Source organism: Ulvibacterium marinum (assembly GCF_003626755.1).
Taxonomy (GTDB): domain Bacteria; phylum Bacteroidota; class Bacteroidia; order Flavobacteriales; family Flavobacteriaceae; genus Ulvibacterium; species Ulvibacterium marinum.
In genome coordinates, this window is the sequence record NZ_RBCJ01000002.1 from 576,592 (window position 1) to 691,934 (window position 115,343).

At 42.0% G+C, this 115,343-nt stretch carries 96 protein-coding genes (2 of these 96 only partly in view); 50 read left to right on the top strand and 46 right to left on the bottom strand.

All coding sequences use genetic code 11. From position 1 onward, the window contains the following. Nucleotides 1-628, top strand: the 3' portion of a protein-coding gene (locus D7Z94_RS09730; protein ID WP_120711368.1) for an HNH endonuclease. 137 nt of this gene lie to the left of the window's left edge; only the last 628 of its 765 coding nucleotides appear in the window; its start codon lies off the left edge, out of view; the stop codon is at nucleotides 626-628. Nucleotides 629-725: 97 nt separating this feature from the next. Here D7Z94_RS09730 and D7Z94_RS09735 read toward each other — a convergent pair whose 3' ends face one another. Continuing rightward, entirely contained in the window at nucleotides 726-1,346 is a 621-nt protein-coding gene (locus D7Z94_RS09735) for a JAB domain-containing protein (RefSeq protein WP_120711369.1), read from the bottom strand. Nucleotides 1,347-1,624: 278 nt separating this feature from the next. Between D7Z94_RS09735 and D7Z94_RS25535 the strand changes: the two genes are divergently transcribed. Beyond that, on the top strand, nucleotides 1,625-1,819 hold the full coding sequence (locus D7Z94_RS25535; RefSeq protein ID WP_147415868.1) for a hypothetical protein: 195 nt from the start codon (nucleotides 1,625-1,627) through the stop codon (nucleotides 1,817-1,819). A 927-nt stretch (nucleotides 1,820-2,746) separates the two neighbouring features. Continuing rightward, the gene (locus D7Z94_RS09745; RefSeq protein WP_120711371.1) at nucleotides 2,747-3,190 is read left to right on the top strand and encodes a hypothetical protein; all 444 of its coding nucleotides are present in this window, start codon (nucleotides 2,747-2,749) and stop codon (nucleotides 3,188-3,190) included. An 82-nt stretch (nucleotides 3,191-3,272) separates the two neighbouring features. Here the strand turns inward: D7Z94_RS09745 and D7Z94_RS09750 are convergent, their stop codons facing one another. Beyond that, complete coding sequence (locus tag D7Z94_RS09750; protein ID WP_120711372.1) at nucleotides 3,273-3,617, bottom strand: hypothetical protein; 345 nt, start codon at nucleotides 3,615-3,617, stop codon at nucleotides 3,273-3,275. Nucleotides 3,618-3,810: 193 nt separating this feature from the next. Between D7Z94_RS09750 and hpf the strand changes: the two genes are divergently transcribed. Further along, nucleotides 3,811-4,113, top strand: a complete 303-nt coding sequence (gene hpf, locus D7Z94_RS09755) for a ribosome hibernation-promoting factor, HPF/YfiA family (RefSeq protein ID WP_120711373.1) — start codon at nucleotides 3,811-3,813, stop codon at nucleotides 4,111-4,113. A 23-nt stretch (nucleotides 4,114-4,136) separates the two neighbouring features. Here hpf and D7Z94_RS09760 read toward each other — a convergent pair whose 3' ends face one another. Further along, nucleotides 4,137-4,475, bottom strand: a complete 339-nt coding sequence (locus D7Z94_RS09760; RefSeq protein ID WP_120711374.1) for a hypothetical protein — start codon at nucleotides 4,473-4,475, stop codon at nucleotides 4,137-4,139. 153 nt (nucleotides 4,476-4,628) lie between these two features. On the opposite strand from D7Z94_RS09760, the gene D7Z94_RS09765 reads away from it, so the two are divergent. Then, complete coding sequence (locus tag D7Z94_RS09765) at nucleotides 4,629-5,138, top strand: YceI family protein (protein ID WP_120711375.1); 510 nt, start codon at nucleotides 4,629-4,631, stop codon at nucleotides 5,136-5,138. A gap of 74 nt (nucleotides 5,139-5,212) precedes the next feature. Continuing rightward, nucleotides 5,213-6,169: a TerC family protein gene (locus tag D7Z94_RS09770; protein ID WP_120711376.1), complete on the top strand. Its 957-nt coding sequence runs from the start codon at nucleotides 5,213-5,215 to the stop codon at nucleotides 6,167-6,169. 7 nt (nucleotides 6,170-6,176) lie between these two features. On the opposite strand, the gene D7Z94_RS09775 is transcribed toward D7Z94_RS09770, so the two are convergent. From D7Z94_RS09775 to D7Z94_RS09845, 15 genes are all read right to left on the bottom strand, one after another. Continuing rightward, nucleotides 6,177-7,325: a Gfo/Idh/MocA family protein gene (locus D7Z94_RS09775; RefSeq protein WP_120711377.1), complete on the bottom strand. Its 1,149-nt coding sequence runs from the start codon at nucleotides 7,323-7,325 to the stop codon at nucleotides 6,177-6,179. A 23-nt stretch (nucleotides 7,326-7,348) separates the two neighbouring features. Next, on the bottom strand, nucleotides 7,349-8,116 hold the full coding sequence (gene deoC, locus D7Z94_RS09780) for a deoxyribose-phosphate aldolase (RefSeq protein ID WP_120711378.1): 768 nt from the start codon (nucleotides 8,114-8,116) through the stop codon (nucleotides 7,349-7,351). Nucleotides 8,117-8,130: 14 nt separating this feature from the next. Then, nucleotides 8,131-8,847 carry a GntR family transcriptional regulator gene (locus D7Z94_RS09785; RefSeq protein WP_120711379.1) on the bottom strand — a complete coding sequence of 239 codons (717 nt, stop codon included), beginning with the start codon at nucleotides 8,845-8,847 and terminating at the stop codon, nucleotides 8,131-8,133. Next, nucleotides 8,847-9,764, bottom strand: coding sequence for a sugar phosphate isomerase/epimerase family protein (locus D7Z94_RS09790; protein WP_120711380.1), 918 nt, complete (start codon nucleotides 9,762-9,764; stop codon nucleotides 8,847-8,849). Before D7Z94_RS09790 ends, D7Z94_RS09785 begins: the two co-directional genes overlap by 1 nt. Nucleotides 9,765-9,924: 160 nt before the next feature. Further along, nucleotides 9,925-10,353 (bottom strand): hypothetical protein, encoded by a 429-nt coding sequence (locus D7Z94_RS09795; RefSeq protein ID WP_120711381.1) that lies wholly within the window; start codon nucleotides 10,351-10,353, stop codon nucleotides 9,925-9,927. Between the two features lies 1 nt (nucleotide 10,354). Further along, nucleotides 10,355-10,606: an acyl carrier protein gene (locus tag D7Z94_RS09800; protein ID WP_120712008.1), complete on the bottom strand. Its 252-nt coding sequence runs from the start codon at nucleotides 10,604-10,606 to the stop codon at nucleotides 10,355-10,357. Nucleotides 10,607-10,656: 50 nt separating this feature from the next. Further along, the gene (locus D7Z94_RS09805; RefSeq protein ID WP_120711382.1) at nucleotides 10,657-11,931 is read right to left on the bottom strand and encodes a beta-ketoacyl-[acyl-carrier-protein] synthase family protein; all 1,275 of its coding nucleotides are present in this window, start codon (nucleotides 11,929-11,931) and stop codon (nucleotides 10,657-10,659) included. Then, nucleotides 11,924-12,379, bottom strand: a complete 456-nt coding sequence (locus tag D7Z94_RS09810) for a 3-hydroxyacyl-ACP dehydratase FabZ family protein (RefSeq protein WP_120711383.1) — start codon at nucleotides 12,377-12,379, stop codon at nucleotides 11,924-11,926. Before D7Z94_RS09810 ends, D7Z94_RS09805 begins: the two co-directional genes overlap by 8 nt. A gap of 10 nt (nucleotides 12,380-12,389) precedes the next feature. Continuing rightward, nucleotides 12,390-13,181, bottom strand: coding sequence for an enoyl-ACP reductase FabI (locus D7Z94_RS09815; RefSeq protein WP_120711384.1), 792 nt, complete (start codon nucleotides 13,179-13,181; stop codon nucleotides 12,390-12,392). Between the two features lie 77 nt (nucleotides 13,182-13,258). Further along, the gene (locus D7Z94_RS09820; protein ID WP_120711385.1) at nucleotides 13,259-14,314 is read right to left on the bottom strand and encodes a type III polyketide synthase; all 1,056 of its coding nucleotides are present in this window, start codon (nucleotides 14,312-14,314) and stop codon (nucleotides 13,259-13,261) included. Continuing rightward, nucleotides 14,307-15,032, bottom strand: a complete 726-nt coding sequence (locus D7Z94_RS09825; RefSeq protein WP_245967174.1) for a methyltransferase domain-containing protein — start codon at nucleotides 15,030-15,032, stop codon at nucleotides 14,307-14,309. Before D7Z94_RS09825 ends, D7Z94_RS09820 begins: the two co-directional genes overlap by 8 nt. Before the next feature lie 2 nt (nucleotides 15,033-15,034). Further along, nucleotides 15,035-16,159 carry an NAD(P)/FAD-dependent oxidoreductase gene (locus tag D7Z94_RS09830; protein WP_120711387.1) on the bottom strand — a complete coding sequence of 375 codons (1,125 nt, stop codon included), beginning with the start codon at nucleotides 16,157-16,159 and terminating at the stop codon, nucleotides 15,035-15,037. 73 nt (nucleotides 16,160-16,232) lie between these two features. After that, entirely contained in the window at nucleotides 16,233-16,922 is a 690-nt protein-coding gene (locus D7Z94_RS09835; protein WP_120711388.1) for an OmpA family protein, read from the bottom strand. 11 nt (nucleotides 16,923-16,933) lie between these two features. Further along, nucleotides 16,934-17,419 carry a lipocalin family protein gene (locus tag D7Z94_RS09840; protein WP_120711389.1) on the bottom strand — a complete coding sequence of 162 codons (486 nt, stop codon included), beginning with the start codon at nucleotides 17,417-17,419 and terminating at the stop codon, nucleotides 16,934-16,936. 141 nt (nucleotides 17,420-17,560) lie between these two features. Next, a complete protein-coding gene (locus D7Z94_RS09845; RefSeq protein ID WP_120711390.1) occupies nucleotides 17,561-19,537 on the bottom strand; it encodes an alpha-ketoacid dehydrogenase subunit alpha/beta in 1,977 nt (658 codons plus the stop codon). 113 nt (nucleotides 19,538-19,650) lie between these two features. Between D7Z94_RS09845 and D7Z94_RS09850 the strand changes: the two genes are divergently transcribed. The 6 genes from D7Z94_RS09850 to D7Z94_RS09875 all read left to right on the top strand — a co-directional run bounded on the left by D7Z94_RS09850 (nucleotide 19,651) and on the right by D7Z94_RS09875 (nucleotide 25,722). Next, nucleotides 19,651-20,601: an isopenicillin N synthase family dioxygenase gene (locus tag D7Z94_RS09850; RefSeq protein WP_120711391.1), complete on the top strand. Its 951-nt coding sequence runs from the start codon at nucleotides 19,651-19,653 to the stop codon at nucleotides 20,599-20,601. 26 nt (nucleotides 20,602-20,627) lie between these two features. Continuing rightward, nucleotides 20,628-22,214, top strand: a complete 1,587-nt coding sequence (locus D7Z94_RS09855; protein ID WP_245967175.1) for a sulfatase — start codon at nucleotides 20,628-20,630, stop codon at nucleotides 22,212-22,214. Between the two features lie 17 nt (nucleotides 22,215-22,231). Then, nucleotides 22,232-22,558 (top strand): translation initiation factor, encoded by a 327-nt coding sequence (locus D7Z94_RS09860; RefSeq protein ID WP_120711392.1) that lies wholly within the window; start codon nucleotides 22,232-22,234, stop codon nucleotides 22,556-22,558. A gap of 123 nt (nucleotides 22,559-22,681) precedes the next feature. Beyond that, complete coding sequence (locus D7Z94_RS09865; protein WP_120711393.1) at nucleotides 22,682-23,614, top strand: DUF1835 domain-containing protein; 933 nt, start codon at nucleotides 22,682-22,684, stop codon at nucleotides 23,612-23,614. Between the two features lie 7 nt (nucleotides 23,615-23,621). Then, on the top strand, nucleotides 23,622-24,494 hold the full coding sequence (locus D7Z94_RS09870; RefSeq protein WP_120711394.1) for a nucleoside phosphorylase: 873 nt from the start codon (nucleotides 23,622-23,624) through the stop codon (nucleotides 24,492-24,494). 376 nt (nucleotides 24,495-24,870) lie between these two features. After that, nucleotides 24,871-25,722 carry a substrate-binding domain-containing protein gene (locus tag D7Z94_RS09875; protein WP_120711395.1) on the top strand — a complete coding sequence of 284 codons (852 nt, stop codon included), beginning with the start codon at nucleotides 24,871-24,873 and terminating at the stop codon, nucleotides 25,720-25,722. Nucleotides 25,723-25,799: 77 nt separating this feature from the next. On the opposite strand, the gene D7Z94_RS09880 is transcribed toward D7Z94_RS09875, so the two are convergent. Further along, entirely contained in the window at nucleotides 25,800-26,465 is a 666-nt protein-coding gene (locus tag D7Z94_RS09880; RefSeq protein ID WP_120711396.1) for a uracil-DNA glycosylase, read from the bottom strand. Nucleotides 26,466-26,653: 188 nt separating this feature from the next. Then, a complete protein-coding gene (locus tag D7Z94_RS09885; protein ID WP_120711397.1) occupies nucleotides 26,654-27,700 on the bottom strand; it encodes a DUF6340 family protein in 1,047 nt (348 codons plus the stop codon). Nucleotides 27,701-27,848: 148 nt separating this feature from the next. On the opposite strand from D7Z94_RS09885, the gene D7Z94_RS09890 reads away from it, so the two are divergent. Beyond that, nucleotides 27,849-30,020, top strand: coding sequence for an endonuclease MutS2 (locus D7Z94_RS09890; protein ID WP_120711398.1), 2,172 nt, complete (start codon nucleotides 27,849-27,851; stop codon nucleotides 30,018-30,020). Nucleotides 30,021-30,153: 133 nt separating this feature from the next. Here D7Z94_RS09890 and D7Z94_RS09895 read toward each other — a convergent pair whose 3' ends face one another. Beyond that, nucleotides 30,154-31,764: a thiol-activated cytolysin family protein gene (locus tag D7Z94_RS09895; RefSeq protein ID WP_120711399.1), complete on the bottom strand. Its 1,611-nt coding sequence runs from the start codon at nucleotides 31,762-31,764 to the stop codon at nucleotides 30,154-30,156. 307 nt (nucleotides 31,765-32,071) lie between these two features. Between D7Z94_RS09895 and D7Z94_RS09900 the strand changes: the two genes are divergently transcribed. Both D7Z94_RS09900 and D7Z94_RS09905 read left to right on the top strand, forming a co-directional pair. Continuing rightward, nucleotides 32,072-33,958: a tetratricopeptide repeat protein gene (locus tag D7Z94_RS09900; protein WP_120711400.1), complete on the top strand. Its 1,887-nt coding sequence runs from the start codon at nucleotides 32,072-32,074 to the stop codon at nucleotides 33,956-33,958. 77 nt (nucleotides 33,959-34,035) lie between these two features. Next, entirely contained in the window at nucleotides 34,036-36,012 is a 1,977-nt protein-coding gene (locus D7Z94_RS09905; protein ID WP_158594618.1) for a tetratricopeptide repeat protein, read from the top strand. Between the two features lie 87 nt (nucleotides 36,013-36,099). Here the strand turns inward: D7Z94_RS09905 and D7Z94_RS25635 are convergent, their stop codons facing one another. Next, on the bottom strand, nucleotides 36,100-36,276 hold the full coding sequence (locus D7Z94_RS25635) for a hypothetical protein (RefSeq protein WP_158594619.1): 177 nt from the start codon (nucleotides 36,274-36,276) through the stop codon (nucleotides 36,100-36,102). Nucleotides 36,277-36,399: 123 nt separating this feature from the next. On the opposite strand from D7Z94_RS25635, the gene D7Z94_RS09910 reads away from it, so the two are divergent. Then, on the top strand, nucleotides 36,400-36,807 hold the full coding sequence (locus D7Z94_RS09910; protein ID WP_120711402.1) for a thiol-disulfide oxidoreductase DCC family protein: 408 nt from the start codon (nucleotides 36,400-36,402) through the stop codon (nucleotides 36,805-36,807). Between the two features lie 153 nt (nucleotides 36,808-36,960). Here D7Z94_RS09910 and D7Z94_RS09915 read toward each other — a convergent pair whose 3' ends face one another. From D7Z94_RS09915 to aroC, 6 genes are all read right to left on the bottom strand, one after another. After that, entirely contained in the window at nucleotides 36,961-37,248 is a 288-nt protein-coding gene (locus D7Z94_RS09915; protein WP_120711403.1) for a GIY-YIG nuclease family protein, read from the bottom strand. Nucleotides 37,249-37,396: 148 nt separating this feature from the next. Beyond that, a complete protein-coding gene (locus tag D7Z94_RS09920) occupies nucleotides 37,397-38,569 on the bottom strand; it encodes a flavohemoglobin expression-modulating QEGLA motif protein (protein WP_120711404.1) in 1,173 nt (390 codons plus the stop codon). Continuing rightward, nucleotides 38,566-39,393, bottom strand: a complete 828-nt coding sequence (locus D7Z94_RS09925) for an N-formylglutamate amidohydrolase (protein ID WP_120711405.1) — start codon at nucleotides 39,391-39,393, stop codon at nucleotides 38,566-38,568. Before D7Z94_RS09925 ends, D7Z94_RS09920 begins: the two co-directional genes overlap by 4 nt. After that, entirely contained in the window at nucleotides 39,386-40,417 is a 1,032-nt protein-coding gene (gshB, locus tag D7Z94_RS09930) for a glutathione synthase (protein ID WP_120711406.1), read from the bottom strand. The genes D7Z94_RS09925 and gshB overlap by 8 nt, the downstream gene beginning before the upstream one ends. Nucleotides 40,418-40,433: 16 nt before the next feature. Continuing rightward, nucleotides 40,434-41,768, bottom strand: a complete 1,335-nt coding sequence (locus D7Z94_RS09935) for a dicarboxylate/amino acid:cation symporter (protein WP_120711407.1) — start codon at nucleotides 41,766-41,768, stop codon at nucleotides 40,434-40,436. A gap of 58 nt (nucleotides 41,769-41,826) precedes the next feature. After that, nucleotides 41,827-42,891, bottom strand: a complete 1,065-nt coding sequence (aroC, locus tag D7Z94_RS09940) for a chorismate synthase (RefSeq protein ID WP_120711408.1) — start codon at nucleotides 42,889-42,891, stop codon at nucleotides 41,827-41,829. A 307-nt stretch (nucleotides 42,892-43,198) separates the two neighbouring features. Between aroC and D7Z94_RS09945 the strand changes: the two genes are divergently transcribed. After that, a complete protein-coding gene (locus tag D7Z94_RS09945; protein WP_120711409.1) occupies nucleotides 43,199-44,083 on the top strand; it encodes a UDP-2,3-diacylglucosamine diphosphatase in 885 nt (294 codons plus the stop codon). On the opposite strand, the gene D7Z94_RS09950 is transcribed toward D7Z94_RS09945, so the two are convergent. Next, nucleotides 44,063-46,972, bottom strand: a complete 2,910-nt coding sequence (locus D7Z94_RS09950; protein ID WP_120711410.1) for an FAD-binding and (Fe-S)-binding domain-containing protein — start codon at nucleotides 46,970-46,972, stop codon at nucleotides 44,063-44,065. The genes D7Z94_RS09945 and D7Z94_RS09950 overlap by 21 nt on opposite strands. Before the next feature lie 93 nt (nucleotides 46,973-47,065). Between D7Z94_RS09950 and D7Z94_RS09955 the strand changes: the two genes are divergently transcribed. Together D7Z94_RS09955 and D7Z94_RS09960 are read left to right on the top strand one after the other, a co-directional pair. Beyond that, entirely contained in the window at nucleotides 47,066-47,575 is a 510-nt protein-coding gene (locus D7Z94_RS09955) for a hypothetical protein (protein WP_120711411.1), read from the top strand. A gap of 102 nt (nucleotides 47,576-47,677) precedes the next feature. Beyond that, nucleotides 47,678-48,808, top strand: coding sequence for a TlpA disulfide reductase family protein (locus tag D7Z94_RS09960; RefSeq protein ID WP_120711412.1), 1,131 nt, complete (start codon nucleotides 47,678-47,680; stop codon nucleotides 48,806-48,808). A gap of 69 nt (nucleotides 48,809-48,877) precedes the next feature. Here D7Z94_RS09960 and D7Z94_RS09965 read toward each other — a convergent pair whose 3' ends face one another. Both D7Z94_RS09965 and D7Z94_RS09970 read right to left on the bottom strand, forming a co-directional pair. Next, complete coding sequence (locus D7Z94_RS09965; protein ID WP_120711413.1) at nucleotides 48,878-50,530, bottom strand: LVIVD repeat-containing protein; 1,653 nt, start codon at nucleotides 50,528-50,530, stop codon at nucleotides 48,878-48,880. Between the two features lie 151 nt (nucleotides 50,531-50,681). Then, nucleotides 50,682-51,332 (bottom strand): rhomboid family intramembrane serine protease, encoded by a 651-nt coding sequence (locus D7Z94_RS09970; protein ID WP_120711414.1) that lies wholly within the window; start codon nucleotides 51,330-51,332, stop codon nucleotides 50,682-50,684. A gap of 58 nt (nucleotides 51,333-51,390) precedes the next feature. Here D7Z94_RS09970 and D7Z94_RS09975 point away from each other — a divergent pair, with 58 nt between their 5' ends. Then, complete coding sequence (locus D7Z94_RS09975) at nucleotides 51,391-52,278, top strand: lysophospholipid acyltransferase family protein (RefSeq protein WP_120711415.1); 888 nt, start codon at nucleotides 51,391-51,393, stop codon at nucleotides 52,276-52,278. 69 nt (nucleotides 52,279-52,347) lie between these two features. Further along, nucleotides 52,348-53,337, top strand: a complete 990-nt coding sequence (locus tag D7Z94_RS09980; protein ID WP_120711416.1) for a sterol desaturase family protein — start codon at nucleotides 52,348-52,350, stop codon at nucleotides 53,335-53,337. Here D7Z94_RS09980 and glmM read toward each other — a convergent pair. Then, nucleotides 53,334-54,722, bottom strand: a complete 1,389-nt coding sequence (gene glmM / locus D7Z94_RS09985; protein ID WP_120711417.1) for a phosphoglucosamine mutase — start codon at nucleotides 54,720-54,722, stop codon at nucleotides 53,334-53,336. The genes D7Z94_RS09980 and glmM overlap by 4 nt on opposite strands. Nucleotides 54,723-54,795: 73 nt before the next feature. Between glmM and D7Z94_RS09990 the strand changes: the two genes are divergently transcribed. Together D7Z94_RS09990 and ggt are read left to right on the top strand one after the other, a co-directional pair. Beyond that, the gene (locus tag D7Z94_RS09990) at nucleotides 54,796-55,389 is read left to right on the top strand and encodes an acyl carrier protein phosphodiesterase (RefSeq protein WP_120711418.1); all 594 of its coding nucleotides are present in this window, start codon (nucleotides 54,796-54,798) and stop codon (nucleotides 55,387-55,389) included. Then, nucleotides 55,377-57,059 carry a gamma-glutamyltransferase gene (gene ggt / locus D7Z94_RS09995; protein ID WP_120711419.1) on the top strand — a complete coding sequence of 561 codons (1,683 nt, stop codon included), beginning with the start codon at nucleotides 55,377-55,379 and terminating at the stop codon, nucleotides 57,057-57,059. The genes D7Z94_RS09990 and ggt overlap by 13 nt, the downstream gene beginning before the upstream one ends. 3 nt (nucleotides 57,060-57,062) lie before the next feature. Here ggt and D7Z94_RS10000 read toward each other — a convergent pair whose 3' ends face one another. Both D7Z94_RS10000 and D7Z94_RS10005 read right to left on the bottom strand, forming a co-directional pair. Further along, on the bottom strand, nucleotides 57,063-58,157 hold the full coding sequence (locus D7Z94_RS10000) for a transporter substrate-binding domain-containing protein (protein WP_120711420.1): 1,095 nt from the start codon (nucleotides 58,155-58,157) through the stop codon (nucleotides 57,063-57,065). 608 nt (nucleotides 58,158-58,765) lie between these two features. Beyond that, on the bottom strand, nucleotides 58,766-59,527 hold the full coding sequence (locus tag D7Z94_RS10005) for an XRE family transcriptional regulator (RefSeq protein ID WP_120711421.1): 762 nt from the start codon (nucleotides 59,525-59,527) through the stop codon (nucleotides 58,766-58,768). Nucleotides 59,528-59,725: 198 nt separating this feature from the next. Here D7Z94_RS10005 and D7Z94_RS10010 point away from each other — a divergent pair, with 198 nt between their 5' ends. The 7 genes from D7Z94_RS10010 to D7Z94_RS10040 all read left to right on the top strand — a co-directional run bounded on the left by D7Z94_RS10010 (nucleotide 59,726) and on the right by D7Z94_RS10040 (nucleotide 71,853). After that, entirely contained in the window at nucleotides 59,726-60,988 is a 1,263-nt protein-coding gene (locus D7Z94_RS10010; RefSeq protein WP_120711422.1) for a putative DNA modification/repair radical SAM protein, read from the top strand. A 2-nt stretch (nucleotides 60,989-60,990) separates the two neighbouring features. Further along, entirely contained in the window at nucleotides 60,991-61,767 is a 777-nt protein-coding gene (locus D7Z94_RS10015) for a TIGR03915 family putative DNA repair protein (RefSeq protein WP_120711423.1), read from the top strand. A 60-nt stretch (nucleotides 61,768-61,827) separates the two neighbouring features. After that, nucleotides 61,828-62,604, top strand: coding sequence for a DNA alkylation repair protein (locus tag D7Z94_RS10020; protein WP_120711424.1), 777 nt, complete (start codon nucleotides 61,828-61,830; stop codon nucleotides 62,602-62,604). A gap of 201 nt (nucleotides 62,605-62,805) precedes the next feature. Further along, nucleotides 62,806-65,679, top strand: coding sequence for an excinuclease ABC subunit UvrA (uvrA, locus tag D7Z94_RS10025; RefSeq protein WP_120711425.1), 2,874 nt, complete (start codon nucleotides 62,806-62,808; stop codon nucleotides 65,677-65,679). Nucleotides 65,680-65,726: 47 nt separating this feature from the next. Continuing rightward, nucleotides 65,727-66,413, top strand: a complete 687-nt coding sequence (locus D7Z94_RS10030) for an LOG family protein (protein WP_120711426.1) — start codon at nucleotides 65,727-65,729, stop codon at nucleotides 66,411-66,413. Between the two features lie 11 nt (nucleotides 66,414-66,424). Further along, complete coding sequence (locus tag D7Z94_RS10035; RefSeq protein WP_245967176.1) at nucleotides 66,425-69,283, top strand: gluzincin family metallopeptidase; 2,859 nt, start codon at nucleotides 66,425-66,427, stop codon at nucleotides 69,281-69,283. Nucleotides 69,284-69,441: 158 nt separating this feature from the next. Next, nucleotides 69,442-71,853, top strand: coding sequence for an alpha-ketoacid dehydrogenase subunit alpha/beta (locus tag D7Z94_RS10040; RefSeq protein WP_120711427.1), 2,412 nt, complete (start codon nucleotides 69,442-69,444; stop codon nucleotides 71,851-71,853). Nucleotides 71,854-71,905: 52 nt separating this feature from the next. On the opposite strand, the gene D7Z94_RS10045 is transcribed toward D7Z94_RS10040, so the two are convergent. Further along, a complete protein-coding gene (locus D7Z94_RS10045; protein WP_120711428.1) occupies nucleotides 71,906-74,689 on the bottom strand; it encodes a M16 family metallopeptidase in 2,784 nt (927 codons plus the stop codon). A gap of 160 nt (nucleotides 74,690-74,849) precedes the next feature. Between D7Z94_RS10045 and D7Z94_RS10050 the strand changes: the two genes are divergently transcribed. Further along, nucleotides 74,850-77,099 (top strand): aminotransferase class III-fold pyridoxal phosphate-dependent enzyme, encoded by a 2,250-nt coding sequence (locus D7Z94_RS10050; protein ID WP_120711429.1) that lies wholly within the window; start codon nucleotides 74,850-74,852, stop codon nucleotides 77,097-77,099. A 21-nt stretch (nucleotides 77,100-77,120) separates the two neighbouring features. Beyond that, nucleotides 77,121-77,498 carry a DoxX family protein gene (locus tag D7Z94_RS10055; protein ID WP_120711430.1) on the top strand — a complete coding sequence of 126 codons (378 nt, stop codon included), beginning with the start codon at nucleotides 77,121-77,123 and terminating at the stop codon, nucleotides 77,496-77,498. Between the two features lie 2 nt (nucleotides 77,499-77,500). On the opposite strand, the gene holA is transcribed toward D7Z94_RS10055, so the two are convergent. Next, on the bottom strand, nucleotides 77,501-78,502 hold the full coding sequence (gene holA / locus D7Z94_RS10060) for a DNA polymerase III subunit delta (protein ID WP_120711431.1): 1,002 nt from the start codon (nucleotides 78,500-78,502) through the stop codon (nucleotides 77,501-77,503). A gap of 26 nt (nucleotides 78,503-78,528) precedes the next feature. On the opposite strand from holA, the gene D7Z94_RS10065 reads away from it, so the two are divergent. The 4 genes from D7Z94_RS10065 to D7Z94_RS10080 all read left to right on the top strand — a co-directional run bounded on the left by D7Z94_RS10065 (nucleotide 78,529) and on the right by D7Z94_RS10080 (nucleotide 83,689). Continuing rightward, on the top strand, nucleotides 78,529-78,975 hold the full coding sequence (locus D7Z94_RS10065; protein WP_120711432.1) for a type I restriction enzyme HsdR N-terminal domain-containing protein: 447 nt from the start codon (nucleotides 78,529-78,531) through the stop codon (nucleotides 78,973-78,975). A 12-nt stretch (nucleotides 78,976-78,987) separates the two neighbouring features. Then, nucleotides 78,988-79,989, top strand: a complete 1,002-nt coding sequence (locus tag D7Z94_RS10070; protein WP_120711433.1) for a glycosyltransferase family 2 protein — start codon at nucleotides 78,988-78,990, stop codon at nucleotides 79,987-79,989. Nucleotides 79,990-80,089: 100 nt separating this feature from the next. Beyond that, nucleotides 80,090-80,941, top strand: a complete 852-nt coding sequence (locus D7Z94_RS10075; RefSeq protein WP_120711434.1) for an OmpA family protein — start codon at nucleotides 80,090-80,092, stop codon at nucleotides 80,939-80,941. A 177-nt stretch (nucleotides 80,942-81,118) separates the two neighbouring features. Continuing rightward, a complete protein-coding gene (locus D7Z94_RS10080; RefSeq protein WP_120711435.1) occupies nucleotides 81,119-83,689 on the top strand; it encodes a zinc-dependent metalloprotease in 2,571 nt (856 codons plus the stop codon). A 5-nt stretch (nucleotides 83,690-83,694) separates the two neighbouring features. Here the strand turns inward: D7Z94_RS10080 and D7Z94_RS10085 are convergent, their stop codons facing one another. Next, entirely contained in the window at nucleotides 83,695-84,315 is a 621-nt protein-coding gene (locus D7Z94_RS10085) for an L-threonylcarbamoyladenylate synthase (protein ID WP_120711436.1), read from the bottom strand. Between the two features lie 148 nt (nucleotides 84,316-84,463). After that, nucleotides 84,464-86,791, bottom strand: a complete 2,328-nt coding sequence (locus D7Z94_RS10090) for an ATP-dependent helicase (protein ID WP_120712011.1) — start codon at nucleotides 86,789-86,791, stop codon at nucleotides 84,464-84,466. A 216-nt stretch (nucleotides 86,792-87,007) separates the two neighbouring features. Here D7Z94_RS10090 and D7Z94_RS10095 point away from each other — a divergent pair, with 216 nt between their 5' ends. The 8 genes from D7Z94_RS10095 to D7Z94_RS10130 all read left to right on the top strand — a co-directional run bounded on the left by D7Z94_RS10095 (nucleotide 87,008) and on the right by D7Z94_RS10130 (nucleotide 97,406). Next, entirely contained in the window at nucleotides 87,008-88,636 is a 1,629-nt protein-coding gene (locus D7Z94_RS10095) for an aminotransferase class V-fold PLP-dependent enzyme (RefSeq protein WP_120711437.1), read from the top strand. 27 nt (nucleotides 88,637-88,663) lie between these two features. Then, nucleotides 88,664-89,926, top strand: coding sequence for an amidohydrolase/deacetylase family metallohydrolase (locus tag D7Z94_RS10100; protein WP_120711438.1), 1,263 nt, complete (start codon nucleotides 88,664-88,666; stop codon nucleotides 89,924-89,926). A 13-nt stretch (nucleotides 89,927-89,939) separates the two neighbouring features. Beyond that, entirely contained in the window at nucleotides 89,940-91,178 is a 1,239-nt protein-coding gene (locus tag D7Z94_RS10105) for an amidohydrolase/deacetylase family metallohydrolase (protein WP_120711439.1), read from the top strand. A 106-nt stretch (nucleotides 91,179-91,284) separates the two neighbouring features. Further along, nucleotides 91,285-93,006 (top strand): c-type cytochrome, encoded by a 1,722-nt coding sequence (locus D7Z94_RS10110; RefSeq protein ID WP_120711440.1) that lies wholly within the window; start codon nucleotides 91,285-91,287, stop codon nucleotides 93,004-93,006. Between the two features lie 155 nt (nucleotides 93,007-93,161). Next, nucleotides 93,162-94,388 (top strand): amidohydrolase, encoded by a 1,227-nt coding sequence (locus tag D7Z94_RS10115; RefSeq protein WP_120712012.1) that lies wholly within the window; start codon nucleotides 93,162-93,164, stop codon nucleotides 94,386-94,388. Nucleotides 94,389-94,414: 26 nt separating this feature from the next. Further along, nucleotides 94,415-95,986 (top strand): FMN-binding glutamate synthase family protein, encoded by a 1,572-nt coding sequence (locus tag D7Z94_RS10120; protein ID WP_120711441.1) that lies wholly within the window; start codon nucleotides 94,415-94,417, stop codon nucleotides 95,984-95,986. A gap of 41 nt (nucleotides 95,987-96,027) precedes the next feature. Next, a complete protein-coding gene (locus D7Z94_RS10125; RefSeq protein WP_120711442.1) occupies nucleotides 96,028-96,804 on the top strand; it encodes a hypothetical protein in 777 nt (258 codons plus the stop codon). Nucleotides 96,805-96,887: 83 nt separating this feature from the next. Beyond that, complete coding sequence (locus D7Z94_RS10130; RefSeq protein ID WP_120711443.1) at nucleotides 96,888-97,406, top strand: DUF7935 family protein; 519 nt, start codon at nucleotides 96,888-96,890, stop codon at nucleotides 97,404-97,406. Nucleotides 97,407-97,461: 55 nt separating this feature from the next. Here the strand turns inward: D7Z94_RS10130 and D7Z94_RS10135 are convergent, their stop codons facing one another. Beyond that, entirely contained in the window at nucleotides 97,462-98,373 is a 912-nt protein-coding gene (locus D7Z94_RS10135; protein WP_120711444.1) for a patatin-like phospholipase family protein, read from the bottom strand. A gap of 1 nt (nucleotide 98,374) precedes the next feature. Beyond that, nucleotides 98,375-100,453 (bottom strand): M1 family metallopeptidase, encoded by a 2,079-nt coding sequence (locus tag D7Z94_RS10140; protein ID WP_120711445.1) that lies wholly within the window; start codon nucleotides 100,451-100,453, stop codon nucleotides 98,375-98,377. 81 nt (nucleotides 100,454-100,534) lie between these two features. On the opposite strand from D7Z94_RS10140, the gene recG reads away from it, so the two are divergent. Beyond that, nucleotides 100,535-102,640, top strand: a complete 2,106-nt coding sequence (gene recG, locus D7Z94_RS10145; protein ID WP_120711446.1) for an ATP-dependent DNA helicase RecG — start codon at nucleotides 100,535-100,537, stop codon at nucleotides 102,638-102,640. Between the two features lie 60 nt (nucleotides 102,641-102,700). On the opposite strand, the gene D7Z94_RS10150 is transcribed toward recG, so the two are convergent. Further along, on the bottom strand, nucleotides 102,701-103,810 hold the full coding sequence (locus D7Z94_RS10150) for a DUF2911 domain-containing protein (protein ID WP_120711447.1): 1,110 nt from the start codon (nucleotides 103,808-103,810) through the stop codon (nucleotides 102,701-102,703). A gap of 245 nt (nucleotides 103,811-104,055) precedes the next feature. Between D7Z94_RS10150 and leuC the strand changes: the two genes are divergently transcribed. The 5 genes from leuC (at nucleotide 104,056) to leuB (ending at nucleotide 109,441) form a co-directional block, all read left to right on the top strand. Beyond that, nucleotides 104,056-105,474 carry a 3-isopropylmalate dehydratase large subunit gene (leuC, locus tag D7Z94_RS10155; RefSeq protein ID WP_120711448.1) on the top strand — a complete coding sequence of 473 codons (1,419 nt, stop codon included), beginning with the start codon at nucleotides 104,056-104,058 and terminating at the stop codon, nucleotides 105,472-105,474. Between the two features lie 88 nt (nucleotides 105,475-105,562). Continuing rightward, nucleotides 105,563-106,159: a 3-isopropylmalate dehydratase small subunit gene (gene leuD, locus D7Z94_RS10160; RefSeq protein ID WP_120711449.1), complete on the top strand. Its 597-nt coding sequence runs from the start codon at nucleotides 105,563-105,565 to the stop codon at nucleotides 106,157-106,159. A gap of 115 nt (nucleotides 106,160-106,274) precedes the next feature. Next, nucleotides 106,275-107,792: an alpha-isopropylmalate synthase regulatory domain-containing protein gene (locus tag D7Z94_RS10165; RefSeq protein ID WP_120712013.1), complete on the top strand. Its 1,518-nt coding sequence runs from the start codon at nucleotides 106,275-106,277 to the stop codon at nucleotides 107,790-107,792. Nucleotides 107,793-107,829: 37 nt separating this feature from the next. Continuing rightward, nucleotides 107,830-108,348, top strand: coding sequence for a nuclear transport factor 2 family protein (locus tag D7Z94_RS10170; protein ID WP_120711450.1), 519 nt, complete (start codon nucleotides 107,830-107,832; stop codon nucleotides 108,346-108,348). 37 nt (nucleotides 108,349-108,385) lie between these two features. Further along, the gene (gene leuB / locus D7Z94_RS10175) at nucleotides 108,386-109,441 is read left to right on the top strand and encodes a 3-isopropylmalate dehydrogenase (protein WP_120711451.1); all 1,056 of its coding nucleotides are present in this window, start codon (nucleotides 108,386-108,388) and stop codon (nucleotides 109,439-109,441) included. Nucleotides 109,442-109,524: 83 nt separating this feature from the next. Here leuB and D7Z94_RS10180 read toward each other — a convergent pair whose 3' ends face one another. The 5 genes from D7Z94_RS10180 to D7Z94_RS10200 form a co-directional block, all read right to left on the bottom strand. Further along, nucleotides 109,525-110,715 (bottom strand): MFS transporter, encoded by a 1,191-nt coding sequence (locus D7Z94_RS10180; RefSeq protein WP_120711452.1) that lies wholly within the window; start codon nucleotides 110,713-110,715, stop codon nucleotides 109,525-109,527. A gap of 321 nt (nucleotides 110,716-111,036) precedes the next feature. Further along, nucleotides 111,037-112,629 carry an NADP-dependent glyceraldehyde-3-phosphate dehydrogenase gene (locus D7Z94_RS10185; RefSeq protein ID WP_120711453.1) on the bottom strand — a complete coding sequence of 531 codons (1,593 nt, stop codon included), beginning with the start codon at nucleotides 112,627-112,629 and terminating at the stop codon, nucleotides 111,037-111,039. 68 nt (nucleotides 112,630-112,697) lie between these two features. Next, nucleotides 112,698-114,173, bottom strand: a complete 1,476-nt coding sequence (ilvC, locus tag D7Z94_RS10190) for a ketol-acid reductoisomerase (RefSeq protein WP_120711454.1) — start codon at nucleotides 114,171-114,173, stop codon at nucleotides 112,698-112,700. A 36-nt stretch (nucleotides 114,174-114,209) separates the two neighbouring features. Continuing rightward, entirely contained in the window at nucleotides 114,210-114,740 is a 531-nt protein-coding gene (gene ilvN / locus D7Z94_RS10195) for an acetolactate synthase small subunit (protein ID WP_120711455.1), read from the bottom strand. A 97-nt stretch (nucleotides 114,741-114,837) separates the two neighbouring features. Continuing rightward, a protein-coding gene (locus tag D7Z94_RS10200; protein WP_120711456.1) for an O-methyltransferase crosses the window boundary here: on the bottom strand, nucleotides 114,838-115,343 show its 3' portion. 76 nt of this gene lie beyond the right edge of the window; the window shows 506 of its 582 coding nt (coding positions 77-582); its start codon lies off the right edge, out of view; it ends in the stop codon at nucleotides 114,838-114,840.

Sequence of the window (115,343 nt, forward strand, 5' to 3'; positions counted from 1 at the left end):
TGTAGCGATGAAGCTCGCTAATTTTATGAGACATGATCCTGCACTTAAGGCAAGGAACGTTTCAGGTCTAAAACGTGGGGCAAAAGGGGAGGAATTGATTTGGCACGAATTCCATGGTAATTGGGAAGAACTTGCCTGGCAAAGCGAACAAATACTTGCAAGTAAAAAGATAGATTCAATAGAGAATAGTTCGGGAATAGACTTGCTTGATTTACCAAAAGAAGGAAAAGAACGAGAGACAATCATCAAAACAAGAGTTAATCAGTCTTTTTTTAGGAAAACAATTCTCGCTTCTTATACTGAATCTTGCTGTGTCACGGGAATCGCCATTCCACAACTTCTTGTTGCTAGCCATATTATTCCATGGTCAGTTGCTTTAAAAGAAAGAATGAATCCATCAAATGGGCTATGCCTTAATACCTTGCACGATAAAGCATTTGACGATGGGTTAATTACTGTAACTCCAGATTACAAAATTAGATTATCAAAAATTGTTTTGGATAATGTGGACAATCAAACAGAAAAGTTCTTCTTACCATACAAAAATGCCAAAATAAAGCTTCCTCAGAGATTTTATCCAGATGCAAAGTTTCTTGAATGGCACAATCAAAATATTTTTAAAGGTTGAAGTTCTAATGATGTGGCAACTACTTTAGAGAGTTTTTTGACAAAACAATTCTTCTACTCCGAAAAAGGACTCCAGCGGACAGGCAGGCGAGTGGAGTCTACAACTTTTTAATCGCCGCACTAGTCAATCCAGTAAGCTCTTTGATAGTATCATTATCGTATCCCTTAGCCTTCATTTTCTTAGCAATTTCCAGTTTATTTTGCTTAATAGCCCGCTTTTTCTCGATATCGATTTTCCATTGCTCCAGCTCCTTTTTTTCAGGGCCCATAATCTCAAATAGCCCTGATTTTTTGAGTTTATCAATAAGCTCATTGTCGGCAAAACTAAAATAGTCTGTTTCCGAGATGACAAGGTGGTCAATGACCTCGATATTGATCAATTTGCCCACTTTAAGCATACGGTCGGTAAACGCGTTGTCTCCTTTTGATAAGTCTAAAGAGCCGCTAGGATGGTTATGAACGAGAATCATCTTTACAGCCAGTTTGTAAATGGCCATTCTAAACACATCAGGCGGGTCAGCATTTACACGGTTTACGGCGCCAAGACCTATGAGTTCAATAAAAAGTATTTGGTGTTTGTTATCTAGACCAACGACCCAAAAGTGTTCTTGATTTCTACGAATTTTGTTTTCCCGAAGCAATATCTGCTGCATTATCGCATAGATATCAGTTGAATTGAGCACTTTTATTTTTTGCTCCTTGGTCAGTCTTACGTTCATATTTCAAAGATACGATTTGTTAAGATTCGAGAGGTAAAAAGGCCTAAGAGAACTTTGGCAAAACAATCCTCCTACGTTTTACTTCGGCGGACAGGTAGGGGAGAGGAGCGTTAAGAATTTTAGGGGGCTGGCACTACTTTTTGTTAATCTCTAAAATGTTTCAAAAAGTTCAAAGCGGTCTTAATAGTTAGAATGGATCCTAAAATTTAGCGACCGACCCGTACACCCGCCCGTACCGAAACGGCACGTTCGGGCGGGTTGTTTCCAAAGTTATCTACGTGACAAAAGAAATTACCCAGTGGGTGATTACTTTTGGCGGCGAGATGAAGCGGCTGTCTACAAAAGGCCAACGCGCCGGCTCGCTCCTCCCTAAAAATGTACTTTGGGTACATTTTCTTTACGCTCGGCCGTGTTTCTTTTTTTATCAAGAAAAAAAGAAAAGAAAGAAAAAAGCGTTTGTGAAGTATGTCTAATCCTAAAGATATTTTTGAGAGCAATTGGATTCCAATAATAAATTCAATTTTGTTTTTGTCTTTTTGTTATTTGGCTTATGACAAAACAACTGATTTTATAATAGCTTGTTTAGGGGGTACATTTATAATCTCAATTTTTCTTTCACTACGGGGTAGATTCTACGGTTTTGGAAAGGTTTATGTTCGCTGGGCATCCTTTCCAGTTGTTATTTGCCTGATTTTGGGCTTTCTGTTAGGTACTGGATTAATTTGGTGGATTTTAGGAATGTTCGGAATATTTGGTTACGAACCCAACTAGATTCTATTTGACATAATATCAGAGGTACTCAAAAAGAAAAATTCAATCAGAGGAGAGCGTTTATTTATAAAAAACAATCGAGCCTGCCTGTCGGCAGACAGGCGTTTGGCTGTGCGGCAACCCGCCTGAATGAAATGAATCCATTCATTTCGGGCAGGTTTTACCCGCCTTCGGTAAGCTTCGGCGGACAGGCATAACGGCTAATTTATGAGTACAAATACGTGGCAAAATAGATTAGCCAGTGGCTGATTTATTCTTGACGGCGAGACTTTGTGGCAGGCATACGTGCGTAAGCTCAGCGATTGCTTCCAAAGAGCTCATAGTTAATACTCATAATTTGTTTTTACATAATATCTAACGATATGTTCCGCTTAGCCAGCGGAGTCTATATCTGATATTATGCCAAAATAGCCCTTGACGGGCTATCTACAAATTACTGATATGTTTGTTCCATAATTTATATTATGTCAAATAGAATCTTATTTGTATGTACTATTTTAATAATACCCCCTATTATTCGTACACTTTATCGAAAAAAAAGAAACAAAATAAAAACTTATATTCAAATTGCACCACATATGGTAAATGCCATGAAAAAGAACATTTAAGAATTAACTAAAACGTAACGAATGAAAAAAGCCCCTTTTCTAGTAATCGCGGTGGTATTTGCCTTGATTACCAGCTGCAAAAAAGATGATGTTTCCAGCGTAATCCTTCAAAGTACGGAGTATAGATTACAGGCCGTTGGACCTAATGGGATTACCGGAACAGTAACTTTTACCGAAGATAGTGACGGCAAAACGGAAGTCTTGGTGGAATTGGACGACGGTTCTTCCGTGGCCGTACACCCCGCCTATATCCGGTTCAATACTGCCGAAGAAGGTGGAGCCATCGCCTTAACGCTAAATCCTTGTGAGTGTAAAGTGAGTACAACTACCGTTTCAAAACTCGATGTAGGAACTTCAATTTCCTATGAGGGCCTATTGCAATTGGACGGACATGTTAGCATCCACAACACTCCAGAGGACTATACGGTAATTTCCGCAGCCAATATCGGTGTAAACGCCAATTAGGAAACTAAAAAAGCCTAAACAAGAAAACCTGATTGTTCATTTCAATCAGGTTTTTTATTGTCTTCCAATTAACTGGTTTACCTCAATAACTCCGCAATCCCTGCATATACTCTTCTACGCCACGCTGCAATTCATTAAATGCTATAAACTGTTGCCGTACACGATCTACAAAATCAACAGTATGCTTTTTTCGTTGTCTTACGGACAATATAATTTCCCTATTGGTATTGCTTAAGGTGTCCAAGCCGTTTTTTAAGGCTTCCATGCGTTCAAACAAACTATAGGTTTTGGGCTCGCAGATATAGGAGTTCAATTTGTTCCGCAACTGTCCCACATCTTGTTGACTACGTTCCAATTTTAAGACCAAGGTATTCTTTTCAAGGGGGTCTTGGCTCCGTGTTCTGTAGTCGTCTTTGAGGGATTTCATAGGATAGGGATTTAGGGGATTATAGCCAATATCGCACAGCTTATTTAAAGTTAGAAAAAAATCATATCCCTAATTGACCGAGAATCAGACTTTAACGTTTTTTTAGAATAAACTTTAAGTTTAGTTTAAATAGCCTCCATTTGATTTTCATTTTGCTTCTCTTTATCTTTCCACTGAACCTAAATTGTATTTCATGAACATCCATTTTGAGTATCATGATGTCCAGGCCAGTCCCCGACTGGAAGAACTGGCATCCAAAAAACTAAATAAATTATTGGACAAATACGATTTCATCGTTCGTGCCGATGTCTTTTTTAAGACCGAAAACACTTCGGAGCCGGATACTGGTAAAATCTGTAATATTCGTCTAAGTGCCCCTGGTCCCCGACTTTTTGCCGAAGCAAGCCATGCTTCCTTTGAAGCTTCCATCTCAGAATCCGTGGACGACCTACAGCGCCAACTACGGAAACGAAAGGAAAAAATGAAATCGCGTTAAATAGTTCTACAGAGAGATATGCCTTAATCCTCTACGCCATCCATAAACTCAATAGTAGACAAGGTCTTGGACAGTCGGTGGGAAAAAGGATTGTTACGAAGGTCCTTTTGCAATGCCCTACGTCTTCGCTCAGAAATATCCAAGGAGTCCAGAATTACCATTTTTCGGCGCATTTCGGCAATTCGCAGTTGTTTGAGTGCCAATCGTTCCTCTACCGATTTGATAAGTTGAGGTTCAAAACGTTCCATATAGGTCCGTTCGATTATGGCAGATTCTTCCTTTTCCGAATTTTGGGCTTTAGTAGTTTGCACACCGAAAAACAAGATGGCCAGCCCAAGGGTGCAATTCGCTAATTCTTTCATTCAAAATCAAATACTGTTCCACCTTTAAAATACAATCTTTTTGGGACACTATATGAATTTTGGCCCTTGTCCGGCGCTATATCGATTTTTGCCTTCTGTTTATCGACTCAAATTATTGGTTAACTTTGGCACACTTCATGAACTGTTGATCGTATGAAATCCAGATGGATTGTTTTTTTGGTATTGGCACTTTTACAGTCCACCCTTGTCCTTGCGCAAAATGGAATTTCCAGTGCGGAAATTACCTTTACTTTTGTTTCCAAGGACGTGGACGGGAGTATTTCTGGCTTTAGCTCCTCCTCTGCTATTGACCTGGATAACCTATCCACTTCAGAATTCAAGGGCACCGTAAGTGTGGAGACTCTAAAGACCGGGAACTTTCTTCGGGATTGGTCCTTAAAGGGCAAAAAATATTTCAATGCGGACGACTATCCGGAAATAAGCTTTGCAAGCACCTCCGTAACCAACACGGATACGGGTTTTAAGGTCACCGGCGACCTGACCCTAAAAGGAAAAAGTAAATCGATTAGCATAGATTTCACCCGAAAGGCCAATCAAATAATAGGCACCACTACCCTATTTTCCTCGGACTTCGGAATCGATATCAAAAAGGAAAGAAAGGATAATGAAGTAATCGTGAATTTCCTTTTGACGCTCCAATAAATAGTTCAAAATCTTTCATCGACCCCTTGTCATCAAAAAAATGGATGGTTAACTTGGCACCTTAAAAATTGGCTATGTGGATATGGGTACTATTTATTGCTTTGGTCATAGTGTTCCTGGCCCTGGACCTTGGGGTGTTCCATAGAAACGAGCATGTAATACGTAGCAAGGAAGCGGGAATGTGGACCGCACTTTGGGTATCCATAGCATTGGGCTTTAGCGGGGTCATTTATTGGTTGTTCTCCAGTGGGTTGGTGGAAAACCCTACGGGATTAACACCTAATACCGCTGTTCTTAAGTATGTTACGGGTTATCTCATAGAGCTTTCCCTAAGTATTGATAACGTATTTGTCATAGCCGTAATCTTCGCTGCATTTAACATTCCCCCGCTCTACCAGCACCGTGTCCTTTTTTGGGGTATTTTGGGTGCCATTGTTTTTAGGGGATTGATGATCGTTTTTGGGGTGGCCTTGATCAATAAATTTGATTGGATAATCTATGTATTTGGGGCATTTCTGCTCTACACGGCATTTAAGATGCTAAAATCCAATGATTCGGAATTCGATCCGCAAAAATCCTTCATGTTTCGGCAGCTTAAAAAGCTTTACCCCATAACCACGACCCTTAATGGGCATGACTTTTTTGTAAAACGCATGGGGGTCACGGCCGCCACTCCCCTATTTGTGGCCTTGGTCATCATTGAGGTGACCGATGTCCTTTTTGCCTTGGATAGCATTCCCGCTATTTTGGCCATTACCGCGGATCCTTTCATTGTCTTCAGCTCCAATATCCTGGCCATTTTAGGCCTACGTTCCATGTATTTTCTAATATCCCGGATGCTGCAAAAGTTTCGCTTTATAAATTATAGCCTAGTGGTCATCCTAGCTTTTGTAGGTCTTAAAATGCTTTTCGCCCATCAGATCGAACTGCCGGAATGGGTATCCCTCACCGTGATATCGGTCTCCCTCGTTGCAGGAATTATAGCTTCCTTGGCCATACCGGAAAAAAAGAAAGGGACCGAAAGCGTATAGCCCGATTTTAGGGAACTGTTATCCAGGCTTGTTGCTTGTTACTTGCAATAATGGCCTCCGCCAGTACCAATTCCCGTAGTCCATCGCCAAAGTCTGGAAATTTCCATTCAGATTGGGGTATGCCCGTTCGGATGGCGTTGTAGACTTCAGAAAACAATTGCTTGGAAGTATCGGCAAAGCCTTCGTTATGACCTCCGGGAAAGGAGGTAATCTTATTGGCTTCTGCATGGAACAGACTAGGGTCGCGCAACAAAAGTCCATTGGTTTCGTCCCGTTTTCCTATCCAAAGCTCATTGGGTTTTTCGGATTCCCAGGCCAAGCTCAATTTGGCGGCCGAAATCTCCAACGCCACCCTATTCTTTCTACCCGCCGCTACCTGGCTTACGGTTATGGACCCCTTATGGCCATTGTTGAACCGAAGCAGTACATGGGCCGTGTCCTCGGTAGCTATGGGAACATCGGCATAATCCTCAGGCTTCAATAGTTTTCCTGAATAGGTTTCCACGGGAACCAGAGGCTTTTTACGGGTCTTGTGTACCGTGTCAAAATCGGCCATCACTGCGGTAATCTTAAGTCCTGTGATGTATTCCAAAAGGTCCATAAGATGTGAGCCAATATCAGCAATAGCCCGTGACTCTCCCGACTTTTTAGGTTCCAACCTCCAATTATAGTCGGTTTCGTAAAACAGCCAGTCTTGAAGGTATGATCCCAAAACGGTATGAATAGCCCCCAACTCCCCCTTTTCCCGCATCGTTTTCATTTGACGGATCAGCGGATAGTAGCGCACATTAAACTGAACGGCATTCACCCGATGGGTACTTTTTGCCAAGGCCACCAGTTCCTCTGCCTCGGATATTTTCGTGGCCAAAGGCTTTTCGCAGACCACATGTAGGCCTTGTGCCAAAGCTTCCCGGGCCATTTCATAGTGGAGGAAATTTGGGGTGCAAATATGAACGCAGTCCAAACGGTCACTGCTTAAGAAGGCATCATAATCTTGATAGTACCGTTCTATGCCCAATTGTTCCGCCTTGGTTTGAACAGCGTCATTGTGATGATGTACCGAAACGACTTCGAGTCCCGGTATACGACGTAGCGCTTCAATATGTATGGGGCCAATGAATCCCAATCCGGCAACCCCGATTCTAATTTTTTTCATGATACCGTATCAATTCGTTCGTTTCAATAACCACTTGGGGAATCCTCCATGACCACATTTTTGTCCGCTCCGTCCCCAAATCTTTCCTTGGCCTCATGAATAATGGCAACAGTGGCCGTAGCCCCGATGCGGCTTACGCCTAAGGCCTTTACTTTTAAAAGGTCGTCCAAGGTACGCACCCCTCCGGCTGCCTTAACCTGTATTTCCGAATCGGAATGCGAGCGCATCAACTCCAAATCGTCGGGGGTTGCCCCTTTATAATTGTAGCTTCCGTCCGCTCCTTTTACAAAGCCATAACCCGTACTGGTCTTTACGAAGTCTACGCCCAGTTTAGAGCATATTTCGCACAGCCTTATCTTATACTTGGCTTCCGGAAGATGATCGTTCTCAAAAATAACCTTTAGAATTCCCCCGTTTTCATGGGTTGCCCTACAGACGGCCGCGATTTCACGTTCCACGTAATCCCAATCCTCCTGTAAGACCTTTCCAATATTTACCACCATATCTATTTCAACGGCACCATCCTTACAGGCTTGGATGGTCTCGGCCACCTTGATCTCTAGGGTAGAATTCCCATGGGGAAACCCGATTACCGTGCCCACCAGAACGTTGGAGTGCTTTAGAATATCGACCGCCAAGGGAACGGCATACGGTTTTATACATACGGAGGCCACATCGTATTCCAAGGCTATTTTACAGCCTTGTACCATATCGGAATCCGTCATGGTGGGATGCAAGAGGGAATGATCGATCATTTTGGCCAACTCATGAACCTTAACAGGTGATGTCATAAGAAATATGGATTTTAATTGAAAAAATTACTTATCGAATATTTTGTTGTGTTGCAATACAGCGAACTATAGATATGAAAATCGGATGTATTGGTCAGGTATTTTCTGTTGATGTGGAGCACCGGCGTATTGTCAATTAGCTCAAGACGTTTTAGAATAGCCTCGGGGGCATGTATGGCCCTTACATCCTGTAGCACTTTTAAAATTTCAATTTTGTACTCCTGTTGTAGGGTGGCGAACAAGGAACCGTTTTCCATATTTTCAAAGAAATTAGGAACACCCTTTTGTGGAATATAGGTAAACTCCAACATCACGGGGTGCCCTTCTACACTTCTCAAGCGTTCCAGAAAAAAACAGCCTGCCTCTTTTTCCGAAGCGGTGGGTTCATAAAAAAATGGGGAGGGCCAAACTGCGGTCGTTCCCATTTTTAGGTTCTGTGTGGTAGAGGACAAGGGAGTTGATTCCAAGACTTCGGAAAACCCTTTGAACGTTAAAAGTCCCAAGGTCTTCCGGTCATTGACTACCACACTGCCAATACCCATACGTTTTTCGATGAATCCCTCACGAACCAGCTCTTGTAACCCCTGCCGTACCGTGGCCCTGGTAATATTGTACCTAGCACTCAATTCATTTTCAGAGGGCAATAACGAACCTTTTGCAATGGCCCCGGAAAGGATACCTTGCCTAAGGGCAAGATGGAGTTTTTTATAGTGGGGCAGTGTTTTTTCCATTAGGACAAGAATTGACGCAGATAGTTTCTGCTGGTCAAAATTGCGGCCCTGACATCTTCTTCGGAACCTTCAAAGGCCTTGTCCTCTACCTCTATACAAACGGGACCTTTATAACCTACCGTGGTAAGGGCCGAAAAGAAGTCGCGCCAACGCACATCCCCCAGTCCAGGTATCTTGGGCGAGTGGTATTCCAAGGGATAGGCCAATATGCCCACCTTATCCAGCTTGTCCTTGTACACCTTTACATCCTTTAGATGAATATGGAACAACTTGTCCTTAAAATCATAGATGGGCTGTATTTCATCCATTTGCATCCATACCAAATGGGAAGGATCATAATTGAGTCCGAAATGGTCACTAGGAATCATATTGAACATCTTATCCCAAATTGCCGGGGAAATTGCCAAATTCTTGCCTCCGGGCCACTCGTCCTTGGTAAAAAGCATGGGACAGTTTTCAATCCCTATTTTAACACCTTCCTTTTCGGCCAAGGATATAATATCTGGCCAAACCTCCTTAAATTTGTCCAAATTATAGTCCACACTCCTTCCAGGGTCCCTTCCTAGAAATGTATTTACCACAGGTATCCCTAATTTGGGAGCGGCAGAAATCAATTTCTTGATATGTTCAATATAAACGGAAGCATTTTCCGAATTTGGATCCAAAGGGTTGGGATAATACCCCAATCCGGATACATAAATTTCATTTTCTTGCAATATATGCTGAATGGACTCTTTTTGAGTATCCAAGGTGTCCGCATCTATATGGGTTACCCCGGCATAGCGACGTGTATCCTTTCCCCCTTTGGGCCAGCACATGGCTTCAATACATTGAAACCCATTTTCCGAGGCAAAATGGACTACTTCCTTAAAAGGTTTCTCCGCCAGTATGGCACTAACAAATCCTAGGTGAAACATAATGGTGTTTTATCCAAATATAGGAATCCTTACCTGTCTATACAAGTTAAATTTGAAGCACAAATATTTCCATACCGTATTTAAAGTGGAAATTCGGTTTGAAAATGGGATTTTGCCGTGATTTTACTAACTAGATTTCCCTAGGTGAAGTCAAATCGGACTAGTTGGGTTTGAAAACAAGATGGTAGATTTTGCCCACGGCCCAATTGCCCAAAGGAAAATAGAGTCCAAAGAAAAGGGCCATCCCCAAGGAGAAATTACGGATACCAAAAAACTGGTCCAAAATATTGTTGGGATAGGCATATGAGGTCTCCAGGGCATACCCTCCAAACTCCAAAAGACACATAGCTATGAGTCCGTAGGCGTATTGCATATGGAATGGAAGGCCCCGCAATAGAAGGGAAATGGGGACCATGTAGAGGATATACGTGGTTATTACTTGCCACCAATAGGTGAATTTGGCGATTTCCACTTGGGTACCGAACCAGTTCATCCCCAGGCCCCATAAGAAATAGACGATACAATAGATTAGAATCAATCGTCTATCTACTTTAAGTCTGGGTAGGGCCCATTTTAAAAATTCCTTCATCCTACTTTTTTGCAAGTTTGGTCTCAATGATATCCAAAGCATCACCAACGGTCTGCATCTGTTCCATATCCTCGTTTTCCAACATGATATCAAAGGCATCCTCCACATCCAGAACAATATCCACCAAATGGGCGGAATTGATATTGAGCTCGTTTGTAAAATGACTTTCTTTTGATATATCCGTAACGGATACGTCTTCGGGAAGATAAATCTGTATGATATCCCTTAGCTGGTGATAGCGCTCTTCGTTCATCTTTTCATAGCATTTTAGACCCCAGGAATGGCCTGGGAAAAGTTGAGGCATCAGTCGTTAAAAGCCCTAAAAATAACACATGCATTTACATCTCCAAAACCAAAACTGGCCTTCGCGATGATTTTTGGTGAATAGGCCATGGTTTTTACCGGAATTTTGGTCGGGTCTACCCTATTGGAAATCTCGGGGTGCAAATCCTCGCAATTGCTATTGCCAAATACACATTGGTTATGGAATTGCAAAAGGGCACCTACGCATTCTATACTTCCCGCAGCGGCCAGGCAATGCCCAAATAGGCTTTTAAAAGCATTTACGTACGGGAAATCCAACCCTTCACGTTCTAGGGCAAGGCTCCAGTTTTTGATTTCTATAGGATCCTTTACCGTTGCGGTTAGGTGGCCATTGATTACGTCCACTTCATTTTTTTGGATTCCGGCTTGCTCAACAGCCTGTACGATACATCTTTGTACGGCTTCGCTATTGGGGGCGGTCATACTACCACCGGAGCGTTGCCCCCCGCTGTTAACCGATCCTCCCAAAACTTCAGCATATATTCGGGCTCCCCGTGCCTTGGCGCTTTCCAGGGACTCCAATACCAAGGCCCCTGCCCCACTCCCCGGCACAAATCCGGCCGCAGAGGCACTAAGAGGTCTACTGCCTTCGGAAGGCGTATCGTTATACTGTCTGGGTAGGATTCGCATGGCATCAAAACCGCCCCAAACGTAGGGCCCGCTATCGCTACAGCTCCCGGCCAGCATACGTTCTGCCTTTCCAGAGGCAATTCGATCATAGGCCATTATTATGGCTTCGGTTCCCGTTGTACAGGCGGATGAATTGGTGGTTACCTGATTGCCACTACCTATAATACCGGCTAAATAGGCACTTATGCCACTGGCCATGGTCTGCAATACGGCAGTACTTCCCAAACGCCTTACCTTGTTATCGTCCACTAAATGAATGGACTCCCGAAATTTGTCCACGCCCAGGATTCCTGTCCCAAAAATAATTCCGCTTTGCCAGTCGGGTTGGTCCTTGTCTAGAGGTTTCAATCCAGCATCCTTCCATGCATCTGTACCCGCGATCACACCATATACGATTCCGCTTGCGTTGAGACCTCGTAACTGCAATGGGGTAAAATACTTGTCAACAAGATTATCTTTTACTAAGGGTTCCCCGGCGATTTGACAACCAAAATTCAATTCCTTTAGTCGGGGTTGGAAGCGGATACCACTATTTCCGTTCCGTAGGGAGTCTGTAAATGTATCTAGCCCCACTCCGTTAGGCGCACAAACACCAAGACCCGTAATGACGACCCGCCTATTCAATTTCTTGCAGCTTTAACATGCCCGAAATAACTCCTTTACATACCAATTTCCCTGTGCTGTTGTGCATTTTTACCCTACACTTTAGCTTGTTGAAACGAAAATACACTTTCTCAGAGGTGACCGTCACTTTTTCACCTGGAAGTACGGGATGATAAAAATCCATGTCGGAGCTGCTTAGACCTACCGAAATATTAGAATCCTTGTTTTCCGAAATATATGCCTCCAAGAGAAAGATTCCGAGACACACCAGTCCGATCTGTGCGCAGCACTCGGTTAAAATCACCCCGGGGGTAACCGGAAAATCCGTGAAATGGCCCTGGTAAAAATCCAAATCCCGGGAAAACAAATAGTTCCCCACTACCCTATCTTCAGTCACCTCCAAAAGTTCATCCACAAAAAGGAAGGGGGGCGAATAGGGAAGCAATTTTAAAATGTCATTATTTTCCAAAGTCTTTCGTTTATCTCAGGCTTTCACCCCCATCTACTTTTATCACTGTACCCGTAATCCACTTGGCTTCTTCGGTCGTCAATAGATATACCGCATTGGCCACGTCCTCAGGAGTGGTCAAACGGCCATGCGGATTTCGTTTTACGGCGCTATCCCTTAACTGCTCATGTCCGGGAATGATTTGAAAGGCCTTGGTCTCCACTACTCCAGCCTGAATACAATTTGCCTTAATGCCCATGGGCGCAAACTCCAACGCCATATTCCGAGTGAGGGCCTCCAGGGTCACTTTTGCAGCAGACACAGCCCCATACCCTTTCCATGCCTTGGTATTTCCTTCACTGGTAAAGGAAATGATCCGTGTATCGTTTGCTAACAATTCCTGGTCCATCAAATTCTTGGTCCAATCATAGAGGCTCAAGGCCATGGCATTTAGGGTAAGCTGAAAATCTTGTTGGTTTAAGGTACTTTCCGCTTCCCCATACATGGGCTTAAGGCTTCCCTTAGCAATACTATGGACCAAGACCTTTACCTTTTGCTCTCTTCCTAAATGGGTTTTTACTTTTTGAACGACTTCCTTTCTTTTCTCAGAATTTGCAACATCCATGTTATAGCTCAGTAATTGAACACCCTGCGCAGCAATTTCCTGGAACTGCGATTCGATCAGTGCCAAATCAGCCCTTCTATCCCGATGCACTATTAAGAGGTTAAAACCATGGAATGCCAGTTTTTTTGCGGTAGCCAGCCCTAGCCCACTGCTACCTCCCAATACCAAGGCCCATTCCTTATTTTTAATCTTGTCCATATTATACTGCAAACAATCGTGTTTAATTTATTGTTTTCGCTTCTGTTTTTTCATTGGAAATCCAAAGCCAATACTTCTTACCACTCCAACAACACGCGTTGCGCCGAAAATCCAGGGCCAAAGCTTAACAACAACCCTTGTTGCCCTTGTTGTATCTCCCTTTCCAAAAACCGTTCTAAAACGTAAAGAACGGTAGCACTGCTCATATTACCATATTTTCGAAGAACTTCTCGGGTATCATCAATATTTTTGCCCAATTGCCCAAAAAGTTCCTCAACCGTCTGCACGATTTTTCGCCCTCCAGGATGAAAAATCAAATGGTCTACACTCTCAATGGATGTTCCATGCTTCTCCAAAAAAGGGTGGATTATTCTTGGGAAATGATCGGCTATGGTCTCCGGAACCGATGGATCCAAAATCATTTTCAGTCCTGTATTGGTCAAATCAAATCCCATGAGATGTGTGGCCTCCTTAAAATGATACATTCCTTCCCCAAGAATCTTGGGACCGGGAGCATTCTCCTCCGAAGACAACAGTACACAGGCAGCTCCATCTCCAAAAATGGCCGCGCTCACCATGTTGGCCATGGAAAAGTCATTTAGTTGAAAGGTGGCCGTAGGACTTTCCACAGCTATGAGCGCCAACCGTTTTCCCGGATTGGATTTCAAAAAATTATGGGCATATATTAGTCCGGAAATTCCCGCGGCACATCCCATTTCCGTAACCGGCAGCCTTACGATTTCCTGTTTGAGTCCCATATCGTTGACCAGATAAGCGTCCAAGGAGGGAATCATGATTCCCGTACAACTTACCGTTATGATATAATCCAGAGATTCCGGTTGCCAACCACTTTGTTTTAAGGCCTTCTGTAAAACCGATTTCCCCAATTTCTTGACTTCCCGAACATATATCGCGTTTTTTTCTTCAAAAGAGGTGGCCGTAAACACTTCTTCAATATCCATGATTCCATACCGTCTTTCCACCCCGGCCCCTTCAAAGATTTTGATGACCTTCCTACGAAATCGTTCCTCTTGACCACTCAACCAGAAATCGACAAAAGGAAGAATATCCTTGGTATCCCTGCAATATGGTGGCAATACCTTGGTGGTGGAAACTATTCGTACCTCATTCATATGTTCGGGTTAGTCGGTTCATTTTAATGATCCATACATATCTAAAGGCCCATTGCCATGTAATAGCGTGTTCCGCCCCTAAAATTTCCTTGGAAAATCGTATCAATTCAGCTTTGGTAAATCCGCGCGCTATAGAAACCAATCCGTCATTTTTGGCGATTTGGGTATGTATAAAAATAAGGCTAAACACCTTAAAAAGTGAATAGGCCCATGAACTTCTTTGTAAGTCGTTGATAACAATACCGATATGGGCCAATTTGCCGAACCGTTGTAGAATGGACGGAATCTGTTCGTCATAAAAATGGTGTAATGTTAAGGTAGTTATCAGTATATCACATTCCAGTCCTTGAGTGTCCGAATCCATGATATCTCTCTTCAGATAATTGATTTCAGGAAAATCCACCGAGGCTTTGTTCGCAATTTGCAAGGCCTTCTCGTTTAAGTCGATTCCTATACACTTCACTTTTTTATGGATACGCCTAAAAAAAAGAACCACCTCCCTTAGCATGGCCCCATCACCACAACCCATATCCAATACCGTATAACTATTCCTTGGATTTTGGGAGATTAATTGGGATAATGCCGTAATTGTACCCTTGTTTCCTCCTAAAATCCGGTTGGCACGGTTGATATCCCGTAAGACATTTTCCAATGTTTGTTTAGACACGTCGGGATTGTCCATTAGTTCCAACTCCCTACTCCTTTTTGAAAAATCCATGTTCATACGATGGGCTTGCCATGGGTTTGTTTGATCAAATTCCGTAGTAAAAAGGGAGATCGGGTGGCCAAGCTTAAGGCAATGGAGGATAATTCCCTATGAAGAAGCAGCGATTGAAGTTGTCTGCCCATCCATAAACGATACCCAAAATTCTTCTTCCATAATACGGTATATTTCTTCTCCATTTGGCCCCGATCAAAGTTGGGGTCAGTTAAATAATGATGTATTTGTTCCGAGGCCAATTTGGCGGAATGGATGGCCATGGCCATACCATTGCCACAAAGCGGATGTATGAGCCCCGCAGTATCCCCGCACATGATTACATGCTCCTTTACGGTCTCCTTCTTTTCGAACGAAACCTGGGCGATGGCCAACGGCTCCTTGAACAAGGGTTCTGCGCTTTCCAAGAAAGTCCCTAAAAAGGGATTCCTGGCTACGACGTTTTCGTTGAACTTATGAACATCGTTTTCTTTTCCAAAACTGTTGTAGGATACCAAATAGCAAAAATTTACAGCCCCTGTTTCCGTTTTGGAAAGTCCGCCATATCCTCCTTCAAAAGCATGGAGTGCTACCAAGTTGTCCGAGAAATCCTTGTATGTGTAGTGAGCTTTTATACCTAACCAGCGGGATTTTTTCCAAAAGAAAGGTCTATTCAGTTGTTTATCCAGATTACTGCGTTTCCCAAAGGCGCCAATGACCATTTTAGCAGAAAAAACAGTGCCGGATGTCATCCGCACCTCAAACAAATCATCGGCAAATTGTATCGCTGTTACACTTTCAAAAACAAAGGGAACATTCCTTTGCGAGGCCGATTCATAAAGCAAGTTATCCAAGGCATATCGGCTGATTCCCCTTCCTCCCAGAGGAAGCTTGGCCTTTATGGATTTTCCGGATACCGTACTTAATTGCATGATGTCTATGGAAACGGTGTTGGCGGCATCCAGAAAAATTCCAAGTTTTCTTAAATAGGGAACTACTTCGGCCGAAACATATTCCCCACAGACCTTATGGTGTGGATATTGCTGTTTTTCGCAAACCACTACCCTATGTCCATACTGTTTTAAATGCAGGGACGCCGTAAGGCCCGCTAATCCACCCCCAACGATGATCACATCAAAATGCTCCACTAAGGAAAGATAGGCATTTCAAAAAAAATCCCGACCGTCTGGTCGGGATTTACTTTGAAAAATGAAAGTCTTCTTAATTTTTCGCTTGAACCTTCGCTTCCTGCTTCAATTCGTCACTTGCCATAATGGCCAGTTCTACCCTTCTGTTCTTCGCTTTTCCCTCCGAAGTGGAATTATCAGCAACAGGTTGGTTCTCCCCATACCATTTTGTAGTAAACCTTCCACTACTTAGGCCTGTGGAAACAAGATAATTGGAAACCGATTCGGCACGTTGTTGGGACAATTTCATATTGTAATCGTCAGGACCCGCACTATCCGTATGTCCCTCGATCAAAATAATGGATTTAGGATATTCTTTGAAGATTCCCGCCAGCTTATTCAAGGTCTCGGCCGAAGTACCTTTAACATTGGATTTGTTGGTATCAAAATACACTCCTTGCCCCTCATTAAAGGTTACATTGATCCCTTCTCCAACACGGGTAACCTCAGCTCCGGGAATTTCCTCTTCAATACGTTCTGCCTGTCGATCCATACGGTCCCCGATGTAACCACCGGCTACACCACCGATAGCCGCACCGATTATGGCACCGAGTACGGTATTGCCCTTGCCTACATTGTTCCCGATAACACCACCTATTACCGCACCGCCACTGGCTCCTATAACCGCTCCTTTTTGCTTGTTATTGGCATTTTGTATCGTTTTACAACTGATGACCAAAGTAAGGGCCATCATTACATATACACTCTTTCTTATAGCTTTCATTTCTTTGTGTTTTATTGTTTTTTGGTGAAGTCATAAACTATGGTAACGGATTCTCCGTCCACGGAAACGTTAGACTTTAGGGTCATCTTTTGTTCGGACAGTGCGGCAATATTCAACCGATAGCCTACTCCCCCGTCAATATCCTTATTTTTTTCATTAATAAATTTAAACTGCAATTGGCTTGTATAATTTTCCGGACGTTCAACAACGGACCAGCGGATGTACCTATCCCCTCCATTGCAAAGGGTAGATGGACTAATGGTATAACGTCCGGTGCTATTATTGTCTCTAAAGAACCATTCGCTGTCTTCAAAACAAATATCCTCGGCATCATTAAAAATAACCGATTTGAAGTTCCCAGTATTGTTCTCATAGGAAACATTGTCCAAATTCCAAGTACCGCTCAACAAATTTCTTTGACCTCTTGCCGATTTTGAAACCGAACAGGATACGGAAACCAGAGCAATAACCATAAGCACTAAAAAAGCTTTTTTCATTGGTGTTAAATTTTTTGGTTTTCCTATATACGGGCAAAGGTAATTTTTGGCCTTTCCTTTTCTTAAAATATTTTGTTAAACGTCTTAAAATGAATTTTGGACAAAGAATCATCTGGTCCCGTATGCCCTATTTAACCAAAGTCAATAGGCCAATAGGTCCTGCAATTCCTTAGTAAAACGTTTTTTGGGAAGGTAATTGTCTTCCAACCTTTTTGCGAATGGGATAGGTGTCTCTAGACTGGCCACCCGTTTAATGGGGCCATCCAAGTACTCGAAGCAATTTTCCATGACCAACGCGGATATATCACTTGCTATTCCTCCGAATAAACTATCTTCCTGAAGAATAAGAAGCTTCCCTGTTTTTTTTACGGAATCGTAAACCGTTTCTATATCCAAAGGGGCCAATGTGCGTAAATCGATAAGGTCGGCCTCAATTTCAGGATTGCTTTCCAATACCTCCAAGGCCCAATGAACCCCTGCCCCATAGCTCACTATGGTTATTTCCTCTCCATTTTTCAGTATACTGGCCTTTCCGAAGGGCAAGGTATAATAATCGGATGGTACGTCTTGGTAGACACTTCGGTATAGCCCCTTGTGTTCAAAGAACAAAACAGGATTAGGGTCGTTGATCGCCGTTGCCAAAAGACCTTTGGCATCATAGGGAAAAGCCGGATACGCCACTTTTAACCCCGGGGTTTTGGTAAACCAAGCCTCATTGGTCTGGGAATGGAACGGCCCTGCACCTACCCCGCCGCCACAAGGCATGCGAATAACCACATCCGCCTTTTCGCCCCAACGATAATGTGATTTGGCCAAATAATTTACAATAGGGTTAAAACCACTACTGGCAAAATCCGCAAACTGCATTTCCATAATGGCTTTCATCCCATTAATGGATAAGCCCATAGCGGTCCCAACAATACCAGACTCACAAATTGGCGTGTTACGTACCCGCTCTTTGCCAAATGCCTCCAGAAAGCCTTTGGTTATCTTAAAAACGCCTCCGTATTCCGCGATATCCTGACCCATAATGACCAGGTTGTCATGTTTTTCCATGGACTGTTTCAGCCCTTCGGAAATGGCATCTACCAATCGGATGTTTTTTAGTTCTCCTTTAGGATTAACTTCTTTATAATCAAAACTTTTAAAAACATCATTTAATTCATTAGTTTCAGTTGAATCAATAGCTTCCTCTGCAAAGGCCTTTTTTAAGTTTTCCTCAATCTCATGAATAATTACCTTCTTAATGGTTACTTCCTCCTCCTCGGAAAGAATGTTTTGGTTGCGCAAATATTCGGTATAGTTTTCCAAGGGATCTTTGGCCGCCCAGTGATCCATTAAGGCCTGTGGGACATATTTGGTTCCACTGGCCTCTTCGTGGCCACGCATCCGAAAGGTTTCGAATTCCAACAAGATAGGCTGTGGATTCTTCCGAATGCGCTTACAAAGGGAATCCACCATGTTATAAACTTCCAAAATGTTGTTCCCGTCAATCGTATGGGATTCCATACCATATCCAATTCCTTTATCCCTTAGCTTTTTACAATTGTACTGTTCATTGGTAGGCGTTGATAGGCCATAACCGTTATTCTCTATGCAAAAAAGTACCGGTAAGTTCCAGACCGAAGCTATATTCAGGGCTTCATGAAAATCCCCCTCACTGGTACCTCCCTCTCCTGAGAATACCGCCGTAACCTTATTTTCCTTTTTAAGACGATGGGCCAAGGCAATCCCATCGGCAACGCCAAGCTGAGGGCCCAAATGGGAAATCATCCCCACAATTTTATAGGCCTGTGTTCCAAAATGAAAGCTACGGTCCCTACCCTTTGTAAATCCACTGGCCTTACCTTGCCATTGGGCAAAAAGCCTATGCAAGGGAATATCCCGTGTAGTAAAAACACCCAAATTACGGTGCATGGGAAGTATATATTCATCGGGTTGCATAGCACTGGCTACCCCTACGGCTATCGCTTCTTGACCTATACCGCTGAACCATTTGGAAATTTTCCCCTGTCGCAATAGAATCAGCATCTTTTCCTCTATCATCCGGGATTTCTGCATTCGCTCATAGAGGTCGATTTGGGTCTGTACGTCCAATCCCTTGTTTTGGTACTGCATCTACATAATTTAAAACGGGGTAAAAGTAGTAAAAAACCTTCCAATCCTTTAGCTCGTTTCGGGATCGATGCGCCATTATTTATTAACTTTGACCTATCTCTGAACAAAAGATTATGAATACTATTCCCAGTGTAGATTTACAGGAATTTACCTCAGCGCAACCGGATAGGAAGCTAAAATTCACACAAGATATTGGTAATGCCTTTGAACAGATAGGTTTTGTGGCATTGAGCGGCCACTTTTTGTCCGAAGAATTGGTGGAAAATCTGTATGCCGAGATCAAAAAATTCTTCGACCTACCACAACATATAAAGAGTACGTATGAAATTGAAGGACTCGGTGGGCAGCGGGGGTATACTTCTTTTGGAAAAGAACATGCCAAGGGCAGAAAGGAAGGGGATTTAAAGGAATTTTGGCATTTTGGCCAATATGTAGAGAACGACCCCATACTGGAAGCCGAATATCCGGACAATGTTATGGTGAACGAGCTTCCCAGTTTTAATAAGATAGGGAAGGAAACTTTTAAAATGCTCGAGAAAACCGCAAAATACGTTTTGCGTGCCCTGGCCCTACATCTTGATCTTGAGGAAACCTATTTTGATCCGTACATTAGAAATGGAAACTCCATTTTAAGACCCATCCATTATCCTCCAATTACCAAAGCGCCCAAAAATGCGGTACGTGCGGCGGCGCATGGCGACATCAACCTAATTACGCTATTAATGGGTGCCCACGGGAAGGGACTCCAGGTAAAAAACCATAATGGAGAATGGATCGATGCTATTGCCCGCCCTGATCAGCTTATGATAAACGTTGGGGATATGCTGTCCAGACTTACCAATAACAAATTGAGGTCAACGATACACCGGGTGGTCAATCCCCCAAGGGAGTTATGGGGTTCATCACGCTATTCCATTCCTTTTTTCATGCATCCCATTAGCCAAATGCCCTTAAATTGTTTAGAGCACTGTATTGATGACCGTCATCCGAAGCAATTTGAGGATATTACGGCCGGCGAATTTCTGCACGAGCGGTTAATCGATTTGGGATTGATCAAAAAATAGTTTTACAAACCAAAAACACATCAACCGTGCGAAAAGCTTTACGATTACTTACGCTACTTCCTGTTCTATTCTTTTATATATCCTGTAAAGAGCGTCATGAAGAGGTAAAAAAGCGGCCCAACGTACTTTTTATTCTGGCAGATGATTTAGGAGTTCATGATCTAAGTAGCACGGGCAGTACCTACTATGAAACTCCTAACATAGACCGGATAGCATTGGAAGGGATGGTTTTTGAACAAGGCTATGCGGCCAGTAGGGTATGCAGTCCTTCCAGGGCGAGTATAATGACCGGGAAATTTACGGCAAGACACGGTATTACGGATTGGATAGGGGCCAAATCCGGAACCGCTTGGCGAGACCATAAAAGATTCGATAAGCTTTTGCCTGCAGAATATGTACATGCATTGCCAAAGGCGGATGTCGTATTACCGGAAGCCATGAAAGCGGCGGGCTACACCACTTTTTTTGCTGGTAAATGGCACTTGGGAAACAAGGGTTCCTATCCCGAGGATCATGGATTTGACCTAAACAAAGGTGGATGGGAAAAAGGCAGTCCTATGGGAGGCTATTTTTCACCTTGGACAAATCCAAATTTAGAAAATAGGGTCGACGGTGAAAACCTCTCCATGCGATTGGCTAATGAAACTTCCGATTTTATCAAAAAACATAAGGATTCCACCTTTTTTGCCATGCTTTCCTTTTATGCCGTACATGGACCCATACAAACCACTGAGGGTAAATGGGCAAAATATCGTGAAAAGGCTATAAATACAGGTTTAGCGGACCGCGGCTATATCATGGAACGTAATCTACCGATACGTCAAGTACAGGATAACCCTGTTTATGCGGGACTTGTGGAAAGTATGGACGATGCGGTAGGCCATGTGCTAAATACATTGGAACAACTTGGACTTGACGATAATACAATCGTTATTTTCACTTCGGACAATGGAGGGGTGGCTTCTGGGGATGCGTTTTCCACCACCAATTTGCCCTTGCGCGGAGGAAAAGGATACCAATGGGAAGGTGGCATCCGAGAACCGTTTTTCATCAAAGTGCCCTGGCTGGACAATAGGGGCACCAGTACCGAGTATCCCGCATCCGGAACCGATTTTTACCCCACTATCCTGGATTTGGCCAATATCGACCCCTTACCAGGGCAACATCCGGATGGTGTAAGCCTTAAGCCCTTATTGGAAGGCGATTCCCTGCCCGAAAGAGCTCTTTTTTGGCACTATCCGCATTATGGCAACCAAGGTGGCGATCCCTCATCCATTATCCGAGAGGGCGAATGGAAGTTGATCCATTATTGGGAGGATGGAAGAAATGAACTTTATAATCTTACAAAAGACCCCGGAGAACAGGAAGATGTTCAAGCGGAAAATCCCGAAATAGCTAAGGGCCTAAATAATAAATTAAACAACTGGTTACGGGACATGAATGCAATTATCCCGCAAAAAGATCCCGAATACGACCCAAATGAGGATGCACTACGAAATACCCGAATAACCCAGGGGTTATGGCCAAAACTGGAAAAAGAACGTTTGGATTTTCTATCCGAAACGTTTGAGCCCAATGCGGATTGGTGGGGAAGTAGAACAACAAATGATTAACCATAAAGAGATTAGTAATGGATCTTAAAGACCAACTTAAAAACCTTTTTCCCGACCATACACCAGCAGAAGAAGAAAAGGCTTCTCCTCAGTCCGACATCTGGCTCCAGGACGATCCAATCATTTGTAAATATGAAAAGCGCAAAGGCAAACCCGTTACCATTTTGGAAGGCTATAATGGGGCAGAGAGCGACTTCAAAAAACTGGCCAAAGCACTGAAAACACAATTAAGTGTTGGTGGCTCCATAAAGAATGAAACGATTATCATCCAAGGGGACTATCGCGAAAAAATAATGGAAATCCTCATTGAAAAAGGGTTTAAAGTGAAACGAGTTGGTGGATAAAATAGCCATTTTTTTGTTGCGATGCCTTAACAATCAATACGTTGCGTAGTTTTCTGTTAATTTTTTTTGTTTTTTTCGATTAAATGTTACTTTTATCGGATTAAACCTAAACCACGACCCTTTATGAGTTCCCTGCTGCATATTACCAACGGAGACAGTTTCACAGAGCGGTTAAAGACGTTCGATTTCAAAGGGGACATCATCACATGGCGTGAAATGCTTTGTGAAGGAAGAACCGAGACCAACGTAGGCAGTGAATCCTTCTGGAAGACCCGCTTTGAGTTTCTTAACAAAAACTACAAGGTGTCTAAATCGTGGTTTATCGAGAAAACCCTCAAGGAATATCGATCACTTTGTAATCACAAACAACAGAATCAGATTATTTTATGGTTCGAATACGACTTGTTCTGCCAAATCAATCTATTGGCCGTTCTCAGTTGGCTGAAGACCAACCGAAAATATGCTGAAGTTTCCTTGGTATGTAGCGGTAAGGAAGATGAGTCCGAAAAACTATACGGTCTTAATGAACTCACCGATGAGCAGTTGCGAAAATTGTACGATAACAAGGTAATCCTAACCCAGGACGATATAGAATATGCCGATTATATTTGGCAATTGTATTGCAGCGACAATCCTATTCGTCTTGAGAACCTGACTGACTTTGGGGATTTTCAATTTAACTACCTTTCGGATGCCATCCAGGCGCATCTAAAACGCTTCCCTACCATAAAGAATGGTCTTAATAACGTGGAAAACCATGTTCTGAATCTTTCTTTGGAGCGCAGACCCAAATCAAAACGGGAATTGATAGGTGCCATTCTTCGAAACCAAGGGATTTATGGTTTTGGGGATTCTCAATTTGAACGTGTGGTTTCTACCTTAAAACCTTTATACACCTCCTTTAATCCGGTAAGACTTTCCAAAAAAGGCAAAGAAATATTGGAAGGGAAAACCAATTACTATTCCATGATGAGGGATAATGAAGCCTATTTGGGAGGTTCCCTAAAGTATAACTTCCTATACAATACGGATTCCAATAGGATACTTAAGCTCTAAAGTATTCATGAAATTCGAGAAGTCCGAACTTATCCTCAATCCGGACGGCAGTATTTACCATCTAAATCTTTTTCCTGAAGACATTTCAGATACCATTATTACCGTCGGTGACCCTAATCGGGTACCGGATGTTTCCCGATACTTTGATCATATTGAATTAAAAAAGGAAAAAAGAGAGTTCCACACACATACGGGCACCCTAAATGGAAAAAGACTTACCGTTATATCCACAGGGATAGGTACGGACAATATAGATATCGTTTTAAACGAGTTGGATGCCCTGGCCAATATTGATTTTGAGACCCGGGAAACCAAGAAAAATCGTATACGATTTGAAATTGTTCGTATTGGCACCTCCGGCGCCCTTCAACCCGAAATTCCACTCGATTCCTTCCTATTGAGCGAGTATGCTATTGGATTTGATGGATTGCTTTACTTCTATAAAAGCAAAGCAATCCAACATCCGGAAATTTCCGAAAAATTAATGCTGCATTTGGGGTGGGGACAAGAGCTCGTTAGGCCTTATGTGGTAAAATACGATTCAAATTTCGTAAATAAAATAGGTGTTAATCGTATACGATTAGGTGTAACCGTAACAAATTCAGGGTTTTATGGACCGCAAGGAAGACGATTGAGTTTGGAACCCAAGGATGACCGGTTCCTTTCAAAACTAGCGGCCTTCAATCATAAAAACTTACGCATAACCAATTTGGAGATGGAAACTTCAGGTATTTATGGGCTTGCCCAATTGTTAGGGCATAGTGCAATTTCCCTAAATTGTATCCTCGCGAACAGAGCCACCGGTGAATTTTCAAAAAATCCGAATATGGCAGTGGACAAGCTAATTAAATTTACCTTGGAAAGGTTAACTTCCTCTTGAATCGGCAGCTAAACATTTACCTTAACCAAAACGGACTTCGATTTTTAGTTTTTGTCCGTAAATAGGGAAAGAATTATACAAACGCCATGATGTAAATTGATTATTTTACTACGAATGTGCACCGATGGAGGATGCAAATAGGGCCACCTCCTCTTGAACATTAAAATTCCCCACGATTTTTTCATCCAATTTAAGGTTACCGGGTTATTCATTTTATGGGTTACTTTGAGGGAGCACAACAAAAACTTAGCAACCAAATAACCGTGCAACTTTTGAAAATGGATATATTAGCCAATGCTAAGCCCGAACAAACGAAGGCCATTTAAAATGTATAACCTCCTGCCGGAGGCAAGGTTTCAACTAATGATTTTTATAAATGAAGAAGATAAGGATAGTAGGTGTCCCCGAACATTTTAATCTTCCGTGGCATATGGCTATCGAGGAAGGTGCCTTTAAAGAGCGTGGCATTGATTTGCAATGGACGGATGTTCCCGAAGGTACGGGTAGAATGTGCCAAATGTTACAGGACGGCGAAACGGACCTAGCCATTATTTTGACCGAAGGTGTAGTGAAAAGTATTTCTGAGGGAAATCCGACCAAGATTGTTCAAGAATATATTTCCTCTCCGCTACTCTGGGGCATACATGTTGGTACAGAGAGTGATTTTAAAGCGATTTCCGAGCTTAAAAGTGCGACAGCGGCGATCAGTAGGTTTGGAAGCGGAAGTCATCTTATGGCCTTTGTAAATGCGCAGAAAGAAGATTGGGAGACCAACAATTTGACATTTAAGGTCATAAACAATCTAAATGGTGCTGTAGAAGCCTTGACCAAAGGATCCGCGGACTATTTTATGTGGGAGCATTTTACGACCAAGCCATTAGTGGATAACGGGACCTTTAGAAGATTAGGCGATTGCCCTACCCCATGGCCTTGTTTTGTTGTAGCCGCAACAGATGAATTTTTGGAAAACGATACCCAAATCTTAAGGCATATATTGGAAGTAATCAATGTATATACGTCGGAGTTCAAGCGAATACCCGGTATAGACAGGACCTTGGCCAATAGGTATGGTCAGCAATTGGAGGATATTCAAAAATGGCTTTCAATAACGAAGTGGAGTCAAAAACAAATTATTCATCAAGATGTTGAAAATGTGATAAATACATTATTTAATTTAAAGTTAATTAATAATCCGATAAAGGTGAGTGAAATTTTAGCCTCCCTGTAATTACGGGGATAAAGAAACAGATGCGTCCGTGCTCAATGCCTGAGCCGGAATCATTGGTACCACTGTTGTCCGGCACCCTACCAAACTATAGATTCCTTTCCCATTTGCTGCAGCAAGGCATTGGTTTTGCTAAAATGACGGTTCCCAAACCAATACCCCTTGTTGGCACTTAAGGGAGAAGGATGGCCCGAGGTAAGAATGTGGTGTTTGCCAGTATCGATAAGAGCGGCCTTCTTTTTGGCGAACCCGCCCCAGAGTAGAAAAATGAGTCCTTCCCTGTTGCCGGAAAGCTTTCGAATTACAGCATCGGTAAAGGTTTCCCAGCCTTTATTTTGATGACTCCCAGCTTGATGCGCCCGAACGGTAAGGGTAGCGTTGAGCAGAAGAACCCCTTGTTCCGCCCATGGCTCCAAATTGCCGCTTTTGGGATAGGGCTTGGCAACGTCTACCTTGATTTCCTTGAAAATGTTGACGAGCGAAGGTGGATGGGGAATCCCGTCCTTTACCGAAAAACAAAGCCCATTAGCCTGATTGGGGCCATGATATGGGTCCTGTCCGATTACCACCACCTTGGTCTCCCAAAAGGCGCTATGGTCAAAGGCGGCAAAAATATCCTTCCCTTTGGGATAACACGTATGATTTTGATATTCCTTCTTTACAAAATTGGCCAACACCTGAAAATAAGGCTGGTTAAACTCTGTGTTGAGTTGTTCTTTCCAACTTGGGTGAATGCTTACGTTCATTGATCTATTTTGTCGATTGAAAGCAATAGTCGCTCCTCCCCTCTACAATCGAAAAGCTGCCGAAGCAAGCTGTCAAAAAGTATTCGGGGGTACGATTCAAAAATAGTCAAAAACTTTTGTAAAATCAGGATGGATATAGCTCCGAAAAGTCTATGAAATGAATTCCAAATAACCCGTTTCAAATACTATTACCGGGAAACCTGTTGTTCCAAGGCCTCGTTCTGGGCAAACCGGTATTTCAAGGTATTAAGATAACGCAGGGCGTTTCGGTCATTATAATCCGAGTAGGACTTTGAGGCCCAATCCATGGCCTCCACCAAATTCCCGTTTATCTCATTGATAATAGCCATATTGTAATGGGCCCTGCCGGCTATTTTTCGATTGGGATTGTTAATCTCCTTTTCCCAAAGCACGGCAGCTCCGTCCCAATCGCCGGTCTGCGCCCGACGCTTGGCGATTACAAAATTGTCCGTGCCACGTACGTAGTAGTCCCTCGAAATACGCGTTCGAAAAGGCAACAAGCGCAAAGCGTAGGAACTACCCATGTTCTTACTCAATTCCACCACACCTTCATTTCTATTGGCAATCGCCTCCACCGCCTTTATGGGATTTACACCTTTCCCAACAGCCGTTAAGCCCTCATTGAAAACAAATTGATCAACAATGCGTTTTTCCGCAGGATAGTATATACGCCATCCGTTTTTCACTAAAGTCTGTAGGCGTACTTCATGCGCCGGAATGGATACATTGACCCCCAAACTATTGGGCAATTGCATGGTGCTCATGGCATAAGAAACCTTGGTATCCGTATCATAAAAGGCCAAGGAGAAAATGGCGTCTACCTGATGTGTTTCGCACAGGGATTCAATCTCTCCCCAGGAGAGTGTCGCTGGAAACACACCCAATCCCTTACCGACGTCGGCATCCAACAGAATTTTTACGTGTTCGAAGGAATCGTGACGCTCCAGCTCGTCCCTAAGGGCAGTTACCGCCGCTTCAGCTCCCTTTTTATCCAACTCAAGCCCTTCGGCAGACAGTATTTTGTCTATCTTATCCAAGGTTTGATTCCCCTCGGAAGGCACGCTTCTATTGATTATGCCAATATTGACGACTTGATTAGGCAGATGCACCGGAGCGGGCTCCAAAGCCCCCATAGTCAGTCGGTTGGTTGAGCTACAGGATGAAACCAGCAAGATTAGGCCAAAGTAGATGGCGAGTAGGTTAAGATTTTTCATTGGGACGAAATGGTTTATGCCCACCCACAATGTTGGGGAGGCATTAGGTTTGTACTAAAACTTCAAAATACCCTAAAATATTGCCCTTACCCACGGTTTTCCAAGTGACTGGCAATCCGTACCTTTGCCATCGGTCAAAAAAACCAAGATGGACAAAACCTTGAAAAAAGTAATTCAAGATCTTGAATTACCTACGGTATTACAGCAAGTATCGGCCCGTTGCACAACGGAATTGGGCAAGGAAAAGGCATTGTCCATTGGGCCCATGTACGAACATAAAACCATTGTGGATGCTTTGGGGCAGACTTCGGAATACGTATCTTCCTTAATAAGCGATAACCGTATTCCCAATCATGGTTTTGATTCCATTAACGGAGATTTAAAACTACTTTATATAGAGAACACAACGCTTGAAATCGGTGGCTTTCGGAGAATGGGTTCCATATGCAGTACGGTGGGTGACCAAAAAAAATTCTTGGCCAAATTCAAGGAATATTACCCATTATTATTTGCGAAATCGCAGAAAATTGAGCCCAATACGGAGATTCCCGCTGCTATTGATGCCGTCATTGATCGCTTCGGAGAGGTCAAGGATAGGGCTTCCGAAGCACTTTTTCGAATACGTCGCGAAATACTTCAGGTAAAAGGAAAAATAAGTCAAAGTTTTGCATCGGCCCTAAATGCGTATCAAGGGTCGGATTACCTCGATGAAATCCGGGAGTCCGTTGTTGAGAACCGTCGGGTACTTGCCGTAAAGGCCATGTACCGAAGAAAAGTAAAGGGTACCGTAATGGGCACCTCCAAAACGGGAAGCATCGTATACATAGAACCCGAAGCAGCATTGCGGTACAGTCGGGAACTCAACAATTTGGAATTTGATGAAAAGGAAGAGGTACAACGGATTCTAAACGAATTAACGAATGTTATCCGCCCCTTTGCCTCATTACTGGCTGAGTACCAAGAATTTTTGGCCTTTATGGATGTTACCGCGGCAAAGGCCAAATACGCCTCCGAAATCAACGCACTGATGCCCGAGATTAATGAAGACCGGCGCCTATTCTTGCGTGACGCCTATCATCCCCTACTCTATTTGGCGAATAAACGAAAAGGTGAAAAGACCTGGCCGCAGACCATTGAGTTGCATCAAGAAAACCGTATCATCGTGATATCCGGACCCAATGCCGGGGGGAAAAGCATAACTTTAAAAACCATTGGATTACTTCAGATTATGCTTCAAAGCGGGCTATTGATTCCAGTACATGAGCGTAGTTCTGTCTGTCTTTTTAATCAGGTCTTAACAGATATTGGGGATAACCAATCCATTGAAAATCATTTAAGTACGTACAGTTACCGGCTCAAAAACATGAATAGATTCCTTCGGAATTGCGATGGGAATACATTATTTCTAATCGATGAGTTCGGCACAGGGAGCGATCCCGAATTGGGCGGTGCCCTAGCAGAGGCCTTTCTAGAAGTTTTTTATGAACGGGAAGCCTATGGGGTAATTACGACGCACTATGCAAATTTAAAGGCGTTGGCCAATGAACTGCCCCATACCACCAATGCCAACATGCTTTTTGATGGGAGGACCTTGGAGCCCACCTTCCAATTGGTACTTGGGGAAGCCGGCAGTTCTTTCACCTTTGAGGTGGCACAGAAAAACGGTATTCCGTACAGCCTCATCAATAGGGCAAAGAAGAAGATAGAGCGCGGCAAAGTACGTTTTGATGCAACGATAGCCAAGTTGCAAAAAGAACGCAGCAAAATGGCCAAAACGGGCTCTAGATTACAAGAAGAGGAATCCAAGGCAAGGCAGGAGGCAGCTCGATTGGAAAAATTGAACGCAAAAATCAAATCCAAGCTGGAAAACTATCAAGAACTCTATGATCATGACCAGCGGATGATCCAACTGGGCAATAAGGTCAATAGAGCTGCCGATCGTTATTTCCGTGACAAGAAAAAAAGGCCCTTGGTATCGGAATTGCTGCAAATAGTAGAAACCGAGAACAGCAAGCGCAAAAAGAAATCCGCTCAGGAAGCCAAAGCGGAACGTACCAAGAAGGCTCAAGTGGCCCAAGAAGTTCAAAAGGAGGTTCAAGTCATCCGGGCGAAAAAGAAAGTAGAACGAAAAAAGGCGGCTCAACGGGAAAAAAACAAGCCAAGACCCGTTTTCAAAGTTGGGGACCGCGTGCGGATGCAGGATGGGAAAGCTGTGGGAAGCATCGATAAACTGGAAAAGAACAAGGCTGTGGTCAACTATGGTGTTTTTACCACGAATGTAAGCGTGGACCAGTTGGAATTGGTCCCGGGCAAAAAATAATGCCTTTGCCATAATTCGTAATCACCCGGAGTAGAACAACCAAAGATGCTTGAAAAAACAGCCGATACCCAAGTTGTTGAATCCACAACTTTAGATACCGACTGTTAACTAATGTAATAGCTAATGGAGTATTTTAGTTGGCTTCTACAGAAATGGTTTTGCAAAAGCCAATGAAATCACGTTCCGAACAGAAAACCCTAAAATCTTCCTCGTTTCTGATGTAGCCTAGGTCAAATTCCCCCATTCTGTCCCATTGCAACAATGCATTTTGAAGATCAAACTGAACTAGGACATCATAAGCACCCTCCGGGGGGCTTCCGCTTACACGCTTATCATTGTTCACTACAAAATATCCTGTTTGCAACTCATTATTACTGCCCCTCAACTTGTAAATGAAACGGAAACGGGAATCATAATTGGACTCATTTTCGACAACAATATTCTTATGTTGAAATCTGAAGGGCTCACATTTTTCCACCGTATAATCCGTGGTATAGCCCATTTTCGCCAAAGTATTGTCTTTTAAGTACCTAATGGTGTAGGCAATAGGAACTCCCGGGTTATTTCTGCTATACACGGCGTTTCCACCGGTTATGACACTGTTCAAGGCGCCAAATCCCGTGTTGATATCGGCCAAACTGATTGCCTCGGAAGCGGCTTCGGCATTCCCACCAATAGTAACTACGGTGACACTGGAATTCCTAAGTACTTCATCATACTTGGATTCCAAGGAACCAGCAGCGCGATAGCCTCCAGCATATTCCAATACGGCATCGAGTTCAATCGAAGTGTCCTCCTCCGTGGTCTGCATACGGACCATAATGACCCTTCCGTAGGAAACGGAACTTACATAGGCAGGAGGTGTATCGGAATCAAAGGCGGCCTCTGCCTGCTCTTTGGTGACGTCTGGAGCAAATACACTTGCCGCCGAACTTGGCGTATCCATGGTAACCGTATAAAATACCTGTTTGAAAACAATAGCGGCGGTGCGTTCCGTACTGCTACTCTCATATTCAAATTGTGATGCCAAGGAACCACTGGCCCATTCCACATTCAACCCAACATCCAGACTAAACTGCTTTGAAGAGTAGGATGTAGTAGCCTGGTAGGAAGAGTTTGCAGCATTTACATACCCTTCCTGATAAGCATTGGCGTTCCACCATTCCAAGGCATTGTCAATATTGGATTGTACAGAGGAATTCGTTGGATCTTCCACTACTATGGTCCCTTGCTCCCCAATACCCGGAAGATCGAGGCTCAGCGTTACGGCGGACCTGCCCAAGGTCAAAGGGTCCGGAGCACCATCCAACATACCATCGTTTCCAATAACAAGGGCACCAGGAAAGATTACCCCGTTTGTAGGCCTCAAAATGGCCACATCATCAAAATTGGATTCCAGGCTATAGTCCGATATCCTACATTCGGTTACCCAACCTAAGGTCGGACCTTGATTGTCGTTCCTGCTGCCCGTTTCCTCCCGGTCCGGCACCAAGGATCCGGTATTCTGCACATTCAATAGTGCATCTGGATCATAGGTAAGATTTGTAATTAACGAGTTTATGTCCTCCAGGTTATTTTCGTTTTCCTCGCCTCCGGGATTTTCACCACCATTGTTTTCACCTCCACCTTCCGCTGGTGGTGGATCTACGGGACTCTCATCCTTGCTACAGGAGGTTATCGCGCTTACAGAAATGGCCAATACTAAAATGGACATCATTTTGATTTTTGGGATAATTGTTTTCATAATTTTTGGTTTTAAAGGATTCAACAGCTCGAAACTAGCTTCAAATCGGCCCTATACCTAATTTTGCCCATGGACAAAGTATGGACAGCACTATTAGATTTTAGGATTAGAAGCTATGGACACACTCCTTGACAAAAAACAATGATTAGAATTTAAGTATTTGAAAATCAATTATTTATGTTCTATTTGGATATTGTGGACTATCAAAAAAGCATGGACATTGCATGGACTACTTGATTGAGTATTGAAAATGGTCTATCCTACAAAACGATTTAATGGGTATCTTGGCAAAACCAATTGAGCTCTAATGAAAAACCGGATTATTCTTTTTTCATTTATCCTTTTATTTCCAATTTGTGCATATTCCCAGCACAAAAATCAGGAAAGGATCGATAGCTTGTTTTTGGAGTATAAAAGTTTGGGAGATGGGGTTCAAAAAATTGAAAAGCTAGAGGAGCTCTACTACGAAGTAGTCTATACTAACCCATTAAAGGGATTGGATTTCGCAAAAAAAGGATTAAAACTTTCCAAAAGACTGAAAAATTGGGATGGGATCGGCATTGCCTATTATCATATTGGAGCCTATCATAAACTAGTCTTTCAAGCAGATTCTGCAAGATATTACTATAATAGAGCTCTTAAAATATGGAAGGAACACCCGAACGAGCAATTCGAGGCAATCACCCTAGGCTCAATAGCAGCTTTGGAATATGAGCAAGGTAATATCGATAATGCCATTGCCTTGCAGTCCGATGTAAACAAAATTTTTAAGGAAAAAGAGTTGTGGTTGAAATTCGCTGTAGGACTAGGGTGTTTGGGAGATTTTCATCATAGCAAAGGTAACTATATGTCCGCTTACAAATACACCATTGAAGGGCTTCGATATCTTGATACCATATCCGAGGAACCTTGGCGTGATGCCGATTCTAGGAAGCAACTAGGAATAATTGAATTTTCCAGGGGTAATTTTCACCGATCCCTTGAGCATTTAAATGATGCTTTAAAGCGCTACAAGGGTACCAATGATAGCATTTACATGGGACACACTTATATAGATATTGGAAATGCCACACATAGTCTAAAGGAATATGATTCCGCCACGTACTACTATAATAGGGGGCTGAAAATTGGTGCCAAAACCCAGGTCCTGGATATACAAGCAAATGCGTTAATGGGTTTGGGTAAAGCGCATACTTCCAAGGGCGACTATGAGACGGCGATTGACTATTTGTTAAGGGCTCTTGAGATAGATAAAACAAACAACACGTCCAATAATTTAGCACTCAACCTAACGGAAATAGGTAATGTCTACAGACTTTTGGGTAAAAGAAAAGTTGCTTTGAATTATCTAAATCAAAGTCTAAAATTAGCGGATTCCATCGAAGCTTCCGATTTAAGGAAAGAGATTTTACATCATAGGGCCGTGTTATATCAAGATATTGGAGAATATACCAATGCCCTAACCGATTTCCGTTACTATCAAAGTCTAAAGGACAGTATTTTCAATACAACCAAGTCTCAGCAAATTGAAGAACTTAAAACTATTTACGAAACCGAAAAAAAGGAAGCGGCCATTGCTTTGCAGCAAGAAGAAATCAAGACCTTGAACGAAAAGGCCAAGGTGGATAAATTGACCAAGGGTATGTACGCCGGGGGCATGTTTACCTTTATCAGCATTTCCGGGTTGTTGTTTTTTGGATTTCGGCAACGTATAAGAAAGAATCGCATAGCACGAGAAAAGCAAGAGACCATTTATAAGCAGGAGATTGCCCACAAAAAGAAGGAACTTACCAGCCAGACCCTGCATTTGGTGCAAAAGAACACCTTTATCCACGAGTTGATGGAAAACCTTGAAAACATCAAGAACTCCCCCGAAAAGTTCAAGATGGAGTTCCGCCGCATCATCATGCTGCTCAAGAAGGAAAATGCCTCGGACAAGGACTGGGAGGTCTTTAAGACCTATTTTGCCGAGGTACATAATGATTTTGATCAGAAGCTGAAAACATTGTTTTCGGATATTTCCGAAAAGGAAATCCGATTGGCCGCCTTTTTGCGGATGAACCTGACCACCAAGGAAATTGCTGCCACTTTAAACGTATTGCCGGACAGCATCCTTAAATCCAAATACCGGTTGAAGAAGAAATTGGGGCTTCCCAAGGAAACTGACTTGAACCATTTTTTAAATGGGCTATGAAAATTCCGGAACGGGTTATAAAGGCAAATAAAAACAACGCAAAGCGAATGGTTTTACATGGCCAATATTCAAATACGATGAACACATCGATTTCTGCGTTGGGACTTGATGTGGGCAGAATTTTGTTTTGCCCGTCTGTCTCGCTTTTTAGCGCGGGAAAAAATATCGGCCTAAAACAGCTGATTGTACTTTTTCATTTCTTTTTAAGCATTGGGGCCTTCTCTCAATATGGGATTGGCCAAAAGGAAATAGATAGTCTAAAAACAATCCTGGAAAATGTACAATCCTTGGAAGTTAAGAACAATCTGTACAATCAACTTTGGGAGGCGACCATAGACGACAATATACAAGATGCAAAACTTTATGCGGAAAGCCTCGTTGCCAACGGAGAACTAATGAAAAATGATACGGTTATTGGGAGAGGGTATAATCGTCTGGCCATTGTCTATTCCTATCTAAACGACTATAACCGTTCCATAATCTATTATAAAAAGGCGCTATCCATATTTCAAGATTGGACCGAGCAAATAGACGCTGGACAGGTCTACGTAAATATCGGGTTGGATTATGATGAGCAAGATTTGGTGGATAGTAGTTTTGTGTATTATGACAAAGCCCTCAAAAGTTTTAAAAAGGAAAAAGATAGTTTTCACATTGGTTCTACCCTTAGATCTTTATCCAATGCCTATTCTAAAATGGGTTACTATAAGTTGGGGCTCCAAAAGGCCCTGGAGGCCACGAAAATTCTAGAAACGCAACGGGATACCTTTGAACTAAATCTATCTTATTTGGAAATTTCGCGCATTTATGAGGAGTTGGCCGATACCCTAAACGCCGAAAAATATCTAATGAAGTCCATCGATTACTTTAATTCAAAAAATAGAAGGCGCTGGAAAAGCTCTGCGGTTCTTAGGCTTGCCAAACTATATGTCAACAATGGCGAAAAGCATTTAGAGGCTATAAAACTTTTTGAGGAAGGCCTTGGTCTTTCGGAAGAACTTGATTTTTATATCAATATTCAGCTCGGCAATTTTTATTATGCGATGCTTCAAAAAGAATTGGGAAAATATGATGAATCCCGAAGGATGTTATTAAAATCATTGCAAATTGCCGAAGAAAAAAACTTAAAAAATGGAATTGCAAATTGCCTTTTGGAGTTAGGACAAATCTATTTGAAAGAACAAAAATTAGACAGTGCCAACATCCTTACCACTAGAGGGTTGGAAATTGCAACTAAAGCAGCTCTTTTAAAAGAACAAAGTAAGGCCCATCTTGCCTTAAGTGGAATTGCAGCGAAAATGGATAAGACCCAGCTATCCCTGGACTATTACAGGGCATATAGTCGGCTTCGCGATAGTATCTTCGATATATCAAAGTCGAAACAAATAGAAGAACTGAAAATTATCTACGAAACCGAAAAGAAAGAAGTTGCACTGGCCCTTCAGGAAGAAGAAATTAAAACCTTGAATGAAAAGGCCAAGGTGGATAAACTGACCAAGGGCATGTATGCCGGGGGCATGTTCACCTTCATCTCGGTTTCGGGATTGCTGTTTTTTGGGTTTCGACAGCGTATAAAAAAGAATCGCATAGCACGGGAAAAACAAGAAGCTATCTACAAGCAAGAAATTGCCCATAAAAAGAAAGAGCTCGCCAGCCAAACCCTGCATTTGGTGCAAAAGAACACCTTCATAAAGGAGTTGATGGATAACTTGAAAAACATTAAGAACTCACCTGAAAAGTTCAAAATGGAGTTCCGGCGCATCGTAATGCTACTGAAAAAGGAAAATGCCTCCGATAAGGATTGGGAGATTTTCAAAACCTATTTTTCACAAGTGCATAATGACTTTGACCAAAAACTTAGGGCTCTTTCTTCGGAAATCTCAGAAAAAGAGATAAGGCTGGCTGCCTTTATACGCATGAACCTGACCACTAAAGAGATTGCTGCAACCCTAAATGTACTCCCCGATAGTATCTTAAAATCGAAGTACCGCCTAAAAAAGAAATTAGGTCTTGACAGGGAAACAGATTTGAACAATTTTTTAAGTACGTTGTGAAGCCAAAGCAATTTTCGACCAAAATAGCCATTTCGGGGGAGATATTGCCAAATGGAACGTTCCTTATATAAAGCCTTTTATTCCTAATTAACTACCTCTTGACCCCCTGCTGCCATGCGATCCACCATTTGATTCAAATTGTGTTTCGAGGTTATGAAGGTTTTCGGTTTCAGCTATATCTTCTGTTGTACAGGAAGCAAATGAGGTAGTTACAAATACAATGAGTAAAATGTACAATAAATGGCTGGCTTTGTGTGTTGTCATGTTATGATTTTTATTTTGTAATAAAATTATTAAAAAAAATTATAAAAAAAAGCTTTAAGCATCAATTCTTAAATACCTTATAAAATTGAGGTCAACAAATTTTCCCTATCGTATCTTTGTAAGGTGGAAAAGGATAAGAAAGTTATTCTCTTTGATGGGGTTTGCAATCTTTGCAATAACTCTGTTCAATTCATTATAAAACGGGATAAAAAAGATGTGTTTCGCTATGCCGCCCTACAAAGTGAAATAGGTCAAAAATTAGTTTCGGAACGAAATATTGACACATCAAAGGTAGATTCCATTATTCTTATAGAGCCTGGGGTCGCCTTTTACACCAAATCCGATGCGGCTCTAGAAATAGGACGGTCTTTTGGAGGAGCCTGGACCATGTTATCCGTATTTTATTTGATTCCCAGTTCGTTACGTAATATCGTATACGATTTTGTAGCCAAAAATAGATACCGTTGGTTTGGTAGAAAGGACGCTTGTATGATACCTACCCCCGATTTAAAGGCGAAATTTTTGGGTTGAACACCGTTGTGGTTCTCGATACCATATTATTTCTCATTGTTAATTCGAAATAAAATCACTCGAACTGACATCGCATGAATTTGATTTAATGATTTTCGTCACTTCGAGTGGATTTTACAAGCGAAGTGAAGTAAAATTTGTATCGAGAAGCGTTTAAAATTTCTTTTTGGCCAAATTCGGCAATTGTTCATAGTTACCATCTATTAAAGCCCGCTTTTTGGCCCTTGACCACTTTTTGATTTGTTTTTCCACGTCAATTGCCATATTTGGATCAGTGAACTCACAATAAAAAACCAACTTAATCGGCCTTCTTGAAAACGTATAGCTATCCAGATATTTGCCACTTGCATGGGACTCTACTCTTTTTGACAGGCTAGAAGTTATACCGGTGTAGAAAGTCTTGTCCGAACACTCAAGAATATAGACATAAAAAATCTTCATTTCCCTAAAGTAAAATTGGATAGAAACTACTTAGTTTTTCAATTTCCATGTTGGGCTTTGGTTGCAACTGCAACCAAAGTTCGTTCAAAATGATATGCTTGCCTTTGATTCTCTAATTGGAAGTCAATCCTAAAAAAAGTGGCGATAACTACTTCAAATTATTCAGGATAAAATCGAGCGTTTTGTTTTTGTTCAGATTTTGTCCGTAGGCCAAGTTTGTATGGGTAATCTTCTTGGCCAGCCCCAAATCAAAAAGATGCTCAATGTCTTTTTCGCGTTCCAAGGTTACCTTCCCGGCAAGTAATACGTCCATGGACTTTTGCTTGCTGTAACGCTTGTATATTTTTCGAAGTCCGCTTAGATACAGGTGGTCTTTGGTAAAGCCCCCTCCCCTATGTGCCCTAAGTGTAATGGTAAAAGCGGCGTGACGATTGAGCTTATATTGATTATGGATCATGTCAAAAGTATCCGCAAAGCTATACCCTTTGATCAAACTATCCGAAGCCAAGACACGATAGGCCAATTCCTTTAAACGCTTCAACGTCAAAGCCCCGCTCATATATTCGCTAAAAACCGCCAATCCTTCTTGGGTTTCCTCATTTTTTGGGAAACCATTGGAGAATATTTTTAAGGGCTGAACCAAACCGTTAAATGTCGTGACCAGATGAACTCCGATTTCATGGTTGGCCAAAGTCTGAAGTTCGTTCTTACTGAACTTCACATTTTTTTTTATCAATAAGGTCCTGGAAATATTGCTGACCATGGCCTCGGCAGCGATATGGGTAGAAAATTTAATGTTTAGGGGGAAGTCGTACCGCTTTACAAAATCTTGAAAATAGGCTTTGGCTTCATAACAATCAAACCGTTTCTCCATATCATCGGAAATAGGTTCGTCATCAAAATGTAATATGAATTTGGCATTTTGCACGTCCCGCTCCGTAGGCGTTCCATAAACTTGGAGGGAATTGTAATAAAATGATTCTCCCTCTCCTATGGTCTCAATGCATTCCACCATATTGGAATAGAAATAGATGGTATCCCTATACAGCTTTCTAACTTGGGGGTCGGAAATCTGTTCCAAACGCTGTGAAAAAAAGAGCCGATGTAGTTTATAAGGGTCAAACCTTAACTTAGGATATCTAAATTTGGGTTCGCATGCATATTTTGAAGTAAAAAACCGTTGCTTTTCCTTTTCTATATTTAAGGGATTTACATGGCCTAGCAACTCTATTTTCTTTACCAATCCATCCAAACGATCATCAATTTCGAATAAACCGGCATATTCCTGCTCAATTTCGGTACGTTCCGCTTCCTCTATCATAACTTTTCTTCCAAGAATTCCGTGACCTGCAAAGGTATCAATTCTTTTAATTGCTCCTCCACAGAATGCACTACTTCCGGGTAATGAATTCCGGTAAGCTCATCACAGTAAACCTTGGCAATTTCCGTAGCAAGGACCAAGGAATGATCAAAATTAGCGGTAATGTATTTTAAAAAATGACCATTTCCCTGAAAGGTATCGTTGATTTTTGAGGAAGATGATATCCCGTTTGGCAAATCGATATTTCCCAGTTTTTGGCTCCATGAAGATGCCGTCTCCCCAAATCGTTTCGTATTGATATTGATGGTTCCCAAGTTCCATGTGGGTACATCCCTCTCCCATCGTTTCCAATTATAGCTGTGCATATCAAAAACTAGGGCCCTGCCATGTTTTGATTCTATTTTCCGGATCAGGGCATGTACAACCCGGTAAAAATTGGTATGCTTCTCCAAACTATGTCTTCTTTCAGAATCCGGCAAGGGGCTTTTCCATAATTGTTTTCCCCAGGCAGTATCGAAAACAGCGGTTTCCGGAGGTCGGTTCAAATCATACTCAAAACGGCTATCGCACCCGGCAATTACTATGGGGTGCGATTGCACCATTTCCTTAGTACAAGGGTCTTCCTCGTACCAACGTTCATACTCTGTGTGCAAACAGTTTTCCCAGAGTGATTTCCGAAATTGATGTCCATCATGAACGGCTCCACAAACGTACGGAGCGTAATCCTCTATTTTAAGGGTAAAGGAGTAATCTTCGGAAACTGCCTCAAAAGGGGTTTCCGAATGAATCAATGCAATTATATTTTCTATGGAAAGTCTACGCATTTTCAACCTCGTCCCGTAGTCTGGAACGTCTTTGGAAAGCCTTGAGCTTGTCCATAACCTTACTTTCCACAAAATCGATGACCTTGGACTGAATCTTTGTTTTATACACCTTGTTCATATAGGTAACCCCACCTGGGGACATCACATTGACCTCTACCAACTTACCGCCAATGACATCTATTCCCACAAAATACAAACCGTCCTTTACTAATTTTGGACCTATTTGCTTGCAAAGTGCCTTTTCTTGTTTGGTCAAGGAATGTTTTGCGACGGAGCCACCCGCCGAGACGTTAGAGCGATGATCATCGGAACCGGGTACGCGTTTCATGGCTCCAATAGGTTCGCCATTCAACAGAAGAATACGCACATCACCTTGATCAGCACCTTCAATATATTCTTGAAGTATTACATAGTTAGATGTTCCATCCGAGTTAGTTACGTAAAAATCCAAAAGCGATTTAATATTACTCATTGCAGACTTTTCGATAAGAATTACTCCTGATCCGCCAAAACCGTTCAATGGTTTTAAAATCATCTTCTCCGATTTGGATTCCTTAATCTGGCGCAAGAGGTAATTTTTATTTTTGGACACATGTGTCGCTGGGATGATATTACTATGGGAATCTCCAAAAGCTGCCGTATACAATTTATTATTGGCCTCACGAAGTCCCTGTAACGAATTCACTATGAATACATCGTCCTTGACCGAATCCAAGAAATTGAGCATGATGGGGTCCAAAGGCGGATTGGCCCGCATAAAAATGACATCAAACCCTGCCAAGGGCAGCATCTCTTCTCGAATGTCCGCCTGTTTATAAAAGGATTTTAGACTACCGGATACCTTCTCCATTCGATTGATTACCGTACAAAACGCATTGGTAACACTGTTACGTATGGTGAGGTTGGCCGGACTACACAGCGCCACCCCATGATTTCGCTTTACACATTCATGAATCAACGCTAGGCTTGTATCGTTTTCAGGATCAATTTCCTCCCAGGGATACATTAAAAAACAAATGTTCATCTTTCTTGATGTTTAGCTATTTTGAAATTACCTCTTCCAAATGGTCGTCCCATTCCTTTGGATGGGGCTCACCCAATTTACCAACGGACTTTGCCACGACCATCGATACAGTAGCATCACCCGTAACATTTACGATCGTACGGCACATATCCAAGGGTCTATCTACCGCGAAAATCAAGGCTAGGGCTATAGGATACAAATTCGGGGGGAAGCCAATGGATTCCAATACAATGACCAACATCACCATACCTGCCCCTGGTACCGCCGCAGAACCAATGGAAGCCAAAAGTGCCGTAAGAACAATGATAATCTGATTGCTGAAAACCAAGCCTTCCGGCCATAAGACCTGCATAGCAAAAACTGCCGCTACACCCTGGTACAGACTAGTGCCATCCATATTGATCGTAGCTCCTACCGGAAGTACAAAACTAGAAACCTCCTTATCCACTCCAATATGTTCCTCTACCCTTTCCATGGTTACCGGAAGGGTTGCAGCACTAGAACTAGTGGAAAAAGCCAATAACTGTGCTGGGCTGATTTCCTTTAAGAACCAAAAAGGGTTTTTTTGGGTGTAGGTTGAAACAAGAATGGCATAAAAGACAATCATCAAAAATAACCCAAGTACCACAACACCTGCGTATTTTAGAAGTGCCACCAACAAATCCGAATCCCCGGAGGACGCCACTACATTGGCCAACAGGGCGAAAACGGCATAGGGGGCGGTCAACATAATCAGATCCACCATTTTTAAAACTACCTCGTTCAGGGCGTCAAACAATTGCTTCAGGGGCCTAGCTCTTTCTTCACCGATCAACAACATTGAAATGCCCATAAAAATGGTAAAAAATATCACCTGTAGCATCAATGCATTTTCGCTCATCGCCTTGACCGCATTATCGGGAACCATATCTTCCAAGAATTGAAGCGGGCCACTTTCTTTTTGTTTCAGGGCTTCGTCCAATTTTGAGGTAACACCGCTGTCCGAGGCATAGGTTTCCGAAAGTTTGGCAACCGTATCCTCCGAAATGCCATTCCCGGGTTGCAATACGTTCACCAGTAAAAGACCGATGGTTATGGCCACTACGGTAGTAAAAACATAAATACCAATAGTCCTAAGTCCTATTCTTTTAAACTTGGAAATATCCTTAAGGTCCGATATTCCTTTTATCAGGGAAGCCAGAATCAAAGGAATCGCAATAAGTTTTAGCAACTTAACGAAAATAGTGCCCCACGGTTTGATCCAATCGGAAACAAATTCACGTCCCCAATCCGGATAGGTCATGACAAAGCCAAAGACCAACCCTAAAACCATACCTATTAGGATTTTCCAATGCAATTCCATTTTCCGCATACCTGATGAATTTGGGAAGTAAGATACTATTTTGGAAGGAGAACCCCTAGAAAGCGGATTACAATTTTATAGTACGATTGATAAGTGAATAATCGGCCAGGACCAAAGCCGCCATGGCCTCAACAATGGGTACCGCCCTAGGCACAACACATGGGTCATGACGCCCTTTTCCCTTGGTTTTTACCATGTTGCCTTCCTTGTCTATGGTCTCGTAACCTTGGATTACCGTGGCGACAGGTTTAAAAGCCACCTTGAAATAAATGTCCATTCCATTGCTAATTCCTCCTTGTACGCCGCCACTATGATTGGTCTTTGTAGAACCGTCCGAATTGAATTGATCATTGTGTTGGCTTCCTTTCATTTTTACCCCAGCAAAACCACTTCCGTATTCAAAACCTTTTACCGCATTGATGGATAACATGGCTTTTCCCAGCTCGGCATGGAGCTTATCAAAAACAGGCTCTCCCAGACCTATGGGAACATTCTGGATAACACAGGTAATAATTCCGCCTATGGTATCCCCTTCTTTTCGAATTTCCTTAATATACTCCTCCATCCTTTGTGCCGTATCCGGATCGGGACAGCGTACCGGGTTGGATTCAATAAGCGAAAAGTCCAGTTCGGTATACGCCTTATCCAATGTCAATGCGCCTACTTGAGACACAAAGGCGTTGATACGTACATCCTTTAAAAATTGTTTGGCAATGGCACCGGCCACTACCCTACTGGCCGTTTCCCGTGCAGAACTCCGTCCTCCGCCCCTATAATCACGAAAGCCATATTTTTGGTCGTATACATAGTCCGCGTGGGAAGGCCTATACGAATCTTTGATATGCGAATAATCCTTGGATTTCTGATTGGTATTGTAAATAGCAAAACCAATAGGTGTCCCCGTAGTCTTTCCCTCAAAAATTCCGGATAGGAAATCTACCTTGTCCGGTTCTTTTCTTTGTGTAACAATGGCGGATTGCCCGGGTCGCCGCCGATCCAGTTCCTTTTGCACAGCTTCAAGATCCAATTCCAATCCCGCAGGACATCCGTCCAACACTCCTCCTATGGCAACTCCATGGGATTCTCCAAAAGTGGTAAGCTTAAAACTATTTCCAAAGGTATTCCCGGCCATTTCTTAGGGTTAATGGATATATGACGTTAAGTATACACATATCAATTTTCGACAAAGGCCAAAGGTAAATCTTAAATCAGAGATACAAAAATCCATCTTCAGCTTAATGTTCGCTTAACAATTTGATTACGGAGATGATGTAAACTTAACATTATACCAATCAATTATTGATCTCAATTTCATTTTCAAGTTATACCTATAGGTTTATTTTGTAAGAAATTATCTTACGTTGCCGGAAAATGTGATGACAAATTGTACCCCACCCAAAAAAGATTATACTAACGTATTCTCAATGCCGATGTATTAGATGAAGAAACGAAAAATTGACTTGGTGGTTATTTCTGATGTGCATTTAGGAACTTATGGATGTCATGCCGACGAACTCATAGCCTATTTAAATAGTATTCATCCAAACAAACTGGTCCTCAACGGGGACATAATCGATACCTGGCAATTTAGCAAAAACTATTTCCCTCCGTCACATATGAAAGTCCTCCGTAAAATTATTGGAATGGCTTCTAAAGGAACCGAGGTGTTCTATATTACCGGGAATCATGATGAGGTTTTGAGGAAATTTAGTGATACTTCTATGGGCAATCTTCATATTTCGGATAAACTGGTTCTAAACCTGGATGGAAAAAAAGCTTGGTTTTTTCATGGAGACGTGTTCGATGTCTCCAAACAAAATGCAAAATGGTTGGCCAAACTAGGTGGATACGGCTATGGCATACTCATTTTAATAAATCGATTCGTCAACTGGTGCCTTACAAATATTGGGCGGGAACGCTATTCATTGTCCGAAAAAATAAAGAATAAGGTTAAGGGCACCACTAAATACGTTCGGGAATTTGAGCAAACAGGCGTGGACATCGCGATTGAAAATCATTACGATTATGTAATCTGCGGACATATCCATCAACCTAAAAAGGAAATCCATATTACAAAAAAAGGGAAATGCACCTATCTGAATTCCGGGGATTGGGTGGAAAACCTTACTGCTTTGGAATATTCATTTAAACGCTGGAAAATTTACAAATACAACCAAGACAAGCTCTCGCCATTTTTTGCCGACGAGGAATTGAAGGAAATGGACATGCATGAACTCATTGCCTCAATCACGGCAAAAAAAGAAGAGGAAGAAAAAAGTAAGGGAAAAAAGGGAGAGAAATCCTTAGATGAGGGCCTCCTTTAATATGGAAACCGGATGCTTGGCCTTTCTTCCGGTACCATCATGAATCTGATGCCTGCAACTGGTACCGTTCGCGGCAATTATAACATCATCGTTCGATTTTCTGATAGCCGGGAACAACTTTAACTCCCCAACCTGCATACTAACTTGATAGTGTTCCTTTTCATATCCAAAAGACCCCGCCATACCACAACAACCGGAAGGAATTATGGAGACCTTATAGTTTTCAACCAAGTTTAGGATATCGAATGTAACTTTTTGGTTGCTCAATGCTTTCTGATGGCAATGGCAATGTATTTTTACCGTATGTTGCTCTTTAGTGAAATTCTCCTTGCCAATCGCCCCTTTTTCAATTTCTTTGGAAAGGAACTCCTCGAATAAAAAAACATGTGATGCTATGACCTTAGTCGTCTCCGTATCGGAAGAAAAGCGCTTTAGTTCATCCCGAAAGGTTAAAATGGCAGAAGGCTCCAAACCCACAACTGGAATTCCGGCATCTGCAAATGTTTTAAGGCTACCCATGTTTTCCAAGGCCAATTTTTTGGCTTGCTTTAAAAAGCCCTTGGAAATGTAGGTACGCCCACTCTCCGCGTAAAATAATTGTACATCGTAACCCAAACGGGTCAATACCTCAATAGCATCCTTGCCCAAGTCGGTATCCAGATAGCGTGTAAACTCGTCAATGTACAAGACAACTTTATCCCTATTTGTTTTAAATTGATTTTTAATATTTTGTAGATACTTATTGAAATTAAAGCTTGAAACTTTAGGAAGTCGTCTTTCCTTTGCCACACCGGCCGATTTTTTTAATAGTCCACTTAACAAAGAAGAGCCATATAACGCATTCGTCAATCCGGATACCTTACTTCCTAATCTATTCAATTGGGTATTGTGGGCAAAAAGTTTGGCCCGTAAGGGATAGCCATTGGTTTCCTGATATTGATATAGGAATTCAGCTTTAAGCGCGGCGATATCCACATTGCTCGGACATTCACTTGAGCAGGCCTTGCAGCTCAGGCAAAGGTCAAAGACCTCTTTCAATTCCTTTTGGTCAAACTTATTGGTTTTGTCGGACGTAGTGAGAAATTCCCGCAAGGCATTCGCCCTGCCCCTAGTTGTATCTTTTTCGTTCCTTGTGGCGTGATAACTAGGGCACATACCGCCCTTCATATGCTCGGATTTCCTGCAATCCCCACTTCCATTGCATTTTTCAGCAGCCCTAAGAATACCTTCACTATCGGAAAAGTCCAGCAACGTTTCGATCTCAGGTTCCTCCCTATCAATTTCATAGCGTAGGGATTCATCCATGGGATAGGCATCTACTATTTTTCCAGGATTAAATATGTTATTTGGGTCAAAATAGGTCTTTATTCGTCTTAAAAGTTCATAATTGTCCTCTCCTATCATCAGGGGAATAAATTCAGCGCGCACAATACCATCCCCGTGCTCTCCGCTAAACGATCCCTTATATTTTTTGGTAAGCCTGGCCACATCGGTCGTTATCTTTCTGAACAAACCAACATCCCCGGATTTTTTAAGATCAAGAATGGGTCGCAAATGCAGTTCCCCAGCACCGGCATGGGCATAGTATACCGCATCTTGGCCGTAATCTTTCATGATTTGGGTAAACTCCCCTATAAAATCCGATAAATCCTCCAGGGCAACGGCAGTATCCTCTATACAGGCTACTGCTTTACGATCTCCCACCATATTTCCTAAAAGTCCCAGACCTGCCTTGCGCAATTCCAAGGCTTTATTTATTTCACTTCCCTCCAGAACGGGGGAAGCATAACTTCGGGCCGATTTTTGTATTGTGCTTTGCAGTGCCTTTAGCTGTTCTGCCAAATCATCTTTAGTATCGGCCTTTATTTCCAACATCAACAAAGCGGCCGGGTCTCCAGACACAAAAAATCTGTTTTTTAGCTGCTCCCTATTGTTTTTGGTACAATCCAGAATCACCTTATCCATCATTTCGCAGGTATGCAGATTGTGGCGCATTACCGGAGCAACATCCATAAGGCAGTCCTCCAAAGTTTGATAGTGGGTGACTACCATCGCCGCTAGTTTGGGAGGCAGTTCTTCCAATTGCAAGGTAATTTCTGTGGTAAAGGCAAGTGTCCCTTCACTGCCGCTAAGCAGTTTACAAAAATTGAAAGGCTCTTCGGATTCTCCGAAAATAGCATTCTTTAAAAGTTCGTCTACCGCATATCCCGTATTTCTGCGATGGATGGAGGGTTTGGGAAAGTCGGCAATGATCTGCTCTTGAGTTGAACGATCGGACAATTCCTTATAAATCCCTTTGTACAGTTCTCCTTCCAAGGTGTCTAATTCCAATTTTTCCCGGAATTCGTTAAGGTCCATTGATGAAAACTCCGCCATGCTGCCATCGGACAGAACGGCTTGTAGACTAACTACATTGTCCCGGGTTACCCCGTATTGAATGGAGGTAGTACCGGAAGAATTATTACCTACCATACCGCCTATCATACATCTGTTTGATGTTGAGGTATTGGGCCCGAAGAATAGGCCGTGGGGTTCCAGATATTGGTTAAGTCCGTCCCTTACCACACCGGGCTGTACCCTTACTTGTTTTTTTTCCAAATCCAAATGGACAATCTGGGTGAAGTGTTTGGAGACATCAACTACAATACCATCCCCAACGCACTGTCCCGCCAAAGAGGTGCCCGCTGTTCTAGGAATAAGCCCAACGCCGTTTGTGTTGGCAAAACGAACAAGTTCTTTAATATCCTCTACATTCTTGGGAAAAGCCACCGCCCGTGGTGTTTTGCGATAAACGGAAGCGTCCGTCGCATAAAGTGTTTTGGTAAGTTCGTCGGTATGTAATTCACCACTCAACTCCCTCCCCAATTCTTTTAGCAAATTTTTAATCAAGCTGAAACAATTTTAGGGGCTAATTTAAGTTTTTATTGTTTGAGCCGAACATTGAAAACTCTTTTATTTAATTGAAATTAAAACACAAAACTTATGAAAATTTCAAAAGTAATTACTTTCATTCTCTTCCTCGCCTCCATATCGGTCGGGGCACAAGAAATAGCCAATCATGCCATAGGACTTCGACTTGGGGACAGCGATGGTTTTGGAGCTGAAATTTCCTATCAAAAGTCCATAGCGAGATACAATAGAGCGGAGTTTAACCTAGGCTGGCGGGATAGTAGGAACTTTGATGCCTTTAAGCTATCCGGGCTATACCAATGGGTGCATAATATAGATAAGGGCTTTAACTGGTACTATGGTGTTGGTGGCGGCTTGGGGAGTGTGGATTTTGACGGAAGGTTTAATTCCAACAATGAACCCTTTACTCCGGATGGAGGGCTTTTTGTTTTTGCAGCGGGAGATATCGGAGTGGAGTATAATTTTGATTTTCCGTTGTTGTTATCCCTAGACTTTAGGCCGGAAATAGGGATAGTAGGTTATGATGATTTCTCCGATAATTTTGATTTTGATATTGCTCTTGGTGTACGTTATCAGTTCTAAAAAAACAATCAAATAATTGAAAAGGCCCTTGCATACATAATGTTAAGGGCTTTTTTTATATCCTATTATATACCTACATTTGCGCACATTAAACAATGTATGATGAAAAGACTTTTATTCGTATTTATAACGGTTTCCGCTTTTATGGCTTGTAACCAAAACCCTAAAGGCTATGTTGTTGAAGGCTCCCTTAGGGGTGATCTGGAAGATGGTACCAAGGTGTTTCTTAGAAAGCAGGGCGAGAATAGGGAACCAATAGACGTGGATACCACCACTACACTGGATGGAAAATTTACGTTTACCGGGGAAACGGCGATTCCGGAGATGCATTATATTTTTCTGGAAAATGCCATGGGTTATTCCGCCATTATCCTAGAAAATGGAAAAATAAACATATCCGCCCATATGGACAGTCTTGGACTTTCCAAATTGGAAGGCACTCCTCAGAACGAGGTCTTTACGGACTATTTGAAGAAATCAAAGGATATATCGGAAAGGGCAAAATCCATTCAACAAGATATCCAGACCGCCAACATCAGCAAGGATACGGCTTCTATGGTATCCCTAAGGGATGAGATGATGGAGCTTCAGGAAGAATATAAAAATTTTGAACTCACTTATATAAAGGAACACCCTACTGCTTTAATCTCCGCATTATTAATTGATAGGGCAATGGGGTCAAGAGCGGTGTCATCTGAAGAAATTCAGGAATTATACGATGGTCTCTCTCCTGAAATTAAGGAAACCAAGGTAGCCAAAAGTGTTTTGGAAAGGTTGCAATCCACCAAGGAAAGGGAAGAACGAAAAAAGAGTACCACTATTGGAGCCAAGGCCCCTGACTTTTCCGCTCCCACTCCCAACGGCGAGGAACTGGCACTAAACCAAGCTTTGGGAAAGGTTACCCTTGTAGATTTTTGGGCCGCTTGGTGCAAACCGTGCAGGGCTGAAAACCCTAATGTGGTGAAAGTATACGAGAAATATCACGATAAAGGATTGAATATTGTCGGGGTCTCCTTGGATAAAACCAAAGCCGCCTGGGAAAAAGCCATTGCGGATGATGGACTAACATGGAACCATGTTTCTAATCTGGCTTACTTTGATGATGAAATCGCTAAGCTTTATGGGGTAGATGCCATTCCAGCCGCATTCCTTTTGGACGAAAATGGCACCATCATTGCCAAAAACCTTCGCGGCCCGGCTTTGGAAGAAAAAGTTGCCGAACTACTTCAATAGTAATTCCGGAACCAAAAAAGCCCTTTCAATTATACTGAAAGGGCTTTTTTTTGAAGTATTATTAGGTATCTAGAACTTGTTTTGAACATCACTAAAAGTGCCCAATACCTCTGTGTTTCCAGAACGTTGCACCTTGCCAAAAATGTTGACTACGGAGCTCTCCCCTATGAACTCAACAGTGGCGCCATCATTTAATATTAAATCACCATAAATGGTGAGGTTCCCTTCTACCCTAAAGGTACCACCAGAATTTATGGTAATATTTTTTCTTTTGTTATTTCTTCCGATTACAAAGGTGCCGTTCATTTCAAACAAACCATTGCTATTAATGCTGCTATTATTGTTTGCTGTCCAAGAACCACAAAGCAATAAAGACCCGTTAACATTCAATCGATTGAATCTTTTTGAACCCCTATACCCCATGGTTTCTCCACTATTGACATTTAAATTGGCACTCCCCTGGTATACGGGAAGCTCGGCGCATCGGGCAACCAAGCTTTGGTTTGGCCGATTCAATTTAAGAATCTGTAAACCTTCCAGGCCCGAGGCGGCAAAAATGTAATCTCCTTTGGATTCAACATAATTAATAGACCCCTCCAAGGCAATAATACCGAAAGTTTCTATGCTACCGGATTCATCCTCGGATAGACAAAGTCCATTGGATCCATTCGCCATTAGAAGGATATCCTCATTGACCGCTACAGCATTGGTAACGTTATCGGATGCAACACCGGTTATACTTTTTTGACTTCCAGCGGTATTGTCAAGAATTGGAACGTGCTGCAATAGGGTTCCTGTCCCCGCATCATATACACCAGCTCCTTTACCCCCTTCGGCAACCACCATTTTATCAGAGTAAAAATCCAAAGTTCTTTTTGCAGCTTGCGGAAAGTCGGACTCCACGGGTATTTCCTTTACTATTTCGAGGTTTTCGTCTAAAAAGACGATTCCCTGATCAGCGTCAAGCACGGCAACATTGTTCTCATTTACCGATACTGAACGTAAATCTGCAAATGGCATTTCGTCTTGAATTTCCAAACTATTTCTATCATACTTTGTCACAGATCCCTCTGAACCGCTGCTTACCAATACTGAATTGCCCTTTATGGCCACATCCGTAGCAACTTTACCCTGTTGGAAACCGTAGGTAATACTTCCGATATCGAATCGAGCACCGGAAACCGATATCTTGGCTATGAAAGAATTTGAGGTGGCACGTACCGAGGTTTCAGCATCCACTCCACCGACGATATAAATATAATCATCCGCATAAACCAAGGAATTAACATCGGCATTTCTATAGGTCAACCTAGATCTAAGTCTAGGCCTATTTGGGTCTCTTACATCTACAATATCTATGGCCCCAAGGTAGGTTTCATTTGCCGTATTGTAGCTTACGTAAGCATAATCGCCATGGACGTCAACATGGGTGGCTCCCAAAATGGAAGAGGGAGATTTTATACGGGCCACTAAGGTCAAAGGATGGTCCCCTGCTAATTCGTCATTGGAGTTTTTGGAAGATTTTCCGGCAAGTTCTTCCTCTTCAAAAATGTCCAACACACCAGCGTCGTCCAGTGCTACACTGCCCTCTAGCGCGGTTTCGCTGTTTTCCACTAAAAGGTCATCCTCAAGTTTGTCCTGATAAACTGTGGTTTCATCGGAACAGGAAATGCTTACCAACAGTGAACACGCAATCAAGGTTAAAAAAGAAACTCTTTTCATTATAAGTAGGTTTAATCAGTTGAATTTGGTTAGTAGCCTAACGGTAAAACCCCTGGAAGTGTATACCCTACTATACTTTTTCGATGAACTACGTTGAAGAAATCGCTCTGAATCCGCTATTAAAATCCGGTAATATATGTAAGAATTTAGGTCAGATTTTTCCTGTCTTTTCCATGATGAACAATATGACAATGGGAATTGCCAGAAGAACAACCATAAGTGTCTCTGTAAGAAAAAGTTCGGGCATAAAGATCAATGTCGTCAAGTATCCACCTATAGCCCCGCCAAAGTGCGCCGTATGGCCAATATTGCCCAACCTACTTTTCATACCATAAATGGAATATAACAAATAGCCGATACCAAGAACATAGGCAGGAATAGGAATGGGAATGAACATAAGCATCAAGTCCATATCCGGCTGCAGTAAAATTGCAGCGTACAATATGCCGGTAACGGCACCACTGGCCCCAACGGCACTGTAATATGGTTCGTTCTTGTGGAAAAAAAGTGCCAACAAGCTTCCGGCCACCAAGCTTATAAAATAGATGCCTATAAACTTTCCAGGGCCAAACCAAGCAATCACCACATTGGCAAAGAAGTATAGGGTAAACAAGTTAAAGAACAAATGGGCAATGTCCACATGCAAAAAGCCTGAGGTGACCATACGTTCCTTTTGCCCTGCCTTTATCTGGGCTATTCCAAACTTATAACGATCAAAAAAGGAAGTGTCATTAAACCCCTTAAAGGAAACCAGAACATTAGCGGCGATTATGGCAATGGTCGCAAAATGGATATCGTGCATGTGCGCTTTAGTTATATTTGGGGCTAAATATAGCTATATTTGCCCATTATCTAAAAGCATGCAGCTACTCGTTTTTGTCCTGGTATATCCATTTTTGTGGCTTATTTCTATTTTACCCTATAGGCTATTTTATGGGTTTTCCGATTTTCTTTATTTTTTGATTTATAGGGTAATCGGATACCGGAAAACCGTTGTAAGGAACAATTTGAAACTGGTCTTTCCTGAAAAATCGGAAAAGGAAATTAAAACGATAGAAAAGAATTTCTATAAGCACATGTGCGATTTATTCTTGGAAACGATCAAAACAATGCAACTTTCCAAAGCCGAGGTGAAAAAGCGATATCATATTATCAATATTGATACGCTGAAGGAAATCGAAAAAAAGAAGAGTATTCTAATCGCATGCTCCCATTATGCCAATTGGGAGTGGAACGTAAGCATTAATAATTATGTGAATTCCAAAGGTTACGCAGTTTATCAAAAGGTTAGTAATAGATATTTTGACAACCTGGTTAAAAGGCTACGAGCCAAATGGAACACTACGTTAATCAATCAAAAGGAGACCATGGTCGCCGTAGTTAGGAATCACAAGAACAATGTTCGCGCTATCTACGGAATAGTTAATGATCAATCGCCACAAGCCCATTTGGCGCAATACTGGACCGAATTCATGGGTGTTAAGGTGCCTATTTTTACCGGTGTAGAAAATCTAGCCCGCAAGCTGGACCTTGCGGTTGTCTTTTTGAAAGTCTCCAAAGTTAAGCGAGGGTACTACCAGGCAGAATTTATACCGATTACCCTTTCCGGGGAATCCACTAAAAAAAATGAAATTACGGACCAGTTTTTAAGGTTAACGGAACAACAGATACGGGAAAGACCGGAACATTACCTCTGGACACACCGAAGGTGGAAGCATCGAGACAAGGTTCCCGAGAAATTTTTGTAGCTATTTTTGACAAAATTAAGTTTCTTTATCCTTTGGCATATCGGTTTATCAAAGCAAACTACTACCTCAATGGAATTATTGCAAATACTGTATGAAGAAATTTTAGGGTTTTTAGGTATTAGTCAAGTGCTGGAAATACTCAAAACAGGTGATTACAGCGTACTTGGCACCTACGAGGGTATAACCGCATTTGTGTTGCCGATAATACCCTTACTAGTAATTTTGGAACTCATTTTAGGTCTTATCTATAAAAAGCCTCAGACCAAGGTTTACAAGGTAAATTTTTTGATTTATATCTTTAACCGATTCGTAGGTCGCTTTATTTCCATTGCCATGGTTGCCCTTTGCATAGGCTGGTTTCAGCCCTATGCTCCTTTTCAAACCCGACCTACTTGGTACTGGTTCATATACGGCTATATTGTTTGGGAATTCGGGCATTTTCTGTATCACTACTGGGGCCATAAAGTACGGCTTTTTTGGTGCTTACATTCCACACATCATGCACCGGAAGAAATGAATCTGACCGTTACGTATGCCCATTTTTTCTTGGAAGGGCCCTATGCAGATATCATTAGGACAACGGTGTGTATACTGGCCGGTGTTGAACCTACTATGTTGTTTGCTATTATGTTCATAGACGGTACCTATGGGGCTTTTATCCATGTGGGGGAAAACTTGATCAAAGATGCCAGGTTCGGTTTTTTGGGGAAATTCATCCTTACACCTTCCCATCATAGGGTACATCATGCCAGGAACCCTCTCTATATGGATACCAATTTCTGTAATTTACTCAATATCTGGGATCGCGTATTCGGTACATATCAAGAGGAGAAGAATACCATACCCATAGAATATGGTATAACCCGAAAAATGAATTCAGGAAGCTTCCTCGATGTTTATTTTGGGGAAATTATTGCTTTGGCCAAAGATGTTGCCAATGCTCCAGGGCTTATGAACAAGGTGAAATACATTGTCATGCCTCCGGGTTGGCATCATTCAGGAGAACATCGAACGGCTAAAATTGTTAGGGGAAACTACCTCAATGAAAAAGAGGCCTAAATCCCGGCGACCTCTTTTATTTCCGAAATTATTCTTTCTGCGAGCATATCTGCTTCGGATTGACTTTTGGCCTCCGTGTATATTCTAATAATAGGTTCCGTATTGGATTTTCTGAGGTGAACCCAATTCTCGGGAAAATCTATTTTTACTCCATCGATCGTGGAAATATCCTCATGTTTATACTTTTCCTCCATTGCTTTTAGAATGCCATCAACATCCAAATCTGGCGTTAGCTCAATTTTCTTTTTGCTCATGAAATAAGATGGGTAACTGGCCCTAAGTTCTGTAACCGTTCCTCCCCTCTCGGCCATCAACATTAGGAAAAGAGCGGTACCGACCAAAGAATCCCTGCCGTAATGACTTTCCGGATAAATGATTCCACCATTGCCTTCTCCCCCAATAATCGCCTTGTTTTCCTTCATTTTAATGACCACGTTCACCTCCCCAACGGCGGCCGCTTCGTATACCCCTCCATGCTTTTGGGTAACATCCCGTAAAGCCCGGGATGATGAAAGATTGGATACGGTATTTCCTTTGGTCCTGCCCAAAACATAATCGGCACAAGCTACCAAAGTATATTCCTCACCGAACATTTCGCCTTCATCGCTAATAAAGGCCAACCGATCCACGTCCGGGTCTACGACAATACCAAAATCTGCTTTTTCCTGAACAACCAACTGACAAATATCCGTTAGATGTTCCTTTAAGGGTTCCGGATTATGTGGAAAATACCCCGTAGGGTCGCAGTATAGTTTAATGACCTCTACACCAAGTGCCTCCAAAAGTTTGGGAATAGCTATTCCACCTGTAGAATTTACACCATCCACCACCACTTTGAATTTGGCATTTCGTATGGTATCTGCCTCCACAAGGGATAAATTTAATACTTCATCGATATGTATATCGATGTAAGCATCGTTCTTGGTTATCGTTCCCAAATCATCTACTTCGGCAAAATCAAAATCCTCCATTTCCGCAATTTCCAAAATCTTTTGGCCTTGCTTAGCATCCAAAAACTCACCCTTTTCATTAAGTAACTTTAAGGCATTCCACTGTTTGGGGTTGTGACTGGCCGTTAGAATAATACCTCCATCGGCCTTTTCCAGCGGAACGGCTATTTCTACCGTCGGTGTTGTGGAGAGTCCAAGGTCAATGACATCCATACCCAGACCAACCAGGGTTGATACTACCAAGTTTTGAATCATTTCCCCGGAAAGACGGGCATCCCTGCCAATGACCACTTTGAGCTGTTCCTTTTGGGAATATTCCCTCAGCCAAATACCATAGGCAGCGGCAAATTTAACGGCATCAATAGGTGTTAGGTTATCTCCCGGCCGGCCGCCAATGGTGCCACGTATACCGGAAATCGATTTTATCAGTGTCATAGGTGTGAAAAAGTTTTTGCAAATATATCCATCTGATATAAAAACGGTGCTCCTTCTTTGTAAATTCGTCAATATGAATTTTCTGGCACATATATATCTTTCCTTTGGGGATGATGACATTACCATCGGAAATTTTATTGCCGATAGTATTAGGGGCAATAAATTCAAGCATTTACCGGACTCCATTCAAAAAGGAATTTTATTACACCGGGAAATAGACACGTATACTGATGCCCACCATATTCCCAAAAAAAGCAGTAAACGCCTGCATGCAAATTACGGTCATTATAGTATGGTAATTGTGGACATTTTCTATGACCATTTTCTAGCAAAGAATTGGAAGCGCTATTCCGACATCCCTTTAGAGGTATTCGTAGACCGATTTTATGACCTCTTGGAAATAAACTACGTGCTATTGCCAGAAGGTATAAAACGGATGATGCCTTATATGATTGCGGACAATTGGTTGGTGAACTATGCTAAAATGAAGGGCATTGGGCGGGTTTTAAATGGCATGAACCGAAGGACCCAAAATAAATCCAAAATGAATTTTGCCATTTTGGACCTTGAAAAAAACTATACACTCTTTGAAGAAGAATTTACGGCCTTTTTTGAGGAGTTGATCATTTTCTCAAAACAAAAGTATATCTCCCTATGCGAAAAATAGTACGGCTACTTCCCCTCTTACTATGTGTTTATTGCAAACAAAGTCCCCCAAAACCAACCGGAACAGTTGCCCAAAAAGCCATGGTCGTTTCAGCCAGGGAAGAAGCCTCTACAATTGGGGTAGACATTTTAAAAAAAGGAGGGAATGCCTTTGATGCCATGGTAGGAACAGAATTGGCATTGGCCGTTGCTTATCCTTATGCCGGCAATCTGGGCGGTGGCGGATTTATGGTTTACCGCAAATCCAACGGAAATGTTGGCGCATTGGACTATAGGGAGAAAGCACCTTTGTCTGCCCATAAGGATATGTATCTGGATTCCTTGGGCAATGTAATTCCGAATATGAGCATCAAGGGAGCAACTGGGGTGGGCGTTCCGGGAACAATTGCCGGCATATTTGAAGTGCATAAAAAATTCGGCACCCTACCCATAGAACAAATCATGGCCCCCGTAATCGAATTGGTGGACAAGGGTGTTGTAGTTACCGAAAAACAAGCGGCCCGATTAGATCATTACTGGGAAGCCATTTTGGAGGTCAATGGAGATAGTACGTTATTCTATTCACAATGTATGGCCGGGGACACTTTGCAATATCCGGCCTTGGCCAATACCTTGAGACGAATCTCGAAAAACGGTCGTGATGAATTCTATAAGGGGGAGACCGCCAAAACTTTGGCCAACTTTATACAGAAAAAAGGCGGTTACATTACCGAAGAAGATTTGGCAAGGTATGAAGTAAAATGGAGGCAACCCATTATTTTCAAATACAAGGACCTTCGTATTATTTCCATGAGTCCGCCCAGCAGCGGTGGGGTCACTATTAATCAAATCTTCAAGATGATCGAACCTTTTGACATCTCCCGTTATGGACATAATTCACCAGAGGCTATACAATTATTTACCGAAGCTTCCCGTAGGGCCTATGCCGATCGAAATTACTATTTAGGTGATCCGGATTTTGTGGACATTCCATTGGATGTTCTCTTAAGCAACAGCTATCTTGAGAAACGAATGCGAAATTTTTCCTTCGAAAAGGCCACCCTTTCTTCGGAAATACGGCATGGGTCCGTTGATATTGTGGAAAGTGCCGAAACCACCCATTATTCCATCGTTGACCAACAGGGCAATGCCGTTTCCGTTACTACTACGCTTAATGGTGCCTATGGCTCAAAACTTTATTGCGATGAATTGGGTTTTTTCCTGAACAATGAAATGGATGATTTTAGTGCAAAGCCCGGGGTTCCCAATATGTTCGGACTTATTGGAGCAGAAGCGAATAGCATCGCCCCAGAAAAAAGAATGTTAAGCAGTATGACCCCCACGATTGTAGAAAGGGACGGCAAACTCTGGATGGTTGTAGGGACTCCGGGAGGTTCCACCATTATAACCGCGGTGGCTCAAACTATTCTGAATGTTTATGAATTTGATTTGAGCATGCAAGAAGCCGTAAATGCACCTCGCTTTCACCATCAATGGTTGCCGGACCATATTATATTCGAACCCGAAGGGTTTTCGTCAGAATTAAAATCGGCCTTAGAGACCAAAGGATATCCCATAAACGAGAAACGCACGCCTGTTATAGGCAAAGTGGATGCCATTCGGGTATTGCCCGATGGCCGTTTAGAAGGTGGAGCCGACCCAAGAGGCGATGATAGTGCGATAGGTTTTTAAGCGCTAAAGCTCATTCAATTTAAATTCATTCAGTACGATGCGCCATTCCTCGGTTTCCATAATTTCCAAAATACGCTGGGAAATAGCCTGTTCTAATGCAATGTGCTTTTTAGCAATGGCAAAGGCATAGAATTGTACATCAAACTTAATGGGCAGAATGCTGATAGAACTCATGGACGAATCTCTGGCAATACGGTACTTAAGGATAGGTTCATCGTACATAAACGCCTCAATGTCCTTATTTTTTAAGGCAGAAAGCCCTTCGGCAACCGTATTGTATCCTTTTAAATCTTGAAAGAAACGGGATTTTAAAAATTCACTGGTCCCCGTGTTTTTAACGGATCCCACTGCACGCTCCTTGAACTCATTAAAACTGTCCGGATCGGTGGTCAAATGGTTCACGGTTAGCCCGGAAGCTATACTTGCCGTAAGTCCGGATATGAACAAAAGTCCTCCGAACATCAGTATCAAAGCGACCGTTTTACCCATTCTGGTCTTCGGGGCCTTGTCTCCATATCCTACCGTTGTAAGCGTAACGGCAGACCACCATAGTCCGTCCCAAATACCATGGAGGCCAGAGCGAAAGTGATCTGGATTTTCCTTACGCTCAAAGTACCAACCGGCCAGACCAAATAAAAAGATAATCAAAAGCAAAACTCCAAGACCTTTTAAAAAATTTAGGTTGAAAAAAGCACGGACAAAATCTAGAAGCTTGTCAAAGGAGGAGATTTCCGCCACGGCAACAGTAGAATTGGAGGCGTAGAAGGAATGTGTAAATTCCATTTTCTTACTCCGTTCACTGGTTATGGTGAGCGGATTTATACTTACATCAATACCCCCAGTTTCCAAGGAATCCAACATATCGGAAAAGTCCATGGGCAAAAGCTCATATTCCAACTTTAAGTCTTTAGCCACTCTTTTCCACAACCAAACATTGATACCTCTTAAAACCGTATCCTCTTGAACAGCAAAAGGTGGAGCCGTGGTATAACCTACTTTCAATACTTCTGTATTTGAAAATGGATTATCGCTTTTGGATTGACCCCTCGCCCCCATTAGGAGCAGCACAAAAAAAAGAAAAGACCATCGTAGTCTCATAGAATCCCCTGAATTTCTAAAATTTAAAAATACGACTTTTCGAAGATCAAATCATTTTCTTCACTGTTGCCCAATTTTTAAAGCTATGATAACGTATTCCGGGTGCGCGTCCAACTAAGATATAGATAGTTTTGAAATATTTTCTCTATCATTTGTAGGAATTTATTTGCTAAATACTAATCGTTAAACTATTTTTATTCCATGGTAGTTGTTTCGCTCCAAACCAATGGGCCGCGTGAGGTTGGCTCCCGATTTTGAAGATATTCATTCGCGAAGAATAGACACAGGCCTTGAGTGTCTTTAAATGTTCAGGGAAGTAGTAAATCTTTAAATTTTAATCATGAAAAAGTCCATTTTAAATCTTGGCAGAATTTTAACCAAAACTGAACAAAAGACGATTAGCGGAGGTTCCGGTCCTTGTCACAATTTAGGCAAACCCTGTAGTGGTCATTGGGAGTGCGGCTCCCAGAGCTGTCCCTTATTATGTATGAGTTTTCCGGCTGATGGCTACATATGTGTGCCCGCATAAAATCAACAAACAGGGACTTATCCAAGTCTCTGTTTACCTTTCTATTTCTGTAAGTGACAAAATAAGATACTTCTTCTTCTCAATTCTTGGTAGGTCGTAATTGATCTTTCAATTCTTCCATAGACTCCTGCAGCTGTTTAAGAAGGCCCTTTTCCGTAGTGGCATCCACCCCAAAAGTAATCTTGCTACTTACCTGCCAAAGCTCTTGTACCTGAAAAGGCTTTATTTCATAGGGGGGATAAGATTCGTTTAGGGATACCAACGTGATATGGTTTCGGTTGGGTAATCGCTCTATCTTTTTTACCAAGACGGCATCTTGGAGTACTACCACATATATTTTATTGGGGCTTACATGATCAATATCCTCCACAGATTTGGCCAAAACCCATTCTCCGGGCTTTAAATTGGGCAACATGCTATCCCCTTCTACCTGAAAACCGCGATAGGTGGCATTCCGAAATTCGGGAATAGGAAGGTCGAAGGCCGGCAATTGTTGGTACCAACTTGTGTCTTGGATATTCTGAGGGTAACCAGCCGCGGCCTTGGCATTGACCAAGACCATGTTTTCCTTGTCCGAAGAATCTACGGTTACCACTTTTGGGATAACACTAGTGTTGGAAGTCTCGAGATATTGTTGCTCACTCTCCCCGAACAACCATAAGGGGTTTATTTTGAATTGTCGCAGAAGTTCCGTTACAACCTTACCTGAAAGTTTGGTACGCCCCCGTTCGATATCGGCGGTCGTATTGGAAACACCAAGAAGTTTTGCGAATTCGGCCTGCGTATGGCCCAGTTCCCTTCGTAAATCGGTAAAGCGTTTTAAAGTGATTTCGTTTTCCATTTCAATTTAATTCATAAAATCCCGGGAAGTTTTAAAAATATTGAACAAGGCCCAATCGGTTTTACTATGTTCCAATTACTATCTTCTTTGGGAGATATACTTCAAATATACATAATTTGGAATATATCCAAAATTTTATTAGGAATATTTCCATTATTAGGAATATTTCCATAATTTTGGAATAATTACAACATTAGTATGTCCTTTGAGCGTATAAAAGAAAAACTTAATATTTTGGCAGATGCCGCCAAATATGACGTTTCCTGCTCCAGTAGCGGTAGCGATCGCACCAATACCAATAAAGGTTTGGGAAATGCGACACCGATGGGAATCTGCCACAGCTATACAGAAGATGGACGCTGTATTTCCCTCCTTAAAATTCTTTTGACCAATCACTGCATTTTCGATTGCGCCTATTGCGTTACCCGAAAGAGCAACGATATAAAAAGGGCCGCCTTTAAGATTCAGGAAGTCGTAGATCTAACCATAAATTTTTATAGGCGAAACTACATAGAAGGCCTTTTTCTGAGTTCAGGCATCTTCAAAAGTCCCGATCATACTATGGAACGGTTGGTAGCCGTGGCAAAAAAACTTCGGTTGGATAAAAATTACAACGGATACATACACCTTAAATCCATTCCCGGGGCAAGTGACGAATTAATGTACGAGGCAGGCCTGTATGCCGATCGACTCTCCGTGAATATTGAGGTACCGACCATTTCCGGACTCAAATTGTTGGCGCCGGACAAAAAGCATGAAGACTTTACCAAGCCTATGCGAAAAGTACAACATGAAATTGTCCGGTACAAGGCCGAAAAACGGATTATTAAAAGTACGCCCAAATTTGCCCCCGCCGGGCAAAGTACCCAAATGATTATTGGGGCCACGGGAGAAACCGACAAGGACATTATGTATTCTGCCCATCATTATTACACCCAATATCAAATGAGACGGGTTTATTATTCCGGCTATGTACCGGTTGCCGAGGATAGCCGTTTACCGGCCATAGGATCGCAGGTACCTATGCTAAGGGAAAATCGACTGTACCAAACGGACTGGCTTTTGCGATTTTATGGGTTTGGGGTTCAGGAAATCCTGAACAATGAGCATCCCAATCTGGATATGGACGTTGACCCAAAATTAGGTTGGGCCTTGCGAAACCTTCATTTGTTCCCCATTGATATCAATAGAGCGGACAAGGGAATGTTGGCCCGTATTCCGGGGGTGGGAATGCAATCGGTAGGCAAAATTTTAAATGCAAGACGTTTTCGAAAATTGAATTGGGGGCATCTTAAAAAGATTGGAATTGCCCTTAACCGTGCCAAATACTTTATTATTTGTGATTCTAACCAATGGGAAAACCATGAATTGGAACCACAAAAGATAAAAGGAATTATTTTAAAGAACTCCGTGGGGAAGTTTAGGAAAAATTACAGTTCACAATTACAACTATTCAATTAAAAATGGACAACACCAGAATTTTAATTTACGATGGAAGTTTTAATGGTTTTTTAACTGCCGTTTTCAAGGCTTTTGAAGAAAGAATAAATGTAGCCGATATACAGCGTAATGGGCAGGCCCAGAATGCGCTGTTTTCAGACACAGAAATTATTTTTACCCAAATGGATAAAGCAAAACGGGTCTGGAACGGTGTCCAAAATAAAAGCAACACGGCCATTAAGAATATCTATTTCGCCTTTTTGAGCGAACACAAAGGCATTGAACTCCTACTCTATCGATACATCCAAAAACTTTTTGCTTCCCAAGTTTCGGTCCACTCGGATTATTCGGATACCATCGTTTTAAAAATCAGTCAATTGGCTAAAAATGTTGGTCGCGAAAAACATCGTATGGAAGCCTTTGTACGGTTTCAATTGACCAAGGACGCGATTTATTTTGCCAATATTGAACCGGACTTTAATGTGCTTCCGTTGATTTCCAAACATTTTCGCTCCCGATATGTAGACCAGCATTGGCTCATTTATGACATAAAACGAAAATATGGGCTCTACTATAATTTGCAAACCGTTGAAATTGTTTCTTTGAACTTGAACGAGGTATATGCGAATAGCATCCATAAAAGTGATCGGTTTCTGGGCGAGGAGTACAGTTATCAGGATTTATGGGCCAATTACTTTAGAAGTACCCATATTAAATCCCGTATCAACAAAAAACTGCATACACAACATATACCAAAACGCTATTGGAAATACTTAAGCGAAAAGAAACAAGCGGTTTAGATAAAGAGAATTTGGACCATTTGTACAATACGCATATTTTCATTAAAAATTATTGGTTTTATGGCACACAAACAATTAAAGTTATGGTTTGACAAGGAGCTGGCCCTTAAGTTGGCCGACAAGCTCATTGCTAATGGAGTTACATTCGACAAAAATGTTTTCGCCCAAAAAGTTGATCAGGGCACTAAGGATTTAGAGCTTAAGGATCGAGTTGAATTGATAGCCGATCTTTTGAAACAACAACTGGCGGTGGACTATACCATTGCCGTAACTTGGTTGGTAGGTATTCTTGGGCCTGAGAATGAAAAAGAAACAGGGATGTTCAAAGCGTACTATTGGGTAATGCCCATTGCCAAGTATGTGGAAAAGTACGGACTGCAACACTTTGACCTATCCATGAACGCTATACAGGAAATTACCAAGAGAAATACAGGAGAATACACCATTCGTCCTTATTTAAAGGCCTTTCCGGAGCGGACATTAAAAGTTATGGAGGTTTGGTCCAAGGACAAAAACAAGCATTTGCGTCGTTTGAGTAGTGAAGGTGTTCGACCGCGATTACCTTGGGCGGCGAAACTTGATGTTTTTATTGAAGACCCCACTCCTATACTACCAATCTTGGAAAACCTGAAAGACGACCCCAGCAAATATGTACAGAAATCCGTTGCCAATTGTATCAATGATATTTTAAAAGACCATCCTAGGATTGGTAAGGATCTTATCGATAGCTGGCTACTCTGCCCTACCAAGGAACGCAAATGGATTGTAAAGCATGCATTGAGAAATTTGTTGAAACTTAAAGATTCATGGGCATCGGGAGTTTTAAATCAGGAATAAAATCAAATTATTTCCAATCCTATACAAGGAAGGAATAACAGGTCCGTGAGAGTCTTGGATTTATTTTTTTGAGTGTATACCATTTGGGTCTCAATCTAATAATTTCAATATTCCATTAGGTCTCTGATGAATAAATATTGAGATGGGCCCTACTTCCTTTTTAGGTGCCAAATTCTTACCTTTGCAACTTTGCTTTGAAAAATGATAAACTACGAAGAGAATATTGAGGTTAAGGGTGCTCGCGTCCATAACCTTAAAAATATCGATGTAACCATTCCGCGGGAAAAACTCGTAGTTATCACAGGCCTTTCGGGAAGTGGTAAATCCTCACTTGCGTTCGACACCATTTATGCCGAGGGGCAGCGAAGATATATTGAAACTTTCTCGGCCTATGCACGGCAATTTCTAGGAGGTTTGGAGCGACCTGATGTGGATAAAATCGATGGGCTATCTCCCGTAATTGCCATTGAACAAAAAACAACTTCCAAATCGCCCCGATCCACTGTGGGTACCATTACCGAAGTATATGATTTTTTGCGCTTGTTGTTCGCCAGGGCGGCCGATGCCTATAGCTATGTTACCGGAGAAAAGATGGTGAGCTATAGCGATGAGCAAATCAAGGAGCTTATTAAAACCGATTACGCCGATAAAAGGATAAACGTATTGGCTCCTATTATAAAATCCCGAAAAGGGCATTATAGGGAGCTTTTTGAACAAATAGGCAAGCAAGGGTTTGTAAAGGTTCGCGTTGATGGGGAAATCAAGGATATTGTAAAAGGTATGAAAGTAGACCGGTACAAGACCCACGACATTGAAATTGTTATAGATAGGCTTAAGGTCACAGACTCCGAAGATGCGGATAAGCGATTAACGGAAAGTATTAATACGGCCATGTACAGCGGCAATGATGTATTGATGGTACTTGAGGAAGGTAAGACTGATCCACGTTACTTTAGCCGTGACCTCATGTGCCCGACTTCGGGCGTATCCTACCCCACTCCGGAACCGAATACCTTTTCCTTTAACTCACCAAAAGGTATGTGTCCCAATTGTAGTGGTCTAGGACATGTGTATGAGGTAAATGAAAATAAGATTTTCCCCAACAAGAAAATATCGATAAAAGCTGGAGGAATTGCACCACTCGGGGAATATAAAAAGTCTTGGGCCTTCAAACAGATAGAGACGATTGCCCAACGCTATAATTTTGAACTTACGGACACTATTGCCAAGATTCCTGAAGAAGCCATGGACATCCTGTTGAACGGTGGAAAGGAAAGTTTTGAGTTGGATTCCAAAACATTGGGAGTCAAACGAACATACACCATTGATTATGAAGGAATCTCGAATTTTATAAAACATCAATTCAACGAATCCGGGTCTACCTCCATTAGAAGATGGGCCAAGGAATATATGGACAAAATCGTCTGTCCTGTCTGCAGTGGATCAAGATTGCGGACCGAATCCTTGAATTTTAGGATCAGTGATAGGAATATAGCCGAGCTTGCCCAAATGGACATTGCCGAGTTGGCCGAATTTTTTGATGGACTCAATCAAAAACTTGATGGCAACCAGCAAATAATTGCAGAGGAAATTATAAAGGAAATCCGTACACGTATCCGATTCCTATTGGATGTGGGTCTCGACTATCTTTCCCTAAACCGAGGTTCAAAATCACTTTCGGGCGGGGAGGCTCAACGTATTCGTCTCGCCACACAGATAGGTTCCCAGCTTGTAGGCGTACTTTACATATTGGATGAACCTAGTATTGGATTGCATCAAAGGGATAATAATAGATTAATTCGATCTTTGGAAGCACTTCGTGATATTGGGAATTCGGTAATCGTTGTGGAGCACGATAGGGACATGATAGAACGGGCAGATCATGTTATAGACATTGGACCAAAGGCAGGAAGACATGGCGGTGAAATTATATCCGAAGGAAGTCCGCAAGACTTAAAGGACCACCATACGCTTACCGCGGATTATATCACGGGAGATAAGGAGATTCCAGTACCAAAAAAAAGAAGAAAGGGCAATGGAAAGAATATTGTACTATCCGGCTGCACGGGTAATAACCTTAAGAATGTAACGGTACAATTTCCGTTGGGCAAAATGATCGGCGTTACCGGGGTTTCAGGAAGTGGGAAATCGACTTTGATCAATGAGACGCTCTACCCCATTATGAATGCCCATTATTTTAATGGTGTAAAAAAACCAATGCCCTATAAAAAAATTACGGGCCTACAACATATAGATAAGGTCATTGACATTAACCAATCCCCCATTGGTAGGACCCCTCGTTCCAACCCTGCGACCTATACCGGCGTTTTCAGTGAAATACGTTCCTTATTTACCAAAACTCTCGAAGCCGCCATTAGGGGATATAAGCCTGGACGTTTTAGTTTTAATGTAAAGGGAGGCAGATGTGAGACCTGTCAAGGAGGTGGTCTAAAGGTTATTGAGATGAATTTCCTCCCTGATGTTTATGTTGAATGCGAAACTTGTAATGGAAAACGTTTCAATAGAGAAACCTTGGAAATACGCTATAAAGGCAAATCCATTGCCGATGTATTGGAAATGACCGTGGATGAGGCTGTAGATTTTTTTGAGAACATCCCAAAAATATACCGCAAGCTTAAGACTATCAAAGATGTAGGCCTGGGATATATCTCTTTGGGGCAACAGTCCACAACCTTATCCGGAGGTGAAGCACAACGGATAAAACTGGCAACGGAACTGTCAAAACGTGATACCGGTAATACTTTTTATATCTTGGACGAACCTACTACGGGTCTTCACTTTGAAGATATCCGCGTATTAATGGAAGTTTTGGAACGTTTAGTAGACAAAGGAAACACCGTCTTGATCATTGAGCACAATATGGATGTAATCAAAATGATGGATCACATTATAGATATTGGTTATGAAGGTGGCCGAGGAGGGGGAATGGTGGTAGCCAAAGGAACCCCAGAAGAGCTAATAAAAGACCAAAAGAGTTATACGGCAGAGTTTTTGAGGTTAGAGATTGGTCAACAAAAAGAAAAGGCAAAAATGGTCCTGGCTCGGGATAAGTAGCGATTTAACCATTAAAAATCCGTTAGTATCAAAAGAATTGGACTACTATGAGAAAAGAACAACACCATAAAGGGTGGAATGAGATAAAAACCAATGATTCCTGGGCCATATTTAAGATTATGGGGGAATTTGTAAGTGGTTTTGAAAAAATGAGTGCCATAGGTCCGTGCGTTTCAATATTTGGTTCGGCACGTACCAAAGAGAATGGAAAATACTATCAAATGGCCGTGGATATTGCTAAAAGCATTTCTGAAGCGGGTTACGGAATCATTACAGGTGGTGGCCCCGGTATCATGGAGGCAGGGAACAGAGGTGCCCATTTGGCCGGAGGTACTTCGGTAGGACTGAATATAGACCTTCCCTTTGAGCAACATGACAATCCGTATATAGACGATGATAAAAGTTTGGATTTTGATTACTTTTTTGTTAGAAAGGTGATGTTCGTGAAATATTCCCAGGGGTTTGTGGTCATGCCTGGAGGATTTGGAACATTGGATGAGCTTTTTGAAGCGATTACTTTGATCCAAACCCATAAAATTGGGGGATTTCCAATTATACTAGTGGGATCCGATTTCTGGAAAGGTCTCTTGGATTGGATCAGAAATACCATGTTGGAATTAGGTAATATCAGTGCTACGGATTTGGACTTGATACGAATTGCGGATACCAAGGAAGAAGTAGTGGAAATCATCGATGCCTTCTACAAAGGGAATACTTTGAGCCCAAATTTTTAAGCATAACTTTTTTGGAACAAGCGAGATATTTACCATCCCCGATTGCCCTAGTAATTTTTTTACTTGGTATTGGTGTGTCCCATGCCCAGCATGTTAATAACCTTACTGCAGATTTAGACGAGGAGACCCATGTACTACGTATTCAACAAGAGTTTGAATATAAGAACACCTCGGACGACACTTTGCGCAACTTATATTTTAATGATTGGGCACATGCATATTCCAACAAAAAAACGGGTCTCGCCAAGCGATTTGCAGAAGACTTCAGAAAAAGCCTTCATCTCGCCAAAGACGAAGAAAGGGGCTCTACTGAAATCACAAGTGCAGTTGATGATGAATATAGAGGTCTATTTTGGGAAAGGGTCACAGGGCAGGATGTTCTTAAAATTAGACTCAACGAACCTTTAGAACCAGGGAATTCGGCAAAAATCTTCATTACATATACGGTAAAATTGCCTTCCAAAAAGTTTACCCCTTATGGGTATGATTCAAAAAGTGGATATTATTTAAAGGATTGGTACCTGACCCCCGCAGTATATGATGGCAAATGGCATTTGTATTCCAACAAAAACTTAGAAGACCTTTATACGGATGTTACCAATACCAACTTAAAGATTACGTATCCGGACAGTCTTCATATGGTGTCGAATTTTAGGGTATTGGGCCAGACCAGGTTTCCAAATGGTCATGAGGCCCAACTAAAAGGTATCAACAGAAAAAGCTGTGAAATAATACTTACCCCTACCAATGATTTTACCACACATGTTACCCATAACATGACCGTTATTACGGATTTAAAAGGTGGGAAATACGATGAGATATCACAAGGGGTCTCCATCCATAAGGTTACTGATTTTGTCCTGGAAAATTTAGGGAAATTTCCACATTCCCATTTGTTGGTCAGTGAAATTGATTACAATAAGAATCCAATGTATGGCCTAAATCAGCTTCCCTCCTTTATACGGCCATACGATGATCAATTTCAGTATGAAATGAAGTTCCTTAAAACGGCCCTTGTTAAAATTATCAACGAGACCATTTTCTTAGACCCCAGAAAAGATCAATGGATATTGGATGCCATTGCCAATTATTTAATGATAGCATATGTAGAGGAGCATTATCCCGATCAAAAGTTATTGGGAAAACTTTCCAAAATATGGGGCTTCAGGAGCTATCAATTGGCAAAGATGGACTTTAATGAACAATATCCTTTTCTCTATATGTTCAGGGCCCGTAAAAATCAGGATCAGCCCTTGACTACCCCAAACGATTCGCTTATAAAGTGGAACCAAAAAATAGGGAACAAGTATAAGGCTGGTCAAGGGCTTTCCTACTTGGCGAGTTATATTGGTAAAGAAAAGGTGGACGAAAGTATCAAAACCTTCTATAAATACTATAAATTAAACAAGGTTAAGCCCTTGGATTTTGAATCGATATTAAAACGGGCCTCCAATCGCAATATCGACTGGTTTTTTAATGATTATGTTTCCACGGACCGGCTTATAGACTTTAAGATAAAGAAAGCGAAGAAAACCGAGGATTCCCTTCAAGTAACCTTAAAAAATAAGGAGGGAACCAATGTTCCCATATCACTTTTTGGACTCAATGATAAGGACTCCGTGGTATCCAAGTATTGGTTTTCCAACATTACGAGGGAAAAGACCTTTACCATCCCGAACAAGAACGAAGAACGCCTGGTGTTGAACTATGACCAAAAAATCCCGGAGTTTAACCAAAGGGACAACTGGAAATCTTTGAAAGGTTTTTTTTCGAGTAATAAAAAAATCAAGTTTACTTTTTTCAAGGATGCCGAAAACCCCTATTACAATCAGATATTCTATGTGCCCATCTTAAACTTTAACATCTATGACGGCTGGTCGCCCGGACTTCGATTGTACAACAAAACCTTTTTGGAGCGCCCTTTTGTTTATGATTTTCATCCGTCCTATTCATTTCGGGAGAACACCCTTGTAGGTTTTGGAAGTTTGGGATATAGGAAATATTTGAGCAAAAGTGGATTGTTCGTATCCAATTACCGTATTAGTGCTTCCACCTTCCATTTTCAGACCAATTCCAGATATACGTCCATTACACCCTCCATGAGCTTTGGTTGGCGACCTGCCGATCTTATTTCCAACAAACGACAATTTTTGACCTTTAGATATGTCAATATCTTTCGGGATTTTGACGAGAGCCTTATTGATTTGAGTAATGATCCGGATACTCCGGATTACAGCGTCTTTAATGCCAGGTTTTCGCATGTAAACAACGGAATTATAGATTTTAATTCCTGGTCCACGGATTTTCAGCACTCCAGCGATTTTACCAAATTGGTCTTTGAGTTCGAATACCGAAAACTATATGAGAACAACACACAATTTAATGTTAGATTTTTTGCCGGTAAATTTTTAAGGAACAAAATAGCGCCCGGGAACACTTTTTTTGATTTTGCGTTGGACCGGCCTACCGATTATCTTTTTGACTATAATTATCTTGGTCGCTCGGAGGATTCGGGTCTATATAGTCAACAAATAATCATAGCGGAAGGAGGCTTTAAATCCTTTCTGGACGAACGTTACCGGTTTGCAAATGATTGGTTGGCTACCATGAATACCAGCGTAAATCTTTGGCGATGGATAGAAGCCTACGGGGATATCGGATTTGTAAAAAATAGAGGGCTAAGGGAGAAGTTTGTTTATGATTCCGGAATACGCCTAAACCTTGTTACCGATTTTTTTGAGCTATACTTCCCTGTCTATTCCAACAATGGGTGGGAAATAGCACAACCCAATTATGAAGAAAGGATTCGTTTCATCATCACCATAAGCCCAAGAACACTTACAGGGTTATTTACCAGAAAATGGTTCTAATAGAATGAAATATTCTTATAAAATCACTTTTTTGAGCCAAAAAAAATACAAAAAATCAAAAAATAGAGGTTTTTTTTATCAATACACAAATATTTTAACTTTTTTAGAGTTGTAAAAATCTATTCTATTGGATATTTTTGCAAAAACTCTGCTTGCCCATGGACCTATCCCCAAAAATCAGTACCGACATTTCTTTTGACGATTTTAGGGCCCAGATTCTACATGATTACGAAATAGCTGTTCTAAGCAGGGAATGCAGCTTAATGGGGCGCAAAGAGGTGCTTACCGGAAAAGCAAAATTTGGGATTTTTAGCGATGGTAAGGAACTCCCGCAATTGGCAATGGCAAGGTCCTTTAAAAATGGGGATTTTAGAAGCGGTTATTATAGAGACCAAACTTTTATGATGGCCTTGGGGTTACTGACCCCAAAACAATTATTTCACGGTCTTTATGCTACCACCGATATTGAAAAAGAACCCATGAGCGCGGGTAGGCAAATGGTAGGTCACTACATGACCAATAGCATAAATGAAGATGGGAGCTGGAGAAACCTCACACAACAAAAAAATAGTAGTGCCGATATCTCATGTACTGCAGGGCAAATGCCAAGATTATTGGGTTTGGCGCAGGCCTCCAAAATGTATAGGAATCTAAAGAACCTGGATTCCGAGAAGTTTTCAAATAATGGGAATGAAGTAGCTTGGGGTACCATTGGTAATGCAAGTACCAGTGAAGGTATGTTTTTGGAGACCGTAAATGCAGGTGGTGTACTTCAGGTACCCATGGTCATAAGTATTTGGGACGATGACTATGGTATATCCGTACCGGCCAAATACCATGCGACCAAAGAGGATATCTCAAAAATGCTCAGTGGATTCCAAAGGGACGAGGACCAGAAGGGATACGAACTCATAAAAGTAAAGGGATGGGACTATACGGCCCTGATGCATGCTTATGAAAATGCGGCGGACATTGCTCGTGAGGAGCATGTGCCCGTTATCATTCACGTCGTTGAGCTTACGCAACCCCAGGGACACTCCACTTCGGGTTCCCACGAACGGTATAAAAGCGAAAAACGGTTGGAGTGGGAAAAGGACAACGATTGCAACAAACGTTTTAGGGAATGGGTACTGGAAACAGGTATTGCCGAGGATTCAGAGCTTTTGGAGCTTGAAAAATCGATTAAAAAAAAGGTCAGAATCGCAAAAAAAGAAGCTTGGGCGGAATATCTGGAACCGCACAAACGAATGAAAAAGACTTTAATCCAACTTTTGGAGAATGCTGCACAAAAAAGCCCGAACAAAAATTTTATCAATAAAATAAAGAACGATTTGATAGCGGTTGAAGAACCGATCAAAAAAGATCTTGCCCATAACTCGCGCAAGGCCCTACGCTATATGTTGGGTGAAAATACAACCGAAAAAGAGGCCTTAGTGTCTTGGGTAAATCGCTTTTTGGAAGATACCCAACCTAAGTATAGTTCATTGTTGTATAGTGAACTCCCTACCAGGGCTACTAAAATTCCCGAGATACGCCCTCAATATGATACCAGTCCCAAAACCGTGGATGGACGGGTGGTTCTTCGGGACAATTTTGACAAATTGTTCGAGAAGTATCCCGAAGCCATCGTGTTTGGAGAGGATAGTGGAAAAATAGGAGATGTAAACCAAGGGTTGGAAGGGCTTCAAAAGAAATATGGTGTATTACGGGTGGCCGATACCGGTATTCGAGAAACCACCATTATAGGACAAGGTATAGGAATGGCCTTAAGAGGGCTCAGGCCTATTGCCGAAATCCAGTACCTAGATTATATCTTTTATGCCATGGCCACGCTTACCGATGATTTGGCGAGCTTACTATATCGTACCTACGGAAAGCAAAAGGCACCTTTGATCGTTAGGACAAGGGGACACCGGTTAGAGGGTATTTGGCATTCGGGATCTCCCATGGGAGGTCTAATCCATGTCTTGAGAGGCATGTACATTCTTGCCCCCCGGAACATGACCCAAGCGGCAGGTTTTTATAACACCTTGATGAAAAGCGATGAACCGGCTTTGATAATTGAAAGTCTTAATGGATATCGATTAAAGGAATCCATGCCCAATAATTTGGGTGATTTTTGTACACCAATTGGTAAAATCGAAACCTTAAGAAAAGGTAAAGATATTACCATACTTTCATATGGATCAACCTTACGGATTGTTGAACAGGCGGCACGCGAACTTTCAGAAGTAGGTATTGATGCCGAAGTCATAGATGCCCAGACCTTATTGCCATTTGACATAAACGGGGATACCGTAAAAAGTGTACAGAAGACCAATAGGTTGCTGGTCGTGGACGAAGACGTTCCTGGAGGTTGCTCCGCCTATTTGGTTCAAGAAATTATTGAGCGTCAAGGAGCCTATGGCTATTTGGATAGTGCCCCTCAAACCCTTACGGCAAAAGCACATAGACCTGCTTATGGAACCGATGGGGATTATTTTTCCAAGCCCAATACGGAGGATGTTTTTGAAAAGGTATACGAAATTATTCACGAAGTAAATCCTGATGACTATCCGAAACTACGATAACGCAGATACAAATCGTCCCTTAGTTTTTTTCTCTTTTAAGAAAAAAATCACTTTAATTTTTCAGATTGTTCTCCGGTAATTGTACCGTAGAATTTAACGGGTTTCCATCTGCATCTATCTCAATAATGGCATCGAAACCTAATTCATCCAGTTTATTTACAATTTTGGCCCTATCTCCTACCATGAACCAATTAACGGCCTCCGGTCTGACTACTTCTTGACTTACTTCTTGTACATCCTTTAAAGAAAGGCTTCTTACACTCTGATCATATTTCTGGTAATAGTCATCGGATAAATTGTATTTGACCAATTTGGACATGGAACTGTTTACGGCACTATTGGTCTCCCATTGCCCAGGCAATTTCAAAACCTGATTGGTCTTTACCTTGTCCAACTCCTGTTGCGTGGCAGGCCTAGTGGAAATGAATTCAGAAATTTCCTTACGCAGTTCGGTTACGGATTCGGCGGACTTATCCGTTTGTACCGGGGCATAAACAAGGAAAGGTCGTTCTTCCTTATTGGACATTACAAATCCTCCGGCACCATAGGCCCAATGCTTGTCCTCCCTTAGATTCATATTGATACGTGAAGTGAAATTTCCACCCAAAATACTGACCATTTGCTCCAGGGCAATTTCCGACACATCCCCATACTTGTGCGTAAGGTGGCCGGCCAATATAATGGATTGTTGCGATTCCGGTCTATTAACCAGGTACAAAGTATTTTTGGTGTTTACTTTAGGTGCATTGAAGTTTATGGAAGGTACATCGGATTTTTTCCATTTTCCCAATGATTTTTCCAGTTTGGATTTTAATTCCCCCATATCTACATCTCCAGTTACCACCAGTGTAGCATTATTTGGCCTTATCCACGTTTTATAGAATTTCACCGCATCGTCCCTAGTAAGTTCTAATACGGTTTCCTCATAGCCCGTTCCGGTATAGGGGTTGCTATAAGGATGATCTTCACCATACAGATACTTGTTCATAACCCGTAATGCCATGGCGATAGGTTGGGATTTTTCTTTTTTAATGTTATTTATCTGTTCATTTTTTAGTCGATCAAATTCCTTTTCCGGAAAGGCCGGGTTAAGAATTACATCGGCAAAGAGATCCAAACTCGCATCCAGACTCTGCTTAAGTGTGTTGAGATAAACATTAGAATTATCTTGACTGGAATAGGTATATAAACTGGCTCCCAATAGTTGCAGTTTCTCATTAATTTCAAGAGAACTCAGCTCTTTGGTGCCTTCGTCCATTAAATTCATGGCCAATTCCGCGGTTCCTGGGCTAGATAGGTAATCCGTCTTATACCCAGCGTCCATCATAAGGTTCATTACCACTGTAGGGACACCTTCCCTTTTTGCCAATACGATGTTCAATCCATTGGAAAGTTTGGCCCGCTCCAGTTCAGGAAAGCTAGAACTCTTTTGAGTTCCCAGTTCCGGTAACTTGGTACGATCCACATTGGTTTCTTCTATCGTATAATCGGGAAAAGGTTTACAAACTAGGGTGTGCTTCCCTTGGCGGAGCCATTTTTGGGCAGTGGATTTTAAGTCCTCTACAGTAGCGTTCTCTACATAATTTAACACCGTCTTATAGTAGGCCGCATCCTCAAAATAAGTTTGATTGGAGGCCAATCTATCGGATATCCCTCCAAAACCTCCAATACGTTCCAATCCTTTAATAAAATTGGCAAAATAAGCTGCCTTCACCCGTTTTAGTTCCAATTCCGTAGGGCCATTTTGAATGAGATTTTCTATTTCGGATTGAAAGACCTCCTTTACTTCATCTGGATCCTTACCGGGTTTAACATTTACCCAAGTAACAAAATTACTTGCTATTTCCTTCGAAGACTGATATGATACTACCGAGCTTGCCGTTTGATCTTCGTAGACCAGTTTTTTGTACAGTCTGGAATTCTTGCCCCCGGTCAAAATGGAGGATATCAAATCAAAATGAATATCTTCCTTGTGCCCAAATTGCGGCGTGTTCCATGAGAATAAAATTCGTGTTTCAGGAACCCTGTCCTCATATACTTGATAGGTATCCCCGTTGTGAACGGGAATGTTTATTTCTGGACGAACGATTGTTGGGCCGGAAGGAATGGCTCCGAAATATTTCAACACCTTTTTATGGACCTCATCCGGATCTATGTCCCCTGCTATTGCAATAACGGCATTGGCCGCACCATAGTAGGATTTAAACCATTCTTGTACATCCTCTAGCGAAGCTGCGTCCAAATCCTCCATTTCACCTATTACAGTCCAAGAGTATGGGTGCCCCTTAGGAAACATGGCCTTGGTAAGCAATTCCCCTTGTCTTCCATAAGGTTGATTCTCCCCTTGCCTTTTCTCATTCTGTACTACCCCACGTTGCTCATCCAGTTTGGCTTGGTCAATGGCGCCTAAAAGGTAGCCCATGCGGTCGGATTCCAAAAAAAGTACTTGGTCTAAGGCAGAAACAGGTACGTTCTGAAAGTAATTGGTTCTATCGGAATTCGTGGTTCCATTTAAGTCGGTACCTCCTATTCGCTCCAAAGCTTGAAAATAATCGTCATTAAAGTTTTCGCTTCCGTTGAACATCAAATGTTCAAATAAATGGGCAAATCCGCTTTTTCCGGGTTTTTCGTTCTTAGACCCCACATGGTACCAAACATTTACGGCTACTATCGGTGCCTTATGGTCTTCATGTACCAAAAGGGTAAGCCCATTAGGCAACGTAAATTTTTCATAAGGAATATTTATTTCGCTTGCCTTGAATTCTACATTCTGGGATTGTAGGCCTTGCAGTGATACAAACAAAACAATACATAATACGTGAAGTGATTTTTTCATGATTGATGATTTAATAGATTTTAGCCAATGCCAAGAGTAAATATACTATTTAGCGGTCAGGAGTACAATTTTTTATGATTTATCTTACATGCTCCAACAAGAAATAGTTTTGTCCGGAACATTGATATGATGCTTATCTTTGACACAAAAGTCTTCGTCATTGGAAGAGATTCTCTCCGAATATTATGGTCTAAATCAGATAAGGTTAACGCCTCTGGAAGGATATGATAGCATCAATTTTAAGGTGGAGACCAAAGGTAAGACCCATGTCCTAAAGCAATATCCCTATTCAGATGTTACCCAAGAACTTCTCCATGCCGAAAACCGCATACTGGTACATCTTTCAAAATTACAGAGTATTGATTTCCCCAAACCCATAAGTACCAAAGATGGCAAAGAACTTGTCCTAAGGGAGGGGTTAACTTTCCGTTTGTTGAGTTATGTGGAAGGCGGTTTTCTGGGCAACATAGAACATACTCCCAGACTTTTAAAATCCTTCGGGGAGTTCCTGGGGAAAATGGATCGGTCCTTGCTCAAATGTTATGAGGCTTCCCTTACGGCCAAGGAAACGCAATGGGACTTAAAGCATTTCATTGCCAATGAAAAATACCTGAAATTCATTCCCGATAGCAAGGATAGAAGCTTAGTGGACTATTTTTTTCTACAGTTTCTTGAAAATGTTTCCCCACATCAATATGGGCTGAGGAAAAGTCTTATTCATAATGATGCCAATGACTGGAACGTACTTACCAAGGATGGAAAGGTCTCGGGCATTATTGATTTTGGGGATATGTGCCATTCTTGGACGGTGAACGAAATTGCCATTGCCATTACCTATGTTATGATGGGAAAGGAAAAACCCTTGGAAATGGCCTCCCATGTCATAGAAGGGTATCAAAACATTTTTCCTCTGGAAACAGAAGAACTGGATATACTGTATTATTTAGTAGCCGCCCGATTGTGTACTAGTGTTTGTAATTCAGCATACGCCAAAACATTAAAACCAGAATCTGAATATATTACCATAAGTGAGAAGCCAGCTTGGCGATTATTGCGAAAATGGTTGGGTATAAATCCCATTAAATGTAGGGATGCATTTCGTATGGCGGCCGGCTATCCAAAAGTGAACAAACCAAAGCTCAGGGAGCAATTAAAAAAAAGGAGCACAAATTTGGGCAAAGCACTTTCCTTAAGTTATATCAATCCCATTCAGATGCAACGTTCTGCTTTTCAATACATGTACGATGGCCAAGGGAATACTATTTTGGATGCTTACAATAATATAATGTTGGCGGGACATTGTCATCCAAAAGTTGTCAGGGCCGGCAGGAAAGTAATGACAAGATTGAATACCAATACGCGCTACGTATATCCAGAAATCTTGGCATACAGTGAAACGTTATTATCCAAATTTCCGCAAAGTCTGGATAAGGTCTTCTTCGTAAACTCGGGAAGTGCGGCCACGGATTTGGCTATTCGAATGGCCTTGGCCTATTCAAAAAAGAAAAAAATAATGGTCTTGGAACATGGCTATCATGGGAATACAAGAATCGGCATAGATATAAGCCATTATAAGTACAGTCAAGGAAACAACTTGGGAAAACAGGATTATATAGTAGAAGCTCCGATGCCCAAGGTTTTTGGTTCGGGCCTAAAAGATGATGGCTCTGCGGGAAAACACTTTGCCCAAGAAACAATGGCTAGAATTGATGGGGCCAAAGGTAAGATAGCAGCTTTTATTGCAGAACCCATAATGGGCTGTGGCGGGCAGGTACCTTTGGCCAAAGGTTATTTGAAGGAAGTGTACCCAAAAATACATGAACAGGGCGGTATTTGTATCAGTGATGAGGTACAAGTAGGTTTTGGACGTCTGGGAGATTTCTTCTGGGGTTATGAAATGCATGAGGTAGTTCCGGATATGGTAATCCTGGGGAAACCTATGGGCAATGGACATCCTATAGGTGCAGTGGTCACCACCTCGGAAATCTCGGAAAGCTTTGCGCAGGGTCCCGAATTTTTTAGCTCCTTTGGCGGTAATCCAGTTTCCTGCGCCATAGGCCATGCCGTTTTAGAGGTGATCGAAGAGGAAAAACTTCAGGAACATGCCAAAAAGGTGGGGGATTATTTACAATCTCTGCTAGTTGAACTGCAACAGGAGTTTTTGGAAATTGCCAACATTAGAGGTATCGGTCTTTTTATTGGTGTTGAACTATTGGATAAAAAAGGAAACCCCAATACCATGTTGGCCCATAGAGTTAAGAATGAGCTTCGGGAAAACTGTATCTTGATAGGAACCGATGGACCGTACGATAATGTTTTAAAAATAAAGCCTCCCCTGTCATTTTCCGAAAAAGATGCGGACCGCTTAGTGCACCAATTGCATAAAATATGCAATGATTTACTAAATTAGCGTTACGCTAAATCTTCCCACATGAAAAATACCCTTCTCAAGGACCTAGGACTTGCTTTACTTCGCATCGGTTCATCCGCATTACTGCTGACCCATGGTTTTTCCAAATTTCAAAAACTTATATCCGGTGATTTCGAATTTGGAGATCCCATAGGTATGGGTGCTACCCCTACACTTTTCCTGGCGGTACTTGCTGAATTTGTTTGTCCTATTTTAATTATATTGGGTTTTAAGACCAGATGGGCGGCTATATTCCCAGCGGTTACCATGGTGGTCGCCGCATTTATTGTTCATGCACAAGATGCTATAGGTGTTAAGGAAAAAGCATTGCTATTTTTAATAGCTTTTGTATGCATAAGCCTATTGGGACCTGGAAAATACAGCATTGACAAAAAATAGGGTCATATAATCTTTACCAACAGTTCCTTTAGAAGATCGGACTGTGAGATTCCATAGGCCCCTACCCCTTTTCCTTTAAGGTCCATCTCGCGTAAAGAAGAAACGATACGGCTTACTTTTTTCATAGGATAATTTTTTGCGGCAACTCGAAATTCATCCACAAAATATGGGTTTATCCGTAAAGCACTGGCCACATTTTTTGGGGAATGATCGCTTAAGCCATGATATTGTAATAATTGTGTGAAAAAAGAATGCAATAAGGTCACTGTTAGCACAAATGGATTGTCCTTAGGGTTTTGGGAAAAGTAATGTACAATTTTTGTCGCCTTAAGGATATCCCTCTCCCCTATAGCTTTTTTCAGTTCAAAATTGTTGTAATCCTTGCTTATTCCAATATGTTTTTCAATGTTTTCCGGTGTTATTTCTTCTCCTTTGGGCAAAACTAGTTGCAGCTTTTCCAATTCTTTGCTTATCCTACTTAGGTCGGTTCCTAAAAACTCTACCAACAAACTGGCCGCTTTATGGGAAATATGGTATCCTTTACCCAAAAGAACTTTCCGTATCCAATCCGCCACTTGGTTATCATACAATTTCTTGCTTTCGAACAATACGCCTGTTTTTCGAACGGACTTATATAGCTTTTTTCGTTTGTCCAATTTTTTATACTTGTAGCAAACGACCAGAATGGTAGATGGTTGGGGGTTTTCAACATAAGCTGTAAGATGCTCTATGGTCCTGGAAAGATGCTGTGCCTCCTTAACAATGACTACCTGTCTTTCGGACATCATGGGATATCGTTTTGCGTTTGCTATGATATCATCAACAGTGGCGTCCTTTCCATATAGTACAACCTGATTGAATCCCCGTTCCTCCTCCGTAAGGACTTGCTTTTCTATATATTCCGCAATCCGATCTATATAGTACGGTTCTTCACCTGATAAGAAATATATAGGTTTTACCGCTCCCTTACGTATATCGGCAACAATTTGCCTTACTTCATCCATTCAAAAAAAAACATCAAATTTGCATCATGCAGAAACTATCCTTTCCCACTTATGATTTCCGCTTTAAAAGTAGGGAAAATAAGATTTGTATTTTTGATGTAATACGGAAAAAGTTTGTAGTCTTACAACCGGAAGAGTGGGTCAGACAACATGTCATCCATTATCTCATACATGAAAAAAGATATCCCAAAAGTTTCATCAATGTTGAAAAACAACTGACTATCAATTCAATTAAGAAGAGGTACGATGTGGTGGTATTCAAAAATGATGGCAACATACATGCTCTTGTGGAATGTAAGGCTCCTGAAATAAGGATTACTCAACGTACCTTTGATCAGATTGCAAGGTATAATATGAAATTGAATGCCGATTATTTGATGGTCACAAATGGGATGGAACATTTTTATTGTAAAATGGACTATGAAGCCGAAAAATATCATTTTCTAGAACATATTCCTGATTTTAGCCGTTAATTTGCCGTCAATTTGAAGCTAGCTGTCGTCATACTCAATTGGAACGGAGAGGCTCTTTTGGAAAGATATTTACCCACGGTGGTAAACTATTCCGATGGAGCTGATATTTATTTGGCGGACAATGCTTCCACGGATGATTCCGTTGTCTTTGTCCGTACCAATTTTCCTACCGTAAGAATCATACAAAATACCGTTAACGGTGGGTTTTCCAAAGGGTACAACGATGCCCTTAAGCAAGTTGAAGCAGATATTTACTGCCTTTTGAATTCCGACGTTGAGGTTTCCAAAAACTGGCTGCACCCCATAATTCGAGGTTTTAAAGATCTTCCCAAAGCCGCGATTATCCAGCCAAAAATATTGGATTTATTAAGAAGAGATTATTTTGAATATGCCGGGGCCGCGGGAGGCTTTATTGATCAATTAGGCTATCCCTTTTGTAGGGGAAGAATTTTTCAGGCACTGGAGAAAGATGAAGGACAATATGATGATACCCTAGAAATTTTTTGGGCCACCGGTGCTTGTATGTTCATTAAAAGTGAAGTCTTCTGGGAATTAGGAGGGTTTGATGAGGACTATTTTGCACATCAAGAAGAAGTAGACCTATGTTGGAGGGCAAAGAACAAAGGACATAAGATATATTACATTGGCACATCTGAGGTCTATCATTTGGGTGGTTCTACCTTAAGTAATATGAACCCAAAAAAAACCTATCTCAATTTTAGAAACTCGCTGTTTTCGATAACCAAGAACCTTCCTAGAAGAAAAGCATTTTTAATTATAGGAATACGATTGCTATTGGATGGCGTTGCGGCAATTCGGTTTATTTTTCAGTTCAGATTTCAACATTGTTTAGCTATCTTGCGGGCTCATCTTAGCTTTTACAAGCATTTTAGTAAAATTTATAGGAAAAGGGAAAAAGCTAATTTTATACTAAAGTATTACGTAGTAAAGTCCATAGTGTGGTCCTATTTCGTACATCAAATAAAGAAATTTAACATTTTAGTAAAAGATTAACGAATTTGAAATTTTGAGGTTTCCCATTTTATCTAATTTTGCTGCCGAACCAATACGTACTAAAACAAATAACAAACATTAATAAATAGAATCCGTAATTATGAAAAGATTAATTTTAGGTTGTTTAGGAGTAGCTTTATTGCTATCGTCCTGTGTATCACAGAAAAAATTTGCAGATCTTGAAGCCAAACATAAGGAAGCTCAGGATTTATTGAATTCGGCAACGGTGAAGTTAAACGATTGTTTAGAAGAGAAAGCCACGGCGACTTCTAAAATGAAAACTTTGGAAGATCAAAATGCTTTCCTCAAGGCTAACAATCAGGAGTTGATTAACAATATGGGTAATTTGACCACTTTGACCACTAAAGGTGCCGAAAACTTGGAAAAATCCCTAGAAAGTCTAAAGGAAAAAGACCTTACCATTCGTAAGTTGCAGGATGCCATCACAAGAAGGGATTCCGTTAACTTGTCATTGGTACAAAGCCTTAAAGGCGTACTTGGAAATTTGGATGATGAGGATATAGAGATAAGCGTGGAAAAAGGTGTTGTATTCGTATCCATTTCAGACAAATTGCTCTTCAGCAGCGGAAGCTATAATGTTACCTCAAGGGCAAAAGAAGTTTTAGGTAAAGTTGCTATGGTAGTGAACAACAAGCCTGATTTTGAATTTATGGTAGAAGGCCATACGGATGATGTTCCTTATAGAAGTGGAGTGTTATTGGATAACTGGGATTTGAGTGTTAAACGTGCCACAGCCGTTGTACGTATACTTCAAAACGATTATAACGTTGATCCCAAGCGCATGACCGCGGCCGGTAGAGCAGAATTCATTCCGGTATCACAAACTGAAAAATCCAAAAACAGAAGAACACGTATCGTAGTTCTTCCAAAAATCGATCAGTTCTATAGCATGATTGAAGAAGGTATGAAAGACCCTGCAATCAATAACTAAACAATATATTTAGAATAAAAACCGCAGCACAAATGCTGCGGTTTTTTTGTACCCAATACCTAGCTGTAATTTCGCAATTGCACACCCGTTCCTATTTTGTAGTACCTTTGTCAACAACGGTCCAAACCAACCACCACATTGGAATACTATATTTTTTTTTAAAACGTTAGCTTACGTATGAGGTTATTTTTTGGACTTATTGGGGCATTATTAGTTGTAAGTTCCTGCAATCTCCTAAGGCCGGTTGGAGAAAACAACAAAAAGATTTCTTCCGGGCCTAAATCCTCTTCGGCCTCCAAAACCTTGGACAAGGTAATCTTAAAGGAAGGTACCTCCCAAGACGGACTTTTTTCTGTTCACCAATTGGGGGACAAGTATTATTTCGGAATTCCTGATAGCATCTTGGAAAGGGAAATACTAGTGGTTACCCGTTTTATTAAAACACCTGCGGGCTCCAAAAACTATGGAGGGGAAGAGATAGGTGAAAAAACGATTATTTGGGAAAAAGGGCCTTCCAATAACATTTTTCTTCGTATAGCTACGTTAGTGAGCGTTGCCAATGAGAATGACGAAATATCCAGGGCGGTTAACAATTCCAATATCACACCAATCCTAGAAACTTTTGAAATAAAGGCACGCTATGAAAAAAAGAAATCTTCCCTAATCGACGTTACCGATTTCATTAACAGCGAAAACAATTTACTCGCCCTTAGCAGTGCCCAAAAGGAGTCCTATAAGCTCTCCTCATTGGAAAAAGATAAATCATATATTTTGGGCATCAAGTCCTTTCCTATAAATACCGAAGTACAGACCGTAAAAACTTACAAGGCAAAAACAATTAAGGGCAAAACCAAAAAAGTACTGCCTGCAGCCGTATTGTCCGGAGTGGTTACCCTGGAGATAAATAATTCGTTCATTTTGTTGCCCAAAACACCCATGAAAAAACGGTTCTATGACCCTAGAGTGGGCTATTTTGCCAGTTCATATCTCGAATACGGTGATGAACAACAGCGTGTGGACCGTAACACTTATATCCATAGATGGAGATTAGAGCCCAGGCCAGAGGACCAGAAAAAATGGGAAAATGGGGAATTGGTAGAACCAAAAAAGCCTATCATCTTCTATTTGGACCCTGCCACTCCCAAAAAATGGAGACCCTATCTTATTCAAGGGATTAACGATTGGCAGCAAGCTTTTGAACAGGCCGGTTTCAAAAGCGCTATAGTAGGAAGGGAATGGCCCAAGGATAATGACGAGATGAGTTTGGAAGACTCCAGGTTTTCCGTGCTACGATACTTTGCTTCGCCCTTTAAAAATGCTTATGGACCCAACATTACGGATCCAAGAAGTGGCGAAATCTTGGAAAGTCACATCGGATGGTACCATAATCTAATGAATCTCCTTCACAATTGGTATATGGTACAGGCAGGGCCCGTTGACCCTAGGGCCCAAAAAATGGAATTTGATACAGACCTCATGGGCGAACTTATTCGTTTTGTGGCTTCTCATGAAGTTGGCCATACATTAGGGCTCCGGCACAATATGGGAGCAAGTTATGCCACTCCGGTGGAAAAACTTAGGGATGCGGAATGGCTTAAGGAAAATGGTCATACAAGTTCCATTATGGACTATGCCCGTTTTAATTATGTGGCACAACCTCAGGATAGCATTCCTCCAAAGTATTTAATGCCACGAATTGGGGATTATGATAAATGGGCCGTTCAGTGGGGGTATGCCCACATTTCCGAAAATTTGGATGAGGACAGTGAAAGGGAAATACTGAATCAGTGGGTCATAGATAGTGTTGGGTCCAATCCAAGATTGTGGTTTGGAGGAGAGGGTCGTGATTTTGATCCTAGATCCCAGACCGAAGACCTAGGGGACGATGCCATGGTGGCAAGCAACTATGGAATTATGAACCTACAGCGCATTGTTCCTTTTTTAACGGAGTGGACCAAGGAAAGTAACAGTGACGATTATTCCGGATTGGATGAGGTTTACCAAGGAGTCATAAAGCAGTACGAAAATTATCTTTTCCATGTGGCCAAAAATATTGGGGGCATTTATGTTACCCCAAAGACCATGGGCGAACAAGGTGAGGTGTATTGTCCTGTCACAAAACAATCCCAAAAAGAGGCCTTGGCATTTTTGAACAATCATATTTTTAAAGAGCCCAAATGGCTGATCAACAATGAAATTCTGAACAAGACATTTTCCCCTCAGTCCAAGGAATCCATTACAAAGACAATGGAGAGTATTGTAATAAACCTATTGGGGGGTAGTAGAATGAGTAGAATGACGTTTATTGCCGAAAGATATGAAGACGAGGATGTTTACACCCCAGAAGCGTATTTGGACGATTTACACCAATTGATTTGGGGAGACATGAACGTTTTTTATTCCACAACCCCCTATCGAAGAAAATTACAAAAGGCCTACGTTGCCAATATGATAGCCTTATACAAACCTAGTGAGGCGGAAGGCGTTGTTGAAGGTATTCTTGCCAAACTTTCCGAGGGCTATACCTCAAATACCGATGTACGCTCATTGGCCCTTGATAATCTTGCTATGCTACAGCAAAAGATAAAGGGAACGATTCCCGTTATCACACATAGGATGACCAAGGCCCACCTGAATTATCTAAAAAAAGAGATAGAAGAGGTTATTGGAGAAACCAAAGACCCTGGAAACCTCTATATTCCCGCCAACCCGGATTTATCCATTGAACAGGACAAAGGTGAAGAATAAGTGCTTTAAAAAATATCAGGGTCTCCTTTACCCTCTCGCAACAAGACGGGTTCTCCCTGTGACAAATCGATTACCGTAGAAGCTACATTACCACCATAACCTCCATCGATAACCAAATCCACTTGATTTTGCCATTTCTCGAATATCAATTCGGGATCAGTGGTATATTCCAGTACCTCATCCTCATCATAAATTGAAGTAGAAACGATCGGATTTCCCAAACCCTCAACCAACGCTCTGGCAATGGTATTGTCCGGCACCCGTATCCCAACAGTTTTTTTCTTTTTAAAATCCTTGGGCAGATTATTATTACCGGGTAGTACAAAGGTATAAGGACCAGGAAGGGCTCGCTTTAGGATTTTAAAAGTGGCCGTATCAATCTGCCGTACATAGTCCGAAAGGTTACTCAAGTCCGCACACACAAAGGACCAGTTGGCCTTGGCCAGTTTTACCCCTTTTATCCAAGCTATTCTTTCCAAAGCCCGGGAATTAGTGATATCGCAACCTAAGCTATATACGGTGTCCGTTGGATAAATTACCAACCCTCCCTTTATGAGGATGTTTACGGCCCTTTCCATCTCCTTGGGGTTAGGATTAGCTTCGTATATCTTAATGAACTCTGCCATGAGGCCACTTATTTAACTTGGTAAACGCGTACATAATCTACTGCTGGAAAAATGGTATCGTCCACACCCCAACAGGAACAAGCTCATAAAAATCGATACTAAGTATTCTTTTGGCATATTTTCTTTGATTTTTAGGAGTAACCCAATATCAAGATAGCACTTCCAGCTTGGCAAAACGAAGCAAAAGTTTCTTAATATCGCCTTTTTCAAATTGGATTTCTGCTTTCCTATCATTACCCGCACCTTCTATTTTCAACACTTTGCCCTTGCCAAATCGCGTATGGTTTACCAAAGAGCCTTCCGCCAGATTTAAATCTACAACATTGGTGTTACCCACAGGGGTTGCCAATTGTGGTTTTAGCTTTCGTAATTTACGAAGTTGATTTTCATTGGGTTTACGTATACTTGGTGGTTCCCCTTTTACAGGCTTTGACTGCCGTAACCGACTTTTATCCACTTCCCCAAAAATAGCGTTATCCACCAAAGGTTTAAAACGATAGGTATTCTCGATCGGGGTCAGGTTTTCGATATATTTTTCATCGATTTCCTCTAAAAACCGACTGGGCTCGGCATCAATAAGTTTCCCCCATCGATACCTATTTTGTGTATAGGTCAAATAGGCCTGTTTTTCCGCTCGTGTCAGGGCTACATAAAACAGTCGCCGCTCTTCTTCCAACTCGCTTCGTGTATTCATGCTCATGGCAGAAGGAAAGAGGTCCTCTTCCATCCCAACAATATAGACATAGGGAAATTCCAGTCCTTTGGCCAAGTGAATGGTCATAAGGGCGACCCGGTCATCATCACCCGTATCCTTATCTAGATCTGTAGCCAAGGCAACATCTTCCAAAAACTCGGTAAGATCTCCCTTGGCATCGGCCAATTCCTTTTGCCCTTCTACAAAATCCTTGATACCGTTCAACAGTTCCTCTATATTCTCCATCCGGGCAATTCCCTCCGGAGTACCATCTTTTTTGAACTCTAGCAGTATCCCCGTTTTCTTGGCGACATGTTCCGCTAGGGTAAAGGCATCAGCATTTTCGTTCATGATCTGGAAGCTCTTGATCATCGTCACAAAATCCTCTAGTTTTCTTTTTGTACCGGCATTGATTTTTAAATCGATTTTACCAAGATTCTCGATTACCTCAAAAATAGAGCGACCGTAATGGTTGGCGGCAACCGTTAATCTGTCCAAGGTGGTCTGCCCGATACCCCGTGCCGGAAAATTGATAATTCGTTTTAGCGCTTCCTCATCCTTGGGATTGATGACCAAACGGAGATAGGACAACACATCCTTAATTTCTTTTCGCTGATAAAAGGAAAGTCCTCCATAGATTCTATACGGGATATCCTTTTTGCGCAAAGCATCTTCAATGGCACGGGATTGGCTGTTGGTACGGTACAAAACGGCAAAATTACCATTGGGCAATTGTTCTTGCATTTTGTTTTCGAAAATAGAACTTGCCACGTACCTACCTTCTTCGGCATCGGTAATGCTTCGATGTATTTTTATAGTGGAACCTTCATCATTGGCCGTCCATACCACCTTTTCCAACTGATTTTTATTCTTGGCGATGATAGAATTTGCGGCATTTACAATATTCTTTGTACTCCGATAATTTTGCTCCAAACGGTATACGGCCACCTCATCATAATCACGCTGGAAATTTAGGATATTACTGATATTGGCCCCGCGGAAAGAATAGATACTCTGCGCGTCATCGCCAACTACACAGATGTTCTGATACCGATCGGATAAGGCCTTTACGATGAGATATTGCGAATGATTGGTATCCTGATACTCATCTACCAAAATATATCGAAACCGATCTTGATACTTTAATAATACTTCAGGAAACCTGTTCAACAGTTCGTTGGTACGAAGCAATAGGTCATCAAAATCCATGGCTCCGGCCTTAAAGCAACGATCCACATAATTCTGATAAATCTCCCCTACCCTGGGTCTTTTGGCCATAGCATCAGCCTCTTGTAGTTCGGGGTTTTGAAAATAGGCCTTTACAGTGATCAAACTATTTTTATAGGAGGATATCCTATTCTGTATCTGCTTGTATTTATAAATATCCTTATCCAATCCCATTTCCTTGATAATCGACGCAATTAATCGTTGGGAATCCTGTGTATCATAGATTGTGAAGTTGCTGGGATAACCTAGTTTGTCGCCATCAAAGCGCAACAATTTTGCAAAGACGGAATGAAAGGTGCCCATCCACAGATTCTTGGCCTCGGAATTACCCACAATATGGGCTATTCGTTTTTTCATTTCGCGGGCGGCCTTATTCGTAAAGGTAAGGGCCAAAATATTAAACGCATCCACGCCCTGATCCATCAGATGCGCTATCCGGTACGTTAAAACCCGTGTCTTTCCAGATCCTGCACCGGCAATGACCATGAGTGGGCCATCCTTATGCAGGACCGGAGCTTTTTGAGCCTCGTTGAGTTCCTCTAAAAACGTCTCCAAGCTAAAGTAATTTAAGAAGGTGAATTTAGCCATAAATACCCTCATCCTAAAATGATCTTTTCTGGATTTATAAACAAAAGCCATACTTGCCATGTATAAGATGATTGGTACTAGTTTTACGAGTATACCTACATTCGCTAATTAGAAAACCGATTTCTTTTTTTAGTACATTTAAAAAACTCAAAAGGTATTCCCATATACCACAACTGTTCAGTCATGAATCGAAGAGAAATTATGAAGCATCTGGGTGTAATGCCCATAGCCGGAAGCTTTTTAGCCAGTGAATCCCTTTTGGGCCATACAGCGCAAGGACCTTCCCTTATGAACAAAAATTTGTTCTCCCCTACCCAATCCATTTACGAAGGCCTAGGAATAGATACTATAATTAATTGTCGTGGAACATTTACCATTTTGGGAGGGTCAACGGAAAGGCCCGAAGTACTTGAAGCCATTGAAGCAGCTTCAGGATATTTCGTACAATACGATGAATTGGCCTATGGAATCGGTAAGCGATTGTCCGAATTGACCAAGGCCGATTGGGGTATGGTTTCGGCCGGCTGCGCTGCAGGACTTAAGCATGTAACCGCTGCGTGTGTAGCAGGCGGGAATCCCGAAAAACTCATTCAAATTCCCAACTTGGAGAAATTGGATAAAACTGAAGTTATCATTCCACGATATTCCAGAAACGTATACGACCATGCCATCCGTAATGTGGGTGTTACCGTAGTTATGGTAGATTCCCCAGAAGAGATGGAGCGGGCCATAAATTCCAAAACCGCAATGATCTATATTAACTCTGGTAGGCGTTCCGAAAAAGGTCAACCGCTTTCCTTGGAGAAAATCGTAGAAATTGCCAAGCCGCATGGAGTGCCCGTTTTGTTGGATGCGGCGGCTGAGAACCTAACTATACCCTGTGTTCATTTGGAACGAGGTGCAACCGTTGTTGCCTACAGCGGTGGAAAAGCTATTTGCGGTCCACAGTGTGCTGGTCTGCTATTGGGGGATAAAGACTTATTAATGTCTGCATGGCAGGCAAGCTCTCCACATCATGGTCCCGGTAGGGACAACAAGGTAGGGAAAGAAGAAATGTTGGGTATGCTTGCTGCTGTAGAAGCATGGACCACACGGGATCATGAAAAGGAATGGGCCACTTGGATTTCCTGGTTGGAGGAAATTTCAAAAAAAATGGAAAAAATCCAAGGGATTACTACCGAGATAAAGCAACCTCAGGGGCGCTCCAACCTTGCCCCCGTACTTCATGTAAAATGGAATCCAACTCAATTGCATATCACAGGTGACGAGGTAGCCGAAGAAGTAGCACGGAACAAACCTAGGATTGCCATTGGAAGCTCCAGCAACGAGAGTGAAACATCAATTAATATTACACCCAATCAGATGCGTCCCGGAAATGCAAAAGTAGTAGCGGAAAGATTGCATGGTATCTTGTCTAAGAAAAGGTCTCCACGTTCGGACAAGTTGGCCGAACCAAAGGTAGATCTGACAGGACATTGGGAGGTAAACATCGATTTTTTAAGTAGCAAGAGTACACATATGTTCTTCCTGGAACAAAAAGGGAATTGGATCAAAGGACTTCATAAAAGTGATTTTGCAATGCAGGAAATTATGGGGATGGTCGAAGAGGACTCCGTAAAACTAAGGAGTAACTATAGAATTCCAGGAAATCATATCAGCTATTGGTTTTCGGGGCAAGTTTCAAATGAATCGATATCGGGATCCATATTTTTAGGCGAATATCTAACGGCCAAATTCACGGCCAAACGTTCAAAATATAGCGAAAAAAACACTCCAATTGTTATTCCTGGCGGCCCTCCCTTGGCAACATAATGAATATAAAGTCTATTAGTTAATATCATGCCGAATAAAAAAGAATTCTGTACCGTACGCTCCTGTTTCCTCTTTTTTTTCTTGATTTCCATTTTTAATCTTCAAGGGCAAAAACTTGATATTTTATTAAAGGGAGGACATTTGATCGACTCAAAAAATGCAGTCAACAGCCCTATGGACATTGGCATTGCCGATGGTATGATCACAGAAGTCAAAACCAACATTTCCGTTAAAAGTGCCAAAAAAGTCATTGACCTTACGGGTTTTTATGTAACTCCGGGGCTTATAGATATGCACGTTCATGTTTTTATGGGGAACGAGCCGGGTGCTTACATTGCCGATGGTGCCACAAGTGTAATGCCGGATGGTTTTACATTTAGGTCCGGGGTAACCACGGTTGTGGATGCGGGATCTTCCGGATGGCGTAATTTCAAGCTTTTTAAAGAGCAAACGATAGACAAGTCGAAAACCAGGGTTTTGGCATTATTAAACATTGTGGGAACCGGAATGCGCAGTAGGTTTGAGGAGCAGGATGTATCGGATATGAACCCTGTTATGACCGCGCATTGCATATCCAAGCTGTTTCCTGACATTCTTGTCGGTATAAAGGCCGCACACTACTGGGGCGATTTCAAACAAGTAGACCTCGCCGTTGAGGCGGGTACAAGAGCCGGAGTACCCGTAATGGTGGATTTCGGGGAGCAAGATCCTCCGAACTCCATCGAATCTTTATTTATGGAACACCTGCGGCCCGGGGACATTTTTACACACAGCTATTCGTATGGTCCCAAACAACGGGAGACCATTGTGGATGAGGAAGGAAAGGTAAAACCCTTTGTCTTCAAAGCACAGAAGCGAGGAATTATCTTTGATGTAGGTCATGGAGGTGGTGCTTTTTCCTGGAGACAGGCCGTACCGGCCACAGAACAGGGATTTCTAGCTAATGTTATCAGTAGTGACCTGCATACCCAAAGCATGAATGCCGGTATGAAAGATTTGACCAATGTACTTTCCAAGTTTATGGCCATGGAAGTACCATTGACCGATGTAATCCATCGAGCTACTTGGGCCCCGGCCCAAGTCATCAGCAGACCGGACTTGGGTCATCTAAGTGTTGGTACCGAGGCTGATATAGCCGTATTCAAGATGCGGGAAGGGGATTTCGGTTTTTTGGATGTGAGAGGCAAAAGAATAAAGGGCACCAAAAAACTAGAGGCCGAACTTACGTTACGCGCGGGAAGAATTGTATGGGACTTAAATGGCCTAGGGGCAGTGGATTTTGAAAAATAGGTATTCTTTTCATATGTTTTCGGGTAAAGCCGTAAAAAGGGCTTTGGCCCTTTTCTTGTTTTCTGCCTTTGGAGCGCTCCAAGCGCAGCAAATAGACCTCTTGATCCAAAATGGTCACGTCTTCGATCCAAAAAATAAATTGGATACCATATTGGATGTAGCCATTGCCAACGGCAAAATACATCAAGTCGCAAATCATATAGCTGTAAAAAATGCAAAAAAGACAGTCGATGCTACGGGCATGTATGTATGTCCAGGTCTGATCGACATCCATACCCATGTTTTCGTCGGCAGTACCCCTGGGGTATTTGCGGATGGTATTTATAGCTTATCCCCCGATGATTTTACCTTCCGAGCGGGTATTACTACAGTTGTGGATGCCGGGACCTCAGGGTGGCGTAATTTCCAAAAGTTCAAAAAACAGGTAATAGACCAATCCAAGACCCGAGTCTTGGCCTTTTTGAATATTGCCGGTTGGGGAATGACAGGAGACTCCCTACAACAGGATGTTTCTACCATGGATGTAAGCAAAGCTATTGGGATGGTAGAAAAGCATCCCGATGTTATCGTAGGTATGAAAATAGGTCACTTTGAAAAAAAGACCTGGGAACCTTTTGAAAGGGCTCTGCAAGTTGTATCCGATACGGATAGACCGCTTTTTGTGGAGTGCCATCTACCCCAATATTCATTAGAGGACCAACTTGACCGCATGCGACCTGGAGATATTATTACCCATTCCTTTGAGAATATCTCCGAGCGCAGACCGGTTGTCGATACAACTGGAAATGTACTACCCATGGTTTTTGAGGCTCGAAAAAAAGGAATTCTGTTTGATGTGGGCCACGGTGGTGCCGGTTTCTGGTTCAATCAGGCCATACCCGCCTTGGAACAGGGGTTTTGGCCCAATACCTTTGGTACGGACCTTCATCGCTTTAGTATGAACGCTGGTATGAAGGACATGCTCAACGTTATGTCCAAGTATTTAAATATGGGCATGCCTTTAAAAGAAGTGCTTCTTCGCGGAAGCTGGAATCCTGCAAAGGCCATCCAAAGGGAAGATTTGGGAAATCTAAGTATTGGAGCGGACGCGGATATCGTTCTGCTAAGCGTAAAAGAAGGTAAATTCGGTTATGTGGACGCTGCTGGAAATCGAATTAACGGAAATCGAAAATTGGAAGCAGAATTGACCCTTCGGGCCGGTAAGGTAGTTTGGGACCTGAACGGACTAACAGCCACTCTTTTCCAACGATAATGTTAGGGGATTAATCGTGATAAGTCAAAATAACAAGGCGAATGCACCTATGAAAAGTGATTATAGCTATTTACTCAGACTTCCTTCTATTTTGAGAATAATACCCATGGTTGTACTTTTCCTGTTCCTTTACCAATGTGATTCTCAAATCGATTTACCATTAAGTGACCCGGACAACGGCGGCCTATATTTTCCCGACGGGTTCGAGGCCCTGGTCGTGGCCGATAGTATAGGCCGAGCCCGACATCTTGCCGTGAACTCAAATGGGGACATTTATGTAAAGTTGAGTTCCTCGGACAGTATTTATGGTGGTAATGTGGCCCTACGAGACACCGATGGCGACGGTAAGGCCGATATCATACAAAAATTCGGAGGGGTAGATTCAAAGCGTAGCCTTTATGGAACAAGTATGGCGCTCCACAAGGACTACATCTATTTTAGTACGGCCCTGGAATTGTATCGCTACAAATTGACTCCTGGAAAATTGATTCCCGATGGCGAACCAGAAGTAGTCCTTACCGATGATCATCCCCATGGGGTACATTGGCACATTACCAAACCGGTTTCTTTTGATAATCAAGGATTTATGTACGTCCCCTTTGGCACACCTTCAAATGCCTGTCAGGATCTTGACGGGACTCCGAATGGTTCCCCTGGGGGAACAGGTCTGGATCCATGTCCGGAATTGGAATTGCATGGTGGTGTATGGCGATTTGATGCCAATAAAACGGGATTGACCCAAAAAGATGGCCAGCGAATCGCTACAGGTATCCGCAGCGTAGTGGCCATGGATTGGAATACCGTTGACAACCACTTATATATTGTGATGCATGGCAGGGATAACCTACATAGCCTGTTTCCAGATCGTTTCACACCATGGGAAAGCGCGGTGCTTCCATCGGAAGAGTTTCTACGTATTGAGGAAGGTGCGGACTACGGATGGCCATACTGCTATTACGATCAGATGCAGGAACAAAAAGTGTTGGCCCCGGAATATGGAGGTGATGGTCAGATTGTAGGTCGTTGCGGGGAAATGGATTTGCCCGTAATGGGTTTTCCTGGGCATTGGGCTCCCAACGATTTGCTATTCTACGAAGGAGATCAGTTTCCCGAACGCTATAAAAATGGGGCCTTCATTGCTTTCCATGGCTCTACGAACAGAGCCCCTTACCCCCAATCCGGTTATTTTGTGTGTTTCGTGCCCTTTAAAAATGGATTACCTACAGGGGAATGGGAAGTGTTTGCCGATGGTTTTCCTGTAGTAGACCCCATCGTAAATACTAGGGATGCCCATTATCGTCCGGTAGGACTGGCCGAGGGACCGGATGGGTCCCTGTACATTACAGAATCAAAAAAAGGGAAAATTTGGCGGGTGATGTTCAAGGGTGATAAAAGGCGTTTCGATCCTGACCAACTGGATTCCATGGAAAAAAGAAAGTCCGTGTCCCATATTCGAACCCCGGACAAAGTGGAAGATGACCTTCAAAGAGGTTTGGATAGTGGTCAAAAGGCGTATAACACCTTTTGCGGCAATTGTCATCAACAAGATGGCATGGGTGCCGTTGGCCGATTTCCGACTTTGGCACAAACGGATTGGGTCACCGGTGATAAAAAAAGGTTGATAAATGTGATCCTTAACGGACTTCAGGGCGAAATTGAAGTGAATGGGGAAATCTACAATGGCGTAATGCCGGCACATAAATTTTTAGGGGATGCAGAAATTGCCGGAATACTTACTTATATTCGGCAGAGTTTTGGCAACAAGGCGGATTCCATAAGCACACGAGAAGTGGAAATGGTTAGGAATACTTCAGAAATGTCTAATTAGATAGAAACTAAAAGTCATTGTTGATCAAGTATATATTTTATATTTCTTAAACTATTACTTCAATAGAATAAAATTGATGCATAACCCCTATTTAGAAAACTAAAATTTCAATGAAAATAGCCAGTCTTATAGCATTTTGTTTGGGTATGGCCACAATGGTCCATGCTCAAGAGCTGGAAAAGGAATACGAAGCGGTAGCTGATAAAGTTATTGAATGGCGAAGGGATATTCATCAAAACCCGGAACTTTCCAATAGGGAATTTAAAACTGCGGAGAAAATCGCCAATCATTTAAAATCCTTGGGGATAACCGTACAAACCAACGTGGCCCATACAGGAGTAGTTGGTATCTTAAAGGGCAAAAAAAAAGGTAAGGTGGTGGCGCTTCGGGCGGATATCGATGCGCTTCCTGTAACGGAAAGAAATGATTTGCCTTTTAAGTCTACGGTTACCGCAGAATTTCTTGGGGAAAAAGTTGGAGTAATGCACGCCTGTGGTCACGACGCCCATACCGCAATTTTAATGGGAGTGGCAGAGGTACTTTCTCAAAAAAGGGACGAACTAAGAGGAACGGTAAAATTTATTTTTCAACCCGCAGAGGAAGGGCCACCACCCGGAGAAGAAGGAGGTGCCGCCTTAATGATCAAGGAAGGAGTTCTCGAAAACCCTAAAGTTGATGTCATTTTTGGGCTTCACATAAGATCTCAGATACCAGCTGGAGTGATTCGATACAAATCCGGTGGTGCAATGGCCGCGGCGCAGAGCTTTACCATTAAAGTAAAAGGAAAACAAACCCATGGTTCACAACCTTGGTCCGGTGTTGACCCCATTCTGATAAGTGCAAAGATTATTGATGGGCTCCAGACAATTATCAGCCGAGAAGTAGAGCTTACTAAAGAGGCTGCCATAATTACTGTTGGCAAGATTAAAAGTGGTATCCGGTTTAATATAATTCCAGAAAGTGCGGAAATGATAGGCACCATCAGAACCTTGGACTATGCCATGAAGGAAAAGGTAAATAAGCGGATGCAGGAAATGGTGCCCAATATTGCAAAAGCTTATGGTGGGGAAGCTATCATAGAAATCAAGGATGCCACCGACATAACCTACAACGACCCGGATTTAGTTAGGCAAATGTTACCTACGCTTGAAAGGGTTGCAGGAGATGAAAATGTTCAGTCCCAAAAAGCCGTTACCATCGCGGAGGACTTCTCATATTTCCAAAGGGAAGTTCCGGGGTTTTTCTTTTTCTTAGGAGGAATGACCCCTGGGAATGTTGGTTCATTCCCACATCACACTCCGGATTTCTTAATTGATGAAAGCGGCTTGTTATTGGGTGTAAAAGCCTTGGCCGAAATGAGCATTGATTATTTGAATCAATGAATCTCAAATCGTTAAATACTATATGAATGGATTCCTTTCTTGATTTCGTTAACACCATCCCATGGTGGGCATGGGTTATATTTGTATTAGGACTCGTCGCAATTCGCGATATATTTTTGCAACGTACGCATACCATCACACATAACTATCCCATTGTCGGCCATTTGCGTTATTGGCTGGAAAGTATCGGTCCGGAGATGCGGCAGTATTTTGTGGCCAATAACCGCGAGGAGCTGCCTTTTAACCGCATTGAACGAAGCTGGATCTATGCATCCGCCAAACAAGAGAACAACTATGAAGGGTTTGGAACGGACCGTGATATTTATGCCCATCAACACATTTTCATCAAAAATCGGCTTTTAGCTTTTAAAGTCCCCGAAAATCATCCAAATACTAAGGATAAGACCTTTCTGCCCTGCGCCAAAGTAATAGGTGCATTCAACAAACGAAAGAAACCCTACCGGCCAGCATCGGTCATCAATGTGTCAGCCATGAGTTTCGGATCGCTTTCGGCCGCTGCCGTGGAGGCAATGAACAAAGGCGTTGCCAAAAGTGGAGCTTATCATAATACTGGGGAAGGAGGCCTTTCCCCCTACCATAAACAAGGTGGGGATGTTGTTTTCCATTTTGGCACCGGATATTTTGGGGTACGCAATACGGAAGGTGGTTTTTCTTTGGACAAATTGATTTCGTTAACTACCGAAAATCCGTGTATCAAGGCCGTTGAAATAAAACTCTCGCAAGGTGCTAAACCGGGTAAAGGTGGGGTTCTACCAGCAGCCAAAATCAGTAGGGAAATTGCCCAGATACGTGGTGTGGAAATTGGGAAGGATGTATTATCGCCAGCAACACATTCTGCCTTTTCATCGGTGCCAGAATTAATCGAATTGATAGAAGAAATTGCCGAAGGAACCGGACTTCCTGTAGGTATAAAGGGAGCTATTGGAAAATTAGATCAGTGGGAGGAATTGGCCGACCTTATGAAGAAAAACGGAAAAGGGCCCGATTTCATTACAGTTGACGGTGGCGAGGGAGGTACCGGAGCGGCGCCCCCCAGTTTTGCGGACCATGTTTCATTACCATGGGTATATGGTTTCTCTAGTTTATACAAGGTCTTTCAAGAACGAGGCCTAACAAGTCGCCTAGTTTTTATAGGAAGTGGAAAACTGGGTTTTCCTGCGAAGGCAGCCATGGCTTTTGCTATGGGTATAGATTGCATTAATGTGGCCCGGGAAGCTATGATGAGTATTGGCTGCATTCAGGCCCAGGTCTGCCATACCAACCGATGCCCAACAGGAATAGCTACGCAAAACAAGTGGTTGCAACGCGGAATTAGTGTTCCCCTTAAAGCTGATCGATTGGCCCAATACTTTAAGACTTTTCGGAAAGAATTTTTGGAAATCACGCATGCGGCAGGGTATGAACATCCCTGTGAATTTACCATGGAAGATATTCATGTGAACGTGGACGACGATTATTTGCATAGCGATTTGAAATTGACCTATGGCTATGAAAAGACCCAAGTACCCTTTAGAGGCATGCAAGAACTTGTGGATTGCAACTATTTAGGTGGAAAGGTATTTTCAGGAAATCAATGAATACCCTACTTTTGCGGTTATAAGCTAAATCCAAATAATCTATGATGCGATTATTACTCACCCTCTTATTTATTTTTAGTACGGTTTCCATAGTCACTGCACAACGTAAAAGCGAATTGATTGCCGAAATCGACAATTTGAAATCGGAACTGGATTCCGTAAAAACTGAACTTTTTACAGCGAAAAAAATTGAAAAGGCCAGCGTTGTAAAAGCCGAAGCACTGGAAACTCAGGTTAATGAACTACAAGATGCAAATGCCACCTTGCTTACAAACCTGAATAATTTTGCGAAAGTTTCCAATAAGAATTCGGACATAGCCAATAGCGCTATGGCGAGCCTTCAAGCAAAGGAAGGCCAGCTTAAGGCCATGAAGGACGCCATTGCAAAAAATGACTCCACGGCCATTGTAGTACTAACCAATGCCAAACAAACTTTGGGAGAAAATGCAAAAATTGCGGTTTCCAATGGAACTGTAATCATATCCTCGGGCCTTTCCTCTTTGTTTGGTTCAGATACGGAAAGCACCTTAACCGACGAAGGAAAAGCTTGGATAGAAAAAATTGCGGCTATTCTAAATGTTAACCCTGATATAAACCTGACCATTGAGGGACTCAGCATGACAGGTGATTTGGACTTGCCCGGAAAACAGGCATCAACAATAGCCTCTCTTCTGCAAAAGGATTTTGCCATTGCTCCGGAACGCCTTACATCTTTGGGTCGGGATGGGAATCTCAAAGAAGGTATTAGCTTTAAGTTGCATCCAAGTTACCATGCGTTCTATCTCATGGTAAAGGAGAAAATGAAGAATTCGAAATAGGAGGTAAGATCCCAGTTTTAAAAATGGTATACTTTTTATAGAATTGATTCGTTCTACAAGCAATAAACTGACAAACCACACCTATGACCGGAGACGGAATTTTTCAATTGTTCGCTTATTTATTGCCCGCTGTTGTAACTGGTGCAGTTGCTTTTTACTTTTTCCGATTGCACACCAACAATGAAGAAGGTAGAAGAAGATTTCTACTGCACAAGGATTCCCAAAAAAACACCTTGCCTATACGGCTTCAGGCCTATGAACGTATGGCCCTATTTTTAGAACGTATTGCAATTCCAAGTTTAGTGGTACGGATTTCGCCAAAATCCGCAGATAAAAACGAATACGAAGCTTTGTTGATCAAGAACATTGAAAATGAATTTGACCACAATCTTTCCCAACAAATCTATATGACGGATGAATGTTGGAATATTATCAAAGCGGCCAAAAGTGCAACTATCCAAATGATCCGAAAGGCGGCACTGAGCGATACGGATTCTTCGGATAAACTTCGTGAGGATATCTTAAATCAGACCATGGACAAACAATCCCCTTCGGCTACAGCTCTTTCTTTTGTAAAAAAGGAAATTGGAGAACTTTGGTAATAAGTTTTGTATGAGCTGTGCCAAATGCAATGCCATTGAAATAAGCCGATAGTTTTTACTCCAACTCGGGTTCGATCTGATTCAGTTCTATGTTCTTGTGCTTTGCATAGTTAAAGCCACTCTCCCACCAATTGGTCATTTTCTCCTTGTTAAAAATCAGGGAATTGGTAGTCAATACCGTTGGTGTAAAGTAGAAGTTAATAATGGCGTCATTATGATTGGCAACAAATTTTCCGATACGGATGTTCTGCCGCTCTATCCTATCCAACATAAAGGCGAACATATTGGTTAAAAGGGCGAATGCGTTCCTGGACGGCAATCGATTGAAATGGGTAACCTCGGTCTGTAGAATTATAGCATCTATTTCTGTTGCCCCCCTTTTGATGGCCTCCTCAATGGGCACCATATTGCCCAGGCCTCCATCCGCATATTCGCATCCATCTTTGCGTACCAAGCTCATAAAAGGGGTATAGTTGCAGGAGATCCAGATCCATTCACAGAAATCATCATAACTGTAATCATTGATGCTTTTATACTCCACTTGGTTCAAGGACAGGTTGGAAACCGTAACAACAATGTTCTTAGGGCCATTTTTCAAATTCTCAAACTCTTCAACCGTAAGGGTATTCTTAATCAATTCCAATAGGTTATGACTTTCCCCAAAAGTTTTACTGCCGTTATAAAAGTTTTTGAACACATTCCAGTGATTGATGGCGATGTTATCGACCCCATGTTTATTTTGAATCAGGAAAGGGCAATTGCTAAAGATACTATCCTGATTTACCGAAGTGTATACTTCCTTGATCTTGTCGATTTTTTGAAGGGCCAAATGAGAGATAAGCAGGCTGCCCGTTGAAGTCCCAAGAAACAAATCATAATCGTGCCCCAATTCCCGCATCAGGTATTGGGCCACACCACCACCAAAAGCGCCCTTGCTACCTCCTCCAGAAATCACCATTGCCCGCATCTTACTTTACTTTGCTTTCTATATAACGCCGTTCCTCCGGCTTTAGTTTTCCCAAAAGGGACATAATACGCTCTTTATAAACTTGATCCTTTAATAATTCCACCATTAAATTTCTGGAGAATTTTTTGAACTGCCATGAATGATGTGTGGTTGCCTCAGCCAAATCCAGTAGATTACTGTCCTTAAAACCAAAGGCTTCATTTAGATATTGAAAAGCACCTTGACGTACTTCAAAAGAATATTCCGGTGCTGTATAACCACTCAACTCATCAAAATACAATTTGGTATTTCTTCCTTCATAGCCTTCCGTTAAAATGGCCAGGGTCAACCACATGAGGCGGACGTTCTTATTTGGAAAGCCTATGGTTTCCTTTGTCTTTTCTAAATAACTATTTCTTTCTTCCGGATAGGCCATCCATAACTTGAAGAGGGTATTCTCCAGTGTAACATAGCTATTGTCATTTAAAAGGGTCTCAAACTTCTCCTTGGGATAGTCCTTGGCATCTTGGATGCTTAATGCCAAAGCCTGCCGCAGTTCCAGCGTATTGGAATCCAAGACACGGTCAATGATTTCCTCCGGCATTGTCCGGAGAAAATTTTGGATCATATATTTCTTTAATTGTATAGAATTTGTACCGTTCCAATAGGATGTATAGTCTATATCATCGCTTTCTTGGCTTTTCAGCGCTGCCTGTAGGGCAAATAATGATTTTAGGGGTTCTGATTTTTCGGCCAATTTCTCTTGTGCTACTTTGAAAGGAAGTGCAGTATCTTCCAGCCACACTTTTACGTAGTGGGACAAGTCTGCACCACTTGATTTTTCCATTTCTTGAATGAAACTGGGCACCGTTACATTCGCAAAAGCATATTTCTCCAAATAGGACTGGATTCCCTTTTTAAAGGCCACATCCCCTATCCGATCCCGTAGCATAAAAATGGCCCAGGCCCCTTTTTCGTAAAACGTTAGACTACTTGCCCTTGGGTCCAAAAGGCTCTGCCCCTGCCCCTTTTCAATTGAATTTTGAAGTGCCGTTAAAGTTTCGAACAACTTCCAATAAAAATGCTCCTCTCCAAAAAGCTCCTTTTCGGTCAAATAGGCATAATAGGTAGCGAAGCCTTCATGTAACCAATGGTGACTTCCACTTTTTTCCGTAACCAGATTTCCAAACCATTGATGGGCCAATTCATGGGCATTTACATTTACATAATTCTTGTCCATAAATGCGACCGAATCAATGACATAGGCATCTGAAAAAATCGTGCAGCCCGTATTCTCCATTCCTGCATACAGAAAGTCGTGGACAGGAACTTGTTTGTAATTCTGCCAAGGATACGCAACCCCGATTTCCTCCTCCAGAAAATCAAAGATTTCCTTAGTATATCGATAGGTAGGTTCAACACGTTCACTATCCTTTGGATAAAAATAGTTTTTTATAGGTGTACCATTTGCAGATGTCAATTGCTGCTTTTCATATATCCCGATGGCAAAAGCCAAAAGATAGCTGCTCATAGGGTCTTTCATGTCAAAAGACCATGTTTTTAAGGAATTCTTTTCTTGAATTGCAACCAACTTCCCATTGGCAATAATTTCATAATTCTTATCAAAAGTGATGTTCAGGTCAAACTCCACCTTTTCCGTCATATCATCAAAACTGGGAAGCCAATAACTAGTATATTTTCCCTGACCTTGTGTCCATATTTGATCATTGTTTGGATTGTCATCGTTCCAATTCATAAAATAGACGGTTTGTTTGGGCCCGGCCGTGTAATCAAGTTTCAGTTTGTAAGACTTCCCTCCTTTCAATTTTTTCTTTAAGGAAACTGTGTTTCCCGAATTGGAATACTTGACTATTCTATCGTTCAAACGTACCGATGTAAATTCCATATTCCTGGCATCCAAAAAAACGGAATCCACATCTTGAAATACCTCAAATTTATATATCACCGAGCCTTCTAAACGTCCCTCCCTTGCAAAAGGCACTATTTGGGCTTCGCCATGAATGAAGTTTACCTTATCCTGACGCTGGGTCAATACAAATACGCTTTGAAAAAGAAAAAGAACCGTAATAAGTTGCTTCATAAGTGCTGTACTACAAAACTTGAACCAAATTTAGCATTTTAGTTTATTGGAGTTGAGGAACGCTTGTCCTATTTTAGTCCTATGAACACCAATATGCTACAGACTCCCATTACGTACCTCAAAGGTGTTGGTCCCAATCGGGCGGAAACACTACAATCGGAGCTGGGCATTGCCACCTATCAAGATCTCATCAACCTATTTCCAAATCGATATATCGATAGGACCCAGTATTATAAAATTACCCATTTACAGCGCAGCAATGCAGATGTTCAGGTTATTGGTAAAATCATCCACATCAAAACCGTAGAGCAAAAAAGAGGGAAACGTCTGGTAGCTACTTTTATTGACGAAACCGGTGACATGGAGCTCGTATGGTTTAGGGGACAAAAATGGATTCGGGAAAATCTAAAACTCAATACCCCCTACGTGGTTTTTGGAAGATGTAATTGGTACAACGGGAAATTCTCCATGCCGCATCCCGATATGGAATTGTTGGCCGATCATGAAAAGGGCCTTAAAATAGCAATGCAACCTGTTTATCCATCCACGGAAAAACTTTCCAATAAAGGCATTACCAACCGGGTCATCAATAAAATGATGCAGCAATTGTTTTTGGAAAGTAATGGCCAGTTTTCGGAAACACTTTCTGACAAAATCCTTTTTGAACTACAATTACTGTCAAAAAGTGAATCGCTATTTAACATCCACTTTCCAAAAAATCAGGAATTGCTGGCCAAGGCCCAATTTCGTTTAAAGTTCGAGGAACTCTTTTACATACAACTACAACTCATTTCCAAGAAATTATTACGTAAACAAAAAATAAAGGGCTTCAATTTTAATCAGGTGGGCGAGCTCTTCAACACCTTTTATAGGGACCATCTTCCTTTTGAACTGACCAATGCACAAAAGCGGGTGATTAAGGAAATTAGGGCGGATTTGGGGAGCAATGCCCAAATGAACCGCCTGCTTCAAGGTGATGTGGGTTCGGGGAAAACAATAGTTGCCCTTATGATTATGCTCCTGGCCATAGACAATGGTTTTCAAGCATGTTTAATGGCCCCGACCGAGATTCTCGCTCAGCAGCATTACAACGGTATTAAAGAGTTATTGGAAAGTACCGGGGTTACCTGTGAATTGTTGACCGGATCGGTAAAAAAGTCTGCCAGAACACCAATTCATGAACAATTGGAAAATGGTGAATTGCATATTCTGATCGGCACTCATGCAGTGTTGGAGGATAAGGTACAGTTTAAAAACTTAGGACTGGCCATCGTGGACGAGCAACATCGGTTTGGTGTAGCCCAACGCAGTAAACTTTGGCATAAGAACGAGGTTCCACCACACATTTTGGTCATGACGGCCACCCCTATTCCCCGAACCTTGGCCATGAGTCTGTACGGTGATTTGGATATTTCGGTCATTGATGAGCTGCCTCCAGGAAGAAAACCTATAAAAACAGTTCATCGTTATGATTCAAATCGACTTAAAGTTTTCCGTTTTATTAAGGACGAAATTAAAAAAGAAAGGCAAATCTATGTGGTATACCCATTGATCCAGGAATCCGAAGCTTTGGATTACAAAGATCTGATGGACGGGTACGAAAGTATCGTAAGGGACTTCCCCTTACCCGACTATCAAATTTCCATTGTTCATGGCAAAATGAAACCGGCCGATAAAGATTATGAAATGGAACGTTTCGTTAAAGGGGAGACGAATATCATGATAGCTACAACGGTCATTGAAGTTGGGGTAAACGTACCCAATGCCTCCGTAATGATCATAGAAAGTGCAGAGCGTTTTGGCCTATCCCAATTGCACCAACTACGGGGAAGGGTGGGTCGTGGGGCCGATCAAAGTTATTGTATATTAATGACCAGCCATAAGCTCTCTTCCGAAGCCAAAACCAGGCTAGAGACCATGGTACGGACCAATGACGGTTTTGAAATTGCCGAAGTGGACTTAAAACTTCGGGGACCAGGGGATTTAATGGGCACCCAACAAAGTGGTATTCTTAATCTAAAAATTGCAGATATCGTAAAGGACAATGATATTTTGAAAACCGCTCGGCATTATGCTATACAAACATTGAAAAACGACCCTAATTTAGAACAACCGAACAATTTGATTGTCCGTCATACCTATAACCAATTAGTAAAACACAAGAATATTTGGACATATATAAGCTAGTATCCTTAAAACAAAAGCCCGACCAAAGTCGGGCTTTACTTTTTTCATGCAATTCGTTTTTTAATTGATGCCTTCCCCGTTCTCGAGTTTGGTGATATTGTCCGCAATGGCGTTCTTGTTTACGGCATCAGGGGCCCTTCCTGCTGCAACTTTAATATGTTTGAGTGCTGATTTATAGTTACCTACAGCGGAATAACCTCTAGCAAGCCCATAATCTACCGGCCAAGTTCCCTTGTTCTTTTTGGCGTTAATCTTAAATACTTCCAAGGCTTTTTCCTTTTTCCCCTGGGCTATTAATTGCCTACCATAACCATGTATCTCAAAGACCGTGGCCATTTCCAGGGCCTCATCCATGAGGGCTTCTGCTTCTGCAGTTTTTCCTTGTTTGGTCAAAATCTGTGATTTTATATTCAGGTTATTGTAGTTCTTCTCACTAAAGAACTGACCCGCAATGGCGGCATCTATCCAGCCCAGTGCCTCGTCCAAATCCCCATCATTGTTCAACGCAAAGTTTGCGGCCTGCTCCCAAGATTGTCTATTAAACCCTTGTACATTTTGCAACTTGTGGCGGATATCGGCCAATACTACATCGGTTACATCCACCTCAATTTTAAATGGAATCTGTTTCTTCTCCCAGTTAAGGGCCAGGACGGCTGAATTGGCATCAACATTTTCAAAGGTAAATGTAAGTTGCTCGGTATGTGGAATTTCCTTGGTTTCAACATCTACCCGGAGAGCATCTTCGGAAGGCTCATAAAAATAACTGCCCCATGCGCCATGGTTCTTTGAGAAAATTATGGTTGCTCCTCCATCTTCTTCAACTACCATATGAAGACCATATTTTCCAGCCGCCAAAGGTTGACCTTCTATTTTAACATCATCGGTGAATTTGATTATCGTATTTTCATTGGCACCGGCCCTCCATGGGGACTCCTTGGCGGTTCCAAATCCTAAGTTATTCATACCATATGGAACTAGGCTTCCCCAAATTTCCCTGTCGTTTACACTTGGTCTGGAATAAGCAACCGAGATATCCGTAATTCCTAATTGTTGAGATACTTTAGCCATTTGACTCCCCCTAGGCAGATCTAACTGGGCAATGGCTTCTGTCATAAGAAACAACGAACCTAATAAAGCAAGCATTAGGCATTTCTTGTAAAAATGTTTCATAAGTTCTTTTTTTGATTTATAAAATTGATTGAGCAGTTCATCTTACAAGGTATTTATACCAAAAGCTCAAAACCGTTACTATTGTGTTAAAATTGGAATTCAGTATGTTAAACAAAAAGCCAACCGACTCAAAATTCTGCGAATTAGTTTGATGTATATGTTGTTGAACATCGTAATTTTCCATAGCAATAATTTCCTAAAACCACTCCATTTCATAGTTTTGTACGCTTATAATGGGGAGAAATATGAGTACGAAAAGAACATTATTTGACAAAGTTTGGGATTCTCACGTGGTACAACACATTGAAAATGGTCCCGATGTTTTATTTATCGATAGGCATATGGTGCACGAAGTGACCAGTCCTGTTGCCTTTTTGGGCATAAAAAATAGGGGTATTAAAGTCATGCATCCTGAAAAGACGTTTGCCACGGCCGATCATAATACACCGACTATAAATCAACATCTACCCGTCCAAGATCCACTTTCGGCCAATCAGTTAAAAGCTTTGGAGGAAAATGCCAATGCTCATGGAATTTCCTATTGGGGACTGGGGCACGAAAAAAATGGTATCGTTCATGTCGTTGGTCCGGAATATGGTATTACGCTACCTGGTGCAACTATAGTCTGTGGAGATTCACATACCTCTACCCATGGCGCTTTCGGTGCCATTGCTTTTGGAATAGGTACTTCTGAAGTGGAGATGGTCCTGGCCACACAATGTATTATGCAGACCAAGCCCAAAAGTATGCGTATTAACATAGAAGGAACGCTAAGCAAGGCTGTAACGCCAAAAGACGTTGCGCTGTATATTATTTCCCAGCTCACCACTTCCGGTGCCACAGGTTATTTTGTGGAATATGCCGGAGAGGTATTTCGGAATATGAGTATGGAAGGTCGTATGACCGTCTGCAACCTTAGTATTGAAATGGGAGCACGTGGTGGAATGATAGCTCCTGACGAAAAAACATTCGACTATGTAAAAGGAAGGGAATTTGCACCAAAAGGCGATGATTGGGATAAAGCCATGGCCTTTTGGAAAACCTTGCCAACAGAAGATGGCGCTGAATTTGACAAAGAGGTCACCTTTGATGCCGCCAATATAGAACCTATGATTACCTATGGCACCAACCCTGGAATGGGTATCGGAATTTCAAATGGTATCCCCGATGCCGAATCAGTTGAAGGTGGAGTGGCCACCTATAAAAAATCACTTCAGTATATGGATTTTAGTGAAGGCGATAGTATGATGGGTAAAAAAATAGACTATGTCTTCCTCGGAAGTTGTACCAATGGTAGAATCGAGGATTTTAGAGCGTTTGCGTCCATCATAAAAGGTAGAAAGAAAGCCGATAATGTTACGGCTTGGTTGGTGCCTGGTTCCCATAAGGTGGAAACGGCCATTAAGGAAGAAGGTATCCTTGATATTTTAAATGAAGCCGGATTTGAATTGCGCGAACCGGGTTGTTCCGCTTGTTTGGCCATGAACGAGGATAAGATTCCCGCAGGAAAATATGCCGTCAGCACTTCCAATAGAAATTTTGAAGGAAGACAAGGTCCCGGGGCAAGGACATTATTGGCCAGTCCTTTAGTTGCGGCAGCCGCAGCCGTCACGGGCAAGGTAACCGATCCCCGTGAATTGATGGAAGAAATTCTTGCCGGTTAAACGTTGTCGGTTGCTAGTACTAGTCAAAATACTAACATACTCAACTAAAACCATTAACCAAAAACCAGAAACGAACAACTTGTAAAAAATGGCATACGATAAATTCAATATACTTACAACATCGGGCGTACCACTTCCCATAGAGAATGTGGATACCGATCAGATAATTCCAGCGCGATTCCTTAAAGCAACAGAGCGAAAAGGATTTGGCGACAACCTATTTCGTGATTGGCGATACAATTCCGACGATAGTCCAAAAAAAGATTTCGTGTTGAACAACCCAAAATACAGCGGACGTATATTGGTCGGTGGTAAAAATTTTGGATCAGGTTCTTCTCGTGAGCATGCAGCGTGGGCCATTTACGATTATGGTTTTCGGTGTGTGGTCTCTAGTTTTTTTGCCGATATATTTCGTAACAACTGTCTCAATATTGGGGTACTTCCGGTTCAGGTCAGTCCTGAATTTTTGGAAAAAATATTCCTGGCTATCGAGGCCGACCCTACTACTCAAATAGAGGTAAACCTCCCTGAACAGACCATAACCATTCTTGAATCCGGTGAACACGAAAGTTTTGATATCAATGTCTATAAAAAAGCCAATATGCTGAATGGTTTTGACGACATTGACTATCTGTTGAACATCAAGGAACAGATTCAGGAATTTGCCGCAAATAGGCCTTTATAATAACTTAGGGGTTATAAAACGGACGGCTGACAACAATTAGCCTTGGTCGTCTTTTGAACCTGTAAAGATTCAGGGATTGCCACCTGCCGCTTATAATGATAGAAATACGAGAGAAATGGGGAAGAGAAAACTGGAAATAATGGACACCACCCTTAGGGATGGGGAACAGACCTCGGGGGTATCCTTTTCAGCATCGGAGAAATTGACTTTGGCCAAACTACTGTTGGACGAACTTAAGGTAGACCGTATAGAAATAGCATCTGCTCGGGTATCCAAAGGAGAATTGGAGGCCGTAAAACAGATTACGGAATGGGCTGCTTCAGAAAACTATCTTGATCGTATTGAGGTACTTACCTTTGTAGATGGCGGTATTTCGCTTAAATGGATGGAAGAAGCCGGGGCAAAAGTCCAAAATTTATTGACCAAGGGATCTCTGAACCACTTAACACACCAACTTAAGAAGACACCTGAACAGCATTTTTCCGATATCGCGGCCGTTTTTGATTTAGCCCAAAAGCAAGGTGTAACAACCAATGTCTACTTGGAGGACTGGAGCAATGGTATGCGGAATTCCAAAGAATATGTATTTCAGTATCTCGATTTTTTGGCCACACAGCCCATAAAAAAACTGTTGCTTCCAGATACATTGGGGATTCTTACCCATACGGAAACCTTTGATTACTTGTCCGAAATCTTGGAGCGCTATCCTAGTTTTCATGTAGATTTCCACGGTCATAACGATTATGATCTGGGTGTCGCCAATATCATGGAAGCCGTTAAGGCTGGTTGTCATGGACTTCACCTAACCGTCAACGGAATGGGGGAACGGGCCGGTAATGCTCCCATGGCCAGCGCCGTGGCCGTAATAAACGATTTTTTACCTGAAGTAGAAATTGCCATTAACGAATCCTCGTTGTTCAAGGTAAGTAAATTGGTATCCGCTTTTACCGGTTTTGGCATACCTGCCAATAAACCCATTGTTGGGGATAATGTTTTTACCCAAACTGCTGGAATACATGCAGATGGAGACAATAAAAACAACTTATACTTCAACAGCCTATTGCCTGAACGGTTTGGTCGAAAACGAAAATACGCTTTGGGAAAAACCTCGGGCAAAGCGAATATCCAGAAGAACCTGCAGGAGTTGGGACTCACCCTAAACGATGAGGAGCTGAAAAAAGTGACTGCCCGTATTATTGAATTAGGGGATAAAAAGGAGAAAGTAACCAAAGATGACCTGCCTTATATCATCTCCGACGTTTTGGATAGTGATACTTTTCAACAGAAAGTCTTCGTTAAATCTTATGTACTTACCCATTCCAAAGGGCTAAAGCCTTCAACTACGGTTTCTGTTGAGCTGAATGGGAAAATCTACGAGGAAAACGCCCAAGGAGATGGACAATTTGATGCTTTTATGAATGCGTTGCGTAAAGTATACCATTCCGAAAAATTGGAATTGCCCAAACTGGTGGATTATGCGGTACGTATTCCACCTGGTAGTAATTCCGATGCGCTTTGTGAGACCATCATCACCTGGCAGGACAACAACACGGACTTTACCACTAGAGGATTGGATTCCGACCAAACCGTTTCGGCCATAAAGGCTACGGAAAAGATGTTGAATATTATTTGATTGCCCTATTGTTAAATAAAAAATCGTCAAATCAGTAATGAATCGCCGTGATTTTACAGGAAAGACCTTATGGGTCTCCGGAGGAATCGCGCTAGGAATGAATACCATTAATGGTATGTTAAATGCTGAAATAGGTAACCAGAAATTCAATTTTATGTCGACATCACATCCCAACTTAACTTTAATCAATAGTTTCTTTGAGGCCTATGGCAAAAATGATATTGATAGTATAAAAAATATACTTGCAGCGGATATCAAATGGCACATCCCTGGGCAGCATCCATTAAGCGGAACGAAGAAGGGTGTGGACGAAGTATTACGGTTTTTTCAAAAACTCAACAAAGCGGCGTTTAAAGCAGAACCTATTGTGATGGGCGTAAACGATAATTATGTAATTGATTGCCATAAAAATTGGAGCAACCTTGAAACCGGTAAGAATTTAAATGCAATGTCCTGCCTGCTTTGGAAAATAGAAAACAATAGAATTGTGGAAGTACATAATTTTCCCGAGAACCAGCATGAGGTAGACGCCTTTTTCTCGAAATTATACTCCTAAATAGATTAAACCAAACCTAAAGTATAAAATAAAAAGAATGAAATTAAACATAGCCCTTTTGGCCGGGGACGGTATCGGCCCAGAAGTAATAGATCAAGCTGTAAAAGTGTGCGATGCCATTGCAGGGAAATACAATCATGAAATCAATTGGACGCCGGCGCTCACCGGAGCAATCGCCATTGATACCGTTGGGGAGCCCTACCCGGACGAAACCCATGAAATCTGTGCCAACTCGGATGCCGTTTTATTCGGTGCAATTGGGCATCCTAAATTTGATAATGATCCATCGGCCAAAGTTCGACCGGAACAGGGCTTGCTGAAAATGCGTCAAAAACTAGGGCTCTTTGCCAATGTTAGGCCCACATTTACGTTTCCATCCTTGATTGACAAATCCCCTTTGAAACGAGAACGAATAGAGGGAACAGATTTGATTATATTAAGGGAGCTTACCGGAGGTGTATATTTTGGGGAACGAGGACGAAAGGATAACGGAGATACCGCCTTTGACACCATGACGTACCAACGCTTTGAAATTCAACGTTTGGCCAAAAAGGGTTTTGAAATGGCCATGAAGCGTTCTAAAAAACTGTGCTGCGTGGATAAGGCCAATGTTTTGGAAGCCTCGCGACTATGGCGGGAGACGGTACAGACCATGGAAAAGGATTATCCAGAGGTAGAAGTTTCTTACGAGTTCGTAGATGCCGTAGCGATGCGCTTGGTACAATGGCCTAAGGATTACGATGTAATTATTACGGCTAATCTCTTTGGTGACATTTTAACGGACGAGGCTTCCGTAATATCCGGTTCCATGGGCTTGATGCCTTCTTCCTCAGTGGGAAGCAAGGTCTCCCTATATGAGCCTATCCACGGTTCCTATCCACAAGCCGCCGGAAAAGATATTGCCAATCCGTTGGCTACAGTGCTTTCAGCAGCCATGCTTTTTGAGGATTTTGACCTGACCCAGGAAGCCCAAGCCATTCGTGATGTAGTCAATAAATCATTGGCCAAGGGCATTGTAACCGAGGATTTATCCGATGGCGGCAAAGCTTATAAGACTAGTGAAGTCGGTAACTGGTTGGCAGCGAATATTTAACCTGAAAAATTATAAGATGAAAAGACCCTGAAGTATTTAAAATGCTTCGGGGCCTTTTCTTATGCTAAAAATTCCCATTACTGTTAATAGGCCATTTTGTACCGTTTGGCCTTTTGTCTTCTGTACATCAATATACTTAAGGCTATGCCAACACCAACCGCGGCCAATACGGCACCAACCACTCCTGCATATACAATTCCATGACCATAGGCTATAGGTAATCCGGCTAAATAAGCCCCGGAGGCGTTGCCCATGTTAAAGGCACTTTGATTCATAGAGGAACCTAGCATTTCCGAACCCCTAGATGCATTGATGATTGCCATTTGAATAGGGGTAGCCACTGTAAACGATGCCGTGCCTATTAAAAACGTCATCGTTAAAATGGCATAGGGGTTTATTGCCACAATGGCATTGACCAATAATAATCCGACCATAATGGACAAACTAATGGCTACGGCTTTTAACGGTGAAAACCATTCCGCCATCTTCGCTCCTATAAAGTTGCCCATGACCATTCCAAGGCCGGCGAGTATCATGGCATAACCCACCATGTAGTTTTGCAATCCCGCCACTTCTGTTATCAGAGGGGCAATATAGCTGTACCAGGCAAAAAACCCTCCTGTTCCAATTGTAGTTAGTAAAATCAAGGCCCACAGCTCTTTGTTTTTAAGGCCTTTGTTCTCATGGGATGTTCCGGTTGGTGGCAACTGTGGCAATTTGGGCATCCAAAGATATATGCTGGCCATCGTAATGAGTCCTACAATCCCGACCATATAGAAAGAGGCACTCCAATCGTAGTGATGACCAATATATGTACCTATCGGTACTCCGATTACGTTGGCTATCGTAAGACCTGAAAACATAACGGCTATGGCTTGAGCAATCTTACCGGTTTTTGCCAATCTCCCAGCAACTACGGCACCAATACCAAAGAATGCTCCATGGGGAAGACCTGATAAAAATCTTGAAATCAGCAGCGTTACGTAGTTTTCCGCAAGGCCGGACAAACTATTGAACAACGCGAACCATGCCATTAAAAGCAGCAACGTCTTTTGAGAATCCATCTTTCCGCCAATTTTAGTAAACAGAGGGGCTCCGATTACAACCCCTAATGCATAGGCAGCTATGGCGTGACCCGCCTCTGGTATAGTGATATTCAACCCCTGGGCCACATCCGGCAAAATACCCATAATTACGAATTCCGTTAATCCGATACCAAAACCTCCTATTGCCAAAGCGATGAGGGCTTTTCTATTCGATATATTCGTTTCCATATGTACAATTTTATGTTTCTAATAATGAGCCGTACAATTTTTAAATTCCATTGCCGAGCTTCCAACTATTTCGAAAACAAAATTATCTCAGGAAACCATAAGGAAACTATTCGTTTTTGTCGAGTTTATATGCAGTATTAACCATGATACACACGAATATCAGCACCAAAAGGTAATTTTTGACATATCATTGTTGTTCGTGTCGTCCTATAGAAAACTGAATAGGAATCGGTAAAGGATCGGGGTTGGTTGATGAAGAATAGTTAAAAAGCAAAGTAACCTCCCCATGTTTGGGGAGGCGTCATCATGCAATACAGAACACTAAAGGATGTAATCCGTGCTCACAAAATTAGATAGTTTAGTGTCTAGCAATTTTTCTACGGTCTCGTTATTGAGGTCGCTGTCCTTAAAAGCTACGAACGTACGTACGGAAAACGACCGGAGTGCATCATATACACTTAAAGTGGACTGGGCCGAGTCCTTTCTTCCAGTGAAGGGATACACATCAGGGCCGCGCTGGCAGGAACTGTTCAGATTTACCCGACAAACTAGATTCACTAAAGTATCAATGAGCGGAGCGAGTGCATATACATCTTTTCCAAAGAGGCTTACCTGCTGACCATAATTGCTTTCGGCCATATCATCCAATGGTTCTTGAATATCGGAAAATGAAACCACAGGTATAACCGGGCCAAACTGCTCTTCCTTATACACCCGCATCTCTTTTGTCACAGGATGTAACACAGCAGGCCATATATAATTATGGGTCTGTTGCCCTCCTTTTTTGTTCCATATTTTGGCACCTTTCTGTACAGCATCGTCTATCAGTTCCTGAACATAAGCAGGCTTATCAGGTTCAGGTAATGGGGTTAATTTAGCACCATTATCCCAAGGGTTACCAAACTTTAGCGAATCTACTTTTTCCGCAAAACGCCTTAGAAACTCTTCTTTAATATATTCGTGTACATAGATTACTTTCAGTGCGGTACATCGCTGCCCATTAAAGGATAAGGTCCCGGCAAGGCACTCGTTTATGGTCAGATCCAAGTCGGCATCGGGTAAAATAATTGCCGGGTTCTTGGCTTCTAATCCTAAAACCAATCGCAATCGATTACTCTTAGGGTGTTGATCCTGCAAGGCGTTGGCTGATTTGCTATTGCCTATCAAAGCCAAAACATCAATCTTACCAGTCTGCATTATCGGGGCAGCCACGGCCCTTCCCCTGCCGAATAAAATGTTTACAACACCTTTGGGAAAACTGTTTTGAAACGCCTCCAGAAGCGGTGTAATCAACAACACACCATATTTGGCCGGTTTAAAAATGGTGGTATTCCCCATGATGATGGCAGGAATAAGAAGGGCAAAGGTTTCGTTCAAAGGATAATTGTAAGGTCCAAGACAGAGTATTACCCCCAAAGGTCCTCTCTTAATATGTGCATACACCCCATCGAATTTCTGGAATTTAGCGGCATCCCTATCCAATTGTTTATACTCTTCTATAGTGTCCCGTATATATTCCACAGTTCGATCAAATTCCTTTTGTGAATCCGGCAAGGACTTGCCAATTTCCCACATCAGCAATTTGACAATTTCATCCCTTTTGGTTTCCATTTGCTGCACAAATTTTTCCATGCAGTCTATCCTATCCCGTACATGCATAGTAGGCCAAACCCCCTGTCCTTTGTTATAGGCCAAAAGCGCAGCGTCCAAAGCCCGTAAGGCTTCGGGTTCTCCCATATCGGGTATACTTCCCAGAAGTGTGGGTTCATAACTCTCCGTTGAGGAAATGGTAGAAAATACTTCTGTGGTATTTCCGGTCCACTCTTGCATTTCTCCATTGATCAAATACTTTTTTTGATGAATTGTATTATCAATTCGAAATTGGGTCGGTATGTTTATCTGTGTTGTTTCCATAAAATAGATATGTGATTGATATGAATTGATGCGATAAAAAAATCCCCGATTTCTCAGGGATTTAATTGTTAAACAATGGGTTTCATTGCGGTCATGGACTCCCTGAGACGGGCCCCGACAATTTCTACCGGATGTTCCCGGAGTACCTTGTTTACCGTGATCAGTTTGGCGTTATCTACTCCTGCACCTTCGCCTTCACTGTAATGGGTGCCAATGACATCGGTATCTATTTTTTTCATAAAATCTGCCAACAAGGGCTTACATGCATGATCAAATAGATAGCAGCCGTATTCCGCTGTATCCGAAATCACCCTATTCATCTCAAATAATTTTTTTCGGGCGATGGTATTGGCAATCAATGGGGTTTCATGCAAAGATTCATAGTATGCCGATTCACCGATGATTCCCGACTCCGTCATAGACTCGTAGGCTAGTTCTACTCCTGCCCTTACAAAAGCTACCATTAACACCCCATTGTCATAATATTCCTGTTCTGAGATTTTATCATCCCCCGCCGGAGTTTTCTCAAAAGCGGTTTCTCCCGTTGCCGCTCGCCATTCCAAAAGGTTTTTGTCGTCATTGGCCCAATCTTCCATCATGGTCTTGGAAAAATGCCCTGTCATGATATCATCCATATGTTTGTGGAACAACGGTCTCATGATGTCCTTTAATTCTTCGGAGAGTTCAAAAGCCTTAATTTTTGCAGGGTTGGACAAACGATCCATCATGTTGGTGATTCCACCATATTTCATCCCTTCAGTAACTGTTTCCCAGCCGTATTGAATCAATTTGGAAGCGTAACCAGGTTCAATCCCTTTTTCTATCATCTTATCGAAACAAAGGATAGACCCTGTTTGCAAAAGACCACAAAGAATGGTCTGTTCTCCCATTAAATCCGATTTTACCTCCGCAACGAACGAGGATTCCAAAACCCCTGCCCTGTGGCCTCCGGTTCCAACGGCATAGGCCTTGGCCTGTTCCAAACCTTTCCCTTGGGGGTCATTATTCGGATGAACTGCAATTAGAGTCGGTACACCAAATCCCCTTTTGTATTCTTCCCGAACCTCTGATCCAGGACATTTTGGAGCTACCATAATCACGGTGAGGTCCTCGCGTATCTGCATTCCTTCTTCAACAATGTTAAATCCGTGCGAGTAGGACAAGGTAGCACCCTTTTTCATTAAGGGCATCACGGCATTGATAACGCTGGTATGCTGCTTGTCCGGTGTAAGGTTGATAACGACGTCTGCCTCTGGAACAAGTTCTTGATAGGTACCTACGGTAAAACCATTTTCTGTAGCATTTTTATAGGACTGACGTTGCTCCTTTATGGCCGCTTCTCGAAGTGTATATGAAATATCAAGTCCCGAGTCCCGCATATTAAGACCTTGATTCAAACCTTGGGCGCCGCAGCCTACAATAACGATTTTCTTTCCTTTCAATGCGGATACGCCATCCGAAAATTCACTGGATTCCATGAACCTACATTTCCCCAATTGCGCTAATTGATCTCGTAAGGATAACGTATTAAAATAATTTGCCATTTTGTGTTCTCGTTTTAGTATTTAAAAGTTTAGGTTCTATTTATCTTGATAAAAATCTTCCAATAAAGTGGTAATAGGCATTTCCGATTTAGTAACGGCTATCCGTCCGGAACGAACAAATTGCATAATCCCAAAAGGTTCCAATTGATCGTGCATTTCATCTATTTCATGCCGCCTACCTGTTTTGGCCAATACAAAGAAATCCCGTGAGACGGTAACGATCTGTGAGTTGCTTTCCTTTATGATATTCTGTATCTGTCGTTCATCGAACAACAAGTGCGAGGCAATTTTAAATAGGGCGGACTCTTGGAAAATGGTCTCATCGTCCGTGTGATAAAAAGCCTTGATGACCTCTATCTGTTTTTCGATCTGCGCCACAATTTTACGTGTCCAGTCCTCGGTGGTATTGACCACTATGGTAAACTTGGAAACATTCTCTATTTCTGATTTTGAAACATTTAGACTTTCAACATTAATGTGTCTCTTTAAGAATATTCCCGATATTCTATTCAACAAACCTACATTGTTCTCAGAGTACACCGATATGGTAAACCTTTGTTTTTTCATCTTTACTACTTTCTAAAAAAATTGTTCGTTAGAGCGCTGTCAAGAACTAAATTTCTAACGATTAAAACCTCTCGACTACGCTTGAGGTAACGCTTTATTAAGATTTCCTTACAGCAACGATTACTCCTGTAGACCAATTCATCTTGGTTAAACTGAAATCGTCCCTTTTTTCCAAATAGGAAACCAATCTATCAACATTGTCCTGATGTCCTTCCGGCCAATTGGGCTGGGCGGCCATATCATCTATAACATAAAATCCACCTACTTTTACCAAATTGAGAACTTCTTCAATTTCACTATACTTTCCCGGCCAGGCATCGGCAAAAATCAAATCGAACTTTGTGCCAGTATACGTTTTTATCCAATTGGATGCGTCTTGGCAAAGGATTTGAATTCTCGGGTCATCCCCAAAATATTCCTCCGCAATAGCAATCAATTCTTGGTCGTTATCCACCGTAATCAAAACGGATTCATTATCCATTCCATCTACCATCCATGACAAACTCAGACCGATTCCCGTACCCAGTTCCAAAAAACTTCCTTTAGGCTTACTGGCTATCAAAGTTTTCAGTAACGAACCAATGTACAAATCAGACGGCATCG

Excerpts from the sequence above, each read along its gene's own strand:
- D7Z94_RS09735 (WP_120711369.1), bottom strand. The coding sequence starts at position 1,346 with ATGAACGTAAGACTGACCAAGGAGCAAAAAATAAAAGTGCTCAATTCA.
- D7Z94_RS09745 (WP_120711371.1), top strand. The coding sequence starts at position 2,747 with ATGAAAAAAGCCCCTTTTCTAGTAATCGCGGTGGTATTTGCCTTGATT.
- D7Z94_RS09750 (WP_120711372.1), bottom strand. The coding sequence starts at position 3,617 with ATGAAATCCCTCAAAGACGACTACAGAACACGGAGCCAAGACCCCCTT.
- hpf (WP_120711373.1), top strand. The coding sequence starts at position 3,811 with ATGAACATCCATTTTGAGTATCATGATGTCCAGGCCAGTCCCCGACTG.
- D7Z94_RS09760 (WP_120711374.1), bottom strand. The coding sequence starts at position 4,475 with ATGAAAGAATTAGCGAATTGCACCCTTGGGCTGGCCATCTTGTTTTTC.
- D7Z94_RS09765 (WP_120711375.1), top strand. The coding sequence starts at position 4,629 with ATGAAATCCAGATGGATTGTTTTTTTGGTATTGGCACTTTTACAGTCC.
- D7Z94_RS09770 (WP_120711376.1), top strand. The coding sequence starts at position 5,213 with ATGTGGATATGGGTACTATTTATTGCTTTGGTCATAGTGTTCCTGGCC.
- D7Z94_RS09775 (WP_120711377.1), bottom strand. The coding sequence starts at position 7,325 with ATGAAAAAAATTAGAATCGGGGTTGCCGGATTGGGATTCATTGGCCCC.
- deoC (WP_120711378.1), bottom strand. The coding sequence starts at position 8,116 with ATGACATCACCTGTTAAGGTTCATGAGTTGGCCAAAATGATCGATCAT.
- D7Z94_RS09785 (WP_120711379.1), bottom strand. The coding sequence starts at position 8,847 with ATGGAAAAAACACTGCCCCACTATAAAAAACTCCATCTTGCCCTTAGG.
- D7Z94_RS09790 (WP_120711380.1), bottom strand. The coding sequence starts at position 9,764 with ATGTTTCACCTAGGATTTGTTAGTGCCATACTGGCGGAGAAACCTTTT.
- D7Z94_RS09795 (WP_120711381.1), bottom strand. The coding sequence starts at position 10,353 with ATGAAGGAATTTTTAAAATGGGCCCTACCCAGACTTAAAGTAGATAGA.
- D7Z94_RS09800 (WP_120712008.1), bottom strand. The coding sequence starts at position 10,606 with ATGAACGAAGAGCGCTATCACCAGCTAAGGGATATCATACAGATTTAT.
- D7Z94_RS09815 (WP_120711384.1), bottom strand. The coding sequence starts at position 13,181 with ATGGACAAGATTAAAAATAAGGAATGGGCCTTGGTATTGGGAGGTAGC.
- D7Z94_RS09820 (WP_120711385.1), bottom strand. The coding sequence starts at position 14,314 with ATGAATGAGGTACGAATAGTTTCCACCACCAAGGTATTGCCACCATAT.
- D7Z94_RS09825 (WP_245967174.1), bottom strand. The coding sequence starts at position 15,032 with ATGGATTTTTCAAAAAGGAGTAGGGAGTTGGAACTAATGGACAATCCC.
- D7Z94_RS09835 (WP_120711388.1), bottom strand. The coding sequence starts at position 16,922 with ATGAAAGCTATAAGAAAGAGTGTATATGTAATGATGGCCCTTACTTTG.
- D7Z94_RS09840 (WP_120711389.1), bottom strand. The coding sequence starts at position 17,419 with ATGAAAAAAGCTTTTTTAGTGCTTATGGTTATTGCTCTGGTTTCCGTA.
- D7Z94_RS09845 (WP_120711390.1), bottom strand. The coding sequence starts at position 19,537 with ATGCAGTACCAAAACAAGGGATTGGACGTACAGACCCAAATCGACCTC.
- D7Z94_RS09850 (WP_120711391.1), top strand. The coding sequence starts at position 19,651 with ATGAATACTATTCCCAGTGTAGATTTACAGGAATTTACCTCAGCGCAA.
- D7Z94_RS09860 (WP_120711392.1), top strand. The coding sequence starts at position 22,232 with ATGGATCTTAAAGACCAACTTAAAAACCTTTTTCCCGACCATACACCA.
- D7Z94_RS09865 (WP_120711393.1), top strand. The coding sequence starts at position 22,682 with ATGAGTTCCCTGCTGCATATTACCAACGGAGACAGTTTCACAGAGCGG.
- D7Z94_RS09870 (WP_120711394.1), top strand. The coding sequence starts at position 23,622 with ATGAAATTCGAGAAGTCCGAACTTATCCTCAATCCGGACGGCAGTATT.
- D7Z94_RS09875 (WP_120711395.1), top strand. The coding sequence starts at position 24,871 with ATGAAGAAGATAAGGATAGTAGGTGTCCCCGAACATTTTAATCTTCCG.
- D7Z94_RS09880 (WP_120711396.1), bottom strand. The coding sequence starts at position 26,465 with ATGAACGTAAGCATTCACCCAAGTTGGAAAGAACAACTCAACACAGAG.
- D7Z94_RS09885 (WP_120711397.1), bottom strand. The coding sequence starts at position 27,700 with ATGAAAAATCTTAACCTACTCGCCATCTACTTTGGCCTAATCTTGCTG.
- D7Z94_RS09890 (WP_120711398.1), top strand. The coding sequence starts at position 27,849 with ATGGACAAAACCTTGAAAAAAGTAATTCAAGATCTTGAATTACCTACG.
- D7Z94_RS09895 (WP_120711399.1), bottom strand. The coding sequence starts at position 31,764 with ATGAAAACAATTATCCCAAAAATCAAAATGATGTCCATTTTAGTATTG.
- D7Z94_RS09900 (WP_120711400.1), top strand. The coding sequence starts at position 32,072 with ATGAAAAACCGGATTATTCTTTTTTCATTTATCCTTTTATTTCCAATT.
- D7Z94_RS09905 (WP_158594618.1), top strand. The coding sequence starts at position 34,036 with ATGAACACATCGATTTCTGCGTTGGGACTTGATGTGGGCAGAATTTTG.
- D7Z94_RS25635 (WP_158594619.1), bottom strand. The coding sequence starts at position 36,276 with ATGACAACACACAAAGCCAGCCATTTATTGTACATTTTACTCATTGTA.
- D7Z94_RS09915 (WP_120711403.1), bottom strand. The coding sequence starts at position 37,248 with ATGAAGATTTTTTATGTCTATATTCTTGAGTGTTCGGACAAGACTTTC.
- D7Z94_RS09920 (WP_120711404.1), bottom strand. The coding sequence starts at position 38,569 with ATGATAGAGGAAGCGGAACGTACCGAAATTGAGCAGGAATATGCCGGT.
- D7Z94_RS09925 (WP_120711405.1), bottom strand. The coding sequence starts at position 39,393 with ATGCGTAGACTTTCCATAGAAAATATAATTGCATTGATTCATTCGGAA.
- gshB (WP_120711406.1), bottom strand. The coding sequence starts at position 40,417 with ATGAACATTTGTTTTTTAATGTATCCCTGGGAGGAAATTGATCCTGAA.
- D7Z94_RS09935 (WP_120711407.1), bottom strand. The coding sequence starts at position 41,768 with ATGCGGAAAATGGAATTGCATTGGAAAATCCTAATAGGTATGGTTTTA.
- aroC (WP_120711408.1), bottom strand. The coding sequence starts at position 42,891 with ATGGCCGGGAATACCTTTGGAAATAGTTTTAAGCTTACCACTTTTGGA.
- D7Z94_RS09945 (WP_120711409.1), top strand. The coding sequence starts at position 43,199 with ATGAAGAAACGAAAAATTGACTTGGTGGTTATTTCTGATGTGCATTTA.
- D7Z94_RS09955 (WP_120711411.1), top strand. The coding sequence starts at position 47,066 with ATGAAAATTTCAAAAGTAATTACTTTCATTCTCTTCCTCGCCTCCATA.
- D7Z94_RS09960 (WP_120711412.1), top strand. The coding sequence starts at position 47,678 with ATGAAAAGACTTTTATTCGTATTTATAACGGTTTCCGCTTTTATGGCT.
- D7Z94_RS09965 (WP_120711413.1), bottom strand. The coding sequence starts at position 50,530 with ATGAAAAGAGTTTCTTTTTTAACCTTGATTGCGTGTTCACTGTTGGTA.
- D7Z94_RS09970 (WP_120711414.1), bottom strand. The coding sequence starts at position 51,332 with ATGCACGATATCCATTTTGCGACCATTGCCATAATCGCCGCTAATGTT.
- D7Z94_RS09975 (WP_120711415.1), top strand. The coding sequence starts at position 51,391 with ATGCAGCTACTCGTTTTTGTCCTGGTATATCCATTTTTGTGGCTTATT.
- D7Z94_RS09980 (WP_120711416.1), top strand. The coding sequence starts at position 52,348 with ATGGAATTATTGCAAATACTGTATGAAGAAATTTTAGGGTTTTTAGGT.
- glmM (WP_120711417.1), bottom strand. The coding sequence starts at position 54,722 with ATGACACTGATAAAATCGATTTCCGGTATACGTGGCACCATTGGCGGC.
- D7Z94_RS09990 (WP_120711418.1), top strand. The coding sequence starts at position 54,796 with ATGAATTTTCTGGCACATATATATCTTTCCTTTGGGGATGATGACATT.
- ggt (WP_120711419.1), top strand. The coding sequence starts at position 55,377 with ATGCGAAAAATAGTACGGCTACTTCCCCTCTTACTATGTGTTTATTGC.
- D7Z94_RS10000 (WP_120711420.1), bottom strand. The coding sequence starts at position 58,157 with ATGAGACTACGATGGTCTTTTCTTTTTTTTGTGCTGCTCCTAATGGGG.
- D7Z94_RS10005 (WP_120711421.1), bottom strand. The coding sequence starts at position 59,527 with ATGGAAAACGAAATCACTTTAAAACGCTTTACCGATTTACGAAGGGAA.
- D7Z94_RS10010 (WP_120711422.1), top strand. The coding sequence starts at position 59,726 with ATGTCCTTTGAGCGTATAAAAGAAAAACTTAATATTTTGGCAGATGCC.
- D7Z94_RS10015 (WP_120711423.1), top strand. The coding sequence starts at position 60,991 with ATGGACAACACCAGAATTTTAATTTACGATGGAAGTTTTAATGGTTTT.
- D7Z94_RS10020 (WP_120711424.1), top strand. The coding sequence starts at position 61,828 with ATGGCACACAAACAATTAAAGTTATGGTTTGACAAGGAGCTGGCCCTT.
- uvrA (WP_120711425.1), top strand. The coding sequence starts at position 62,806 with ATGATAAACTACGAAGAGAATATTGAGGTTAAGGGTGCTCGCGTCCAT.
- D7Z94_RS10030 (WP_120711426.1), top strand. The coding sequence starts at position 65,727 with ATGAGAAAAGAACAACACCATAAAGGGTGGAATGAGATAAAAACCAAT.
- D7Z94_RS10040 (WP_120711427.1), top strand. The coding sequence starts at position 69,442 with ATGGACCTATCCCCAAAAATCAGTACCGACATTTCTTTTGACGATTTT.
- D7Z94_RS10045 (WP_120711428.1), bottom strand. The coding sequence starts at position 74,689 with ATGAAAAAATCACTTCACGTATTATGTATTGTTTTGTTTGTATCACTG.
- D7Z94_RS10055 (WP_120711430.1), top strand. The coding sequence starts at position 77,121 with ATGAAAAATACCCTTCTCAAGGACCTAGGACTTGCTTTACTTCGCATC.
- holA (WP_120711431.1), bottom strand. The coding sequence starts at position 78,502 with ATGGATGAAGTAAGGCAAATTGTTGCCGATATACGTAAGGGAGCGGTA.
- D7Z94_RS10065 (WP_120711432.1), top strand. The coding sequence starts at position 78,529 with ATGCAGAAACTATCCTTTCCCACTTATGATTTCCGCTTTAAAAGTAGG.
- D7Z94_RS10075 (WP_120711434.1), top strand. The coding sequence starts at position 80,090 with ATGAAAAGATTAATTTTAGGTTGTTTAGGAGTAGCTTTATTGCTATCG.
- D7Z94_RS10080 (WP_120711435.1), top strand. The coding sequence starts at position 81,119 with ATGAGGTTATTTTTTGGACTTATTGGGGCATTATTAGTTGTAAGTTCC.
- D7Z94_RS10085 (WP_120711436.1), bottom strand. The coding sequence starts at position 84,315 with ATGGCAGAGTTCATTAAGATATACGAAGCTAATCCTAACCCCAAGGAG.
- D7Z94_RS10095 (WP_120711437.1), top strand. The coding sequence starts at position 87,008 with ATGAATCGAAGAGAAATTATGAAGCATCTGGGTGTAATGCCCATAGCC.
- D7Z94_RS10100 (WP_120711438.1), top strand. The coding sequence starts at position 88,664 with ATGCCGAATAAAAAAGAATTCTGTACCGTACGCTCCTGTTTCCTCTTT.
- D7Z94_RS10105 (WP_120711439.1), top strand. The coding sequence starts at position 89,940 with ATGTTTTCGGGTAAAGCCGTAAAAAGGGCTTTGGCCCTTTTCTTGTTT.
- D7Z94_RS10110 (WP_120711440.1), top strand. The coding sequence starts at position 91,285 with ATGGTTGTACTTTTCCTGTTCCTTTACCAATGTGATTCTCAAATCGAT.
- D7Z94_RS10115 (WP_120712012.1), top strand. The coding sequence starts at position 93,162 with ATGGTCCATGCTCAAGAGCTGGAAAAGGAATACGAAGCGGTAGCTGAT.
- D7Z94_RS10120 (WP_120711441.1), top strand. The coding sequence starts at position 94,415 with ATGGATTCCTTTCTTGATTTCGTTAACACCATCCCATGGTGGGCATGG.
- D7Z94_RS10125 (WP_120711442.1), top strand. The coding sequence starts at position 96,028 with ATGATGCGATTATTACTCACCCTCTTATTTATTTTTAGTACGGTTTCC.
- D7Z94_RS10130 (WP_120711443.1), top strand. The coding sequence starts at position 96,888 with ATGACCGGAGACGGAATTTTTCAATTGTTCGCTTATTTATTGCCCGCT.
- D7Z94_RS10135 (WP_120711444.1), bottom strand. The coding sequence starts at position 98,373 with ATGCGGGCAATGGTGATTTCTGGAGGAGGTAGCAAGGGCGCTTTTGGT.
- D7Z94_RS10140 (WP_120711445.1), bottom strand. The coding sequence starts at position 100,453 with ATGAAGCAACTTATTACGGTTCTTTTTCTTTTTCAAAGCGTATTTGTA.
- recG (WP_120711446.1), top strand. The coding sequence starts at position 100,535 with ATGAACACCAATATGCTACAGACTCCCATTACGTACCTCAAAGGTGTT.
- D7Z94_RS10150 (WP_120711447.1), bottom strand. The coding sequence starts at position 103,810 with ATGAAACATTTTTACAAGAAATGCCTAATGCTTGCTTTATTAGGTTCG.
- leuC (WP_120711448.1), top strand. The coding sequence starts at position 104,056 with ATGAGTACGAAAAGAACATTATTTGACAAAGTTTGGGATTCTCACGTG.
- leuD (WP_120711449.1), top strand. The coding sequence starts at position 105,563 with ATGGCATACGATAAATTCAATATACTTACAACATCGGGCGTACCACTT.
- D7Z94_RS10165 (WP_120712013.1), top strand. The coding sequence starts at position 106,275 with ATGGGGAAGAGAAAACTGGAAATAATGGACACCACCCTTAGGGATGGG.
- D7Z94_RS10170 (WP_120711450.1), top strand. The coding sequence starts at position 107,830 with ATGAATCGCCGTGATTTTACAGGAAAGACCTTATGGGTCTCCGGAGGA.
- leuB (WP_120711451.1), top strand. The coding sequence starts at position 108,386 with ATGAAATTAAACATAGCCCTTTTGGCCGGGGACGGTATCGGCCCAGAA.
- D7Z94_RS10180 (WP_120711452.1), bottom strand. The coding sequence starts at position 110,715 with ATGGAAACGAATATATCGAATAGAAAAGCCCTCATCGCTTTGGCAATA.
- D7Z94_RS10185 (WP_120711453.1), bottom strand. The coding sequence starts at position 112,629 with ATGGAAACAACACAGATAAACATACCGACCCAATTTCGAATTGATAAT.
- ilvC (WP_120711454.1), bottom strand. The coding sequence starts at position 114,173 with ATGGCAAATTATTTTAATACGTTATCCTTACGAGATCAATTAGCGCAA.
- ilvN (WP_120711455.1), bottom strand. The coding sequence starts at position 114,740 with ATGAAAAAACAAAGGTTTACCATATCGGTGTACTCTGAGAACAATGTA.